Source organism: Streptomyces sp. NPDC093510, from assembly GCF_040683555.1.
Classification (GTDB): Bacteria; Actinomycetota; Actinomycetes; order Streptomycetales; family Streptomycetaceae; genus Streptomyces.
Map to the genome: position 1 here is coordinate 113,142 of NZ_JBFBEE010000017.1, position 108,385 is coordinate 221,526.

Annotated in this window: 117 protein-coding genes and 4 tRNA genes; 93 read left to right on the forward strand and 28 right to left on the reverse strand. The window is 69.4% G+C overall.

The genetic code is table 11. From position 1 onward, the window contains the following. Positions 1-50: 50 nt before the first annotated feature. Positions 51-431 carry a helix-turn-helix domain-containing protein gene (locus AB0N81_RS26830; RefSeq protein ID WP_365362610.1) on the forward strand — a complete coding sequence of 127 codons (381 nt, stop codon included), beginning with the start codon at positions 51-53 and terminating at the stop codon, positions 429-431. Between the two features lie 36 nt (positions 432-467). Here the strand turns inward: AB0N81_RS26830 and AB0N81_RS26835 are convergent, their stop codons facing one another. The 5 genes from AB0N81_RS26835 to AB0N81_RS26855 all read right to left on the reverse strand — a co-directional run bounded on the left by AB0N81_RS26835 (position 468) and on the right by AB0N81_RS26855 (position 7,696). After that, complete coding sequence (locus AB0N81_RS26835; protein WP_365362612.1) at positions 468-1,574, reverse strand: 2-oxoacid:ferredoxin oxidoreductase subunit beta; 1,107 nt, start codon at positions 1,572-1,574, stop codon at positions 468-470. Further along, positions 1,567-3,498 (reverse strand): 2-oxoacid:acceptor oxidoreductase subunit alpha, encoded by a 1,932-nt coding sequence (locus AB0N81_RS26840; RefSeq protein ID WP_365362614.1) that lies wholly within the window; start codon positions 3,496-3,498, stop codon positions 1,567-1,569. The genes AB0N81_RS26835 and AB0N81_RS26840 overlap by 8 nt, the downstream gene beginning before the upstream one ends. Before the next feature lie 355 nt (positions 3,499-3,853). Continuing rightward, positions 3,854-4,525, reverse strand: a complete 672-nt coding sequence (locus tag AB0N81_RS26845) for a response regulator transcription factor (RefSeq protein ID WP_365362616.1) — start codon at positions 4,523-4,525, stop codon at positions 3,854-3,856. A gap of 414 nt (positions 4,526-4,939) precedes the next feature. Continuing rightward, positions 4,940-6,301, reverse strand: a complete 1,362-nt coding sequence (locus AB0N81_RS26850) for a sensor domain-containing protein (protein ID WP_365362618.1) — start codon at positions 6,299-6,301, stop codon at positions 4,940-4,942. 225 nt (positions 6,302-6,526) lie between these two features. Next, on the reverse strand, positions 6,527-7,696 hold the full coding sequence (locus AB0N81_RS26855; protein ID WP_365362620.1) for a sensor domain-containing protein: 1,170 nt from the start codon (positions 7,694-7,696) through the stop codon (positions 6,527-6,529). A 183-nt stretch (positions 7,697-7,879) separates the two neighbouring features. On the opposite strand from AB0N81_RS26855, the gene AB0N81_RS26860 reads away from it, so the two are divergent. From AB0N81_RS26860 to AB0N81_RS26925, 14 genes are all read left to right on the forward strand, one after another. After that, positions 7,880-8,281, forward strand: a complete 402-nt coding sequence (locus AB0N81_RS26860; protein WP_365362622.1) for an NADH-quinone oxidoreductase subunit A — start codon at positions 7,880-7,882, stop codon at positions 8,279-8,281. Then, positions 8,278-8,919 (forward strand): NADH-quinone oxidoreductase subunit B family protein, encoded by a 642-nt coding sequence (locus AB0N81_RS26865; protein ID WP_365362781.1) that lies wholly within the window; start codon positions 8,278-8,280, stop codon positions 8,917-8,919. Before AB0N81_RS26860 ends, AB0N81_RS26865 begins: the two co-directional genes overlap by 4 nt. Beyond that, on the forward strand, positions 8,916-10,034 hold the full coding sequence (locus tag AB0N81_RS26870; protein WP_365362624.1) for an NADH-quinone oxidoreductase subunit C: 1,119 nt from the start codon (positions 8,916-8,918) through the stop codon (positions 10,032-10,034). Before AB0N81_RS26865 ends, AB0N81_RS26870 begins: the two co-directional genes overlap by 4 nt. Beyond that, positions 10,031-10,999, forward strand: coding sequence for a complex I subunit 1 family protein (locus AB0N81_RS26875; RefSeq protein WP_365362626.1), 969 nt, complete (start codon positions 10,031-10,033; stop codon positions 10,997-10,999). Before AB0N81_RS26870 ends, AB0N81_RS26875 begins: the two co-directional genes overlap by 4 nt. Further along, positions 10,999-11,568 carry an NADH-quinone oxidoreductase subunit I gene (locus AB0N81_RS26880; protein WP_365362628.1) on the forward strand — a complete coding sequence of 190 codons (570 nt, stop codon included), beginning with the start codon at positions 10,999-11,001 and terminating at the stop codon, positions 11,566-11,568. Before AB0N81_RS26875 ends, AB0N81_RS26880 begins: the two co-directional genes overlap by 1 nt. Beyond that, entirely contained in the window at positions 11,565-12,224 is a 660-nt protein-coding gene (locus AB0N81_RS26885; protein WP_365362630.1) for an NADH-quinone oxidoreductase subunit J, read from the forward strand. Before AB0N81_RS26880 ends, AB0N81_RS26885 begins: the two co-directional genes overlap by 4 nt. After that, a complete protein-coding gene (gene nuoK, locus AB0N81_RS26890) occupies positions 12,224-12,610 on the forward strand; it encodes an NADH-quinone oxidoreductase subunit NuoK (protein ID WP_365362632.1) in 387 nt (128 codons plus the stop codon). The genes AB0N81_RS26885 and nuoK overlap by 1 nt, the downstream gene beginning before the upstream one ends. Continuing rightward, on the forward strand, positions 12,607-14,616 hold the full coding sequence (locus tag AB0N81_RS26895) for an NADH-quinone oxidoreductase subunit L (protein ID WP_365362634.1): 2,010 nt from the start codon (positions 12,607-12,609) through the stop codon (positions 14,614-14,616). Before nuoK ends, AB0N81_RS26895 begins: the two co-directional genes overlap by 4 nt. Before the next feature lie 6 nt (positions 14,617-14,622). Continuing rightward, complete coding sequence (locus tag AB0N81_RS26900; RefSeq protein ID WP_365362636.1) at positions 14,623-16,215, forward strand: NADH-quinone oxidoreductase subunit M; 1,593 nt, start codon at positions 14,623-14,625, stop codon at positions 16,213-16,215. Positions 16,216-16,217: 2 nt separating this feature from the next. Continuing rightward, the gene (locus tag AB0N81_RS26905) at positions 16,218-17,753 is read left to right on the forward strand and encodes an NADH-quinone oxidoreductase subunit N (protein ID WP_365362783.1); all 1,536 of its coding nucleotides are present in this window, start codon (positions 16,218-16,220) and stop codon (positions 17,751-17,753) included. A gap of 175 nt (positions 17,754-17,928) precedes the next feature. After that, positions 17,929-18,792 carry a zinc metalloprotease HtpX gene (gene htpX, locus AB0N81_RS26910; RefSeq protein WP_365362638.1) on the forward strand — a complete coding sequence of 288 codons (864 nt, stop codon included), beginning with the start codon at positions 17,929-17,931 and terminating at the stop codon, positions 18,790-18,792. After that, entirely contained in the window at positions 18,789-19,184 is a 396-nt protein-coding gene (locus tag AB0N81_RS26915) for a YccF domain-containing protein (RefSeq protein WP_365362640.1), read from the forward strand. The genes htpX and AB0N81_RS26915 overlap by 4 nt, the downstream gene beginning before the upstream one ends. 16 nt (positions 19,185-19,200) lie before the next feature. Further along, on the forward strand, positions 19,201-20,040 hold the full coding sequence (locus AB0N81_RS26920) for a hypothetical protein (RefSeq protein WP_365362642.1): 840 nt from the start codon (positions 19,201-19,203) through the stop codon (positions 20,038-20,040). Between the two features lie 117 nt (positions 20,041-20,157). Then, on the forward strand, positions 20,158-20,694 hold the full coding sequence (locus AB0N81_RS26925) for an SMI1/KNR4 family protein (protein ID WP_365362644.1): 537 nt from the start codon (positions 20,158-20,160) through the stop codon (positions 20,692-20,694). A 127-nt stretch (positions 20,695-20,821) separates the two neighbouring features. Here the strand turns inward: AB0N81_RS26925 and AB0N81_RS26930 are convergent, their stop codons facing one another. Next, on the reverse strand, positions 20,822-22,069 hold the full coding sequence (locus AB0N81_RS26930) for an amino acid permease (RefSeq protein WP_365362646.1): 1,248 nt from the start codon (positions 22,067-22,069) through the stop codon (positions 20,822-20,824). A 103-nt stretch (positions 22,070-22,172) separates the two neighbouring features. Between AB0N81_RS26930 and AB0N81_RS26935 the strand changes: the two genes are divergently transcribed. Then, positions 22,173-22,439 carry a GlsB/YeaQ/YmgE family stress response membrane protein gene (locus AB0N81_RS26935; RefSeq protein ID WP_365362648.1) on the forward strand — a complete coding sequence of 89 codons (267 nt, stop codon included), beginning with the start codon at positions 22,173-22,175 and terminating at the stop codon, positions 22,437-22,439. Positions 22,440-22,546: 107 nt separating this feature from the next. Here the strand turns inward: AB0N81_RS26935 and AB0N81_RS26940 are convergent, their stop codons facing one another. Beyond that, positions 22,547-23,035: a YajQ family cyclic di-GMP-binding protein gene (locus AB0N81_RS26940; RefSeq protein ID WP_365362650.1), complete on the reverse strand. Its 489-nt coding sequence runs from the start codon at positions 23,033-23,035 to the stop codon at positions 22,547-22,549. 196 nt (positions 23,036-23,231) lie between these two features. Between AB0N81_RS26940 and AB0N81_RS26945 the strand changes: the two genes are divergently transcribed. Further along, positions 23,232-23,313, forward strand: a tRNA-Tyr gene (locus AB0N81_RS26945). A gap of 76 nt (positions 23,314-23,389) precedes the next feature. Here AB0N81_RS26945 and AB0N81_RS26950 read toward each other — a convergent pair. Next, positions 23,390-26,110 carry an NACHT domain-containing protein gene (locus AB0N81_RS26950; RefSeq protein WP_365362652.1) on the reverse strand — a complete coding sequence of 907 codons (2,721 nt, stop codon included), beginning with the start codon at positions 26,108-26,110 and terminating at the stop codon, positions 23,390-23,392. A 260-nt stretch (positions 26,111-26,370) separates the two neighbouring features. Between AB0N81_RS26950 and AB0N81_RS26955 the strand changes: the two genes are divergently transcribed. Continuing rightward, positions 26,371-26,583 (forward strand): hypothetical protein, encoded by a 213-nt coding sequence (locus AB0N81_RS26955; RefSeq protein ID WP_365362654.1) that lies wholly within the window; start codon positions 26,371-26,373, stop codon positions 26,581-26,583. Positions 26,584-26,688: 105 nt separating this feature from the next. Here the strand turns inward: AB0N81_RS26955 and AB0N81_RS26960 are convergent, their stop codons facing one another. Together AB0N81_RS26960 and AB0N81_RS26965 are read right to left on the reverse strand one after the other, a co-directional pair. Continuing rightward, complete coding sequence (locus AB0N81_RS26960; protein WP_365362656.1) at positions 26,689-27,345, reverse strand: SDR family oxidoreductase; 657 nt, start codon at positions 27,343-27,345, stop codon at positions 26,689-26,691. Positions 27,346-27,593: 248 nt separating this feature from the next. Beyond that, the gene (locus tag AB0N81_RS26965) at positions 27,594-28,889 is read right to left on the reverse strand and encodes an amidohydrolase family protein (RefSeq protein WP_365362658.1); all 1,296 of its coding nucleotides are present in this window, start codon (positions 28,887-28,889) and stop codon (positions 27,594-27,596) included. 245 nt (positions 28,890-29,134) lie between these two features. On the opposite strand from AB0N81_RS26965, the gene AB0N81_RS26970 reads away from it, so the two are divergent. The 8 genes from AB0N81_RS26970 (at position 29,135) to AB0N81_RS27005 (ending at position 33,910) form a co-directional block, all read left to right on the forward strand. Beyond that, positions 29,135-29,207, forward strand: a tRNA-Thr gene (locus AB0N81_RS26970). A 47-nt stretch (positions 29,208-29,254) separates the two neighbouring features. Beyond that, positions 29,255-29,327, forward strand: a tRNA-Met gene (locus AB0N81_RS26975). 89 nt (positions 29,328-29,416) lie between these two features. Next, positions 29,417-29,581 (forward strand): 50S ribosomal protein L33, encoded by a 165-nt coding sequence (gene rpmG, locus AB0N81_RS26980; RefSeq protein WP_004571794.1) that lies wholly within the window; start codon positions 29,417-29,419, stop codon positions 29,579-29,581. 86 nt (positions 29,582-29,667) lie between these two features. Beyond that, complete coding sequence (locus AB0N81_RS26985) at positions 29,668-30,132, forward strand: MaoC family dehydratase N-terminal domain-containing protein (protein ID WP_365362660.1); 465 nt, start codon at positions 29,668-29,670, stop codon at positions 30,130-30,132. Between the two features lie 5 nt (positions 30,133-30,137). Next, positions 30,138-30,566 carry a MaoC family dehydratase gene (locus AB0N81_RS26990; RefSeq protein WP_365362662.1) on the forward strand — a complete coding sequence of 143 codons (429 nt, stop codon included), beginning with the start codon at positions 30,138-30,140 and terminating at the stop codon, positions 30,564-30,566. Between the two features lie 146 nt (positions 30,567-30,712). Then, complete coding sequence (locus tag AB0N81_RS26995) at positions 30,713-31,270, forward strand: TetR/AcrR family transcriptional regulator (protein WP_365362664.1); 558 nt, start codon at positions 30,713-30,715, stop codon at positions 31,268-31,270. 77 nt (positions 31,271-31,347) lie between these two features. Further along, positions 31,348-32,784, forward strand: a complete 1,437-nt coding sequence (locus AB0N81_RS27000) for an MFS transporter (RefSeq protein ID WP_365362666.1) — start codon at positions 31,348-31,350, stop codon at positions 32,782-32,784. Between the two features lie 70 nt (positions 32,785-32,854). Further along, positions 32,855-33,910, forward strand: coding sequence for a UDP-N-acetylmuramate dehydrogenase (locus tag AB0N81_RS27005; RefSeq protein ID WP_365362668.1), 1,056 nt, complete (start codon positions 32,855-32,857; stop codon positions 33,908-33,910). Here AB0N81_RS27005 and AB0N81_RS27010 read toward each other — a convergent pair. After that, complete coding sequence (locus tag AB0N81_RS27010; RefSeq protein ID WP_365362670.1) at positions 33,900-34,928, reverse strand: adenosine deaminase; 1,029 nt, start codon at positions 34,926-34,928, stop codon at positions 33,900-33,902. The two genes, AB0N81_RS27005 and AB0N81_RS27010, sit on opposite strands and share 11 nt — an antisense overlap. 125 nt (positions 34,929-35,053) lie before the next feature. Continuing rightward, complete coding sequence (locus AB0N81_RS27015) at positions 35,054-36,280, reverse strand: pyridoxal phosphate-dependent aminotransferase (protein WP_365362672.1); 1,227 nt, start codon at positions 36,278-36,280, stop codon at positions 35,054-35,056. 181 nt (positions 36,281-36,461) lie between these two features. Here AB0N81_RS27015 and AB0N81_RS27020 point away from each other — a divergent pair. From AB0N81_RS27020 to AB0N81_RS27070, 11 genes are all read left to right on the forward strand, one after another. Continuing rightward, positions 36,462-36,534: transfer RNA gene (locus AB0N81_RS27020), tRNA-Trp, on the forward strand. A gap of 107 nt (positions 36,535-36,641) precedes the next feature. After that, positions 36,642-36,926, forward strand: a complete 285-nt coding sequence (gene secE, locus AB0N81_RS27025; protein ID WP_365362674.1) for a preprotein translocase subunit SecE — start codon at positions 36,642-36,644, stop codon at positions 36,924-36,926. Positions 36,927-37,003: 77 nt separating this feature from the next. Next, positions 37,004-37,909 carry a transcription termination/antitermination protein NusG gene (gene nusG / locus AB0N81_RS27030; RefSeq protein ID WP_365362676.1) on the forward strand — a complete coding sequence of 302 codons (906 nt, stop codon included), beginning with the start codon at positions 37,004-37,006 and terminating at the stop codon, positions 37,907-37,909. A 166-nt stretch (positions 37,910-38,075) separates the two neighbouring features. Then, positions 38,076-38,510 carry a 50S ribosomal protein L11 gene (rplK, locus tag AB0N81_RS27035; RefSeq protein WP_030782612.1) on the forward strand — a complete coding sequence of 145 codons (435 nt, stop codon included), beginning with the start codon at positions 38,076-38,078 and terminating at the stop codon, positions 38,508-38,510. A gap of 89 nt (positions 38,511-38,599) precedes the next feature. After that, positions 38,600-39,322: a 50S ribosomal protein L1 gene (gene rplA, locus AB0N81_RS27040; RefSeq protein ID WP_365362678.1), complete on the forward strand. Its 723-nt coding sequence runs from the start codon at positions 38,600-38,602 to the stop codon at positions 39,320-39,322. Between the two features lie 157 nt (positions 39,323-39,479). After that, positions 39,480-40,376: a hypothetical protein gene (locus AB0N81_RS27045; RefSeq protein ID WP_365362785.1), complete on the forward strand. Its 897-nt coding sequence runs from the start codon at positions 39,480-39,482 to the stop codon at positions 40,374-40,376. 112 nt (positions 40,377-40,488) lie between these two features. Next, on the forward strand, positions 40,489-41,352 hold the full coding sequence (locus AB0N81_RS27050) for a DUF6612 family protein (RefSeq protein ID WP_365362680.1): 864 nt from the start codon (positions 40,489-40,491) through the stop codon (positions 41,350-41,352). 270 nt (positions 41,353-41,622) lie between these two features. After that, positions 41,623-42,153 (forward strand): 50S ribosomal protein L10, encoded by a 531-nt coding sequence (gene rplJ, locus AB0N81_RS27055; RefSeq protein WP_150216777.1) that lies wholly within the window; start codon positions 41,623-41,625, stop codon positions 42,151-42,153. Positions 42,154-42,261: 108 nt separating this feature from the next. Next, complete coding sequence (gene rplL / locus AB0N81_RS27060) at positions 42,262-42,645, forward strand: 50S ribosomal protein L7/L12 (RefSeq protein WP_365362682.1); 384 nt, start codon at positions 42,262-42,264, stop codon at positions 42,643-42,645. Positions 42,646-43,238: 593 nt separating this feature from the next. Then, a complete protein-coding gene (gene rpoB, locus AB0N81_RS27065; RefSeq protein ID WP_365362684.1) occupies positions 43,239-46,724 on the forward strand; it encodes a DNA-directed RNA polymerase subunit beta in 3,486 nt (1,161 codons plus the stop codon). Between the two features lie 98 nt (positions 46,725-46,822). Beyond that, positions 46,823-50,737, forward strand: coding sequence for a DNA-directed RNA polymerase subunit beta' (locus tag AB0N81_RS27070; protein ID WP_365362686.1), 3,915 nt, complete (start codon positions 46,823-46,825; stop codon positions 50,735-50,737). A gap of 61 nt (positions 50,738-50,798) precedes the next feature. On the opposite strand, the gene AB0N81_RS27075 is transcribed toward AB0N81_RS27070, so the two are convergent. The 3 genes from AB0N81_RS27075 to AB0N81_RS27085 form a co-directional block, all read right to left on the reverse strand. Next, positions 50,799-51,803, reverse strand: a complete 1,005-nt coding sequence (locus tag AB0N81_RS27075; protein WP_365362688.1) for a M48 family metalloprotease — start codon at positions 51,801-51,803, stop codon at positions 50,799-50,801. Between the two features lie 21 nt (positions 51,804-51,824). Continuing rightward, positions 51,825-52,304 carry a Pycsar system effector family protein gene (locus AB0N81_RS27080; RefSeq protein WP_365362787.1) on the reverse strand — a complete coding sequence of 160 codons (480 nt, stop codon included), beginning with the start codon at positions 52,302-52,304 and terminating at the stop codon, positions 51,825-51,827. A 110-nt stretch (positions 52,305-52,414) separates the two neighbouring features. Then, positions 52,415-52,732, reverse strand: a complete 318-nt coding sequence (locus AB0N81_RS27085; protein WP_365362690.1) for a hypothetical protein — start codon at positions 52,730-52,732, stop codon at positions 52,415-52,417. A 112-nt stretch (positions 52,733-52,844) separates the two neighbouring features. Between AB0N81_RS27085 and AB0N81_RS27090 the strand changes: the two genes are divergently transcribed. Next, entirely contained in the window at positions 52,845-53,141 is a 297-nt protein-coding gene (locus AB0N81_RS27090) for a hypothetical protein (protein ID WP_365362692.1), read from the forward strand. A 341-nt stretch (positions 53,142-53,482) separates the two neighbouring features. On the opposite strand, the gene AB0N81_RS27095 is transcribed toward AB0N81_RS27090, so the two are convergent. From AB0N81_RS27095 to AB0N81_RS27105, 3 genes are all read right to left on the reverse strand, one after another. Next, positions 53,483-55,702: a hypothetical protein gene (locus tag AB0N81_RS27095; protein ID WP_365362694.1), complete on the reverse strand. Its 2,220-nt coding sequence runs from the start codon at positions 55,700-55,702 to the stop codon at positions 53,483-53,485. Beyond that, complete coding sequence (locus AB0N81_RS27100) at positions 55,699-56,568, reverse strand: hypothetical protein (RefSeq protein ID WP_365362696.1); 870 nt, start codon at positions 56,566-56,568, stop codon at positions 55,699-55,701. Before AB0N81_RS27100 ends, AB0N81_RS27095 begins: the two co-directional genes overlap by 4 nt. A gap of 160 nt (positions 56,569-56,728) precedes the next feature. After that, entirely contained in the window at positions 56,729-57,442 is a 714-nt protein-coding gene (locus tag AB0N81_RS27105; RefSeq protein ID WP_365362698.1) for a Crp/Fnr family transcriptional regulator, read from the reverse strand. Positions 57,443-57,798: 356 nt separating this feature from the next. On the opposite strand from AB0N81_RS27105, the gene rpsL reads away from it, so the two are divergent. The 4 genes from rpsL (at position 57,799) to tuf (ending at position 62,145) form a co-directional block, all read left to right on the forward strand. After that, on the forward strand, positions 57,799-58,170 hold the full coding sequence (rpsL, locus tag AB0N81_RS27110) for a 30S ribosomal protein S12 (RefSeq protein WP_003948652.1): 372 nt from the start codon (positions 57,799-57,801) through the stop codon (positions 58,168-58,170). 2 nt (positions 58,171-58,172) lie between these two features. Beyond that, entirely contained in the window at positions 58,173-58,643 is a 471-nt protein-coding gene (gene rpsG, locus AB0N81_RS27115) for a 30S ribosomal protein S7 (protein ID WP_003974303.1), read from the forward strand. 39 nt (positions 58,644-58,682) lie between these two features. Next, the gene (fusA, locus tag AB0N81_RS27120) at positions 58,683-60,809 is read left to right on the forward strand and encodes an elongation factor G (protein WP_365362700.1); all 2,127 of its coding nucleotides are present in this window, start codon (positions 58,683-58,685) and stop codon (positions 60,807-60,809) included. A gap of 142 nt (positions 60,810-60,951) precedes the next feature. Continuing rightward, positions 60,952-62,145, forward strand: a complete 1,194-nt coding sequence (gene tuf / locus AB0N81_RS27125) for an elongation factor Tu (RefSeq protein ID WP_150171078.1) — start codon at positions 60,952-60,954, stop codon at positions 62,143-62,145. Positions 62,146-62,400: 255 nt separating this feature from the next. On the opposite strand, the gene AB0N81_RS27130 is transcribed toward tuf, so the two are convergent. From AB0N81_RS27130 to AB0N81_RS27140, 3 genes are all read right to left on the reverse strand, one after another. Continuing rightward, entirely contained in the window at positions 62,401-62,658 is a 258-nt protein-coding gene (locus AB0N81_RS27130; RefSeq protein WP_365362702.1) for a hypothetical protein, read from the reverse strand. Beyond that, positions 62,655-63,002, reverse strand: a complete 348-nt coding sequence (locus AB0N81_RS27135; RefSeq protein WP_365362704.1) for a hypothetical protein — start codon at positions 63,000-63,002, stop codon at positions 62,655-62,657. Before AB0N81_RS27135 ends, AB0N81_RS27130 begins: the two co-directional genes overlap by 4 nt. 87 nt (positions 63,003-63,089) lie before the next feature. Continuing rightward, positions 63,090-64,070, reverse strand: a complete 981-nt coding sequence (locus AB0N81_RS27140; protein WP_365362706.1) for a helix-turn-helix domain-containing protein — start codon at positions 64,068-64,070, stop codon at positions 63,090-63,092. 886 nt (positions 64,071-64,956) lie between these two features. Between AB0N81_RS27140 and rpsJ the strand changes: the two genes are divergently transcribed. The 31 genes from rpsJ (at position 64,957) to truA (ending at position 82,228) form a co-directional block, all read left to right on the forward strand. Then, a complete protein-coding gene (gene rpsJ, locus AB0N81_RS27145) occupies positions 64,957-65,265 on the forward strand; it encodes a 30S ribosomal protein S10 (protein WP_003948644.1) in 309 nt (102 codons plus the stop codon). Between the two features lie 14 nt (positions 65,266-65,279). Continuing rightward, entirely contained in the window at positions 65,280-65,924 is a 645-nt protein-coding gene (gene rplC / locus AB0N81_RS27150) for a 50S ribosomal protein L3 (protein ID WP_030782583.1), read from the forward strand. Positions 65,925-65,932: 8 nt separating this feature from the next. Further along, entirely contained in the window at positions 65,933-66,586 is a 654-nt protein-coding gene (gene rplD / locus AB0N81_RS27155) for a 50S ribosomal protein L4 (RefSeq protein WP_365362708.1), read from the forward strand. Next, the gene (gene rplW, locus AB0N81_RS27160; RefSeq protein ID WP_055564827.1) at positions 66,586-67,005 is read left to right on the forward strand and encodes a 50S ribosomal protein L23; all 420 of its coding nucleotides are present in this window, start codon (positions 66,586-66,588) and stop codon (positions 67,003-67,005) included. Before rplD ends, rplW begins: the two co-directional genes overlap by 1 nt. A 39-nt stretch (positions 67,006-67,044) precedes the next feature. Beyond that, positions 67,045-67,881, forward strand: coding sequence for a 50S ribosomal protein L2 (gene rplB / locus AB0N81_RS27165; RefSeq protein WP_355803847.1), 837 nt, complete (start codon positions 67,045-67,047; stop codon positions 67,879-67,881). 12 nt (positions 67,882-67,893) lie between these two features. Next, positions 67,894-68,175, forward strand: a complete 282-nt coding sequence (gene rpsS, locus AB0N81_RS27170) for a 30S ribosomal protein S19 (RefSeq protein WP_069770399.1) — start codon at positions 67,894-67,896, stop codon at positions 68,173-68,175. Between the two features lie 41 nt (positions 68,176-68,216). Next, positions 68,217-68,564: a 50S ribosomal protein L22 gene (gene rplV, locus AB0N81_RS27175; RefSeq protein ID WP_004571827.1), complete on the forward strand. Its 348-nt coding sequence runs from the start codon at positions 68,217-68,219 to the stop codon at positions 68,562-68,564. Then, positions 68,564-69,421, forward strand: coding sequence for a 30S ribosomal protein S3 (rpsC, locus tag AB0N81_RS27180; protein ID WP_355803844.1), 858 nt, complete (start codon positions 68,564-68,566; stop codon positions 69,419-69,421). Before rplV ends, rpsC begins: the two co-directional genes overlap by 1 nt. Positions 69,422-69,426: 5 nt before the next feature. Then, a complete protein-coding gene (gene rplP / locus AB0N81_RS27185) occupies positions 69,427-69,846 on the forward strand; it encodes a 50S ribosomal protein L16 (RefSeq protein ID WP_055698227.1) in 420 nt (139 codons plus the stop codon). Further along, a complete protein-coding gene (gene rpmC, locus AB0N81_RS27190; RefSeq protein WP_005481220.1) occupies positions 69,846-70,070 on the forward strand; it encodes a 50S ribosomal protein L29 in 225 nt (74 codons plus the stop codon). Before rplP ends, rpmC begins: the two co-directional genes overlap by 1 nt. Next, positions 70,070-70,357 carry a 30S ribosomal protein S17 gene (gene rpsQ, locus AB0N81_RS27195; protein ID WP_150171090.1) on the forward strand — a complete coding sequence of 96 codons (288 nt, stop codon included), beginning with the start codon at positions 70,070-70,072 and terminating at the stop codon, positions 70,355-70,357. The genes rpmC and rpsQ overlap by 1 nt, the downstream gene beginning before the upstream one ends. 130 nt (positions 70,358-70,487) lie before the next feature. Then, on the forward strand, positions 70,488-70,856 hold the full coding sequence (gene rplN / locus AB0N81_RS27200) for a 50S ribosomal protein L14 (protein ID WP_003974257.1): 369 nt from the start codon (positions 70,488-70,490) through the stop codon (positions 70,854-70,856). A 2-nt stretch (positions 70,857-70,858) separates the two neighbouring features. Continuing rightward, positions 70,859-71,182, forward strand: a complete 324-nt coding sequence (rplX, locus tag AB0N81_RS27205) for a 50S ribosomal protein L24 (RefSeq protein ID WP_016645174.1) — start codon at positions 70,859-70,861, stop codon at positions 71,180-71,182. Continuing rightward, a complete protein-coding gene (gene rplE, locus AB0N81_RS27210) occupies positions 71,182-71,739 on the forward strand; it encodes a 50S ribosomal protein L5 (protein ID WP_362994433.1) in 558 nt (185 codons plus the stop codon). Before rplX ends, rplE begins: the two co-directional genes overlap by 1 nt. 5 nt (positions 71,740-71,744) lie before the next feature. Further along, positions 71,745-71,930 (forward strand): type Z 30S ribosomal protein S14, encoded by a 186-nt coding sequence (locus AB0N81_RS27215; RefSeq protein WP_003956452.1) that lies wholly within the window; start codon positions 71,745-71,747, stop codon positions 71,928-71,930. 211 nt (positions 71,931-72,141) lie between these two features. Further along, positions 72,142-72,540, forward strand: coding sequence for a 30S ribosomal protein S8 (gene rpsH / locus AB0N81_RS27220; protein WP_018528360.1), 399 nt, complete (start codon positions 72,142-72,144; stop codon positions 72,538-72,540). Between the two features lie 21 nt (positions 72,541-72,561). Next, positions 72,562-73,101 (forward strand): 50S ribosomal protein L6, encoded by a 540-nt coding sequence (gene rplF / locus AB0N81_RS27225; RefSeq protein WP_362363444.1) that lies wholly within the window; start codon positions 72,562-72,564, stop codon positions 73,099-73,101. A gap of 3 nt (positions 73,102-73,104) precedes the next feature. Beyond that, on the forward strand, positions 73,105-73,488 hold the full coding sequence (gene rplR, locus AB0N81_RS27230) for a 50S ribosomal protein L18 (protein WP_127912613.1): 384 nt from the start codon (positions 73,105-73,107) through the stop codon (positions 73,486-73,488). Between the two features lie 41 nt (positions 73,489-73,529). Next, positions 73,530-74,138 carry a 30S ribosomal protein S5 gene (rpsE, locus tag AB0N81_RS27235; RefSeq protein WP_127912612.1) on the forward strand — a complete coding sequence of 203 codons (609 nt, stop codon included), beginning with the start codon at positions 73,530-73,532 and terminating at the stop codon, positions 74,136-74,138. Then, positions 74,138-74,320, forward strand: coding sequence for a 50S ribosomal protein L30 (rpmD, locus tag AB0N81_RS27240; RefSeq protein WP_005481207.1), 183 nt, complete (start codon positions 74,138-74,140; stop codon positions 74,318-74,320). Before rpsE ends, rpmD begins: the two co-directional genes overlap by 1 nt. 1 nt (position 74,321) lies before the next feature. Further along, positions 74,322-74,777 (forward strand): 50S ribosomal protein L15, encoded by a 456-nt coding sequence (gene rplO / locus AB0N81_RS27245; protein WP_062775150.1) that lies wholly within the window; start codon positions 74,322-74,324, stop codon positions 74,775-74,777. Positions 74,778-75,003: 226 nt separating this feature from the next. Further along, positions 75,004-76,317: a preprotein translocase subunit SecY gene (gene secY, locus AB0N81_RS27250; protein ID WP_365362715.1), complete on the forward strand. Its 1,314-nt coding sequence runs from the start codon at positions 75,004-75,006 to the stop codon at positions 76,315-76,317. Beyond that, the gene (locus AB0N81_RS27255) at positions 76,317-76,970 is read left to right on the forward strand and encodes an adenylate kinase (protein ID WP_365362717.1); all 654 of its coding nucleotides are present in this window, start codon (positions 76,317-76,319) and stop codon (positions 76,968-76,970) included. The genes secY and AB0N81_RS27255 overlap by 1 nt, the downstream gene beginning before the upstream one ends. A 116-nt stretch (positions 76,971-77,086) precedes the next feature. After that, complete coding sequence (map, locus tag AB0N81_RS27260; protein ID WP_365362719.1) at positions 77,087-77,923, forward strand: type I methionyl aminopeptidase; 837 nt, start codon at positions 77,087-77,089, stop codon at positions 77,921-77,923. 161 nt (positions 77,924-78,084) lie between these two features. After that, complete coding sequence (gene infA, locus AB0N81_RS27265) at positions 78,085-78,306, forward strand: translation initiation factor IF-1 (protein WP_003948620.1); 222 nt, start codon at positions 78,085-78,087, stop codon at positions 78,304-78,306. 58 nt (positions 78,307-78,364) lie between these two features. Further along, complete coding sequence (gene rpmJ / locus AB0N81_RS27270; protein WP_003948619.1) at positions 78,365-78,478, forward strand: 50S ribosomal protein L36; 114 nt, start codon at positions 78,365-78,367, stop codon at positions 78,476-78,478. Positions 78,479-78,668: 190 nt separating this feature from the next. Further along, on the forward strand, positions 78,669-79,049 hold the full coding sequence (gene rpsM / locus AB0N81_RS27275; RefSeq protein ID WP_030782528.1) for a 30S ribosomal protein S13: 381 nt from the start codon (positions 78,669-78,671) through the stop codon (positions 79,047-79,049). Positions 79,050-79,114: 65 nt separating this feature from the next. Then, positions 79,115-79,519: a 30S ribosomal protein S11 gene (gene rpsK / locus AB0N81_RS27280; protein ID WP_003948617.1), complete on the forward strand. Its 405-nt coding sequence runs from the start codon at positions 79,115-79,117 to the stop codon at positions 79,517-79,519. Between the two features lie 117 nt (positions 79,520-79,636). Continuing rightward, positions 79,637-80,659, forward strand: a complete 1,023-nt coding sequence (locus AB0N81_RS27285; protein ID WP_016645160.1) for a DNA-directed RNA polymerase subunit alpha — start codon at positions 79,637-79,639, stop codon at positions 80,657-80,659. 135 nt (positions 80,660-80,794) lie between these two features. Then, a complete protein-coding gene (gene rplQ / locus AB0N81_RS27290) occupies positions 80,795-81,292 on the forward strand; it encodes a 50S ribosomal protein L17 (protein ID WP_365362722.1) in 498 nt (165 codons plus the stop codon). 81 nt (positions 81,293-81,373) lie between these two features. Beyond that, entirely contained in the window at positions 81,374-82,228 is an 855-nt protein-coding gene (gene truA / locus AB0N81_RS27295; RefSeq protein ID WP_365362724.1) for a tRNA pseudouridine(38-40) synthase TruA, read from the forward strand. 27 nt (positions 82,229-82,255) lie between these two features. Here the strand turns inward: truA and AB0N81_RS27300 are convergent, their stop codons facing one another. Then, positions 82,256-83,122: a hypothetical protein gene (locus tag AB0N81_RS27300; protein WP_365362726.1), complete on the reverse strand. Its 867-nt coding sequence runs from the start codon at positions 83,120-83,122 to the stop codon at positions 82,256-82,258. 74 nt (positions 83,123-83,196) lie between these two features. On the opposite strand from AB0N81_RS27300, the gene AB0N81_RS27305 reads away from it, so the two are divergent. From AB0N81_RS27305 to glmM, 4 genes are all read left to right on the forward strand, one after another. Continuing rightward, positions 83,197-84,417, forward strand: a complete 1,221-nt coding sequence (locus AB0N81_RS27305) for a glycosyltransferase family 87 protein (protein WP_365362728.1) — start codon at positions 83,197-83,199, stop codon at positions 84,415-84,417. 341 nt (positions 84,418-84,758) lie between these two features. Next, entirely contained in the window at positions 84,759-85,202 is a 444-nt protein-coding gene (gene rplM / locus AB0N81_RS27310; RefSeq protein ID WP_030782512.1) for a 50S ribosomal protein L13, read from the forward strand. A gap of 42 nt (positions 85,203-85,244) precedes the next feature. Next, positions 85,245-85,766 carry a 30S ribosomal protein S9 gene (gene rpsI, locus AB0N81_RS27315; protein ID WP_362994451.1) on the forward strand — a complete coding sequence of 174 codons (522 nt, stop codon included), beginning with the start codon at positions 85,245-85,247 and terminating at the stop codon, positions 85,764-85,766. A gap of 157 nt (positions 85,767-85,923) precedes the next feature. Next, entirely contained in the window at positions 85,924-87,291 is a 1,368-nt protein-coding gene (gene glmM, locus AB0N81_RS27320) for a phosphoglucosamine mutase (protein WP_365362731.1), read from the forward strand. Here the strand turns inward: glmM and AB0N81_RS27325 are convergent. Continuing rightward, positions 87,288-88,271: a DUF389 domain-containing protein gene (locus AB0N81_RS27325; RefSeq protein WP_365362733.1), complete on the reverse strand. Its 984-nt coding sequence runs from the start codon at positions 88,269-88,271 to the stop codon at positions 87,288-87,290. The genes glmM and AB0N81_RS27325 overlap by 4 nt on opposite strands. 79 nt (positions 88,272-88,350) lie before the next feature. Next, positions 88,351-89,331 (reverse strand): type I pantothenate kinase, encoded by a 981-nt coding sequence (coaA, locus tag AB0N81_RS27330; RefSeq protein ID WP_365362789.1) that lies wholly within the window; start codon positions 89,329-89,331, stop codon positions 88,351-88,353. A gap of 117 nt (positions 89,332-89,448) precedes the next feature. On the opposite strand from coaA, the gene AB0N81_RS27335 reads away from it, so the two are divergent. From AB0N81_RS27335 to AB0N81_RS27360, 6 genes are all read left to right on the forward strand, one after another. Next, positions 89,449-89,817, forward strand: coding sequence for a holo-ACP synthase (locus AB0N81_RS27335; protein ID WP_365362735.1), 369 nt, complete (start codon positions 89,449-89,451; stop codon positions 89,815-89,817). A 419-nt stretch (positions 89,818-90,236) separates the two neighbouring features. Next, positions 90,237-91,730 (forward strand): NAD(P)H-hydrate dehydratase, encoded by a 1,494-nt coding sequence (locus AB0N81_RS27340; protein WP_365362737.1) that lies wholly within the window; start codon positions 90,237-90,239, stop codon positions 91,728-91,730. Positions 91,731-91,844: 114 nt separating this feature from the next. Beyond that, on the forward strand, positions 91,845-92,996 hold the full coding sequence (gene alr / locus AB0N81_RS27345) for an alanine racemase (RefSeq protein WP_365362739.1): 1,152 nt from the start codon (positions 91,845-91,847) through the stop codon (positions 92,994-92,996). Positions 92,997-93,020: 24 nt separating this feature from the next. After that, positions 93,021-94,238 carry an alpha/beta hydrolase gene (locus tag AB0N81_RS27350; protein ID WP_365362741.1) on the forward strand — a complete coding sequence of 406 codons (1,218 nt, stop codon included), beginning with the start codon at positions 93,021-93,023 and terminating at the stop codon, positions 94,236-94,238. Between the two features lie 32 nt (positions 94,239-94,270). Further along, positions 94,271-94,783 carry a tRNA (adenosine(37)-N6)-threonylcarbamoyltransferase complex ATPase subunit type 1 TsaE gene (tsaE, locus tag AB0N81_RS27355; RefSeq protein WP_365362743.1) on the forward strand — a complete coding sequence of 171 codons (513 nt, stop codon included), beginning with the start codon at positions 94,271-94,273 and terminating at the stop codon, positions 94,781-94,783. Between the two features lie 223 nt (positions 94,784-95,006). Continuing rightward, entirely contained in the window at positions 95,007-95,258 is a 252-nt protein-coding gene (locus AB0N81_RS27360) for a hypothetical protein (RefSeq protein WP_365362745.1), read from the forward strand. Between the two features lie 48 nt (positions 95,259-95,306). Here the strand turns inward: AB0N81_RS27360 and AB0N81_RS27365 are convergent, their stop codons facing one another. Continuing rightward, positions 95,307-95,855: a hypothetical protein gene (locus AB0N81_RS27365; protein ID WP_365362747.1), complete on the reverse strand. Its 549-nt coding sequence runs from the start codon at positions 95,853-95,855 to the stop codon at positions 95,307-95,309. Positions 95,856-95,967: 112 nt separating this feature from the next. Between AB0N81_RS27365 and tsaB the strand changes: the two genes are divergently transcribed. Genes tsaB through AB0N81_RS27385 form a run of 4 tightly spaced genes read left to right on the forward strand, consistent with a single transcriptional unit; the run spans position 95,968 to position 98,522 of the window. Next, positions 95,968-96,624 (forward strand): tRNA (adenosine(37)-N6)-threonylcarbamoyltransferase complex dimerization subunit type 1 TsaB, encoded by a 657-nt coding sequence (tsaB, locus tag AB0N81_RS27370; RefSeq protein ID WP_365362749.1) that lies wholly within the window; start codon positions 95,968-95,970, stop codon positions 96,622-96,624. Between the two features lie 44 nt (positions 96,625-96,668). Then, on the forward strand, positions 96,669-97,151 hold the full coding sequence (rimI, locus tag AB0N81_RS27375) for a ribosomal protein S18-alanine N-acetyltransferase (RefSeq protein ID WP_365362791.1): 483 nt from the start codon (positions 96,669-96,671) through the stop codon (positions 97,149-97,151). Continuing rightward, a complete protein-coding gene (gene tsaD / locus AB0N81_RS27380) occupies positions 97,144-98,262 on the forward strand; it encodes a tRNA (adenosine(37)-N6)-threonylcarbamoyltransferase complex transferase subunit TsaD (RefSeq protein WP_365362751.1) in 1,119 nt (372 codons plus the stop codon). Before rimI ends, tsaD begins: the two co-directional genes overlap by 8 nt. Beyond that, complete coding sequence (locus tag AB0N81_RS27385) at positions 98,259-98,522, forward strand: hypothetical protein (protein WP_365362753.1); 264 nt, start codon at positions 98,259-98,261, stop codon at positions 98,520-98,522. The genes tsaD and AB0N81_RS27385 overlap by 4 nt, the downstream gene beginning before the upstream one ends. Here AB0N81_RS27385 and AB0N81_RS27390 read toward each other — a convergent pair whose 3' ends face one another. Together AB0N81_RS27390 and AB0N81_RS27395 are read right to left on the reverse strand one after the other, a co-directional pair. Beyond that, positions 98,523-99,143 (reverse strand): class I SAM-dependent methyltransferase, encoded by a 621-nt coding sequence (locus AB0N81_RS27390; RefSeq protein ID WP_365362755.1) that lies wholly within the window; start codon positions 99,141-99,143, stop codon positions 98,523-98,525. Positions 99,144-99,171: 28 nt separating this feature from the next. Beyond that, complete coding sequence (locus AB0N81_RS27395) at positions 99,172-99,858, reverse strand: helix-turn-helix domain-containing protein (protein WP_365362757.1); 687 nt, start codon at positions 99,856-99,858, stop codon at positions 99,172-99,174. Positions 99,859-100,010: 152 nt separating this feature from the next. Here AB0N81_RS27395 and AB0N81_RS27400 point away from each other — a divergent pair, with 152 nt between their 5' ends. The 3 genes from AB0N81_RS27400 to AB0N81_RS27410 all read left to right on the forward strand — a co-directional run bounded on the left by AB0N81_RS27400 (position 100,011) and on the right by AB0N81_RS27410 (position 103,329). After that, on the forward strand, positions 100,011-101,531 hold the full coding sequence (locus tag AB0N81_RS27400; RefSeq protein ID WP_365362759.1) for an MFS transporter: 1,521 nt from the start codon (positions 100,011-100,013) through the stop codon (positions 101,529-101,531). Positions 101,532-101,573: 42 nt separating this feature from the next. Continuing rightward, positions 101,574-101,927, forward strand: coding sequence for a YciI family protein (locus tag AB0N81_RS27405; RefSeq protein WP_365362761.1), 354 nt, complete (start codon positions 101,574-101,576; stop codon positions 101,925-101,927). Between the two features lie 121 nt (positions 101,928-102,048). After that, entirely contained in the window at positions 102,049-103,329 is a 1,281-nt protein-coding gene (locus AB0N81_RS27410; RefSeq protein ID WP_365362763.1) for a DUF6596 domain-containing protein, read from the forward strand. Positions 103,330-103,341: 12 nt separating this feature from the next. Here AB0N81_RS27410 and AB0N81_RS27415 read toward each other — a convergent pair whose 3' ends face one another. Beyond that, positions 103,342-104,586 carry a methyltransferase domain-containing protein gene (locus tag AB0N81_RS27415; RefSeq protein ID WP_365362765.1) on the reverse strand — a complete coding sequence of 415 codons (1,245 nt, stop codon included), beginning with the start codon at positions 104,584-104,586 and terminating at the stop codon, positions 103,342-103,344. Positions 104,587-104,668: 82 nt separating this feature from the next. Between AB0N81_RS27415 and AB0N81_RS27420 the strand changes: the two genes are divergently transcribed. The 3 genes from AB0N81_RS27420 (at position 104,669) to groL (ending at position 108,199) form a co-directional block, all read left to right on the forward strand. Further along, on the forward strand, positions 104,669-105,595 hold the full coding sequence (locus AB0N81_RS27420) for a polysaccharide deacetylase family protein (RefSeq protein WP_365362767.1): 927 nt from the start codon (positions 104,669-104,671) through the stop codon (positions 105,593-105,595). A gap of 553 nt (positions 105,596-106,148) precedes the next feature. Next, the gene (gene groES / locus AB0N81_RS27425; protein ID WP_006347174.1) at positions 106,149-106,457 is read left to right on the forward strand and encodes a co-chaperone GroES; all 309 of its coding nucleotides are present in this window, start codon (positions 106,149-106,151) and stop codon (positions 106,455-106,457) included. 113 nt (positions 106,458-106,570) lie between these two features. After that, the gene (gene groL / locus AB0N81_RS27430) at positions 106,571-108,199 is read left to right on the forward strand and encodes a chaperonin GroEL (RefSeq protein WP_365362769.1); all 1,629 of its coding nucleotides are present in this window, start codon (positions 106,571-106,573) and stop codon (positions 108,197-108,199) included. The last annotated feature ends 186 nt before the right edge of the window (positions 108,200-108,385 follow it).

The following is a 108,385-nucleotide window of genomic DNA, read 5'->3' on the forward strand; positions in this document are numbered from 1 at the left end:
GCCATGGCGCTAACTATCCGTAAGTACCCACTTTGAAGTAAGGTACTGGCATGGCCGTAAGTACCCGGAAGTCGGGCGTCGAGGAGATGTGTCCCTACCGCCTGGTCCTGGAGCACGTCACCAGCCGCTGGGGCGTCCTCGTCCTCATCGCGCTCGAAGAGCGCTCGTACCGATTCGGCGAGCTGCGCCGCGCCATCGGCGAGACCAGCCGCGTCAGCGAGAAGTCGCTGACCCAGACCCTCCAGACCCTGGAGCGCGACGGCCTGGTCCACCGCGACGTCAAGCCGGTCATCCCGCCCCGCGTCGACTACTCCCTCACGGACCTCGGGCGTGAGGCGGCCGAGCAGGTCAGGACACTCGCGACCTGGACGGAGCGGCGTATGGACGACGTGCAGAAGGCGCGCCGGGCATACGACGAGGCCCGGTCCTGAAGGATCAGGACCGGGCCTTCGCGAGCGCGCGGCGGGCTAGCCGACGACCGTCCACGTGTCGCCGCCGGCGAGCAGCGCGGCCAGGTCGCCCTTGCCGTCTCTCTCGATGGCGGTGTCGAGCTGGTCGGCCATGAGCGTGTCGTAGACCGGCCGTTCGATGTTGCGCAGGACGCCGATCGGGGTGTGGTGCAGCGTGTCCGGGTCGGCGAGCCGGGAGAGCGCGAACGCCGTGGTCGGCGACGTGGAGTGCGCGTCGTGGACCAGGATGTCGGCCATGTTCTCCGGCGTGACGGCGACGACCTTGAGGTCGCCGGTCACCGCGTCGCGCACGACGCCCTTGGTGCCGAGACCGTCCTCCGCGGGGACGCCGAAGCGGATCGGCTGCCCGTGCTCCAGGCGGATCACCGCCTCCTCGGCCTGCTGCTTGTCCTTGAGGACCTCGAAGGCGCCGTCGTTGAAGATGTTGCAGTTCTGGTAGATCTCCACCAGGGCGGTGCCGGGGTGCGCGGCGGCCTCGCGCAGCACCGAGGTGAGGTGCTTCCGGTCCGAGTCCACCGTGCGGGCCACGAAGGACGCCTCGGCGCCGATGGCCAGCGAGACCGGGTTGAAGGGCGCGTCGAGCGACCCCATCGGCGTCGACTTCGTGATCTTGCCGACCTCGGAGGTCGGGGAGTACTGGCCCTTGGTGAGGCCGTAGATCCGGTTGTTGAACAGCAGGATCTTCAGGTTCACGTTGCGCCGCAGGGCGTGGATCAGGTGGTTGCCGCCGATGGACAGCGCGTCGCCGTCACCGGTGACCACCCACACGCTCAGGTCCCGCCGCGAGGAGGCCAGGCCGGTGGCGATGGCCGGGGCACGGCCGTGGATGGAGTGCATCCCGTACGTGTTCATGTAGTACGGGAAGCGGGAGGAGCAGCCGATGCCCGAGACGAAGACGATGTTCTCCTTCGCCAGACCGAGCTCGGGCATGAAGCCCTGCACGGCGGCCAGCACGGCGTAGTCACCGCAGCCGGGGCACCAGCGCACCTCCTGGTCGGACTTGAAGTCCTTCATGGACTGCTGGGCCTCGGCCTTGGGTACCAGGGAAAGCGCTTCGATCGTGCTCCCGGTCCCCTCCGGCCCGGCCGTTTTCGTGTCAGCCATCGATGGTCTCCTTGAGAGCCGTGGCAAGCTGCTCGGCCTTGAAGGGCATTCCATTGACCTGGTTGTACGAGACCGCGTCCACCAGGTACTTCGCACGGATCAGCGTGGCGAGCTGGCCGAGGTTCATCTCGGGGATCACCACCTTGTCGTAACGCGCGAGGACCTCGCCCAGATTCCGCGGCAGCGGGTTGAGGTGGCGCAGATGGGCCTGCGCGATGGAGTCGCCGGCGGCGCGCAGCCTGCGCACCGCCGCGGTGATCGGTCCGTACGTCGAACCCCACCCGAGGACCAGCGTGTCGGCGTCCCCGCCGGCGTCGTCGACCTCCACGTCGGGCACGTCGATGCCGTCGACCTTGGCCTGCCGGGTGCGGACCATGAAGTCGTGGTTGGCCGGGTCGTACGAGATGTTGCCCGTGCCGTCCTGCTTCTCGATGCCGCCGATGCGGTGCTCCAGGCCCGGCGTGCCCGGGATCGCCCACGGGCGGGCCAGGGTCTGCGGGTCGCGCTTGTAGGGCCAGAACACCTCGGCGCCGTCGGCCTCGGTGTGGTTGGGGCCGGAGGCGAACTGCACGCGCAGGTCCGGCAGTTCGTCGACCTCGGGGATACGCCAGGGCTCCGAGCCGTTGGCCAGATAGCCGTCGGAGAGCAGGAACACCGGCGTCCGGTACGTCACCGCGATGCGGGCCGCCTCCAGCGCCGCGTCGAAGCAGTCCGCCGGGGTCCTCGGCGCCACGATCGGCACCGGCGCCTCGCCGTTGCGCCCGAACATCGCCTGGAGCAGGTCGGCCTGCTCGGTCTTCGTCGGCAGGCCCGTGCTCGGACCGCCGCGCTGGATGTCGATGACGAGCAGCGGCAGTTCGAGCGAGACGGCGAGGCCGATGGTCTCCGACTTCAGCGCCACACCGGGGCCGGAGGTCGTGGTCACCGCCAGCGACCCGCCGAAGGCCGCGCCGAGAGCCGCGCCGATGCCCGCGATCTCGTCCTCGGCCTGGAAGGTGCGCACGCCGAAGTTCTTGTGCTTGGACAGCTCGTGCAGGATGTCCGAGGCCGGGGTGATCGGATAGCTGCCCAGGTACAGGGGCAGATCCGCCTGCCGGCCCGCCGCGATCAGACCGTACGACAGCGCCAGGTTCCCCGAGATGTTGCGGTAGGTGCCGGTCGTGAAGGTGTGGGACGCGGGGGCTACTTCGTAGGAGACCGCGAAGTCCTCGGTGGTCTCGCCGAAGTTCCAGCCCGCGTGGAACGCCGCGATGTTCGCCTCGGCGATCTCCGGACGCTTGGCGAACTTCGTCCGCAGGAACTTCTCCGTCCCCTCGGTCGGCCGGTGGTACATCCACGACAGCAGCCCGAGCGCGAACATGTTCTTCGAGCGCCCCGCGTCCTTGCGGGAGAGGTCGAAGTCCTTCAGGGCCTCCACCGTCAGCGTGGTCAGCGGAACGGGGTGCACGCTGTAGCCGTCCAGGGAGCCGTCCTCCAGCGGGGACGTGCCGTAACCGACCTTCTGCATCGCGCGCTTGGAGAATTCGTCGGTGTTGACGATGACCTCGGCGCCGCGCGGCACGTCGCCGATGTTCGCCTTCAGGGCCGCCGGGTTCATCGCCACCAGTACGTTCGGCGCGTCGCCCGGCGTCAGGATGTCGTGGTCGGCGAAGTGCAACTGGAAGGAGGAGACGCCCGGCAGTGTTCCGGCCGGTGCGCGGATCTCGGCGGGGAAGTTCGGCAGAGTCGACAGGTCGTTGCCGAATGAGGCGGTCTCCGAAGTGAACCGGTCGCCCGTGAGCTGCATGCCGTCTCCGGAGTCACCCGCGAAGCGGATGATCACCCGGTCCAGTCGGCGCACATCTTTGCCACCTGCGGGCTTGCGTTGTTCTCCGACGACTGCCCCGTCGGCCTGCTCGGCTTGGCTACTGACCTGGCTGGTCACTGAAGTGGACCTCCCTCGAGGCGACTGTGCGGAATCGCCGGGACGACCGGCGCTCCCAAGGTCCACCCTACGTCTGTAAGGGTCGCCTTCCTGGGGTTGTTCGCATTCTGGATGCATTTCTGAGACGCCGTGTTGCACTGGTTTGCCATGGTTTGCCTCGCCCCCCGGTCCTTCATGGATGACGCTCCCCGCTCATCCTTTGGTTCTAGGACTTGCCTCGGCTTACTCCGGCCACGCGTGACTCTCTGTGGTCGCCCCCGCTCCCGCTGTCGCACCTCCAGATCGCGCGTGTCGCCCTGACAGGGTCTCAGTTGTTCACGAGTTGAAGTAGGTGTTCATGAGTTGAGGTAGGTGTTCATGAGTTGAGGTAGGTGAGGACCGCGAGCACGCGCCGGTGATCCCCGTCACTCTGGGACAGGCCGAGCTTCAGGAAGATGTTGCTCACGTGCTTCTCGACGGCTCCGTCGCTCACCACGAGCTGCCGGGCGACCGCCGAGTTCGTCCGTCCTTCGGCCATCAGCCCGAGTACCTCGCGTTCGCGTGGTGTAAGCCCGGCGAGCACATCCTGCTTGCGGCTGCGGCCCAGCAACTGCGCCACGACCTCCGGGTCGAGCGCCGTGCCGCCCTCCGCGACGCGCACCACCGCGTCGACGAACTCCCGTACCTCCGCGACCCGGTCCTTGAGCAGATAGCCCACACCGCGGCTCGATCCGGCGAGCAGCTCGGTGGCGTACTGCTCCTCGACGTACTGCGAAAGGACCAGGACCCCGAGTTCCGGGTGCTGATGGCGCAGATACACCGCCGCGCGCACGCCCTCGTCGGTGTGGGTCGGAGGCATCCGCACGTCGGCGACGACCACGTCCGGCAGCGCGTCCTGCGCGGCGAGTTCGGTGATCGTCTTGATCAGCGCCTCGGCGTCACCCACACCGGCGACCACGTCGTGCCCCCGGTCGGTCAGCAGCCGGGTCAGGCCCTCCCGGAGCAGCACCGAATCCTCGGCGATGACGACCCGCACTTTGTCCTCCATTTTTTGGTCCCCCGGCACTTTTGGCCCCCCGGCGCGCTTGTCTGCCCCGGATCGGCCCGACAACGGTCGTGTCGGCCGAACACTCGGCCCCTCAGTATCGCGCGATCCCGGGCGGGCCACCGGGCCGGTCGCGAGACTGTTGCGGGGCGGGGCCGGCGGACGGCGCCGTTCCATGTCCCGCCCGTCCCCGTCCCCGTCCCCGGCCCGTCCGGGCGCAGCGCACCGCCCCGGCACCTCACGGGCCGGGGCGGGGTGTTCGCGGAAGCCGCGCGGAGGTGTGGGGAAGCCGCGCGGAGGTGCGGGGAAGGGGCGCGGCAGGGACGCGCAAGGGAGGCGGGAGGGGCACGCAAGGGGCGCGGGAGGGGCACGCAAGGGAGGCGGGACGGGCACGCAAGGGAGGCGGGGCGGCTCAGGTCAGGCCTGCCGCCACGGCAGCTCCGCCGTGACCGTCGTCGGGCCGCCAGGCGGGGAATCGACCACCAGTATCCCGTCGACCGCGTCGAGCCGCTCCGCGAGCCCCGCGAGACCGGAGCCCGCCGACACGTCGGCGCCGCCCGCCCCGTCGTCGGTCACCTGGAGCATCAGCCGGTTCTCGGCCCGCCAGACGTCGACGCTCGCGGACTTGGCCCCGCTGTGCTTGCTGATGTTCTGCAGGAGCTCGGAGACCGTGAAGTATGCGATGCCCTCGATGGCGGCCGCCGGGCGGCTCGTCAGGTCCACCTCCACCTGCACCGGCACCGTGCAACGGGCGGCCAGCGAGGAGAGCGCGGCGTCCAGGCCGCGGTCGGTGAGGACGGCCGGATGGATGCCGCGGGCCAGATCGCGCAGTTCCTGAAGGGCGACCTTCACCTCGCCGTGCGCCTCGTCCACCATGCGCGCCGCCGCCTGCGGATCCTCGGTCAGCTTCTCCTTGGCCAGGCCCAGATCCATCGCGAGGGCGACGAGGCGGGCCTGCGCTCCGTCGTGCAGATCGCGTTCGATGCGGCGCAGGTCGGCTGCGGCGGTGTCCACGACGACGCCCCGGTCCGACTCCAGCTCGACGACGCGGGTCGCGAGCCGCGAGGGACCGAGCAGCCCGAACACCATCACGCGGTCCACGGTCGTCAGCGCCCGCAGGATCCACGGGGTGGCCAGCGTGATGAGCAGCCCGGTCGCGGAGGTGATGCCCAGCTCGAAGGGGTTGTCGAGGTAGATGCGGTGGCCGTCGTCGCCCCCGTAGAGCTGGATGCCGTCCTGCCCTCCGTACATCGGGAAGAGCCAGAACCACAGCGGATACGTGAGCATCAGCCAGCCGTACGACCAGAACGCCGCCGCCACCGTGAACGAGAAGACCGACCACGGCAGCATCAGCAGCGAGTAGAGCATGTGCCGCCAGGACGCGCCGCTCTTGAGGACGGCTCCCATGAGGGCCATCGGGCCGCCGCCCTTGGGGCGCAGCGGCTCCGGCGGAGCGACTTCCAGACCGAGGAGGCCGCGCGCCCGCGTCCGCTCCAGGGCGCCGATCCCGCGGCAGCCGGCCAGCGCCGCCGCGAGCACCGGGATGCCGATGAAGGTGATCAGCAGGCCGACGCCGAGCGAGAGCATCGTGATGGCGAAGACGAAGGACATGATGCCGATCGGCAGGCTCAGCATCGTGTAGCCGAACTCCCGCCAGGTGCGGGCCTCGATGGGGGCGCGCAGCCCGGCGGGCAGACGGTGCCGCCGCTCCCCGGCTTCGGGGTCCCGGAAATCCGGCCGGTCCATGCGCGCGTACCCCTGTCCGTACTCCGTGGCCATCGCTGCCGTCCGTTTCTGCGTCCGTGTGTCCGAAGCTGTGCTTGCCGTGCTTGCCGTGCTTGCTGTGCTTGCTGTGCTTGCCGTGCTTGCAGCGCTTGCAGTGCTTGCCGTGCACGCCGTGGTTACAGCGCTGTAGTGCTTGTGGTTCTTGCCGTGGTTACAGACTCGTCCTCGCGGCGGCTTGCGGCCATGGAGCGGGTCGGCGTCTTCGACCGGGGGTTTTCCCTACCCCACGCGGTCCCGCCACGGCAGCTCCGCCATGATCGTCGTGGGCCCGCCCTCCGGCGAGTCGATCACGAAGAGCCCGTCCACGGCGCCGAGCCGGTCCGCGAGCCCCGCCATGCCCGTGCCGCCGTCGAGCCGCGCCCCGCCGCGCCCGTCGTCCCACACCTGGAGCATCAGCCGGTCCTCCGCCCGCCAGACGTCGACGCTCGCGGACCTCGCCCCGCTGTGCTTGCTGATGTTCTGCAGGAGCTCGGAGACCGTGAAGTACGCGATGCCCTCGATGGCGGCCGCCGGACGCGCCGGCAGGTCGGCGGTCACCTTCACCGGCACCGTGCAGCGCGACGCCACCGAGGAGAGCGCGGCGTTCAGACCGCGGTCGGTGAGGACGGCGGGATGGATGCCGCGGGCCAGGTCGCGCAGCTCCTGAAGGGCCAGCTTCACCTCGCCGTGCGCCTCGTCGACCATCGAGGCCGCGGCGTCGGGGTCCTCCAGGAGCTTCTCCTTGGCGAGGCCGAGACCCATCGCGAGGGCGACGAGGCGGGCCTGTGCGCCGTCGTGCAGGTCGCGTTCGATGCGGCGCAGATCGGCGGCGGCGGTGTCCACCACGACACCCCGGTCGGACTCCAGTTCGGCGATGCGCCGCTCCAACTCGTCGGACGGGGAGAGCAGTCCGCGCACCATCGCCCGGTCGGCGTTGGTGAGGCCGCGCGCGATGAAGGGCAGCACCGGCCAGAGCACGAAGAGCCCGACGGCGACGAGCGCGAAGGTCAACACGCCCCAGGGCAGCCGGATGAACGCGTACAGCATGGTGCGCCAGCCCACCGGGTCCCTCAGGCTCGTCCACAGCCGGCTGAAGAGGTTCTGCCCGCGGTGCCCCGGCATCGGGCTCGGCTCCTCGACCCGTACGCCGAGCAGTTTCCTGGCCCGCGCGCGTTCGGCCCTGCCGATCTGGCGCGCGCCGAGCAGCGCCAGCGCGAGCAGCGGCAGACCGATCACCGTCACCGTCAGACCGGCGCCGACGGAGAGCACGCACACCGCGTAGACGAAGCCGACGATCCCCACCGGCAGGTTCACCAGGAGGTGTGCGATCTCCTTCCAGGTGTGCCGGTCGTACGCGAAGCGCGCGGGTGGCGGCCGGTCGTCATGCAAAGGCGTGGTGCGTGCGGTCATACGCGCTAGGGTGCCCGGCCCGCCGCCGCGACGCCATGAGGGCGGCCCGCCGGGCGGCCGGGGGATAACCCCACCCCTTCCGGACCGTTGCGTGACGCTCTGCTTACTGAACCTTTAGCAGGCCCTAGACTCCCGTGCGTACAGATCGTCGAAAAGGGCGAGGGAGCTCAAGGAGTTCAGGGAGTGAGGGCTGACGTGCACGTGACGAACGTCGCGGCGAGCTACTACCAGTCGTACTCCGTCGTCGGACTGCTCGCCGTCGTGGGCGTGCTGTTCGTCGCCGTGGCCTTCGGCGCGGGGCGGCTGCTGCGCCCTGTGGTGCCGACCCCGGAGAAACTCCTGACGTACGAGTGCGGCGTCGACCCCGTCGGCGAGGGCTGGGCCCACACCCAGGTCCGCTACTACGTCTACGCGTTCCTGTACGTGATCTTCGCCGTCGACTCGATCTTCCTCTTCCCCTGGGCGACGGTCTTCGCCGCGCCCGGCTACGGCGCGGCGACACTCGTGGAGATGTTCATCTTCCTCGGCTTCCTCGCCGTGGGACTGCTGTACGCATACAAGAAGGGCGTCCTGACGTGGACGTGACCCCGGACACCGACGGGCAGCACGTATCGCAACCCGTGTCGCAGCCCGCGTCGCGGCCCGTGCTGCTTCCCGAGCCGAAGAGGCTGGGCGCGCTCGCCCGGCTGGCCCCCGAGCCGATGAAGGTGGTCCTCAACTGGGGCCGCCGCTACTCCCTCTGGGTCTTCAACTTCGGCCTCGCCTGCTGCGCCATCGAGTTCATCGCCGCCTCCATGGCGCGCCACGACTTCATCCGGCTGGGCGTCATCCCCTTCGCGCCCGGCCCGCGCCAGGCCGACCTGATGGTCGTCTCCGGCACGGTCACGGACAAGATGGCGCCCGCGGTGAAGCGCCTGTACGAGCAGATGCCCGAACCGAAGTACGTCATCTCCTTCGGCGCCTGCTCCAACTGCGGCGGCCCCTACTGGGACTCCTACTCCGTCACCAAGGGCGTCGACCAGATCATCCCGGTCGACGTGTACGTCCCCGGCTGCCCGCCCCGCCCCGAGGCACTCCTCCAAGGCATCCTCAAGCTCCAGGAGAAGATCGCGAAGGAGTCGCTGGGGGAGCGGTACGGGAGCGGTTCGGGCACCCGGCCCTCGACGGCCGCGCTGCGCAGCGGACTGGTGAAGGCGCCCGCGCCGGGGGAGGACCAGGCATGACGGGCTGGCTGCCGAGCCCCGTCGAGGAGCTCTTCGGCGCGGAGGCGAGCGCCGAGGAGTCGTACGACGTACTCACCGTCGACGTCCCGCCCGCCGCGTGGACCACCGCCCTCGAAACCGCCCGCACCACCCTGGCCTGCACCTACTTCGACTGGCTGAGCGCGGTCGACGAACCGGGCACGGGCTTCAGGGTGGCCGCCCACGTCGTGGCGCTCTCTCCCGTACGCCGCCTCCTCCTCCGTACGACGGTCGCGCACGACGCCCCGGTGCTCGCCTCCGCGGTCGACGTCTACGCGGGCGCGGCCTGGCATGAGCGCGAGACGCACGAGATGTTCGGCGTGACGTTCGAGGGCCACCCCGGCCTGACCCCGCTGCTCCTGCCCGACAGCTTTGAGGGGCACCCCCTCCGCAAGGACTTCGTGCTCGCCGCCCGCGTCGCGAAGGCCTGGCCGGGCGCGAAGGAGCCGGGCGAGTCCGAGCACGGCGGCCCCAAGCGCCGCCAGATGCTGCCGCCCGGCGTGCCCGACCCGAACGAATGGGGCCCTCTGAAGGGCCAGCTCCCCGCGGCCCCGGCCCGCCCGGCCCGTGGCGCGGGTCGTGCTGCGGGGGCGGGGGCGGGTGCGGGTGCGGGTGCGGGGGCCGCGGGCCGTGCGGCGGCGGGAGAACGCCCGGTGCGCAGGACCCGCTCGGCGAGCCAGGGTTCGGCGAGCCAGGCGGCCTCCGAGGGGCAGCCCACCGAGGGGCAGCCCACCGAGGCGCAGTCCGCCGAGGGGCAGCAGCCGGAGGCCCCGGCACGTTCCCCGAGGCGCTCGCGCAGCGTGAGCCAGGGCTCGGCGTCACAACGAGCGGCGACCCCGGCAGCGGCGACCCCCGCACCGGAGACCCCGAAGAAGCCGGAGCCCACGCCCGAAGCGAAGCCTGAGGCGAGGCCTGAGGCGAAGTCCGACGCTCCCTGGCACCACGCCCGCCCGGCGTTCGAGACCCCGGAACAGCCACAGGCCGAGGAAACGCAGCCCGAGAAAGCTCAGCCTGAGGAAACGCAGCCCGAGGAAACGCACCCAGACCCCGACAACCCCCGCACCGGAGATACCGGAGATACCGGAGGCACCGAGTGAACGACGCGCTCGACGTCGCCCTGCGCCTCGTCATCGTCTTCGCGGCGTTCCTGGTCCTGCCCCTCGTCGTCGGCCAGACCGAGCACAAGGTGATGGCGCACATGCAGGGCCGCCTCGGCCCCATGCACGCGGGCGGCTTCCACGGCTGGGCCCAACTCGTCGCCGACGGCGTCAAGTTCGCCCAGAAGGAAGACATCGTCCCGGCGGCGGCGGACCGCCGTGTCTTCCAACTGGCCCCGGCGATCGCTCTCCTGCCCTACCTCCTCGTACTGGTCGCGATCCCGATCGGCCCCGGCGAGGGCGCGGTCGGCGAGGTCGTCGACGCGGGCATCTTCTTCGTGCTCGCGGTGATGGGCGTCGGCGTACTCGGCTCACTCATGGCGGGCTGGGCCAGCGCCAACAAGTTCTCCCTCCTCGGCGGCCTCCGCACCGCCGCCCAGCTCCTCGCGTACGAACTGCCGATGCTGCTCGCCGCCGCCTCGGTCGCGATGGCCGCGGGCACGGTCTCGCTGCCCGGCATCGTCGACGCGTTCGAGTGGTGGTGGCTGCCCTGGCAGATCGTCGGCGCCCTGGTCTTCTTCGTCGCGGGCCTCGCCGAACTCCAGCGCCCGCCGTTCGACATGCCGGTCGCCGACTCCGAGATCATCTTCGGCGCCTACACCGAGTACACGGGCCTGCGCTTCGCCCTCTTCCTCCTCGCCGAGTACGCCGGAATCGTCGTCCTGTGCGGACTGACCACCGTCCTGTTCCTGGGCGGCTGGCACGGCCCGTGGGGTGCCGACGGACTCGGCTGGGTCTGGACCCTGCTGAAGACGGCGGTGCTCGCCTTCGTCGTCATCTGGCTGCGTGTCAGTTACCCCCGTCTCCGTGAGGACCAGCTCCAGAAGCTCGCCTGGACCCTCCTCGTCCCGCTCGCCCTCGCGCAGATCGCGCTCACCGGCATCGTGAAGGTGGCGATCAACTAATGGCACCTTTTCTCCCGCCCAACCGGCCCGGCATCCCCGGCAGCGGCCTGGCCAAGGGCCTCGCCGTCACCCTCCGCACGATGACGAAGAAGACCGTCACCGAGCAGTACCCCGAGCACCAGCCCGAACTGCCGCCCCGCACCCGCGGCGTCATCGGCCTGTTCGAGGAGAACTGCACGGTCTGCATGCTGTGCGCCCGCGAGTGTCCCGACTGGTGCATCTACATCGACTCCCACAAGGAGACGGTGCCGCCCGCCGCCCCCGGCGGCCGCGAGCGCAGCCGCAACGTCCTCGACCGCTTCGCCATCGACTTCGCCCTCTGCATGTACTGCGGCATCTGCATCGAGGTCTGCCCCTTCGACGCGCTCTTCTGGTCACCGGAGTTCGAGTACGCCGAGACCGACATCCACGAACTCACCCACGAGCGCGACAAGCTCCGCGAGTGGATGTGGACGGTCCCGGCCCCGCCCGCCCTGGACCCCGGCGCCGAGGAGCCGAAGGAGCTCGCCGCCGCCCGCAAGTCCGCGGAGAAACTGGCCGCGGCCGAGGCGAAGGGCGAGGAGTCGTGAACATCGCCGCCGGAACAATCGCCGCCGAAACGATCGCCGCCGAAACACAGGGCTTCCTGTCCCCCACGGGCGTCGAGATCGCCTTCCTCCTGGTCGGCCTCGTCACGCTCGGCGCGGCGGTCATCACGGTCACGACCAAGCAGCTGGTGCACGCCGCCCTGTGGCTCGTCGTGGCGCTCGGCGGACTCGCCGTCGAGTACCTCCTGCTGACCGCGGAGTTCATCGCCTGGGTGCAGGTCCTCATCTACGTCGGTTCCGTGGTCGTCCTCCTCCTCTTCGGACTGATGCTCACCAGGGCGCCCATCGGCCGCTCCCCGGACGCCGATTCGGGCAACCGCCCGGTCGCGTTCGCGGTGGCCCTCACCGCTGCCGCCGCCCTGGTCTGGGTCGTCGTGGACGCGTTCCGCACCACGGTGATCGACCTGGACGGCGCCGCCCAGGGCTCCACCGACGTGACCGGCTCGATCCTCTTCCGGCACTGGGTGCTCCCCTTCGAGGCGCTCTCGGTCCTCCTCCTCGCCGCCCTCGTCGGCGCGATCGTCCTGTCCCGCAAGAGCGCCGCGCCGGATACGCCGGATGCCGCGCCGGATGCGCCGGATGCCGCGTCGACCGCCGCGCCGGATGCCCGCGCCACGGACCGGGAGGAGAACAACTGATGCACCTCCACCTCGCCTATCCCGCCGTCCTCGCCGTCCTCCTCTTCAGCGTCGGCCTGTACGGAGTGCTCGCACGGCGCAACGCGATCCTGGTCCTGATGTCCGTCGAGCTGATGCTCAACGCCGTCAACCTCAACCTGGTCGCCTTCGACGTCTGGCTCCGCGACTCCCTCCACGCCGGACAGGCCCTCACTCTCTTCACCATCGCCATCGCCGCCGCCGAGATCGGCATCGGCCTCGCGATCGTCCTGGCGGTCTACCGCAACCGCGGCAGCTCCGCCGTCGACGAACTCCGCGACACCGCCGAGGGCGCCGCCGAAGAACCCGACCCCGCGCAGGAGCCGCAGTCGGCGAAGACGTCGAAGAAGGCTGAGGCCACCGCGTGACCACGACCACCCTCGCCGTCCTCGTCCCCCTCCTTCCGTTCCTGGGCGCGGCCGCGGGACTGCTCCTCGGCCGCCGCGTCCCCGGCCTCGTCCGGCCCCTCGCGGTACTGCCCACGCTGACGGCCCTCGTGCTCGCCGTGCTCGTGGCGGTCCGCCAGGGCGGCGGCACCGGCGGCGGGAAGGCCCCGGTCGACGCCGCGACCGAGCTCACCCCGACCGGTTCGGTCCCCATCGAGCTCGCCCTGCACATCGACGGCTTCGCCGCGCTCGTCGCCCTCCTGGTCGGCGTCGTCGCCTCCTGCGTGCAGATCTACTCGACGGGCTACCTCCGCGAGGACCCGCGCTACCCCTCGTACGCCGCTCTCGTCTCCCTCTTCACCTCCGCGATGCTGCTCGTCGTCTACTCCGGCGACCTGATGGTGCTCCTGGTCGGCTGGGAGATCATGGGCATCTGCTCGTACTTCCTGGTGGGCCACTACTGGGAGACCCCCGAGGCGCGGGCCGCCTCCCTCAAGGCTTTCCTCGTCACCAAGCTCGGCGACGTCCCCTTCCTGATCGGTCTGTTCGCCCTCGCCGCCGATACGGGCTCCTTCCGCATCACGACGATCCTCGCGACGGTCGCGGACAGCGGCCTGGACCACCCCACGCTCATCGCCCTGCTGCTCCTCGCGGGCGTGGCCGGCAAGTCCGCGCAGTTCCCGCTGCACACCTGGCTGCCCGACGCGATGGCGGGCCCCACGCCCGTCTCCGCGCTGATCCACGCCGCGACGATGGTCGCCGCCGGTGTCTACTTCGTGGCCCGGCTCCTCCCCGTCTTCGCCGCCTCCGACGCGGCCCTGGTCGTCCTCGCCGTCATGGCCGCCGTCACGATGGCCGGTTCGGCCCTCGCCGCGCTCGCCCAGGACGACATCAAGCGCGTCCTCGCGTACTCGACGATCGGCCAGCTCGGCTACATGACCGGCGCCCTCGCCGTCGGCGACCGCGGTGCCGCCGTCTTCCACCTCCTGTCGCACGGCGCCTTCAAGGCGCTGCTGTTCCTCACGGCGGGCGTGATCATCCATGCCGCCGGCACCAACTCGCTGGCCGCCATGTCCCGTATGAAGGGCCTGCGCGACCGCATCCCCGACGCGTACTGGACGATGACCGTGGCGCTCCTCGCGCTCGCCGCGATGCCGCCGTTCAGCGGCTTCTTCTCCAAGGAGGCCGTGCTCGGCGCCGCCGAGCACACGGCCACGGGCCACTCCGGGACCGCGCCCACCGCGGCGGGCTGGATCGTCCTCGTCGCCGGTCTGCTCACCGCCCTCCTCACCGCCGCGTACGCGACGCGCCTGTGGCTGCTCGCCTTCAACGGCCGGGGAGCAGAGGCCCCCGCCCACGGGAAGCAGCCCGTCGCCATGACCGCCGTGCTGTGGGTGCTCGCCGTCCCCTCCCTCGTCTTCGGTCTCGCCGTCGGCGTCCTGCCGGACTGGTTCGACGGCCACTCGCTCGCTCCGACGCTCACCACCTCCGTCCTGGGCACGGGCCTCGCGCTCGTCGGCGGCCTGGTCACCTACGGTGCGTGGCGGCACACCTCGGCGCTCACCGCCCGTGTCCCGATGGGCGCGGTCGCCGCGAGCCCGGACGGCGACGGCGGCCAGGTCGAGGCGGAAGCCATCGCCACCCACACCCCCGCGTACGGAGACGTCGCCTCGGCACCGGACCCGGCCGACCCCGGCCGCCTGCTGCTCGGACCGCTGCACCGGCACGCCGCCGCCGGCTTCCACCTGGACGCCGTCTACACCGCCCTGTTCGTGCGCCCGGTCCGGGCCGCCGCGGGACTCGTCCGCTTCCTCGACCGCGAGGTCGTCGAGACGTACGTGCGCGGCGCGGGCGCCGCACCCCGCTGGCTCGGCGCGGCCGTCCGCCGCGCGCAGACCGGCAACGTGCAGACCTACCTGAGCGCGCTGCTCGCAGGCACGGTCGTCCTGGCCGTCGCCGCCGTCCTCGTCGCCACCGCCGGAGCGTGAGCAGCCGTGATCGGTATCAGTGAGTCCGTGATGCAGTTTCTTCTGGCGTTGATCGTCGTCGGCCCGCTCATCGGTGCCGTGGCCGCCCTCCTGCCGGCCCCGCCCGGACTGAAGGGGAAGTCACCCGACCAGGCCGTGCTGCGCCACGGCGTGACCGTGACCGGCGCGATCCTCGTCGCGGCGATCGTCCTCGCGCTCGGCTTCGACCACGACCAGCCGTCGAAGATGCAGGCCACGACCGATATCAGCTGGATCCCCGCACTCGACGTGCGCATCCACCTCGGCATCGACGGCATCTCGCTCCCCCTTCTGGTCCTGACCGCGCTGCTGACCTTCCTCTGCGCGCTCTACAGCTACTTCAAGCTGCCTGCGGGCCCGTCCCCCAAGGCATTCGTCGCTCTGATCCTCATGCTCGAGTCCGGCACCCTCGCGACCTTCGCCGTCCTCGATCTGCTGCTGTTCTTCCTGGCGTTCGAGATGGTGCTCATCCCGATGTACTTCCTCATCGCCCGCTGGGGCGGTGAGCAACGCACGCAGGCTGCCTGGAAGTTCATCCTGTACACCCTGCTCGGATCCGTCGTCATGCTGCTGGGCCTGCTCCTCATCGGGCTCAAGTCCGGCACATTCGACATGGTGGCACTCGCCACTGACAACGGCCGGGGCCTGACCACATCCGTGCAGGTCATCGCCGTTCTGGCGATCGGGATCGGGCTCGCGGTCAAGACGCCGATGTGGCCGCTGCACAGCTGGCTGCCCGACGCGCACACCGCCGCGCCGACCGTCGGCTCGGTCCTGTTGGCCGGCGTACTGCTGAAGATGGGTACGTACGGGTTCGTCCGGATCGTCCTGCCCATCGCCCCCGACGGAATGCGAGAGTTCGCGCCGTACCTCGCCGCCTTCGCGGTCGTCGGGATCATCTACGGGTCCCTGGCCTGCCTCGCGCTCGCCAGGCAGGGCGCCAAGGGCGACCTCAAGCGCCTCATCGCGTACTCGTCCGTCGGCCACATGGGCTTCGTCCTGCTCGGCATCGCGACGATGAGCCCGACCGGCGTGAACGGCGCCCTGTTCGCCAACATCGCCCACGGCCTCATCACCGGCCTGCTCTTCTTCCTCGTCGGCGCGCTGAAGGACCGCACCGGCACGACCGACCTCGACTCCCTCGCCCAGGAGTCCGGCGCCGCGCTCTACGGCAAGGCGCCCCGCCTCGGCGGCCTCCTCGCCTTCGGCGCGGTCGCCTCGCTCGGCCTGCCGGGACTCGCCGGATTCTGGGGCGAGATGCTCGCGCTGTTCGGCGCGTTCGAGCCCGCCGACGACCTGAGCCGCCCCGCCTTCCTCACCTTCATGGCCATCGCCGCCTTCGGCACCTTGCTCACCGCCGCGTACATGCTCATCGTCGTACGCCGTGTCTGCATGGGCCCGATGCCGCAGGCCACGGCCGACGGGCCCGCGCCCAAGACGCTCGCCGACGTCCATGGCTACGAGTTCGCCGCCTGGACCCCGCTCGTCGCTCTCACCGTCCTCGCCGGACTCTGGCCCGCGGCTCTCCTCGGCCTGACCGACCCGGCCGTGCAGAAGCTCCTCACTGGAGGCAAGTCGTGACCGTGGCCGCCGAAAGCGCCGCAAGCGCCGCAAGCCTCGTCCAGTCCGTCGACTGGCTCGCGATCGCGCCGCCGACCATCGCCGCGGTCGTCGGCCTCGCCGTACTGGTCGCCGACCTCTTCGTGGGCGCGGACAAGAAGGCGGTACTCGGCTGGATCTCCGCGGCGGGCCTCGCCGCGGCGGCGCTCTCACTGCTGCCTCTCCTGGACGACGACCGCTCGACCTTCTGTCTGACCGGCGGGGGCGCTCACGCGTGCAGCTACACCGCCGACCGCTTCACCCTCGTCATCCAGCTCCTCGTCCTCGGCGGCGCCCTGCTCACCGCACTGCTCTCCATGAGCACCCTCAAGGACTCGGGCGACGAACTCCCCGCAGGGGAGTTCTGGTTCCTGCTGCTCTCCTCCGCGGCGGGCGCCGCCCTCCTGCCCGCCTCCCGCGACCTCGCGACGCTCGTCGTCGCCCTCGAAGTCGCGTCCCTGCCCGCGTTCGCACTCGTCGGTCTCAGGCGTGGCGACAAGCGCTCCTCCGAAGCGGCCCTGAAGTTCTTCCTCTCCTCGGTCACCGCGACGGCCGTGACCCTCATGGGCGTCAGCTTCGTGTACGCGGCCACCGGCACCCTGCACCTCACGGAGGTCGCCACCAAGCTCCAGGAGGTCGACGGGCAGCTCCACACGCTGGCCCAGACGGGCGTCGCGCTCACCCTCGTCGGCTTCGCCTTCAAGGTGGCCGCCGTGCCCTTCCACTTCTGGGTACCGGACACCTACGTAGGCGCGCCCCTGCCCGTCGCCGCCTACCTCTCCGTCGTCGGAAAGGCCGTCGGTTTCACCGGCCTCATCCTCGTCACCGTCGTCGCCTTCCCGTCGTACGGGGACGTCTGGGGCCCGGCACTCGCCGTCCTCGCCGCGCTCACCATGACCGCGGGCAACGTGGCGGCCCTGCGCCAGCAGGCTACGCGCGCGTACAGCGCGGTCCGCCTCCTCGCCTGGTCCTCGGTCGGCCAGGCCGGGTACCTGCTGGTGCCGATCGCCGCCGCCGGGTACGCCGACAACGAGGCCGCCGCCGAGAAGGCCGTCGGCTCCACCGTGGCCTACGCCCTGATGTACGCGGCCGTGAACCTCGGCGCGTTCGCCGTGGCCGCCCTCGTCGGCCGTACGCAGCGCCTGAACCGCGTCAGCGACTACCGCGGCCTGTATGCGCGCAGCCCGCTTGCCGCCCTCGTCCTCGGCTTCTTCCTGCTCTGCCTGGCGGGCCTGCCGCCCGGCATCATCGGCCTCTTCGCGAAGGTCACGGTCTTCTCGGCCGCCGTCGACGCCGGCCTCGGCTGGCTCGCCGTGGTGATGGCCGTGAACGTGGTGATCGCGCTCTTCTACTACCTCCAGTGGACGGCGCTGCTGTTCCGCGCCCCGGAGGGGGAGCCCGTCAGGCACCGCGTCCCGGCCCCGCTCACCGCGGCCATCGCCCTGACGGCGGTCCTCGGCGTCGCGCTCTCCGGAGCGCCGCAGCTGGTCCTGAGGTTCTCGGACACCGGCCTGTTCTGACGGCCGGCTCCCACAAGGCCGCCCTGGGCCGTCACCCGGGCGGCCCACATCGCTCCTGCGTGCACAAGGGAACTAGTGCTCCCCGCCTGGCGTTGACCAGTACGGGAGGGTCCACTGAACAGTGGAAGCACCAGTCAGCAGAGGGTTCCCCCACGCACCACCAGGAGGGCGTACCGTGCACCGCCGGCACAACGGGTTGAAGACTGCCGTACTCCTCGGGGGACTGTCCGCGCTCATCCTTGTCATCGGCAGTTTCTTCGGGCGTACGGGCTTGATCGTCGCGCTGTTCGTGGCGCTCGGCACCAACGCGTACGCGTACTGGAACAGCGACAAGCTGGCCCTGCGCGCCATGCGGGCCCGCCCGGTGAGCGAATTCGAGGCCCCCGAGCTGTACCGCATGGTCCGCGAGCTCTCCACCCAGGCCCGCCAGCCCATGCCCCGCCTGTACATCTCGCCCACGGAGGCGCCGAACGCGTTCGCGACGGGCCGCAACCCCCGCAACGCGGCGGTGTGCTGCACCGACGGCATCCTCCGCCTCCTCGACGAGCGCGAACTGCGCGGCGTCATCGGCCACGAGCTCAGCCACGTCTACAACCGCGACATCCTGATCTCCTCGGTCGCGGGCGCCCTCGCCTCCGTGATCATGTTCCTGGTCAACTTCGCCTGGCTGATCCCGGTCGGCCGGTCGAACGACAACGAGGGCCCGGGCATCTTCGGCATGCTCCTGATCATGCTGCTCGGTCCGCTGGCGGCCTCCATCATCCAGCTCGCGATCAGCCGCTCCAGGGAGTACGAGGCCGACGCGTCCGGCGCGCAGCTCACCGGCGACCCTCTCGCCCTCGCGAGCGCCCTGCGTAAACTCGAAGCGGGGACGAAGCAGTTGCCCCTGCCGCCCGAGCCCCGCCTCGAAACGGCGAGCCACATGATGATCGCGAACCCTTTCCGTCCGGGGCAGGGCATGTCCAAGATGTTCTCCACGCATCCGCCGATGGCGGAGCGCATCGCCCGACTCGAGCAGATGGCAGGTCGCCACCAGTGAAGACAATCCTGAACGTCATATGGCTCGTCCTCTGCGGCTTCTGGATGTTCCTGGCCTACTTGCTGGCGGGCGCGATCCTCTGCATCACGGTCATCGGCATCCCGTTCGGCCTGGCCAGCTTCCGCATCGGCCGCTATGCCCTGTGGCCCTTCGGCTACACGACGGTCGAGCGCCGTGACGCGGGCGCGCCCTCCTGCGTCGGCAACGTGCTGTGGCTGCTCCTCGCGGGCTGGTGGCTCGCCATCGGCCACATCGTCACCGGCATCCTGCTGTGTGTCACGATCATCGGCATCCCCCTGGGCGTCGCCAACTTCAAGCTGATCCCCGTCTCGTTGTTGCCGCTCGGCCGCGACATCGTCCGCACCGACCAGCCGTTCACCGCGCGCTACTAGAGCGGGGCGCACTCCGGTGCGGCAGCCGAGGTTCGCCCTCGCCGCGTACGACCCCGAGTCCACTCCGCACGACGAGATCTGGGCGCTCTGCGCGGACGCGAAGCACCTCTTCGCCGACCAACCACCGGACAGACCAGGCCTCCCCGAAGGACGCGACACTCCTACGGAGGAGCTGGCGGAACCGCCCGTACGGCTGCTCGGCTGCTCGCCACGCGGCGCTCTGAGAGACGCGCTGGAGTCCGGGAAGGGCGACCTCGGCCACGGCAGGGTCCTGCGCCTCGACCGACAGGGGCGGCCCCTTCAGCAGGCCGTGGAGGGTGAGGTCGTCGCCTGGATCCCGTCCGCGCGCGGACGCGGCCTGGTCGACCTCGCCCTGGACCCGTGGACCGTACGGCCGTCGCGTGCCGCAGGGGAAGTGTGGGACGTCTGGTGGGCCGGCCGTCCCACGGAGCCCAACCTCTGGGCCCGGCACGGCATCGGCACGGAGGGCCGGCCCCACTGGCTGACCGTCGCACGCGGGCACACGGCGCGGCACGGGCCGGACGCGGAGCCCGGCGCCACGCACCACCTCGACGGCCGCCACATCACCGACGAACCGGCCTTCTACTGCGCGCTCGGCGAGGCGGTGCACGGCCCCGGAGGGTACGTCGGCCGGACCGCGGACACGCTCTCGGACCACCTGCGCGGCCGCCGAGGGGGCCTCGGGGCGCCGCCGTCCCGCACCCTCGTCTGGCACGAGGCACGCACTGCCCGAACCTGTCTCGGCGTCACACCCCGCGCACAGGACCGCCCGCCGTCCTTCGAGGAACTCCTCGCCCTCCTCACGCGACTGGACATCGAGGTCACCCTGTCCTGAAGCCCGTAAGCCCGTAAGCCCGAAAGGCCGTAAGTACGAGAACCCGATGGCCCGGGACCTCAGGGCCGAGGAGCGGGCTCGGGGCCGATTGTCAGTGCCGTGGTCCACCATGAACTCATGAACAACAGCGAGCAGTTGCTGGACCGTGTCGCCGTCGAGGCACGTGCCACCCGCCCCTGGGGCTGGGACTCCCTCCCTGCCCCCGTGGACGCGGACACCCTGGCCCGGGCGGAGGCCGCCCTGGGCTTCACGCTGCCGCCGCTGCTCGCCGCGCTCTACACCCGCATAGGAGACGGCGGATTCGGCCCGGAGTACGGCTTGTTGCCCCTGCTCGAAGGCAAGTCGTCCGGAGGCGAGCCGGCCGTCGTCGAGGAGTACTTCACGATGCGCGGCTCCGAGTGGGGCTGGCCCGAAGGCGTCCTGCCGATATCCCACTGGGGCTGCGCGATGTACGCGTGCGTGGACTGCCGGGCCGACGAGGCGCAGGTCCTGCTCTTCGAGCCCAACGGAGGAGACCCGCGGCACGCCTGGTTCCTCGACTCCCCGAGCCTCGCGGCGTGGCTCACCGCCTGGCTCGACGGCACGGGCTGGTACGAGGAGGACAACGACGGCCCGGACCTCCCGCTGTGGCAGGACGACCGCACGCACGCGTGAGGCCGCCCTCTCGACGGGACGCCGGCTTTCCGAGGGGACTGCCGCTTCCCGCCCGACGGGACCCCCGGCTCACCGACGGGACCTCCGGCTCACCGACGGAACCCCAGGACCCCTCCGCGACACGCCGTCAGCCCCGCTGCCCCCGGGCCCGCCCCCGCACCCCATAGACCACGACACCCACCACCAGCACCAGCGCACCGGCCACCACCGAAGAAGTCGGCAAGGAGAACGCCAGCGTCACACAGCCGACGCCGCCCACCAGCGGCACGGCACGCGCCGCGGGCGACGAACTCAGCGTCCACGCCGCCGCGTTGGCCACCCCGTAGTACACGAGCACCCCGAAGGAGGAGAAGCCGATCGCCCCACGCACGTCCGCCGTCGCCACGACGACCGCGACCACGGCCCCGACGGCGAGCTCCGCGCGGTGCGGCACACGGAAGCGCGGGTGTACGGCCGCGAGCGCCCGCGGCAGGTGCCCGTCACGCGCCATGGCCAGCGTGGTGCGCGAGACACCCAGCACCAGCGCGAGCAGTGAGCCGAGCGCCGCCACCGCCGCCCCGGCCCGCACCACCGGTACGAGCTCCGGCGCCCCCGCCGCCCGCACCGCCTCCACCAGCGGCGCCGACGCACCGGCGAGCTCGTCGGACCCCAGAACGGCCACCGCCGCCACCGCCACCGCCGCGTACACGCACAGGGTGATGCCCAGCGTCAGCGGAATCGCCCGCGGGATGGTTCGCGCGGGGTCCCGGACCTCCTCGCCGAGCGTCGCGATCCGCGCGTACCCGGCGAAGGCGAAGAACAGCAGCCCGGCCGCCTGCAGCACCCCGCCGAAGCCTCCGGACAGCCCCACGTCGAGGCGCCCCGCGTCGGACGCCCCCGACCCGGCACAGGCCACCACGACCGCCGCCAGTACGGCGAGCACCACGGCCACGATCCCCCGCGTCAGCCACGCCGACTTCTGGACGCCCACATAATTCACGGCGGTCAGCAGCACCACGGCCGCGACCGCCACCGCGTGCGCCTGCCCCGGCCAGACGTACACCCCGACGGTCAGCGCCATCGCCGCGCACGAAGCGGTCTTGCCGACGACGAACGCCCAGCCCGCCAGGTAGCCCCAGAACGCGCCGAGCCGCTCCCGCCCGTAGACGTAGGTTCCGCCCGACGCCGGGTAGCGGGCGGCGAGCCGTGCCGACGACATCGCGTTGCAGTACGCCACCACGGCGGCCACCCCGAGGGCCATCAGCAGACCCGAACCCGCCGCCCCCGCCGCCGGTCCGAGCGCGGCGAAGATCCCGGCCCCCACCATCGCCCCGAGGCCGATCACCACCGCGTCGAAGACGCCGAGCGTCCGTCGGAGCTCCGGCTGCTGTGTCATACGCCGCACCTTACGGATCACCGCAACCGCGACTCTCCGTAGAGACGTCCTTCAGGGCAACAGCGCGCAAAAGCTCACCGCGCGAGAAAGGCCGGGTCACCACATGGGCATCATCAGCTGGATCGTTCTGGGTCTGCTGGCCGGAGCCGCCGCCAAACTGCTGCTGCCCGGCCGCGACCCGGGCGGATTCATCGGCACGACCGTGATCGGCATCGCAGGCGCCTTCATCGGCGGCTGGCTCTCGGCCCGCTACCTCGACCACCCGATCGCCGACGACTTCTACGACGGCGCCACCTGGGCGGCCGCCATCGGCGGCTCACTGGTCCTGCTGGTCGCTTACCGCATCCTCTTCGGCCACTCACGACGCTGAGACGCCGTTCCCTGATCTGCGGCCAGCAGCAAGGGCGGGCACCCCATCCGGGGGTGCCCGCCCTCCGCCGTTTGTACGACAGTGACTACCTGGTGCTGACGCTGGGGCTACCGGTAGTTGACGAACTGCAGCGCGAATTCGAAGTCCTGCCCCTTGAGCAGCGCCTGCACGGCCTGCAGGTCGTCACGGCTCTTCGAGCTGACGCGCAACTCGTCGCCCTGCACCTGCGCCTTGACGCCCTTGGGGCCTTCGTCGCGAATGATCTTGGCGACCTTCTTCGCGTTCTCCTGGGAGATGCCCTCCTCGATCGACGCGAAGATCTTGTACTCCTTGCCGGACAGCTGCGGCTCGCCCGCGTCCAGCACCTTCAGCGAGATGCCGCGCTTGACCAGCTTGGACTGGAAGACATCGAGGATCGCCTTGACCCGCTCCTCGCCGCTCGCCTCCATCAGGATCTTCTCGCCCGACCACGAGATCGAGGCACCCGTGCCCTTGAAGTCGTAACGCTGCGAGATCTCCTTGGCGGCCTGGTTGAGGGCGTTGTCGACCTCCTGCCGCTCGACCTTCGAGACGATGTCGAAACTGGAGTCGGCCATGTCCTGTGGCTCCTTGTATCGGGGTATGTGTACTCAGCGGATACACGGCCGACTGACGCTGGCCGCATCCGCAAAGCCTAGCCACCGCCCCCGCGCGGAGTGCCGCTCAATCGGGTGGCGAAGCACCCCTGTGCATCAGGTATCGTTTACGTCGTTGCCACGGAGCGACGCGAAAGCGGAGCTTGGCGACAAACCCGGCGGTGTGCCCGAGCGGCCAAAGGGAGCAGACTGTAAATCTGCCGGCTCAGCCTTCCCAGGTTCGAATCCTGGCGCCGCCACATGAAGGTAAACCCCCTCCGATCTGCGGAAACGTAGATCGGAGGGGGTTTCTTCGTGTCGGGGTGGCGTGGTGCGTCACACCGTGCTGAGACGCCCCCGTACGACCTTCGTGGACTCGGGCAGCAGGCGGGCGCCGACCAAGGCGGTCTCCTCCGGGACACGGAGAGTGAGCAGGGAACGCACCCTCTCCAGGGTGCTGAGGTCGACGCTCGGCTGGAGCGTCTCGATGGTGAGCTCGCACAGCTTGGGGAAGAGGCCAAGCCAGTCCCAGGTCGGCCCCATGTCCGCCTCGACCCACAAATGGGTGAGGCGCTGGCCCGGACACGTGGCGACGAACTCGTCGACGGTGAACTCGCCCGCGATCTTGACGCGGGAGCGGCCGCCGAAGCTGCGCAGCGCCCGCAGCTCGTTCAGGTTCGACACGGGGAAGTAGAGGCCGTCCTCGATGAGGTGCGCGACGACTTCCTGGCCGTACAGCTCGGTGTCGTACCGCCCCCACGCCTGCGCGAGTTCGTTGCGTACCCGCAGGTCAGGGTGGTTGCGGTAGAGGGCGAGCACCTCGATCGCGGCGTACGTGGCGATGGGCGTGGCGGTCAGCACCGTGAAGTACGCCTCGTCGGCCACGGCTCGGTAGGCGGCTTCCGCGGCCGCGGCCGCGGCCTCCTGCTCCTGCGTGGCGAACGGACCCGGGGCGGTCGGGCGCGGCGGCAGTTCCCGCGGCCCGGACAGCAGCTCGATGACGACCGGGCCGATGTCCGCCAGGGCACGCGCCTGGTCCGGCGAACGCGGGGGGATCAGCGCCGCGGCCCGCTCCTGCACCTCCGCCCGCACCGCGGGGGCGAGCTCGGTCGCGTGCTCCAGGCAGGCGGCCGCGAGGAGGTGGAGCCGGCCCAGGCCCTGGCGTGAGGTGTCCTGGCGCCTGATGAGGCCCGTCAGGAGATACGTCCGCTCGGTGGGCCGCGCGTGCGCGACGGCCATGCGGATGACGTCCTCCCACTGGTCCAGATGCGCGTTGGCGATGAGGAAGTCGAAGTCGAGCCCTTCGACCGCCGCTTTGGCCCCGAGGTAGTCCTGGAAGGTCCGGTGGACGAAGTCCATGGAGTCCGCACTCGGTTCCCGGAGCAGCCCGCTGCGCACGAGCAGATGCCTGTAGACCTCCTCCGGAGTGCCCTGTTCGGCGACCTTCGGCATGGCCGGCAGGACCTGGCCCAGGAGCTCCACCGCGTCGGTGCGGTTCATCTCGGAGCGGCCGTTGCGGATCATCCAGTAGGCCAGTTTCTGGATCAACTGGATGTGCTGGGCCTCGCTGATGTGGATCGGTCCGGACTTGTGGACACCGCGCTCACGGTCGCGCCGGAAGAGCAGCATGGACAGGGCCGCGTCGTAGATCTCCTTGCGGCCCTCGGGCAGGAAGCCGCGGCGGTCCTGGTGCAGTGCGCAGATCAGGCCGCACATCAACGGGTTGATCGCGAGCCTGCTCAGGTCCTCCTGGGCGCGGACCGCGCGCAGCAGCTCGTTGGCGTACTGGTCACTGATCCCGGCCGCCTTGTGCCACCGCTGGATGAACTCCGCGATGTTGGCCCGGTTCATGGGGGCGAGGTCGAGCTCGGCGAAGTCGTCGTCGGTCAGCCAGCGTTCCCGTACGGCTGAAGGCCGTGAGGTGACGAGCCAGCGGTTGTCGGGGTAGGCACTGAGCAGTTCCCGGAGCCAACGACGGGCGTCGTTGCGGTCGTCCTCGGGGACCTCGTCGATCCCGTCGATCAGGATGAGCCCGCGGCCCGCCTGCAGCACTCGGTCGATCCACCCGTGCGGCTGGCTGCCCGCGATCGGGCAGTCCACCGCGGACAGAAAGCCGTCGGGCGTGGGCAGAGGGGCACCACTGCGGGTCAGGGTGCGCAGCGGGAGGACGAACGGCACCACTCCGTAGAGGTACAGCAGCTGTTCGTCGAGCGACTTCTTCGCCGTGGACACCGCCAGCCACTGGATGAGAGTGGTCTTTCCGGAGCCGGCCACACCCCGTAGGAGTACGCGATTACGGCCCGCGAGTACGTGGTCGGCCGAGACCACACTGGGAGCGGCGCTCAACGCGTCGGCGGCCGCGTCCAGCCTGAGGTAGGCCACGTCGAGCCGCCAGCTCTCCGGAGCCCCCGACAGGTCGAGGCCGAAGATGCTCAGCTTGCCGTGCTTGGTCGCGATGTAGTGCGCGTACCGCTCCTCGAACGGGCCGTCCGCCGGGGACGGCGACCGTGTGATCAGGGAGTCGATCTTGCGCGTCAACTCCTCGATGCCACGGCTCTGTTCGAGCAGGGTGCGGGGCACGAAGGTGGACCGCTGGGTGAAGAAGTTCAGGATGTGCAGGCACGCGGTGTCCAGCACGCCGGCATGCAGCGTGACCGCGTCGTGGGACAGGCCGAGCGTCGCCGTCCGGTTCTGGGCGCGCAGCCGCCGGGAGAGCTCCAGGTGGCCGAGCCGCACGGCCTGCACATCGTCCATGTCGAGTGTGCCGAGGGCGCGCAGGGAGTCGGTGACGGCGTGGCTGACGGCCTGCTTCTCGAAGGAGGGCAGCAGCTCTTCCACACCGGTCGAGTGGGCGGCCCGCTTGACCAGCTCCTCCGCGATCTTGTGCAGATCCTTGTCGGAGAGAGTCCGCTTCTCGCCGCGGAACGAGACGAGACGCGACACCCGGACCGGTCTGTCGACCAGGTCGGCCCCGGCGCCCTCGGACACGAACAGCTTCCTGATCAGCGGTCCCACGATGCTCGACGCGAGCCGGGCTCCGATCACGGCGGGTTCCATCAGCCCAGCCCTCCGAGGCATTCCACGCGGCCCGGACCGCCGACCGTCTCCGGGGCCGTCTCCGGGACCGCCTCCGAGTCAGGATAGGGCTGGTCCCAGGAGGAACTGCCCAACTTCAAGATTAACTCGCCCAGTTGGGGCGCCGACGTCTGACCTGCGGGAACACCGGGGGAGGGGCTTTCCGTACGTGTGTACGTGCCTTCGGAGCGTCCGACCACGGCCGACGAGCCTCAGACGTTCCTCTTGGGCACACTGATCACATGTCGTCCCGTCGCAGAAACTGCCCGGAGTGCCGCCGCGAGATCGCCGTCGTGGGCGGACGGTTCGCCCGCCACGACCCGCCGGGCCCGCGCGGCACCGGTGACCTGATCTCCTGCCCGGGGTCACGCAGACAGGCCCCGCTGGGCGCCGCACAACCGGCTCTGGACGGCTACGCGGTCCCGGACCACCCCGGACAGCTCCCGCTGTTCTGAGCGGGCCGCAGAGGGCGTCCTCAGAGGCGCACGCGGCACCACCTCACCCGGCACCACCTCACCCGGCACCACCTCACCCGGCACCACCTCACCCGTCCGTCAACCTCAATTGCCCGCCACGGACTTGACCGCCACCGACACCGGCACGGACCCGCTGACCAGCTCCAGCGTCAGCCCGGCCGTCGCCGGCGTCTCCAGGAGCTCCGCCAGCACCGCGGCGACGTCGTCCCGGGGGACCGGACCGCGCCCGGTCGACGCCTCCAGACGTACGAGACCGGTGCCCGCGTCGTCCGTCAGCATCCCGGGACGCAGGATCGTCCAGTCCAGGGCGGCACGCGCGCGTACGTTCGCGTCCGCCTCGCCCTTGGCCCGCAGATAGGCGTCGAAGATCTCGTCGCCCTGGTGCGCGGGATCGGCGCCCATCGACGACACGACGATGTAGCGCCGCACGCCGGCCCGTTCCGCCGCGTCGGCGAAGAGCACGGCCGCGCCGCGGTCCACGGTGTTCTTGCGTTCGGCGCCGCTGCCCGGCCCCGCACCCGCCGCGAAGACCGCCGCGTCGGCGCCGCGCAGACGGTCGGCGACCTCGTCGACCGACGCCGACTCCAGGTCGCACAACACCGGTTCGGCCCCCGCTGCGCGCAGGTCGGCCTCCTGCTCGACGTTGCGGATCAACCCGGCGACTTCGTCACCACGCGCGGCGAGCAGACGCTCCAGCCGCAGCGCGATCTGACCATGACCTCCAGCGATGACAATGCGCATACTCCCGACCGTACGGCAGGGCGGACGCAAGCGCTCAACACGCGCGCGTGGGGACGCAAACGGCGACACACGCACGTGGGATGCGAACGGCGACACACGCACGTGGGCCGCAAACGCTCACCGCGCGCGTGGGGGCCACTTCGGCACGGTCGGCGGGCTCGCGCTCGGCGGCACGCTCACCGCGCGCGCGTGGGGCCCACCCAGCCCCACAGCTCACCCGCGCAGCCCTCGCCGTGGCGCGTACTGCCTCAGGTGGACGATTCGTCGCCCTTGGGGTGGCCGGGCGCCGCTCCCGTGGACCGCCCCTGCCGCGGCAGGTCCAGCGCCACCGCCACGGCGGAGTCGCAGTACTCGCGCACCGCACTGGTCCGCGCCACCACACGCCCCCGGTGCACCACGATCCGGCTGTACGCGAGCGACAGCGCCCCCGCGAGCCGATCGCCCCGTACGGCGAGCAGTTCGGCGGGGAAGCCCGCCTCCACCCGCACCTCCGGCAGCTGCATGGCGGCCCGCGCCGCCCCGCTCACCGCTCCGTAGGCATCCTCGGGCCGCAGCCTGAACCCCGTGGCCAGCAGGTACGCGGCCTCCAGCGGGTCCCCGCGCCCCACCGGATTCGACACGTCCCGCAGCGCGCCACTGCCCGCGGCGACCCGCACCCCCGCCGTCCGCAACAGCCGTACAGGAGCCGTCCTGCGCCGCTCCGCGCTCCCGCACCCGCCCTGCGGCAGGCAGACCACCGTCACCTCGGCCGCCGCGAGCTGCTCGGCGGTGCGCAGGGCCACGTCGGTGGGCAGTCGCCCGAGGCCGCCGCACGGCCCGATCGTCACCCCGGCCCGCAGCCCGCCGGCCATCGCCGCGAGCCGCCCGAGCCGCGCCGGGTCGTCACCGTCCGTATGCAGGTCGACGGGGCACCCGTGCTCCGCGGCGATCTCCAGAACAGCCTCGGCGTACCCCGTCGGATCGGGGTCGAGATCCGGACAACCGCCCACTACGGAGGCGCCCATTTTCACCGCGTCCCGCAGCATCGCGAGCCCGTCGGCGCCCGCGACGCCGGTCAGCACCCGCGGCACCGCGACGGCCGTCAGATCGACCAGCCCACGCAGCGAGCGCCGCGCCTGCAGCACCGCCTCCATCGGGCCGAGCCCCTGCACGTCACCGATCCGCACGTGCGACCGCAGCGCCGTGGCGCCGTGCCCGAGTTGCAGCAGGGCCGCCTCCGTGGCCCTGCGCTGCACGTCCGGGACGTCGTACGAGACCGGGCCGACCGTGTCCGCCGACAGCGCCGTGTCGCCGTGTGCGTGCGGCTCCGCGGGCGCCGGCAGCAAGAGGTAGCCCTCCAGGTCCACGCGTGCGGCGTGCGTGGTCAGGCTGCCTGCCGTGCCCACCGCCTCGATGCGCCCGCCGCCGAGCCGGACGTCCACGGTCCGGCCGTCGGTGAGCCGGGCACCGCAGAGCAGGAGGGCCCCGGGGTCGTCGGCGGGGCCGGAACCGGACGGTCCCGGGGTGCCGGAGGAGTGGGGCTGCTGCGGCTGGCTGTCGGGCATCGCACTCCTGGGGCTCGGGGGGCGGCTGCAGTCGTTTTCGGGGGTCAAGATCACGCAGCGTGTGCCGAGCCTAGGACGGCGAAAGGCCTGCTTCGAGGAGGAGCGGAATAGTCGTACCGGTGTGGTTCGAGCACACGTATGAGGCGTTCACAGACGCCTGAGGCGGGCTTCTCGATGCCCTCGGGCAGCCCCGGCGAAACGGATTTGGGCGATCGGCGACCAACCGTGTAATGTCTTCATCGCTCGCCCCAATAGCTCAGTCGGTAGAGCGTCTCCATGGTAAGGAGAAGGTCTGCGGTTCGATTCCGCATTGGGGCTCTGATGTCGAGTGATCCTCGCCTTCGGGCGGGGAGATCCGGCATCGCAGCGGTGTAGCTCAGTCGGTAGAGCAAGCGGCTCATAATCGCTGTGTCACCGGTTCAAGTCCGGTCACCGCTACTCCTGGTAGCCGATTGTGGGGTCGGTCCTTCGATCGGCTACTCTTTTTATGCGTTCATCCGTCCATCCGTCCGTCAAGGAGCACTCACGTGGCTGCCACCGACGTCCGCCCGAAGATCACGCTGGCCTGCGTGGAGTGCAAGGAGCGGAACTACATCACCAAGAAGAACCGGCGTAATGACCCGGACCGTCTTGAGATGAAGAAGCACTGCCCGCGTTGCAACGCGCACACTGCGCACCGCGAAACGCGCTAAACACAGGCTCGTACCCGAGGCCGTCCCCGTTGTCTGGGGGCGGCCTCGGGGCGTTTTCGAAACCAACCGCAGGAGGTGCCGGGCCCATGGCGCTCGACCAGTCCTTCGTGGGGCGGTCCTATCCCCCCACTGATCCTTATGAGGTCGGCCGGGAGAAGATCCGCGAGTTCGCCGAGGCGGTGGGAGACGCCAATCCCGCCTATACGGACACGGAGGCCGCCAAGCAGCTCGGTCATCCCGATGTGATCGCTCCGCCGACTTTTGTGTTTGCGATCACGTTCAAGGCGGCGGGTCTGGTCATCGAGGACCCGCAGCTGGGACTCGACTACAGCCGCGTGGTGCACGGCGACCAGAAGTTCGCGTACACCCGGCCGGTGCGCGCGGGTGACCGGCTCACGGTCAGCTCGACGATCGAGGCGATCAAGTCGCTCGCGGGCAACGACATCCTGGACATCCGCGGCGAGGTCCACGACGAGGCCGGTGAGCATGTCGTGACCACCTGGATCAAGCTCGTCGCGCGTGCGGCGGAGTCCGCGGCAGAGGAAGCGTGAAGGCGATGACGGCGAAGATTTCCTACGACGACGTCGAGGTCGGCACCGAACTGCCGGCGCAGTCCTTCCCGGTGACGCGCGCCACACTCGTGCGGTACGCGGGTGCATCCGGGGACTTCAACCCGATCCACTGGAACGAGAAGTTCGCGGTCGAGGTCGGCCTTCCCGACGTCATCGCGCACGGCATGTTCACCATGGCCGAGGCGATCCGCGTCGTGACCGACTGGCTGGGCGACCCCGGGGCGATCGTCGAGTACGGCGTGCGCTTCACCAAGCCCGTCATCGTCCCGAACGACGACACGGGTGCCACCATCGAGGTCAGCGCCAAGGTCGCCGTCAAGCTGGACGACAACCGCGTGCGGGTCGACCTTCTCGCGAAGAGCGCGGGCCAGAAGGTCCTCGGCATGTCGCGAGCGGTCGTGCAGCTGGCCTGACGGCTGTTGGGGGTCTACACGGCTGTTGAGGGTCTACGTAGACGCAGGTAAGGGGCGCCCCGCAATGGGGGGTGCTCCTTACGTATGCCCGCAGAGGCATCGGTGGCGCACTTGACCGCTTAGTGATTGGCCACTAACTTATCCGCATGGTCAGGATGAGCGCAGAAGAGCGGCGTGAAAGCGTCGTCCGCGCGGCGATGGTCGAGTTCGCCCGCGGGGGCTACAACGGCACGTCCACCGAGGTGATCGCCAAGCGTGTGGGTGTGTCGCAGCCGTACCTCTTCCGGCTCTTTCCTGGGAAGCAGGCCATCTTCCTCGCCGCGTCCGGGCGCTGCTGCCAGGAGGTCACCGAGGTCTTCCGCAAGGCGTCCGAGGGGCTTGAGAGGGAGGAGGCGCTGCACGCCATGGGTGAGGCCTATCAGGCGCTCATCGCCGACGACCCGGACAAGCTCCTCATGCAGATGCAGATGTACGTCGCCGTGGCCTCCGCGGAGGCGTCGGGCGACCGGGAGTTCGGCGACGCGCTGCGGGCCGCCTGGATGGAGATGTATGACACGGTCCGCCTCGCGTTGGGCGCGGACGTCGACGAAGCGACGCAGTTCCTGGCGTACGGGATGCTGATCAACGTCCTGGTGTCGATGGGGTTCAAGCCCGATCACCGGGTGTGGGCCGGCTTCTACGATTCGGCGCAGCCCAAGACGTGAGTCGTGCGGGTCAAAGGGATGCGTTTTTCCATGGCCAGGAAAGTTAGTCATCAATAACTAACCTCAGGGGGAAAGCAATGTCACAGCAGACAGCACAGCGCGGGGGAGCGGTCTGGGCCCTCGTCATCACCAGCGTCGCCGGGTTCATGGCGGCGCTCGACAATCTCGTCGTCACCACCGCCCTGCCCTCCATCCGCGAGGACCTCGGAGGCGCTCTGCACGACCTCGAATGGACGGTGAGCGCCTACACCCTCACCTTCGCCGTGCTGCTGATGTTCGGAGCGGCCCTCGGCGACCGGTTCGGCCGCCGACGGCTCTTCATCGTCGGCCTCTCGATCTTCACCGGCGCCTCCGCCGCCGCGGCCCTCGCGCCGGGCCTCGACACCCTGATCGCCGCCCGCGCCGTGCAGGGCGTCGGCGCCGCGATCATGATGCCGCTCACCCTGACCCTGCTGACGGCGGCGGTACCGCCGGCCAAGCGCGGCATGGCGTACGGCATATGGGGCGCCGTCAACGGCCTCGCGGTCGCCAGCGGACCGCTGATCGGCGGCAGCCTCACCGAGCACGTCTCCTGGCAGTGGATCTTCTGGCTGAACGTTCCGCTGGGCCTGGCCCTGCTGCCCCTCGCCCGCCTCCGCCTCGCCGAGTCGCACGCCCCCGGCGCGCGTCTCGACATCGCCGGCACCCTGCTCGCCAGCGGTGGGCTCTTCGGAATCGTGTACGCCCTGGTGCGCGGCCCCATCGACGGCTGGTCCAGCGCCACCGTCCTCGTCAGCCTCGGCGCGGGCCTCGCGCTGCTCGGCGGCTTCATCCACCACGGAATCCGCGCCAAGGCGCCCATGCTGCCGATGCGCCTCTTCCGTAGTCGCGCTTTCTCCGGAATCAACGCGGCGAGCCTGCTGATGTTCCTCGGCATGTTCGGCTCGATCTTCCTGCTCAGCCAGTACATGCAGAACGTCCTCGGCTACTCGCCGACGGAGGCCGGGCTGCGGATGCTGCCCTGGACCGGCATGCCGATGCTCGTCTCGCCGATCGCCGGCTACCTCTCCGACCGGATCGGCGGCCGTCCGGTCGTGGCCGCCGGGCTCTTCCTCCAGGCCGTGGGGCTGGCCTGGTACGCCGTCGTGGTCGCGACCGACGCCACATACGGCGCCCAGCTCCCGGCACTGATCATCAGCGGCATCGGCATGTCCCTGTACTTCGCCCCCGCCTCCAACCTGGTCATGTCCAGCGTCCGCCCGCAGGAGCAGGGCATCGCGTCCGGCGCCAACAACGCGCTGCGCGAGGTCGGCGGCGCCCTCGGCATCGCCGTGATGTCCTCGATCTTCTCGGCGCAGGGCGGCTACGACACCGGACAGGCCTTCGTGGACGGCCTCCAGCCCGCGCTGTGGGTGGGCGCCGCCGTGGTGGCCCTCGCGGGCGTCGCGGCGCTGTTCATCCCCTCGCGCGGCAGCACCGACGCGCCCGCCCCGGGGACGTCGAAGGAGCCGGAGGGTGACCTCGTCGCCGCCTGACGTGCGTCCCCACGGCTCGTGCGAACGGCCCCGCCCTGACCGGCGGGGCCGTTCTCGTACTCTTGAGCACGTGCAGGAACTCCACGATGCCCCCCTCGCCCCGCTGACCACCTTCCGGCTCGGTGGCCCCGCGACCCGTCTGATCACCGCGACGACCGACGCCGAGGTGATCGCCGCCGTCCGTGAGGCCGACGACTCGGGAACCCCGCTGCTGCTCATCGGCGGCGGCTCGAACCTGGTCATCGGCGACAAGGGCTTCGACGGCACGGCCCTGCGCATCGCCACCCAGGGCTTCGAACTCGACGGCACGAAGCTGGAGCTGGCAGCCGGCGAGGTCTGGACCGACGCGGTCGCGCGGACCGTCGAGGCCGGCCTCGCGGGCATCGAGTGCCTCGCCGGAATCCCCGGCTCCGCAGGTGCGACGCCGATCCAGAACGTGGGGGCGTACGGCCAGGAGGTCTCGTCGACGATCACCGAGGTGATCGCGTACGACCGGAAGACGCACGAAACAGTCGTGATGGCGAACGCCGAGTGCGACTTCTCGTACCGCCACAGTCGTTTCAAGGCCGACCCCGACCGCTTCGTGGTGCTCCGGGTGCGCTTCGAGCTCGAGGACGCACAGGGGATGAGCGCCCCTATCAAGTACCCGGAGACGGCGCGCACGCTCGGTGTCGAGGCAGGCGACCGGGTTCCGGCCGCCGTGGCCAGGGAGACCGTCCTGAAGCTCCGCGCGGGCAAGGGCATGGTGCTCGACCCCGAGGACCACGACAGCTGGTCCGCCGGGTCCTTCTTCACCAACCCGATCCTCACCGAGGAGGAGTCCGCCGCCTTCCACGCGCGCGTGGCGGACCGCCTCGGCCCCGACGTCACCCCGCCCGCCTTCCCGACGGGCGACGGCCGCGTGAAGACCTCCGCCGCCTGGCTCATCGACAAGGCCGGCTTCACCAAGGGCTACGGAGAGGGCAGGGCCCGCATCTCCACCAAGCACACGCTCGCGCTCACCAACCGCGGCGGCGCGACCACCGAGGACCTGCTCGCCCTGGCCCGCGAGGTCGTCGCCGGAGTGCGGGACGCCTTCGGCGTCACGCTGGTCAACGAGCCGGTGACGGTGGGCGTCAGCCTGTAGGAGCGGTCAGCCAGTCGTCGACCCCGGCCAGCAGCTTGTCCCGCACGTCGGCAGGCGCGGCCGAGCCCCGCACCGACTGCCGTGCCAGCTCGGCCAGTTCGGCGTCCGTGAAGCCGTGGTGGCGCCGCGCGATCTCGTACTGGGCGGCCAGCCGCGACCCGAAGAGCAGCGGGTCGTCGGCGCCGAGCGCTATCGACACCCCCGCCTCGAACAGCGTCCGCAGAGGTACGTCCTCCGGCTTCTCGTAGACCCCGAGTGCCACGTTGGACGCCGGGCACACCTCGCACGTCACCCCCCGGTCCGCGAGCCGCTTCAGGAGCCGCGGATCCTCGGCGGCCCGCACCCCGTGCCCGATGCGCGCCGCGTCCAGGTCGTCCAGGCAGTCCCGCACCGACGCCGGCCCCGTCAGCTCCCCGCCGTGCGGCGCCGCCAGCAGACCGCCGTCGCGCGCGATGGCGAAGGCCCGGTCGAAGTCCCGCGCCATGCCGCGCCGCTCGTCGTTGGAGAGCCCGAAGCCGACGATGCCCCGGTCCGCGTACCGCACGGCGAGCCGCGCCAGCGTGCGGGCGTCCAGAGGGTGCTTCATGCGGTTCGCGGCGACGAGGACGCGCATTCCGAGGCCGGTCTCCCGCGAGGCGCTCTCGACGGCGTCCAGGATGACCTCCAGGGCCGGGATCAGACCACCGAGCCGCGGCGCGTACGAGGTCGGGTCGACCTGGATCTCCAGCCACCCCGACCCGTCCCGCAGATCCTCCTCCGCGGCCTCGCGCACCAGGCGCTGGATGTCCTCAGGCTCACGCAGACAGGAACGCGCGGCGTCGTAGAGCCGCTGGAAGCGGAACCATCCGCGCTCGTCCGTCGCGCGCAGCTTCGGAGGCTCGGCGCCGGTCAGCGCCTCCGGGAGCCGCACCCCGTACTTGTCGGCGAGCTCCAGCAGGGTGGTGGGCCGCATCGACCCGGTGAAGTGCAGGTGCAGGTGGGCCTTCGGCAGCTCTCTTACGTCTCTTACACGCTCCATTGGGAGATCTTGCCGTACTCGCCTGGCGTCCCGGTAGCGGCTTCCACCTTTGTGGTACTCCCGAACGAAGAAACGGGCCGTCTCTCCGGAGGAGAGACGGCCCGCACGCACGCGTGGAGCCCGACTCAGTCGCGGGCCTCGGCGAGCAGCTTCTGGACCCGCGAGACGCCCTCGACGAGGTCCTCGTCCCCGAGCGCGTACGAAAGACGCAGGTAACCCGGCGTACCGAAGGCCTCGCCAGGAACGACCGCGACCTCGGCCTCCTCCAGGATGAGCGCGGCCAGCTCCACGGAGTCCTGCGGACGCTTGCCGCGGATCTCCTTGCCGAGGAGGCCCTTCACCGAGGGGTAGGCGTAGAAGGCACCCTCGGGCTCGGGGCAGACCACGCCCTGGATGTCGTTGAGCATCCGCACGATGGTCTTGCGGCGCCGGTCGAAGGCCTCGCGCATCTTCTCGACGGCGACCAGGTCACCGGAGACGGCCGCGAGCGCGGCGGCCTGCGCGACGTTCGAGACGTTGGACGTGGCGTGCGACTGCAGGTTCGTCGCCGCCTTCACGACGTCCTTCGGACCGATGATCCAGCCCACCCGCCAGCCGGTCATCGCGTACGTCTTGGCGACGCCGTTGACCACGATGCACTTGTCGCGCAGCTCGGGCAGGATCGCGGGGAGCGAGGTGAACTTCGCGTCTCCGTAGACAAGGTGTTCGTAGATCTCGTCGGTCATGACCCACAGGCCGTGCTCGACGGCCCAGCGCCCGATCGCCTCGGCGTCGGCCTCGCTGTAGACGGCACCCGTGGGGTTCGACGGCGACACGAAGAGGACGACCTTCGTGCGCTCCGTGCGCGCGGCCTCCAGCTGCTCCACGGAGACGAGGTAGCCAGTGGTCTCGTCGGCGACGACCGGGACCGGGACACCGCCGGCGAGACGGATCGACTCCGGGTACGTCGTCCAGTAGGGCGCGGGGACGATGACCTCGTCGCCCGGGTCGAGGATCGCGGCGAACGCTTCGTAGATGGCCTGCTTGCCGCCGTTGGTCACCAGGACCTGGGACGCGTCGACCTCGTATCCGGAGTCGCGCAGGGTCTTCGCGGCGATCGCGGCCTTGAGCTCGGGGAGGCCCCCGGCCGGCGTGTAGCGGTGGAACTTCGGGTTCTTGCAGGCCTCGACGGCCGCTTCGACGATGTAGTCCGGCGTCGGGAAGTCGGGCTCGCCCGCACCGAAGCCGATCACCGGACGGCCCGCGGCCTTGAGGGCCTTGGCCTTGGCGTCGACGGCGAGGGTCGCGGACTCGGAGATCGCGCCGATGCGCGCGGAAACCCGGCGCTCGGTCGGAGAAGTTGCAGCGCTCATCACCCCATCGTTCCAGACCCCGGACGGGCCCGGCGCGCGGGTTTCCAAGAGCATCGGAACCCATTCTGTTCGACGGGGCGCCGCAGAGCACGTACACTCACTGCTCGTTGGCCCTCACCGGCCGCTGCCTCTCGACGCACTCCGTGCACGTGGGTGGATGCGGTACGTTGGGGGAAATCAAAGGGTCGTAGCTCAATTGGTAGAGCACTGGTCTCCAAAACCAGCGGTTGGGGGTTCAAGTCCCTCCGGCCCTGCTACACACTCCTTCGCCAGGATGTGTGCGCATGTACGTACTGCATTGCACCGCCGTGCGGCTCAACCGGGCGCGGCACGGCCACGACCCGGAATCAGGTGAGGACGAGTGACGGACGCCGTGGGCTCCATCGACATGCCTGATGCCCAGGACGAGGCGCCGGAGTCCAAGAAGGGCCGCAAGGGCGGCAAGCGCGGCAAGAAGGGCCCCTTCGGCCGTCTCGCGCTCTTCTACCGCCAGATCATCGCGGAGCTCCGCAAGGTCGTCTGGCCGACTCGCAGTCAGCTCACGACCTACACGACAGTCGTGATCGTCTTCGTCGTCATCATGATCGGCCTCGTGACCGTGATTGACTATGGCTTCAGCCACGCTGTCAAGTACATCTTCGGCTGAGCCGAGAGCGAAGGGCGCCGTTCGTGGCGCCCATTTCGCGCGTTCCACCCCTCTGTATCCAGGAAGAAGCAGCCACCGTGTCTGACCCGAACCTGAACGACGCCGTTGAGCCTCGCGGAGAGGACGCGGAGTCCGTGGAGGACCAGCTCGACATCGTCGAGGCGGCGGACGCCGAGGACCCGGACCAGGCCGACGCTGCCGACGCCGCCGCGGGCGAGCCCGCCGAAGAGGCCGCCATGCACCTCGAGGGTGACGCCGAGGCCGTAGCCGAGTCCGACGAGGACGAGGCCGCCGCCGCCGAGGTCGCCGACGAGGAGCCCGCCGAGGCCGCCGCGGACGAGGCGCCCGAGGAGGAGGCCGAGCCGGTCGACCCGATCGCCGCCCTCCGCGAGGAGCTCCGCACCCTCCCCGGCGAGTGGTACGTCATCCACACCTACGCCGGTTACGAGAACCGCGTGAAGACCAACCTCGAGCAGCGCGCCGTCTCGCTGAACGTCGAGGACTTCATCTTCCAGGCCGAGGTGCCGCAGGAAGAGGTCGCGCAGATCAAGAACGGCGAGCGCAAGACCATCCGCCAGAACAAGCTCCCCGGCTACGTGCTGGTGCGCATGGACCTGACGAACGAGTCCTGGGGCGTCGTCCGCAACACCCCCGGCGTCACCGGCTTCGTGGGCAACGCCTACGACCCGTACCCGCTGACCCTGGACGAGATCGTCAAGATGCTCGCCCCGGAGGCCGAGGAGAAGGCCGCCCGCGAGGCCGCCGAGGCCGAGGGCAAGCCGGCTCCCGCCCGCAAGGTCGAGGTCCAGGTCCTGGACTTCGAGGTGGGCGACTCGGTCACCGTCACCGACGGCCCGTTCGCGACGCTGCAGGCGACGATCAACGAGATCAACGCCGACTCGAAGAAGGTCAAGGGCCTCGTCGAGATCTTCGGCCGCGAGACCCCGGTCGAGCTCAGCTTCGACCAGATCCAGAAGAACTGACGCTCTCTGGAACACACACCTCCGACCAGGTCAGACGGGCTCTCAAAGCCTGTCTGACCTGCTCGGTTTTTGGCCGCGCGACTATACCCGTTATCGTGGTGCGGTATGCCTCCATCCGGATGACTGGATGGTGGCTGGAAACTCTCACTAGGACCCGGAGAGAGCAATGCCTCCCAAGAAGAAGAAGGTCACGGGGCTTATCAAGCTCCAGATCCAGGCCGGCGCAGCCAACCCGGCCCCGCCGGTCGGTCCCGCGCTGGGCCAGCACGGCGTCAACATCATGGAGTTCTGCAAGGCCTACAACGCCGCGACCGAGTCGCAGCGTGGCTGGGTGATCCCGGTGGAGATCACGGTCTACGAAGACCGTTCCTTCACCTTCATCACCAAGACGCCGCCGGCCGCCAAGATGATCCTGAAGGCCGCTGGTGTCGAGAAGGGCTCCGGCGAGCCCCACAAGACCAAGGTCGCCAAGGTCACCGAGGCGCAGATCCGCGAGATCGCGCAGACCAAGATGGAAGACCTCAACGCCAACGACCTGGACGCCGCGTCGAAGATCATCGCCGGCACCGCCCGTTCCATGGGCATCACGGTCGAGGGCTGAGACTCTCCCCCCGTCTGACCTTTCTCCAGTGGTAGGGCCAAGCGCTGGCCCGCACCACGACTCCATACCTGAACACACCAGGAGCAGAAGTGAAGCGCAGCAAGAATCTCCGCGCTGCGGACGCCAAGATCGACCGGGAGAAGCTGTACGCCCCGCTCGAGGCCGTCCGTCTCGCCAAGGAGACCTCCTCGACCAAGTTCGACGGCACCGTCGAGGTCGCCATGCGTCTGGGTGTCGACCCGCGCAAGGCCGACCAGATGGTCCGCGGCACCGTGAACCTCCCGCACGGCACCGGCAAGACCGCCCGGGTCCTGGTCTTCGCGACCGGTGACCGTGCTGCGGCCGCGGAAGCCGCTGGGGCCGACATCGTCGGCGCCGACGAGCTCATCGACGAGGTCGCGAAGGGCCGCCTGGACTTCGACGCCGTCGTCGCCACCCCGGACCTCATGGGCAAGGTCGGCCGCCTCGGCCGCGTGCTCGGTCCGCGTGGTCTGATGCCGAACCCGAAGACCGGCACCGTGACCCCCGACGTCGTGAAGGCTGTCAACGACATCAAGGGCGGCAAGATCGAGTTCCGCGTCGACAAGCACTCGAACCTGCACTTCATCATCGGCAAGGCGTCCTTCGACGACACCAAGCTGGTGGAGAACTACGCCGCGGCCCTGGAGGAGATCCTCCGTCTGAAGCCGTCGGCCGCCAAGGGTCGCTACATCAGGAAGGCCGCCATCACCACCACGATGGGCCCCGGCATTCCGCTGGACTCGAACCGCACCCGCAACCTCCTCGTCGAGGAGGACCCGGCCGCCGTCTGAAACTGACGGCAGCCGCGTCGCGTACGCGTTCTGTGGACGGGCCCCGCAACCTTTCGAGGTGCGGGGCCCGTCCTGTTTGTGTACGGCCCTTTCGGATACGTCTGTCAGAGGCCTGCGTTAGCGTGCAGACACCATGAACGCCAAGGGGTGGGACTACATGAACAGCACGATCATGCGCCGGACCGGTCTTTCGATCGCGGTGGTCGCCGCGCTGACGGGCCTCACGGCCTGCGGCTCGGGCGATTCCTCGGACAAGGCCGACGGCGACAAGGGCAAGGGCGGCATCAAGCTCAGCCCGATAGCCGCCCTGCGCACGGTCGAGAAGTCGACCGACAAGGCGGACACGGCGCGGGTCGACGGTTCGACCACCATGGGCTCGCTCACGGCCATGGACATGAAGGGCGTCATGGGCTGGTCCGACGGGATCACGGGCAACGTGACGGTGACCTTCACCGGCGGTTCGCAGGCCCAGCAGATGCGGCAGCTGGGCCAGACGAAGCTCGACTACCGCTACCTGAAGAACGGCTTCTACGCGAACATGGGCGACAAGTTCGCGGCCCAGGCGGGCGGGGGCAAGCACTGGCTCGAGTACGACTACGACACGCTCGCCGAGATGAGCGGCGCCGCGGGCGAGGCCTTCCAGGACCAGATGCAGAACACCACGCCGAACCAGTCGGTGAAGATGCTGCTGGCCTCCGGTGACGTGAAGCGCGTCGGCGAGGAGAAGGTCCGCGGGACGCAGGCGACCCACTACTCGGGCAAGGTCGACATCGCCGACTTCACCGCCAGGAGCGCGGACCTGGACGAGGACCAGATGTCCGAGCTGAAGAAGCAGTTCGATCAGGCCGGCATCAGCACCGAGACCATCGACATCTGGGTCGACGACAACGATCTGCTGGTCAAGAAGATCGAGAAGGCCGACACGAAGAACGGCCCGTTCTCGCAGACGGCCTACTACAGCGACTACGGCACGCCGCTCTCCGTGGAGAAGCCCCCGGCCTCCGACACGATGAGCTTCAAGGACCTGCTGAACAAGCAGCAGCCCGCGGTGTAGGCCGCGGCGGCCGACCGATCCCACCCCGGAAAACCGGAGTAGAGCACGGCTTACCTTCGGGTAATCTCACTCCACCGCAATAAGTGGATCAAATGTTCCTAGGGGTGGGGTCATGAGTATTTCCGTACGTACGGGACGCAAGAGAGCCGTGGGCGCCGCGCTGGCAGCCGTGCTGCTGGCCGGCGGCGCGGCCGGCTGCGGGTCGGAGAAGGGCGACAAGGCCGACAAGGCGGGTCAGGACATGTCGCCCGCGGCCGCCGTGAAGAAGGCCGCGGACAAGACCGAGGACCTCACCTCGTTCACGTTCCGGATGAAGGGCACCGTCCCGGGGGACGGGCGGGTCCAGGCCGACGCGTCGATGAGCACCGAGCCGCTCGCCATGCAGATGAAGATGTCCGCGCCCGACCAGGGCCCGGAGAAGATGGAACTGCGCTACGTCGACGGCGGGATCTACCTCGGCGGCGGCAAGGAAGCCGCCAAGGAGATGGACGGCAAGAGCTGGATCAAGTTCGACGCCAAGGCCATGGAGAAGGCGGGCGGCAAGTCCGCCGCCACCTCGGCCTCCTCGCAGGCCGAAAACAACCCGGCCGACCAGTCCACGCTCCTGACCGGCTCAAAGGACCTGAAGAAGGTCGGCAGCGAGTCCGTCGGCGGCGTCGAGACCACCCACTACGCGGGCACGGTCACGCTGGACCAGATGCGCAAGCTCGTCGAGGACGAGGACGCGGCCACCAAGAAGCGCCGCGAGAAGAGCATCAAGCAGTACGAGGACATGGGCGTCGACAAGCTCGAGATGGACCTGTGGGTCGACGGCGAGGACCACACCAAGCAGTTCCGCGCCCGCGGCAAGGGCGACAAGGGCCGCCTCGACATGACCATCACCTTCCTCGACTACAACAAGCCGGTGAACGTCGAGGCCCCGCCGAAGTCGCAGGTCATGGACCTCTCCAAGGAGATGAAGGGCCTCCAGGACTGACGGATAGCGACGGATTTGCCTGACGCGGACCCGTTCGCGTACTCTTCCGGAGAAGCCAAAGACCGCTGGTCGTTGCCGTGTCCTCGTAAGAGGGTGCGGCGGCCGAAGGATCCGCTGAGACGGCGGACGACCCGCGCAGGTGACTGTGGATGTGCTCCTGAATCGCATGCGATTCGGTCGAGCTCACGCCCCGTGCGCCTGCGCCGGGGCGTTTCGTTTTGTCGGCCCCTTCTGAGCGGTCCTCATCACCCGGAAGGAGGCCGACGCTCTATGCCGACGCCCGACAAGGCTGCCGCGGTAGCCGAGCTCACGGACAAGTTCCGCAGCTCGAACGCCGCCGTGCTGACCGAGTACCGGGGTCTCACCGTGGCCCAGCTCAAGCAGCTGCGCCGTTCTCTCGGTGAAAACTCCGAGTACGCCGTGGTGAAGAACACGCTGACCAAGATCGCGGCCAACGAGGCCGGGATCAACACGCTCGACGACCTGTTCACGGGTCCGACGGCGGTTGCCTTCGTCACCGGTGACCCGGTGGAGTCGGCGAAGGGTCTTCGTGACTTCGCCAAGGACAACCCGAACCTCGTCATCAAGGGCGGTGTCCTTGATGGCAAGGCGCTGTCCGCCGATGAGTTCAAGAAGCTCGCGGACCTCGAGTCCCGCGAGGTTCTGCTCGCCAAGCTGGCGGGCGCCATGAAGGGCAAGCAGTCGCAGGCTGCCGCGCTCTTCCAGGCGCTTCCCTCGAAGTTCGTCCGCACCGCGGAGGCGCTTCGTGCCAAGAAGGCCGAGCAGGGCGGTGCCGAGTAATTCGGCTCGCACATTGACCGCCGCCTGAGGCGACGGTCACAGCGGGCCCAACGTACGCCCGCCTCCATGTACACACGGCACCAGCCGAATTAGTGGAAGGACGCCATCATGGCGAAGCTGTCCCAGGACGACCTGCTCGCGCAGTTCGAAGAGATGTCCCTCATCGAGCTCTCCGAGTTCGTGAAGGCCTTCGAGGAGAAGTTCGACGTCACCGCCGCCGCTCCGGCCGCCGTCGTCGCCGCGGGCCCGGGTGCCCCGGCCGCCGAGGCCGAGGCCGAGCAGGACGAGTTCGACGTCATCCTCACCGGCGCCGGCGAGAAGAAGATCCAGGTCATCAAGGTCGTGCGTGAGCTGACCTCGCTGGGTCTCAAGGAGGCCAAGGACCTCGTCGACGGCACCCCGAAGCCGGTCCTCGAGAAGGTCGCCAAGGACGCCGCTGAGAAGGCCGCTGAGGCCCTCAAGGGCGCCGGCGCCTCCGTCGAGGTCAAGTGACCTCACGAGTCGTCTGACTCTCTTCACCGCACGTACGGCACAAACGCTGTAACGCGCGGGACGCCTAAGGCGATCACCCAAGTGGGTGGTCGCCTTTCGGCGTTCCCGGGCACGCGTGTGAGGGCGCCTTGCGATGTCGGTCCCGGCGAGTATGGTGATCTTCGTTGTGCCTCGGGACAGCCCGTGACGGTGAGTGTCTCAGGGCTACGTCTGGGCTGGGGGGCCTTGACGAACCGCACGCAGCGCGCAATTCTCAGGACGCGTCGTCACAACGATCCGGATCCGAGGCATGGATCGGCGGCGAAGAGGGCAGTATCGATGTGCATCGAGGGCGTGGCTTGCAGCAGGGGTTGAGAACAACGAGGGTCTCCCAGAACCCGCACTGGACATCAGTGGGCCAACTGGCTACACTGACCCTTTGCGCTGCCTGTTAGCTGCCTCCTGCCCGTCACCAGGGGCATGCCCATGCTTGAGCACCGTGGACTGAAACTTCCCTGACCTGGCCAAACAGCCAGATCAGGAAGGTCTGTCTCTGTGTCCAGCCTGGGACCGGTACGCGCGTAGTGAGTCCGAGCCCTCGGAAGGACCCCCTCTTGGCCGCCTCGCGCACTGCCTCGACCGCGAATACGAACAACGGCGCCAGCACCGCCCCGCTGCGCATTTCCTTTGCAAAGATCAAGGAGCCCCTCGAGGTTCCGAACCTTCTTGCGCTGCAGACCGAGAGCTTTGACTGGCTGCTCGGCAACGACGCGTGGAAGGCTCGTGTCGAGGCGGCTCTTGAAAGCGGACAGGACGTCCCCACCAAGTCCGGTCTGGAGGAGATCTTCGAGGAGATCTCCCCGATCGAGGACTTCTCCGGGTCGATGTCCCTGACGTTCCGCGACCACCGCTTCGAGCCCTCCAAGAACTCGATCGACGAGTGCAAGGAGCGCGACTTCACGTTCGCCGCCCCGCTCTTCGTCACCGCCGAGTTCACCAACAACGAGACCGGCGAGATCAAGTCCCAGACGGTCTTCATGGGCGACTTCCCGCTCATGACCAACAAGGGCACCTTCGTCATCAACGGCACCGAGCGTGTCGTCGTGTCGCAGCTGGTCCGCTCGCCGGGTGTCTACTTCGATTCCTCGATCGACAAGACGTCCGACAAGGACATCTTCTCCGCCAAGATCATCCCGTCCCGGGGTGCCTGGCTGGAGATGGAGATCGACAAGCGCGACATGGTCGGTGTGCGCATCGACCGCAAGCGCAAGCAGTCGGTCACCGTTCTGCTCAAGGCTCTCGGTTGGACGACCGAGCAGATCCTCGAGGAGTTCGGCGAGTACGAGTCCATGCGCGCCACCCTGGAGAAGGACCACACCCAGGGCCAGGACGACGCGCTGCTCGACATCTACCGCAAGCTCCGTCCGGGCGAGCCGCCGACCCGTGAGGCCGCTCAGACCCTGCTTGAGAACCTCTACTTCAACCCCAAGCGCTACGACCTCGCGAAGGTCGGCCGCTACAAGGTCAACAAGAAGCTGGGTGCGGACGCTCCGCTCGACGCGGGCATCCTCACGGTCGAGGACATCATCGCCTCGATCAAGTACCTGGTGAAGCTGCACGCCGGTGAGACCGAGACCGTTGGCGACAGCGGCACGTCGATCGTCGTCGAGACCGACGACATCGACCACTTCGGCAACCGTCGTCTGCGCAACGTCGGCGAGCTCATCCAGAACCAGGTCCGCACGGGTCTGGCTCGTATGGAGCGCGTCGTCCGCGAGCGCATGACGACCCAGGACGTCGAGGCGATCACGCCGCAGACCCTGATCAACATCCGCCCGGTCGTGGCGTCGATCAAGGAATTCTTCGGCACCTCGCAGCTGTCGCAGTTCATGGACCAGAACAACCCGCTGTCGGGTCTCACCCACAAGCGCCGTCTGTCGGCGCTTGGCCCGGGTGGTCTCTCCCGTGAGCGGGCCGGCTTCGAGGTCCGTGACGTGCACCCGTCTCACTACGGCCGCATGTGCCCCATTGAGACGCCCGAAGGCCCGAACATCGGTCTGATCGGTTCGCTCGCCTCGTACGGCCGCGTCAACGCGTTCGGCTTCGTCGAGACGCCGTACCGCAAGGTCGTCGAGGGCCAGGTCACCGACGACGTCGACTACCTGACGGCCGACGAGGAGGACCGCTTCGTCATCGCGCAGGCCAACGCGCCGCTGACGGACGACCTCCACTTCGCCGAGGCCCGCGTCCTGATCCGCCGCCGTGGCGGAGAGATCGACTACGTGCCCGGCACGGACGTCGACTACATGGACGTCTCGCCGCGCCAGATGGTGTCCGTCGCGACCGCGATGATCCCCTTCCTGGAGCACGACGACGCCAACCGTGCCCTCATGGGCGCGAACATGATGCGTCAGGCCGTGCCGCTGATCACCGCCGAGGCTCCCCTCGTCGGCACCGGCATGGAGTACCGCTGCGCGGTCGACGCCGGTGACGTGATCAAGGCCGAGAAGGCCGGTGTGGTCCAGGAAGTCTCCGCGGACTACGTCACGGTCACCAACGACGACGGCACGTACACCACGTACCGCATCGCCAAGTTCTCCCGGTCGAACCAGGGCACCTCCGTCAACCAGAAGGTTGTCGTCGACGAGGGCGCCCGCGTGATCGAGGGCCAGGTCCTGGCCGACGGTCCCGCGACCGAAGAGGGCGAGATGGCCCTCGGCAAGAACCTGCTCGTCGCGTTCATGCCGTGGGAGGGTCACAACTACGAGGACGCGATCATCCTGTCGCAGCGCCTCGTGCAGGACGACGTCCTCTCCTCGATCCACATCGAGGAGCACGAGGTCGACGCCCGTGACACCAAGCTCGGCCCGGAGGAGATCACCCGGGACATCCCGAACGTCTCCGAAGAGGTCCTCGCCGACCTCGACGAGCGCGGCATCATCCGTATCGGTGCCGAGGTCGTCGCCGGCGACATCCTCGTCGGCAAGGTCACGCCCAAGGGTGAGACCGAGCTGACGCCGGAGGAGCGCCTGCTCCGCGCGATCTTCGGTGAGAAGGCGCGCGAGGTGCGCGACACCTCGCTGAAGGTGCCGCACGGTGAGATCGGCAAGGTCATCGGCGTACGCGTCTTCGACCGTGAAGAGGGCGACGAGCTGCCGCCGGGCGTGAACCAGCTGGTTCGTGTCTACGTGGCGCAGAAGCGCAAGATCACGGACGGCGACAAGCTGGCCGGTCGTCACGGAAACAAGGGCGTCATCTCCAAGATCCTTCCGATCGAGGACATGCCCTTCCTTGAGGACGGCACGCCCGTCGACATCATCCTCAACCCGCTGGGTGTCCCGTCCCGAATGAACCCGGGACAGGTCCTGGAGATCCACCTCGGCTGGCTCGCCAGCCGCGGCTGGGACGTCTCCGGCCTCGCGGACGAGTGGGCGCAGCGCCTCCAGGCCATCGGCGCCGACCAGGTCGACCCCGGCACCAACGTCGCCACCCCCGTCTTCGACGGTGCGCGTGAGGACGAGCTCGCCGGTCTGCTGCAGCACACCATCCCGAACCGCGACGGCGAGCGCATGGTGCTCCCGTCCGGCAAGGCGCAGCTGTTCGACGGCCGCTCCGGTGAGCCGTTCCCGGACCCGATCTCGGTCGGGTACATGTACATCCTCAAGCTGCACCACCTGGTCGACGACAAGCTCCACGCGCGTTCGACCGGCCCGTACTCGATGATCACCCAGCAGCCGCTGGGTGGTAAGGCTCAGTTCGGTGGCCAGCGCTTCGGTGAGATGGAGGTGTGGGCGCTGGAGGCATACGGCGCCGCGTACGCCCTCCAGGAGCTGCTGACGATCAAGTCCGACGACGTGACCGGCCGCGTGAAGGTCTACGAGGCCATCGTCAAGGGCGAGAACATCCCCGAGCCCGGCATTCCCGAGTCCTTCAAGGTGCTCATCAAGGAAATGCAGTCGCTCTGCCTCAACGTGGAGGTGCTGTCCTCGGACGGCATGTCCATCGAGATGCGCGACACCGACGAGGACGTCTTCCGCGCGGCGGAGGAGCTCGGCATCGACCTGTCCCGGCGCGAGCCGAGCAGCGTCGAAGAGGTCTGACGGGTCTGGCCGGGGCCTCCTCGTGAGGCCCCGGCCCTGCCCCGGACCCGTACAGACCATGATTGAGACTCGACCCCGAAAGAGGGATTGACGACAAAGTGCTCGACGTCAACTTCTTCGACGAGCTGCGGATCGGCCTTGCCACCGCGGACGACATCCGACAGTGGTCCCACGGCGAGGTCAAGAAGCCGGAGACCATCAACTACCGCACGCTCAAGCCCGAGAAGGACGGACTCTTCTGCGAGAAGATCTTCGGCCCGACCCGGGACTGGGAGTGCTACTGCGGTAAGTACAAGCGTGTCCGCTTCAAGGGCATCATCTGTGAGCGTTGTGGCGTAGAGGTCACGCGCGCCAAGGTGCGCCGTGAGCGGATGGGCCACATTGAGCTGGCCGCGCCCGTCACGCACATCTGGTACTTCAAGGGCGTCCCGTCGCGCCTGGGTTACCTCCTCGACCTCGCCCCGAAGGACCTCGAGAAGGTCATCTACTTCGCGGCGTACATGATCACGTTCGTGGACGAGGAGCGTCGTACCCGCGACCTGCCGTCCCTGGAGGCGCACGTCTCCGTAGAGCGTCAGCAGATCGAGAACCGTCGCGACTCCGACCTGGAGGCCCGCGCCAAGAAGCTCGAGACCGACCTGGCCGAGCTCGAGGCCGAGGGCGCCAAGGCCGACGTGCGCCGCAAGGTGCGCGAAGGCGCCGAGCGTGAGATGAAGCAGCTGCGTGACCGTGCGCAGCGCGAGATCGACCGTCTCGACGAGGTGTGGAACCGCTTCAAGAACCTCAAGGTCCAGGACCTGGAGGGTGACGAGCTGCTCTACCGCGAGCTGCGTGACCGCTTCGGCACGTACTTCGACGGTTCGATGGGTGCCGCTGCACTGCAGAAGCGCCTTGAGTCGTTCGACCTGGATGAGGAAGCCGAGCGGCTTCGCGAGATCATCCGTACCGGCAAGGGCCAGAAGAAGACCCGTGCGCTCAAGCGCCTCAAGGTCGTCTCCGCGTTCCTGCAGACCAGCAACAGCCCCAAGGGCATGGTTCTGGACTGCGTGCCGGTCATCCCGCCGGACCTGCGTCCGATGGTGCAGCTGGACGGTGGCCGCTTCGCGACCTCCGACCTGAACGACCTGTACCGCCGCGTCATCAACCGCAACAACCGCCTGAAGCGGCTTCTCGACCTCGGTGCGCCCGAGATCATCGTGAACAACGAGAAGCGCATGCTCCAGGAGGCCGTGGACGCCCTCTTCGACAACGGTCGTCGTGGTCGCCCGGTCACCGGTCCCGGCAACCGCCCGCTGAAGTCCCTGAGCGACATGCTCAAGGGCAAGCAGGGTCGTTTCCGTCAGAACCTGCTCGGTAAGCGTGTGGACTACTCCGCGCGTTCCGTGATCGTCGTCGGTCCGCAGCTGAAGCTGCACCAGTGTGGTCTGCCCAAGGCCATGGCGCTGGAGCTCTTCAAGCCGTTCGTGATGAAGCGCCTGGTCGACCTGAACCACGCGCAGAACATCAAGAGCGCCAAGCGGATGGTCGAGCGCGGCCGCACGGTCGTGTACGACGTCCTCGAAGAGGTCATCGCCGAGCACCCGGTTCTGCTGAACCGTGCGCCCACGCTGCACCGCCTCGGCATCCAGGCCTTCGAGCCGCAGCTGGTCGAGGGCAAGGCCATCCAGATCCACCCGCTCGTCTGCACCGCGTTCAACGCGGACTTCGACGGTGACCAGATGGCCGTGCACCTGCCGCTCTCCGCGGAGGCGCAGGCCGAGGCCCGCATCCTGATGCTGTCCTCGAACAACATCCTGAAGCCCGCCGACGGTCGTCCGGTGACGATGCCGACCCAGGACATGGTCCTCGGTCTGTTCTTCCTCACCACCGACGGCGAGCTGCGTGACACCAAGGGCGAGGGCCGCGCGTTCGGTTCCACCGCCGAGGCGATGATGGCGTTCGACGCCGGCGAGCTCGCTCTCCAGTCGTCCGTCGACATCCGCTTCCCGGTGGGCACCATCCCGCCGCGTGGCTGGACCCCGCCGGTCAGCGCCGAGGGCGAGGACTTCGGTGACGAGCGTGCCTACCAGCCGGGCGACAGCTTCCGGCTGCGTACGTCGCTGGGCCGCGCGCTCTTCAACGAGCTGCTGCCCGAGGACTACCCCTTCGTCGACTACTCGGTCGGCAAGAAGCAGCTCTCCGAGATCGTCAACGACCTCGCCGAGCGCTACCCCAAGGTCATCGTGGCGGCGACGCTCGACAACCTGAAGGCGGCGGGCTTCTACTGGGCGACCCGTTCCGGTGTCACCGTGGCCATCTCCGACGTCGTGGTCCCCGCGGCCAAGAAGGAGATCGTCGCGGGCTACGAGGCGCAGGACGAGAAGGTCCAGAAGCAGTACGAGCGCGGTCTGATCACCAAGGACGAGCGCACGCAGGAGCTCATCGCGATCTGGACCAAGGCGACCAACGAGGTTGCCGAGGCGATGAACGCGAACTTCCCCAAGACGAACCCCATCTTCATGATGGTTGACTCGGGTGCCCGAGGAAACATGATGCAGATGCGTCAGATCGCCGGTATGCGTGGTCTGGTGTCGAACGCGAAGAACGAGACCATCCCGCGTCCGATCAAGGCCTCGTTCCGTGAGGGCCTGACCGTTCTCGAGTACTTCATCTCCACGCACGGTGCCCGTAAGGGTCTGGCGGACACGGCCCTGCGTACCGCCGACTCCGGTTACCTCACCCGTCGTCTGGTCGACGTCTCGCAGGACGTCATCATTCGCGAGGAGGACTGTGGCACCGAGCGCGGTCTGAAGCTGAAGATCGCGGTCAAGGGCGAGGACGGTGTGCTCCGCAAGACGGAGAACGTCGAGACCTCGGTCTACGCCCGCATGCTGGCCGAGGACGTCGTCATCGACGGCAAGGTCATCGCGCCGGCCAACGTCGACCTCGGTGACGTCCTCATCGACGCCCTGGTCGCCAACGGCGTGGAGGAGGTCAAGACCCGCTCGGTCCTGACCTGTGAGTCCGCGGTCGGCACCTGTGCCTTCTGCTACGGCCGTTCGCTCGCCACCGGCAAGCTGGTCGACATCGGTGAGGCGGTCGGCATCATCGCCGCCCAGTCCATCGGTGAGCCCGGCACGCAGCTGACGATGCGTACCTTCCACACCGGTGGTGTGGCCGGTGACGACATCACCCAGGGTCTGCCCCGTGTCGTCGAGCTCTTCGAGGCTCGTACGCCCAAGGGTGTCGCCCCGATCTCGGAGGCGGCAGGCCGCATCCGTATCGAGGAGACCGAGAAGACCAAGAAGATCGTCGTCACGCCGGACGACGGCAGCGACGAGACTCCCTTCCCGATCTCGAAGCGCGCCAAGGTCCTCGTGCGTGAGGGTGACCACGTCGAGGTGGGCCAGAAGCTCACCTTCGGTGCCACCAACCCGCACGACGTGCTGCGCATCCTCGGTCAGCGCGCGGTCCAGGTCCACCTGGTCGGCGAAGTCCAGAAGGTCTACAACAGCCAGGGCGTGTCGATCCACGACAAGCACATCGAGATCATCATCCGGCAGATGCTGCGCCGCGTGACGATCATCGAGTCCGGCGACGCGGAGCTGCTGCCGGGCGAGCTCGTCGAGCGTTCGAAGTTCGAGACCGAGAACCGTCGTGTGGTCACGGAAGGCGGCCACCCGGCCTCCGGCCGTCCGCAGCTGATGGGTATCACCAAGGCCTCGCTGGCGACGGAATCCTGGCTGTCGGCCGCCTCCTTCCAGGAGACGACCCGAGTCCTGACGGATGCGGCGATCAACGCCAAGTCCGACAGCCTCATCGGCCTCAAGGAGAACGTCATCATCGGTAAGCTCATCCCGGCCGGTACGGGTCTTTCCCGCTACCGCAACATCCGGGTCGAGCCGACCGAAGAGGCCAAGGCCGCGATGTACTCGGCCGTCGGCTACGACGACATCGACTACTCCCCGTTCGGCACGGGCTCCGGCCAGGCCGTTCCGCTGGAGGACTACGACTACGGTCCTTACAACCAGTAAGACCCGCGTCTGTTGAAGGGCGGTCATCCCGAAAGGGGTGGCCGCCCTTCGGCGTTCTCCGCTACCGGTCCGGTTCCAGGTAGGGCCTCAGGCGGTGCAGCCGGGTCGGGTAGTCGGGGTGCGTGGAGAGGAGCCGGGCCGCCATCCCGGGGGCGCCGGGCCTCGCTCCGGCGGCCGCCTCGGGCCGGTGCCCGGCCTCGGTCTCGGCCGCGTGCATGGCCACCAGCACCTGCGCGAGCGTCGGGCCGAACCCCAGCGCCGCGGCATGCTGGTCCGCCCGCAGCTCGGCCCGACGTCCCACGGCCGCGATGAGGTAGGGCGTGACCAGCAGGACGAGGGGCAGCCCGTAGAGCAGGGTGATCGTGGAGTACGTGAAGACGGCGATCACGAGGATCAGCGCCGCGGTGGCCGGCCAGGAGAAGGAGCTGGTGACCGAGATGGCGAAGCCGACGATCAGCCGGATGACGTACCAGGCCGCCCGGCCCGGAAGCGCGTACCACTGGCCGAGCAGCGAGGTCCAGACGTGCCCGCCGGTGTGGTGGCCCAGCTCATGGGCGAGGATCGCGGCGAGCTGGGAGCTGGTCAGGTGGTCCAGGGCGAACCGGGTGACGCCGACGATGTGCCCGGCGGCGGCGTACGCGTTCAGGTCGTCGCTGTCCTCGATCCACAGCTCGTACGTCCGGCCGTCGACGCCCGCACGGGCGGTCACCTCGCGCCAGACGGGGGCGAGCCGCGCGTACTCGTCGGGCATGGGGCGCTGCAGACGCAGGAGGTGGCGCGCGAGGAAGTCCTCGGTCGGCCGGTGGAAGAGCAGAGCCCCTGACACCAGCCAGAGCAGGGGCGGCACCCAGAACGGAATCCCCAGCCAGGCGTCGAGCCCGCCGGACACCAGCACGACCACCAGCAGGCTCATGACCGTGCCCGGCAGGAGCAGGACCAGCTGGCCGAACGCCGTCACGTCGACCCCGCGCTGGTGAGCGGCGTAGTGGACGCGGCCGCCCAGGTGGCGGTAGTCGAGATCGTCGTCGGGTGGGCCGGGTTCTCGGGGATCGGTCGGTCGGTCCATGGTCAGCCTCCGGGAGGGACGTCAGCCGATGAGCAGGGAGCCGGGGAGCAGCACCACGCTCGCGGAGAGGGCGATCAGGCCCACGCGCATCCACTGGTGTTTGCGCAGGGCGATGCGACTGGTCTCGGACAGGGCGGTGAGGGTGCTGGCCAGGGGCATCCGTTCGGTTTCGGCCAGCGCCTGTGCCAAGTGGCCGCCGTGTGCCGCCCGGTGGATGTCACCGAAGTACGACAGGGGTGCTCCGGGCGCCCAGCTGTTGCGGGTGCCGTACCGCGGCAGGACGGCCATGAGCATCGCCAGGAGGGCCACGGCGAGGGCGAGGGCCCCTGACCACCACGCCGAGCTCCCCGGCGGGGAGAGCGCGGCCGGGCTCCACTCGCGCCTGGCCAGCAGACCGCTGAAGGCGCCCGCCGCCACGCCGAGGGCCGCCGCGAGGACGGCTGCCTTGGAGTCCGCACGGGCGATCTCGGCGCGCAGGTCCGCCAGCAGGCGCTCGGCGATCCCGGCTCCCGGAGCGGGGGCGGGAACGGGGACGGGGGCGGGAACGGGGCCGGGGGCGGGAACGGGGACGGGAGCCGGTCGCGGTGCCGTCGGCTGTGTGGTCGTGGCGCTCACGGGGTGAGATCCGTCTGCTCGGCCGGGGCGGGGGACCGGTCAGGGGCCTTTGCGGACGGCTCCTCGCCCGGGTACACCGATGGCGGAAGGTCCCGGGACAGTTCTTTGACGTGCTGGTTGAAGATCTCGTACATGAAGTCGAGGGCTCGTCGCTTCGGTCCTTCCAGCTCGTAGTCCTCGGCACTGTCGCCGCCGAGAAGTTCCCTCGCCAGCTCCACCTCGGCCAGGACCAGACGGAGCCTGTCCTCGCGCATGCTGTTGACGACGAGCCGTGAGTCCTGGGGATTGCTCGCGAGGTGCATGGCCCAGGCCACGACACCACCCTGCTCCAGGTACTGCTGGTAGAACGCGATCTTCTCGGCCTCGAACTTCCGGAGTTCCGCCCCGTGCTGCTCCGTGCGTATCTGCTCGACGGCCCGGTGATCGATGGACTGGAGCCTGCTGGTCGCGGCGGAGCCGCAGCGTCCAGATCACCCGCAGGCCCGCGGCCGTGCCGGGCGGCGCCTGGCCGGAGAGGGCGTGCAGCAGCTGTCGTTCGGCGCTCGCGCTCTCGTGGATGGCGAACCGGCGCGTGAGGGGCCGCGCGGCCTGCCGCAGCTCACCGATGAGCAGGGCCGGTACGTGCCGGTGGCCGCTCCTGACGTAGGCGGCCGGGTCGGTGACCTGCCATGTCAGGTCGACCGTGGCGATGAACTCGAAGGCGTCGTTGTCGCTGGGCAGTGAGATCTCGGCCTCGTACGGATGGACGCCCATGTCCACCTCGTAGACCGATGTGTAGCGCTTCGCCGCCACTTCGCCGCGGCTCGGGCGCAGGGGCGGCAGATAGGCGTCGTACCCGCCCCTGGAGGTGGAGAAGACCAGGGCGTGGTCGATGCGGGTCAGCGACTTGCGAGTGAATCCGAACCGCGAGAGCTGCCGCACGGTGATGACGGGGTCGATCAGCGGCGTGTGCCGGTCGGCGGGTTGCTGCCAGTCCGGTGGCTGGCGGAAGTCGGGCATGGCGCGTGCCTCCTCGTAGGGGCGTAGGGGCGTAGGGGCGTATCGGCGGTGTACGCGTGCGTGGGTCAGCGGCGGTGCGGCAGTACGGCCAGCAGGCGGGCCGCCGCGGCGGGCGGGGGAGCGCCGTCCTCGCCGGGCAGGGTGCGCAGGAGATGGCTGAGGCGCTGGTGTTCGGAGGCCGTGGTGACCAGGGCGGGGAGCAGGCCGGCCAGCGCCCGCTCTGCCGCCGGGTCGTGGTCGGCCGCGCGGACCCACCTGCCCAGCTCCTCCAGCGCGTCCTTCGTGTGCCTGCGGTCGTCGAGCGCCGCGCGCCAGAGCCGTGCGATTCCGCCGGCCGCCCGGCCTCCGTCCGCCGCCGACGTCGCGTACCAGTCGAGGACCAGCGGCCATCCGTACCGCGCGTCCTCCTTCCGTCGCGCACACGCGCTGAGAAAGCCGCCCAGGGCGAGATCGTGCACGGGCCGGTCCTGGTCGAGCCTGCGCAGCAGTTCGGCGAGGACCCGCTCGCCGGCCGGTGAGAGCAGCAGCAGTTCCACGGACTGGGCGAGCTGTTTCACCATGGGCTCGTCGACGTCCCGCTCGTCGCCGTCATCGTCGGCGGCCGCGTACTCCTTGCGGACGGCGCTCCGCAGAGCGGCGAGGGTCTGGTCCGGCCGCTCCGCGCCGATCAGGCCGTAGGCGCGGATGGCCACCCACCGCATCGCCTGCTCCTCGCTCTCGCACCAGGAGTCGAGGATGCTGGGGATGTTGGGCGCTTCCAGGAGGTGTGCGAGCGCCAGGGAGTTGACCGCGACGAGCCGCCGGCGGAACAGCCGGGACGTGGCCCATGGCTCGATGATCAGAGCCATGGTGGAGGGCAGATCCGCGTACGCGAGGACGGCGGCGGTCGACGCGGCGCGGGTGCGCACCAGCGGCCTTCCGTCACCGGCGAGCCGCTGGAGCCAGTGGACGAGGGCGGGCCTGGCCGAGGGGTGACCGGTCCAGACCTCGCGCAGCAGGACCAGCGAGACCCGGTCGTCGAGGAAGGCGGCCTTGGACTGCGTGACCGGCCCCCACTCCGTGTTCTCCTCCTCCGGATACCACCGGGCACGGGCGAGCTGGAGGCGCTTGCCGATGTGCGTGCCGAAGACGGGGACCTGAGGCTGAAGGGCGGAGTTCGCGGTGTCCTGGAGGAAGGCGTAGAGCAGGTCGCTCAGCTCGGCCGTGAGCGCGTAGGGGCCTCCGTCGAAGGCGGCCAGCGCGATGAGGAACGCCTTGTCCCGCAGCGGAATCAGTTCTTCGTTCTCGTCGAACCACTCCTGGACCTGGTTCTCGAGGGTGAACAGCGAGAAGGTCCCGACCACCTCGTCGGTGACTTCTCCGTCCGCGTACCGCTTGAGGTGCTTCGCGAAGGCCGCCACCTCGCGCAGCTGATGGTCGCGCTCCAGGAAGCTCGCGACAGCGGGGAGCGCGAGCAGCCGTTCCGTGGTCGCTTCATCGGTCAGTTCGAGCAGGTGGCTCGTCAGTACGTCGCCGGGGCCCGGCGGTCTCCACTCGACGGCGGAGATGTCCTCCAGCGCCGCCATGGGGCCGACCGTGATGACCAAGTACGCGTCGTCGCGTTCGAGTCGACCGCGGGCGGCGAGGAGGTGCGGCTCCCTGAGCGGCTGGTCGCGGTGGGTGGTCAGGTCACACAGCACGTACCCCTTGGCCGGGTGCTGGTCGTCGCTGAGCTGCTGGACGAGCTGTGCCGGTGTGGTGTCGCGCACGAGGGAGCGGACGGGGGAGACGCCCAGGCGGTGGAGCAGCATCAGCGCGGCGGTCCTGCGCCCGCTGAAGTGCGGGCCGGCGAGCACGATGACCCGCTCCCTGCGCAGGCGCTCCAGAAGGCCCCCGAACACGGACTCGTCGGTGACGAAGTACGGGGCGAGGCGGTCCAGCGTCGCCGGCGGCACCTCGCCCGAGCCGTGACCCGTGGCGGAGACGCCGAAGTGGTAGACCTCCGTCTTGCTGCCCATGATCACGTCGCCCGCGACCAGGCCACCGCTCACGCCGTGCTGGTCACCCGCGACCAGGCTCCCGCCGAAGCGCGCGTTGTCGCCGACGCCCATCGCCTTGGGGCTGTGGTCGACCAGGTCCCGGCGGGCGGACCAGGCGTCCTGCGGCTGGTCCCGCTCGTCCTGCTGGTCCTCGGCCTCCGCGGCGTCGGCGCCCGTCTGCGGGGGGCTCTCGGGAGCGTCCTTGTCGCCGGTCTGCTGCCGGGGGCCGGCCGCCCCCTGGCGGGGACCCGGCTCGCCCGCGCTCACCCCCGCTCACCGCGCCCGGCGCCGCCGCCCCCGAGGTGTACGTCGCCGTGCACGACGCCGCCGCTCACGCCATGCTGGTCACCGTTCACGAAGGAGCCGCCGAAGGACGGGGAGCCGCCGAGGAAGTTGACGGAGGCGGGTGGCGGGGACGTGGGCCGGGGGTCCCGCGCCGCACGGTCCGTGTCGTCAGGAACATCGGCAGCCGGGCCTTCGGGGACATCGGCAGCGGTGCCTTCGCGGGGTACTTCGCGGGGTGCTTCGCGGGGTACTTCGCGGGCGTCTGGAGCCGCGCCCCCGGGCAGTGCCCCGTGCAGCCACGCCCGCAGGGGCCCGTTCTTGCTGTCCACCGTGATCGCGTGGAACTCGTCCCTGGGGATGCCCGGGTAGTCGTGCCGGACGATCCCGCTGTGCACGGGCTCCGAGACGCAGAGGGCGAAGTCGTCCCTGCGCTCCCGCAGCGCGGCCCGCAGCAGCTCGCCGTCGAGCAGCCGGCACGCGTGGTTCAGATCGGAGCCCACCCAGCCGTCGAGCTCGTCGACCGCGACGTAACCCGTGGCGAGCACGGCGCGGAGGCGGATCTGGGCGGAGGCCGACGCCGTACGGTTCACCGCCCGCAGCTCCACCGGCACCTCGGTCAGCAGGGCGCGGAGCAGCGCGGTCATCGACGCGCCGGCGTCGATCAGCTCCATGACGGAGTCCCCGCGGTCGGCACGCCGCCGCAGCGTCCTGTCGATGGCCGCGCTCTCCAGGACACGGTCGGTGACGCCGTAGAGCATGCGGCGCAGATAGGCCTGCTCGACGTCGTCCCGGTCGCTGTACTTCTCGATGTCGAGCAGGAGGATGGTCCGGCTCACGGGGTCGCTCATGGTCACCTCTCGGCTGGGGATGCTGTGCCGCGCAGCAGCTTGGCGGCGAGGTGGCCGCGACCGTGAGGTCGGATGACGCACTTGAAGTGTGACCGCGTACACAGAAGCGGGGCGCGGTGGCGTCAGGCGTCAGGTGTGTCAGGTGCCTTGAGGCGTGGTATCAGGCGTCCGGCTGCTCGGCGCGGGCGATGCGGCGCAGGACGTCGGGGCGCACGATGAGCAGTGCTCTGCGCCCGGTGACCACGACACCGCGGGTGCGCAGTTCCTTGAGGAGGCGCTGGACCGCTTCCCTGGACGCCCCGACGGACCCCGCCAGCTCCTGTTTGCTCAGGGGTACGCAGAGTTCGATGCCCTCGTCCGTACGCCGGCCATGTGTGCGGGCCAGTTCGAGCAGCAGCACGGCGAACCGCTCCCGCACGTTCATCGACGCGTACTCCAGGCGCCGTCGGTCGGCGGCGCGGGTGCGGTCGGAGGTGAGCCCGAGGAGCGCGAACGAGACCGCGGGGGAGCGGGCGAGGAAGTCGGTGAAGTGCTCGCGCTCCATCGCCACGGCACGGACGGGCTCGAGCGCGGTCACCGTCGCGGAACGCGGCCGCCCGGTCAGTGCCGCGGACTCCCCGATGACGTCGCCGGGGCCGCGCAGCGCGAGCAGGGCCTCGTATCCGTTGGGGGCGGCCGCGGTGACCTTGGACCAGCCCCGCACCAGGAACAGGACGTGGGACGACGGCTCGCGCTCGTGCAGGAGGACGCCCCGCGGTGCGAAGTCCAGCACGTGGCCGAGCCCCAGGAGGGCGGTGCGGTCGGCGCTCTCCAGCCGGGCGAGGAACGGGACCTGATCGTCCAGGCCACCACCCGGCACATTCGCCCCCGCCATACGACCCTCCTTGATCGGCACGCAATGCACCGTTCAAGTTACTGAAAGTGTCCATGTCATAGTTCGGAATGGGTATTCCGGTTCTGGATCATGGGCGAGAAGTCCGGCGTGTCGCGGTGGCCTGCATTTGTTTTGACCAGACTCGATGAGGTAGGTACGCTCAGACCTTGTGCCTGGGGTGTGCCTGGGCTCGTGCGCGTGTCTTCAACCGCAACGCGAGTCCGTCAACGGCCACCGTAATCTGCGCCCCTTTCCGCCTTGCGGCGGGAGTCTGCAGGATTCGACACACCCGACCGCGTGGGTCGGCGACGTTCCAGGTTAGCTTTACTATTCGGCACACAGAAACCGGAGAAGTAGTGCCTACGATCCAGCAGCTGGTCCGTAAGGGCCGGCAGGACAAGGTCGAGAAGAACAAGACGCCCGCACTCGAGGGTTCGCCCCAGCGCCGTGGCGTCTGCACGCGTGTGTTCACGACCACCCCGAAGAAGCCGAACTCGGCCCTCCGTAAGGTCGCGCGTGTGCGTCTGACCTCCGGGATCGAGGTCACGGCCTACATTCCGGGTGAGGGACACAACCTGCAGGAGCACTCCATCGTGCTCGTGCGTGGTGGCCGTGTGAAGGACCTGCCTGGTGTTCGCTACAAGATCATCCGCGGTTCCCTCGACACCCAGGGTGTCAAGAACCGCAAGCAGGCCCGCAGCCGCTACGGCGCCAAGAAGGAGAAGTAAGAATGCCTCGTAAGGGCCCCGCCCCGAAGCGCCCGGTCATCATCGACCCGGTCTACGGTTCTCCTCTGGTGACCTCCCTCATCAACAAGGTGCTGCTGAACGGCAAGCGCTCCACCGCCGAGCGCATCGTGTACGGCGCCATGGAGGGCCTGCGCGAGAAGACCGGCAACGACCCGGTCATCACGCTGAAGCGCGCGCTCGAGAACATCAAGCCGACCCTCGAGGTCAAGTCCCGCCGTGTCGGTGGCGCGACCTACCAGGTCCCGATCGAGGTCAAGCCGGGCCGTGCGAACACGCTCGCCCTGCGCTGGCTCGTCGGTTACTCCCGCGCCCGTCGCGAGAAGACCATGACCGAGCGTCTGCTCAACGAGCTCCTCGATGCCTCCAACGGCCTCGGTGCCGCTGTGAAGAAGCGCGAGGACACCCACAAGATGGCCGAGTCCAACAAGGCCTTCGCGCACTACCGCTGGTAGTCGCTACCCACATCGAGACCGAGAGAAGACTGAGCCGACATGGCTACCACTTCACTTGACCTGGCCAAGGTGCGCAACATCGGCATCATGGCTCACATCGACGCGGGCAAGACGACGACCACCGAGCGGATCCTGTTCTACACCGGTGTGTCGTACAAGATCGGTGAGGTCCACGACGGCGCCGCCACGATGGACTGGATGGAGCAGGAGCAGGAGCGTGGCATCACGATCACCTCTGCTGCCACCACCTGTCACTGGCCGCTGAACGACGTCGATCACACGATCAACATCATCGACACCCCGGGCCACGTCGACTTCACCGTCGAGGTGGAGCGTTCGCTCCGCGTGCTCGACGGTGCCGTGACGGTGTTCGACGGCGTCGCCGGCGTTGAGCCCCAGTCCGAGACCGTGTGGCGTCAGGCGGACCGCTACGGCGTCCCGCGCATCTGCTTCGTCAACAAGCTCGACCGCACCGGTGCCGAGTTCCACCGCTGTGTCGACATGATCGTCGACCGCCTCGGTGCGACCCCGCTCGTCATGCAGCTGCCCATCGGCGCAGAGGCTGACTTCAAGGGCGTCGTCGACCTCGTCACCATGAAGGCCTTCGTCTGGTCCGCCGAGACCAAGATGGGCGAGGCCTACGACATCGTCGACATCCCCGACACGCACACCGAGGCTGCCGAGGAGTACCGCGGCAAGCTGCTCGAGGCCGTCGCGGAGAACGACGAAGAGATGATGGAGCTGTACCTCGAGGGCCAGGAGCCTTCGGTGGACCAGCTGTACGCGGCGATCCGTCGCATCACCATCGCCTCCGGCAAGGGCGGCGACACCACCGTCACCCCCGTCTTCTGCGGTACCGCGTTCAAGAACAAGGGCGTCCAGCCCCTGCTCGACGCGGTCGTGCGCTACCTGCCGTCCCCCCTGGACGTCGAGGCCATCGAGGGCCACGACGTCAAGGACCCGGAGACGGTCGTCAAGCGCAAGCCGTCCGACGACGAGCCGCTGTCGGCCCTCGCGTTCAAGATCGCGAGCGACCCGCACCTCGGCAAGCTCACCTTCGTCCGGATCTACTCCGGTCGCCTGGAGGCCGGCACCGCGGTGCTGAACTCCGTCAAGGGCAAGAAGGAGCGCATCGGCAAGATCTACCGCATGCACGCGAACAAGCGTGAGGAGATCGCGTCGGTGGGCGCCGGTGACATCGTCGCCGTCATGGGCCTGAAGCAGACCACCACGGGTGAGACGCTCTCCGACGACAAGCAGCCGGTGATCCTGGAGTCCATGGACTTCCCGGCGCCGGTCATCGAGGTCGCCATCGAGCCGAAGTCCAAGGGTGACCAGGAGAAGCTGGGTGTCGCCATCCAGCGTCTCTCGGAGGAGGACCCCTCCTTCCGCGTTCACTCGGACGAGGAGACCGGCCAGACCATCATCGGTGGTATGGGCGAGCTTCACCTCGAGGTGCTCGTCGACCGCATGAAGCGCGAGTTCCGCGTCGAGGCGAACGTCGGCAAGCCGCAGGTGGCGTACCGCGAGACGATCCGCAAGGCCGTCGAGCGCGTCGACTTCACCCACAAGAAGCAGACCGGTGGTACCGGTCAGTTCGCGAAGGTGCAGATCGCGATCGAGCCCATCGAGGGCGGCGACGCGTCGTACGAGTTCGTGAACAAGGTCACGGGTGGCCGCATCCCCAAGGAGTACATCCCTTCGGTGGACGCGGGTGCTCAGGAGGCCATGCAGTTCGGCATCCTGGCGGGCTACGAGATGACGGGCGTTCGCGTCACGCTCATCGACGGCGCCTACCACGAGGTCGACTCCTCCGAGCTCGCCTTCAAGATCGCCGGTTCGCAGGCCTTCAAGGAGGCCGCGCGCAAGGCCAGCCCCGTGCTGCTCGAGCCGATGATGGCCGTCGAGGTCACCACGCCCGAGGACTACATGGGCGATGTCATCGGTGACATCAACTCCCGCCGTGGCCAGATCCAGGCCATGGAGGAGCGCAGCGGCGCTCGCGTCGTGAAGGGCCTCGTGCCCCTCTCGGAGATGTTCGGCTACGTCGGAGACCTCCGCAGCAAGACGTCGGGTCGCGCAAGCTACTCAATGCAGTTCGACTCCTACGCCGAGGTTCCGCGGAACGTCGCCGAGGAGATCATCGCGAAGGCCAAGGGCGAGTAACTCACCCGAGTTGACGCTTTAGGCTTGACACCATCCGCCGGGGTTCGACCCCGAGGGCGAGAACCCCGGCGGCTGGCTTCCCAGCAAAGATCACCTGGCGCCGATGAAGCAAGGCGTACAGAACCACTCCCAGGAGGACCCAGTGGCGAAGGCGAAGTTCGAGCGGACTAAGCCGCACGTCAACATCGGCACCATCGGTCACATTGACCACGGTAAGACGACCCTCACGGCCGCCATTACCAAGGTGCTGCACGACGCGTACCCCGACCTGAACGAGGCCTCGGCCTTCGACCAGATCGACAAGGCTCCCGAGGAGCGCCAGCGCGGTATCACGATCTCGATCGCGCACGTCGAGTACCAGACCGAGGCGCGTCACTACGCCCACGTCGACTGCCCCGGTCACGCGGACTACATCAAGAACATGATCACGGGTGCCGCGCAGATGGACGGCGCCATCCTCGTGGTCGCCGCCACCGACGGCCCGATGCCGCAGACCAAGGAGCACGTGCTCCTGGCCCGCCAGGTCGGCGTTCCGTACATCGTTGTCGCCCTGAACAAGGCCGACATGGTGGACGACGAGGAGATCCTGGAGCTCGTCGAGCTCGAGGTCCGTGAGCTCCTCTCCGAGTACGAGTTCCCGGGCGACGACCTGCCGGTCGTCAAGGTCTCCGCTCTGAAGGCCCTCGAGGGCGACAAGGAGTGGGGCAACACCGTCCTCGAGCTCATGAAGGCCGTGGACGAGTCCATCCCGGAGCCCGAGCGCGACGTCGACAAGCCGTTCCTGATGCCGATCGAGGACGTCTTCACGATCACCGGTCGTGGCACCGTCGTCACCGGCCGCATCGAGCGTGGTGTCCTCAAGGTCAACGAGACCGTCGACATCATCGGCATCAAGACCGAGAAGACCACCACCACGGTCACCGGCATCGAGATGTTCCGCAAGCTGCTCGACGAGGGCCAGGCCGGTGAGAATGTCGGTCTGCTCCTCCGTGGCATCAAGCGCGAGGACGTCGAGCGCGGCCAGGTCATCATCAAGCCCGGTTCGGTCACTCCGCACACCGAGTTCGAGGCCCAGGCCTACATCCTGTCGAAGGACGAGGGTGGCCGTCACACCCCGTTCTTCAACAACTACCGCCCGCAGTTCTACTTCCGTACGACGGACGTGACCGGCGTCGTGACCCTCCCCGAGGGCACCGAGATGGTCATGCCGGGTGACAACACGGAGATGTCCGTGGAGCTCATCCAGCCCGTCGCCATGGAAGAGGGCCTGAAGTTCGCCATCCGTGAGGGTGGCCGGACCGTCGGCGCCGGCCAGGTCACCAAGATCAACAAGTAAGCGTCTCGCTTGCGCGTTGATCGGGGAGACCCGGTTGCTCTGAACTGAGCGCATCGCAGTACACGCAGTAACGAAAGGGCCCGTACGACTTCGGTCGTACGGGCCCTTTTGTTGTTCGGGGGCGCTCATCCGGGGCGCTCCCCCGGGTGGTGACGAGGAGAGCTGTCGAAGGTTCAGTGGGTCGAGATCTACGTTCAGACCCTTGAGGCGGGTCGGGCGCGGGGCTATCTGCAGGTGTTCTGAGTTCCTCGGGACTCAGAAGCCCAGGTACGTCAGCTGAACGACGTAGACGCGTTCACTGCGTACGACGATCTGGTACCGGAACATTCCGCCGGGGACGGTGATGTCGCCGCCCTTTGGGTCGACGTCCTGGTGACCGCGGCCGTGGACATACAGTGCCTCGGCTGCCCTGACCAGTTCCGCGGCCTTGCGCTCGACTTCGGCGAGAAAGGCTGGTGACGCGGTGCGGGCGGCTTCCTCTGCCGCGAAGGCGTACTCCCAGCTCCAGCTCAAGTCCGTACTGCCTTCATGGCCTCGTCCAGGACGGCGCTCAGCTCGCGCAGGGCTGCGTGGGCGACGGCAGCGTCCTCGTGTTCGAGTTCCCGCGTGGCGCGGGCGTGCCGGGTGGACAGATCGGGGCGGCGGGCGATCTCGATGTCCCGGGCCCAGGTGAGGACCCAGCCCTGCACGGGGCTGAGGGACTGCCATGCGACAGCCTTGGCGAAGGCTTCGTCCTTGGTTCGCTGCATTTCCGGCAGGCGTGCCGGGTCGACGACTGCGAGGGCGGCGCGTAGTGCGTCCGGGGTCTGCTCGGGGCGGGGAACCAGCTCGTGTCCGTGATCGGCCTGCGTGCTCATGGTGTCCTCCCGGGAGTGCCCTGGCCAGGTTAGTGGGCCGGGACGCACGGGGCGTGGAGACGTGAACATGTCGAGTGTTTCCCCTGGTCAGGCGGCGTACTGAGGTGCGCGGCAGTCGCGGCAGTGGCCCGGCTCGGGGGCGCGGAAGGCGCGGTCGCAGGTGTCGCAGTTCTGCAGAGGGGGCGGGGGTCCCGTGGGGGCGTGGAACGCGGGTGGGGGTGGGAGGAGGGCCGTTAGGCGGTGGGCCAGTAGGGCGGCTGGGCGGCGGGGTCCGGCTGGCGGCAGGTCGCTGGTCAAGGCGTGGCGTACGGCGGTGGGGGTGACGTCGCGTTCCAGCCAGGCGGCGACGCCGGGGGCCAGGTGAGCCGTGTCGTGGGTGGTGAGGAGCAGGCGGGGGTCGTGGTGGCGTAGGGCGACGAGGAGGTTGGTTGCCCGCTGGAGGAGGGCGGGGGCCGGGTGCGCCGGGTGCGGTACGGCGGGGAGGGGGTGGGGGAGTTTGCGGGGTGCCCGCACGGATGTTGCCCGCACGGATGTTGCCCGCACGGATGTTGCCCGCACGGATGGGGACGCGTCCGGCTGGGGCTCAGCCGGTGCGACCTGCCCGGAGGCGCAGGGGTTCGGCGCCGGGGCGTGCCGTCGGGTTGCGCCCGGCTGGTTGCAGGAAGTCGTGCGGGTGATGATGCGGCCCGCGGGGGTGCGTTCGCGGTCGCGGCGCAGGTAGCCGTGGGTCTCCAGCTCGCGCAGGGCGGCGGCGATGCGGGTCGATCCCTCGGGGAAGCGGGCCACGAGGGTCTTGATGTCCGCACGGGCTCCGGCTGGCAGCGACTGAATGTGGCAGGCCAGGCCGATCGCCAGGAGGGAGAGCTCCTGGTGCTGCGTGAGGTGGTTGCCGATCACCGTGAAGCGGGAGGTGTGGCGGGTGTTCTCGTGGGCGATGCCGGAGGCCTGCGGCCGGGCAGCGGTGGGATGTGCTCGGTGTTGGGGGTGTGCGGTCGCCCTTGAGGGGGGTTTGTCGCCGCCAATGGCGGACCGGGCGCGTAAGGGCGCGCTAGGGTTTTGGGTGTCCATCGGGAAGCGTCCTTCTTCCTCGGTGGTCAGGCCCTCGCCTCGGGATTGCCGTCCCGGCGGGGGCCGTCGCATGTCTGCGGTTGTTTTGCCTGCTGGCGCTGACAGTAGGGGAGTCGGGGGGTCCGAAAGCCAGCTGAGCCGGTGATGTTCACCCGGGGGAGTGAGCGGGCGCGGCACCGCTGACTCGCGGCCCGGCGGGGCCTGGTGGGGCTTGGTGGGGCTTGGTGGGGTTCTTTCTCTCTCAGGTTTCTTGGGAAGGCGCCTGTGTCACCGGAGCACGGGGGAGCGGGTTCCGGTGGGGTGAAGCCCGCGAATCACGTCACGCAGAGTGGCCGTCACTTCAACGCTCGCAGTGCGGCGCCGCCCGCACGCGGCGGTGGCTCGGCAAGGCGGAAGGCGGTCGCATGGAACGGGCGACGGTTCCGGAGGGTGAGCGGGCGGCACGGTACGCACGGCGCGCCGACTCCACCCCGGGTTTGATCTCCGTCACTCACCGGGTACGCTCTTCGGCTCGATTGGCACCAGGCATGCCCCGTATGGCAGACTGTCATGGTTGCTCGGTTGAGTGCCGATGCTGCGCGCCTCCCGCCGGGAGGACCGGAAGCGAGTCCCACAGTACTCGTCGCCCTATCTGTCGCTAGCGGCAGCGCTTTGGCGGACGTACGGGAATCTTTCGGGAAGTGCAGCGCGGTGGTTCAGCCAGGCGCCCGGTGGGTTTCTTCCCCCGGACCCGCGGTCATCAGGGCCGCAGCCCCTAGCAGGGATTCTCCTTCGGGAGAACTGTGTGAGCGGGACTGCGACACGCCCGACCGCGTGGGTCGGAGGAAGTAGAAAAAAGGGCCTAGCGGGAGCCAGAGCGTTCGAGACAAAGGACTACTAAGTAGCCATGGCGGGACAGAAGATCCGCATCCGGCTCAAGGCCTACGACCACGAGGTCATCGACTCTTCGGCGAAGAAGATCGTCGAGACGGTGACTCGCACTGGTGCGTCGGTCGCGGGCCCGGTGCCGCTGCCCACTGAGAAGAACGTGTACTGCGTCATCAAGTCGCCGCACAAGTACAAGGACTCGCGCGAGCACTTCGAGATGCGCACGCACAAGCGCCTGATCGACATCCTCGACCCGACCCCCAAGACCGTTGACTCGCTGATGCGCCTGGACCTTCCGGCCGGCGTTGACATCGAGATCAAGCTCTGAAGGGCGCGAAGAAGATGACCAAGCAGATCAAGGGCATCCTGGGCGAGAAGCTCGGCATGACCCAGGTCTGGGACGAGAACAACCGTGTCGTCCCGGTGACCGTGGTCAAGGCCGGGCCCTGCGTCGTTACCCAGGTCCGTACGAATGACAGCGACGGCTACGAGTCGGTCCAGATCGCCTTCGGCGAGATCGACCCGCGCAAGGTGAACAAGCCCCTCAAGGGCCACTTCGCCAAGGCCGACGTGACCCCCCGTCGCCACCTCGTCGAGATCCGTACCGCTGGTGCCAGCGAGTACACCCTCGGCCAGGAGCTGACTGCCGAGACGTTCGAGGCCGGTATCAAGGTCGACGTCACCGGCAAGAGCAAGGGCAAGGGCTTCGCCGGTGTGATGAAGCGTCACAACTTCCACGGCGGCAAGGCCTCCCACGGTGCCCACCGCGTGCACCGCAAGCCCGGTTCCATCGGTGGCTGTGCCACCCCCGGCCGTGTCTTCAAGGGCATGCGCATGGCGGGTCGCATGGGCAACGAGCGGGTCACCACCCAGAACCTGACCGTCCACGCCGTTGACGCGGAGAAGGGTCTGCTGCTCATCAAGGGCGCGGTCCCCGGTCCGAACGGCGGCCTCGTCCTGGTCCGTACCGCGGCCAAGGGGGCCTGAGGTAACCCATGAGCACCATTGACATCCTTTCGCCGGCAGGCGACAAGACCGGGACGGTCGAGCTCCCCGCGGAGATCTTCGACGTCGAGAAGATCAGCATTCCGCTGATCCACCAGGTCGTCGTCGCGCAGCTGGCCGCGGCCCGTCAGGGCACGCACAAGACCAAGACCCGCGGTGAAGTCCGTGGTGGTGGCAAGAAGCCTTACCGCCAGAAGGGCACCGGCCGCGCGCGCCAGGGTTCGACCCGTGCGCCGCAGTTCGCCGGCGGTGGCGTCGTCCACGGCCCCGTGCCGCGTGACTACTCCCAGCGCACCCCCAAGAAGATGAAGGCTGCCGCCCTGCGTCACGCCCTCACCGACCGGGCGCGCAACTCCCGCATCCACGTCGTCTCCGGCGTGGTCGAGGGCGAGATCTCGACGAAGGCCGCGAAGAGCCTGCTCGGCAAGGTCAGCGAGCGCAAGAACGTGCTGCTGGTCATCGAGCGCTCGGACGAGGCTTCGCTGCTCTCCGCCCGCAACCTGCCCCAGGTCCACATCCTGGAGCCGGGCCAGCTGAACACGTACGACGTGCTCGTGTCGGACGACGTGGTCTTCACCAAGGCCGCGTTCGAGTCCTTCGTGTCCGGCCCGAAGGCCAATGACACCGAAGGGAGCGAAGCCTGATGGCCATCCGTCACCAGAGCATCGCGTCCAAGGCTGCGAAGGCCGCCAAGGCCGCGCGCGTCGCCAAGGCGAAGCGCATCGCGACCGAGGGCAAGATCGCCGTTGAGCCCACCCCGCTGAGCAAGTCCTTCTCGGACCCGCGCGACGTCCTCGTCAAGCCGGTCGTCTCCGAGAAGTCGTACGCGCTGCTCGACGAGGGCAAGTACACGTTCATCGTGGCTCCGGGCGCCAACAAGACCCAGATCAAGCAGGCCGTCGAAGCGGTCTTCTCGGTCAAGGTCACCGGCGTCAACACGATCAACCGTCAGGGCAAGCGGAAGCGTACGCGCACCGGTTTCGGCAAGCGTGCCGACACCAAGCGCGCCATCGTGACCCTTGCTGAGGGCGACCGTATCGACATCTTCGGCCAGGCCTCCTAACGGAGCGCCCTGGTCCGAATATCGGACGAGGACTGAGAAATGGGAATCCGCAAGTACAAGCCGACTACGCCGGGCCGCCGTGGCTCCTCCGTAGCCGACTTCGTCGAGGTAACGCGGTCCACGCCGGAGAAGTCGCTGGTTCGCCCGCTGCACAGCAAGGGCGGCCGTAACAATTCCGGTCGTGTGACCGTTCGCCACCAGGGTGGTGGCCACAAGCGCGCCTTCCGAGTGATCGACTTCCGTCGTCACGACAAGGACGGTGTGCCTGCCAAGGTCGCGCACATCGAGTACGACCCCAACCGCACCGCGCGCATCGCGCTGCTGCACTACGCGGACGGCGAGAAGCGCTACATCCTCGCCCCGCGCGGCACGCAGCAGGGTGACCGGATTGAGAGCGGCCCCGGTGCCGACATCAAGCCCGGCAACAACATGGCGCTGCGCAACATCCCGGTGGGTACGACGCTCCACGCCATCGAGCTGCGGCCCGGCGGCGGCGCGAAGTTCGCCCGCTCCGCGGGTGCCTCCGTGCAGCTGCTCGCGAAGGAAGGCGCCATGGCGCACCTTCGCATGCCGTCCGGTGAGATCCGCCTGGTCGACGTCCGCTGCCGCGCCACGATTGGCGAGGTCGGCAACGCCGAGCAGTCGAACATCAACTGGGGCAAGGCCGGCCGCATGCGCTGGAAGGGCGTCCGCCCGACCGTGCGTGGTGTCGTGATGAACCCGGTCGACCACCCGCACGGTGGTGGTGAAGGCAAGACCTCCGGTGGTCGTCACCCGGTCTCGCCGTGGGGCAAGAAGGAGGGTCGTACTCGTGATCGCAACAAGGCGAGCAACAAGTACATCGTCCGTCGCCGCAAGTCGAACAAGAAGCGCTAGGAGCGGGTTTAGATGCCGCGCAGTCTCAAGAAGGGGCCCTTCGTCGACGACCACCTCGTAAAGAAGGTGGACGCTCAGAACGAAGCCGGTTCCAAGAACGTCATCAAGACCTGGTCCCGTCGCTCGATGATCATTCCCAGCATGCTGGGTCACACGATCGCGGTGCACAACGGCAAGACCCACATCCCGGTGTTCGTCACCGAGTCGATGGTCGGCCACAAGCTCGGCGAGTTCTCGCCGACTCGCACCTTCCGCGGCCACGTCAAGGACGACCGGAAGTCGAAGCGCCGCTAGCGCGGGGTGGAACGACTATGACTAACACCGAAGGGACAACCATGGAAGCCAGGGCCCAGGCGCGGTACATCCGCGTCACGCCCATGAAGGCCCGCCGCGTGGTGGACCTCATCCGTGGCATGGATGCCACGGAGGCTCAGGCGGTCCTGCGTTTCGCCCCGCAGGCCGCGAGCGTGCCGGTCGGCAAGGTGCTGGACAGCGCCATTGCCAACGCCGCGCACAACTACGACCACACCGACGCCTCTTCGCTGGTCATCAGCGAGGCGTACGTGGATGAGGGCCCGACCCTGAAGCGGTTCCGTCCGCGTGCCCAGGGCCGTGCCTACCGGATCCGTAAGCGGACCAGCCACATCACCGTGGTCGTCAGCAGCAAGGAAGGAACCCGGTAATGGGCCAGAAGGTAAACCCGCACGGGTTCCGGCTCGGTGTCACGACCGACTTCAAGTCGCGTTGGTACGCCGACAAGCTGTACAAGGACTACGTCAAGGAAGACGTCGCCATCCGTCGGATGATGACGTCCGGCATGGAGCGCGCCGGCATCTCGAAGGTTGAGATCGAGCGCACCCGTGACCGCGTGCGTGTGGACATCCACACCGCTCGTCCCGGCATCGTCATCGGCCGCCGTGGCGCCGAGGCCGACCGCATCCGCGGTGACCTCGAGAAGCTCACGGGCAAGCAGGTCCAGCTGAACATCCTCGAGGTCAAGAACCCCGAGGTCGACGCTCAGCTCGTGGCCCAGGCCGTGGCGGAGCAGCTGTCCTCCCGCGTCTCCTTCCGTCGCGCCATGCGTAAGAGCATGCAGTCGGCGATGAAGGCGGGCGCCAAGGGCATCAAGATCCAGTGTGGTGGCCGTCTCGGCGGCGCCGAGATGTCCCGCTCGGAGTTCTACCGCGAGGGCCGCGTGCCCCTGCACACGCTCCGTGCGAACGTCGACTACGGCTTCTTCGAGGCCAAGACGACCTTCGGCCGTATCGGCGTGAAGGTCTGGATCTACAAGGGCGACGTCAAGAACATCGCCGAGGTCCGCGCCGAGAACGCCGCGGCCCGTGCGGGTAACCGCCCGGCCCGTGGTGGCGGCAACGACCGCCCGGCCCGTGGTGGCCGTGGTGGCGAGCGTGGCGGCCGCGGCCGCAAGCCGCAGCAGCAGGGGGCCCAGAGCGGTCAGCAGCAGCCTGCCGAGGCCCCCAAGGCCGACGCTCCCGCCGCTGCCGCCGCTCCGGCTGAGAGCACCGGAACGGAGGCCTGACCGAAATGCTGATCCCCCGTAGGGTCAAGCACCGCAAGCAGCACCACCCGAAGCGCAGCGGTATGTCCAAGGGTGGCACGCAGGTTGCGTTCGGCGAGTACGGCATCCAGGCGCTGACCCCGGCGTACGTGACGAACCGTCAGATCGAGGCAGCTCGTATCGCGATGACGCGTCACATCAAGCGTGGCGGCAAGGTCTGGATCAACATCTACCCGGACCGCCCCCTCACCAAGAAGCCTGCCGAGACCCGCATGGGTTCCGGTAAGGGTTCGCCGGAGTGGTGGGTCGCCAACGTCAAGCCCGGACGCGTCATGTTCGAGCTGTCGTACCCGAACGAGAAGATTGCTCGTGAGGCGCTCACCCGCGCTGCTCACAAGCTTCCGATGAAGTGCCGCATCGTCCGGCGCGAGGCAGGTGAGTCGTGATGTCGGCCGGTACCAAGGCTTCCGAGCTGCGCGAGCTGGGCGACGAGGAGCTTCTCAACAAGCTCCGCGAAGCCAAGGAAGAGCTGTTCAACCTCCGCTTCCAGGCGGCGACGGGCCAGCTCGAGAACCACGGTCGGCTCAAGGCCGTCCGTAAGGACATCGCGCGGATCTACACCCTCATGCGTGAGCGCGAGCTGGGCATCGAGACGGTGGAGAGCGCCTGATGAGCGAGAGCAACGTGACTGAAGAGACGAAGGCCGCCCGCGGCTTCCGCAAGACCCGTCAGGGTCTTGTCGTCAGCGACAAGATGGACAAGACCGTCGTCGTCGCTGTCGAGGACCGCGTGACGCACGCGCTGTACGGCAAGGTCATCCGCCGTACGAACAAGCTCAAGGCGCACGACGAGCAGAACGCTGCCGGCGTCGGCGACCGCGTCCTCCTGATGGAGACGCGTCCGCTGTCGGCGACCAAGCGCTGGCGCATCGTCGAGATCCTCGAGAAGGCCAAGTAGGCAATTCCCGCAAGGGGATTCCAACAAGTACAGCTCGGAGGGGCACCCCCCTCGGAGTTCGTTCCGCCAGGCTCCCGGGGCAGTTCGCTGAACTGCCCCGGGGGAACCGGCAGACAAACAGGAGATAGACGTGATCCAGCAGGAGTCGCGACTTCGCGTCGCCGACAACACGGGTGCGAAGGAAATTCTCACCATTCGTGTTCTCGGTGGCTCGGGTCGCCGCTACGCGGGTATCGGTGACGTCATCGTCGCCACCGTCAAGGACGCGATCCCCGGTGGCAACGTGAAGAAGGGTGACGTCGTCAAGGCGGTCATCGTTCGCACCGTCAAGGAGCGCCGCCGTCCGGACGGCTCGTACATCCGCTTCGACGAGAACGCCGCCGTCATTCTGAAGAACGACGGCGACCCTCGCGGCACCCGTATCTTCGGCCCCGTCGGCCGTGAGCTGCGCGAGAAGAAGTTCATGAAGATCATCTCGCTCGCGCCGGAGGTGCTGTAAGCATGAAGATCAAGAAGGGCGACCTGGTCCAGGTCATCACCGGTAAGGACAAGGGCAAGCAGGGCAAGGTCATTGCCGCTTACCCGCGCGACGAGCGCGTCCTGGTCGAGGGTGTCAACCGGGTCAAGAAGCACACGAAGGCCGGCCCGACCGCCAGCGGCTCGCAGGCCGGTGGCATCGTGACGACCGAGGCCCCCGTCCACGTCTCCAACGTCCAGCTGGTCGTGGAGAAGGACGGCAACAAGGTCGTCACGCGCGTCGGTTACCGCTTCGACGACGAGGGCAACAAGATCCGCGTTGCCAAGCGGACGGGTGAGGACATCTGATGACGACCACCACCACTCCGCGTCTCAAGACGAAGTACCGCGACGAGATCAAGGACAAGCTGCGTGAGGAGTTCTCGTACGAGAACGTCATGCAGATCCCCGGCCTGGTCAAGATCGTGGTCAACATGGGTGTCGGCGACGCCGCCCGTGACTCGAAGCTGATCGACGGTGCCATCCGCGACCTCACCACGATCACCGGCCAGAAGCCGGCCGTGACGAAGGCCCGGAAGTCCATCGCGCAGTTCAAGCTTCGCGAGGGCCAGCCGATCGGCTGCCACGTCACGCTCCGTGGCGACCGCATGTGGGAGTTCCTGGACCGCACCCTGTCGCTCGCGCTGCCGCGCATCCGCGACTTCCGTGGTCTGTCCCCCAAGCAGTTCGACGGCCGTGGCAACTACACCTTCGGTCTCACGGAGCAGGTCATGTTCCACGAGATCGACCAGGACAAGATCGACCGCGTCCGGGGTATGGACATCACCGTGGTCACCACGGCGACCAACGACGCTGAGGGCCGTGCGCTCCTTCGTCACCTCGGCTTCCCGTTCAAGGAGGCGTAAGCGAGATGGCGAAGAAGGCTCTGATTGCCAAGGCTGCTCGTAAGCCCAAGTTCGGTGTGCGTGCGTACACCCGCTGCCAGCGCTGCGGCCGTCCGCACTCCGTCTACCGTAAGTTCGGCCTCTGCCGCGTGTGCCTTCGTGAGATGGCTCACCGTGGCGAGCTGCCGGGCGTGACCAAGAGCTCCTGGTAGTCCCCGCTTTTTAGGGACTCCTGGATCTCTCGGTAAGTAAAGGGTTGGCAGCCGCCCTCCTCCGTATGGCTTAGGCTAGGAGGGTTGGGCGTCTGCCGCCCTGACCGACTTACTACGCCGTAGGTCCCCGCGCCGCACCCGTCCTGCCTCTGAGTGGGGAGAGGGATGGCGCAGATAGGAAACCCCGGCGAGAGAGGCCGAAGGCCAATTCATGACCATGACTGATCCGATCGCGGACATGCTGACTCGTCTGCGTAACGCGAACTCGGCGTACCACGACACCGTGGCTATGCCGCACAGCAAGATCAAGTCTCACATCGCGGAGATCCTCCAGCAGGAGGGCTTCATCACGGGCTGGAAGGTCGAGGACGCCGAGGTTGGCAAGAACCTCGTTCTCGAGCTGAAGTTCGGCCCGAACCGTGAGCGCTCCATCGCGGGCATCAAGCGGATCTCCAAGCCCGGTCTCCGGGTTTACGCGAAGTCCACCAACCTGCCGAAGGTCCTCGGCGGCCTCGGCGTGGCGATCATCTCCACGTCGCACGGTCTCCTGACCGGACAGCAGGCAGGCAAGAAGGGCGTAGGTGGGGAAGTCCTCGCCTACGTCTGGTAGTCGGGAACGGAGGAATAGCTAATGTCGCGTATTGGCAAGCTCCCCATCACGGTTCCCGCCGGCGTGGACGTCACCATCGACGGCCGTACGGTCGCGGTGAAGGGCCCCAAGGGTTCCCTCTCGCACACCGTTGTCGCGCCGATCGAGATCGCTAAGGACGAGGACGGCGTTCTGAACGTCACCCGTCCGAACGACGAGCGTCAGAACAAGGCCCTGCACGGCCTGTCCCGCACGCTGGTGGCGAACATGATCACCGGCGTGACCCAGGGTTACGTGAAGAAGCTCGAAATCAGCGGTGTCGGTTACCGCGTCCTCGCGAAGGGCTCCAACCTGGAGTTCTCGCTGGGCTACAGCCACCCGATCCTGGTCGAGGCCCCCGAGGGCATCACCTTCAAGGTGGAGTCCGCGACCCGTTTCTCGGTCGAGGGCATCGACAAGCAGAAGGTCGGCGAGGTTGCGGCCAACATCCGCAAGCTGCGCAAGCCCGACCCGTACAAGGCCAAGGGCGTCAAGTACGAAGGCGAAGTCATCCGCCGCAAGGTCGGAAAGGCGGGTAAGTAAGCCATGGCATACGGTGTCAAGATTGCTAAGGGCGACGCTTACAAGCGTGCTGCCATCAAGCGTCGTCACATCCGCATCCGTAAGCACATCTCGGGTACGGCTGAGCGTCCGCGCCTGGTCGTGACGCGCTCCAACCGCCACATCGTGGCCCAGGTCATCGACGACATCAAGGGTCACACCCTTGCGTCGGCCTCGACCCTGGACAGCACGATCCGCGGCGCCGAGGGCGACAAGTCCGCGGCCGCCAAGTCGGTCGGCGCCCTGGTCGCCGAGCGCGCCAAGGCCGCCGGTGTCGAGACTGTCGTGTTCGACCGTGGTGGTAACCAGTACGCCGGGCGCATCGCCGCCCTGGCGGACGCCGCCCGCGAAGCCGGACTCAAGTTCTGAGTCGGTTCCGTAGCTAGCGGAAACAGAGAGAGGTAATTCCAATGGCTGGACCCCAGCGCCGCGGTGGCGGTGCCGGTGGCGGCGAGCGGCGGGACCGGAAGGGTCGCGACGGTGGCAACGCCGCCGCCGAGAAGACCGCGTACGTTGAGCGCGTCGTCGCGATCAACCGCGTCGCCAAGGTTGTGAAGGGTGGTCGTCGCTTCAGCTTCACTGCGCTCGTCGTAGTGGGCGACGGTGACGGCACCGTGGGTGTCGGTTACGGCAAGGCCAAGGAGGTGCCGGCGGCCATCGCCAAGGGTGTTGAGGAGGCCAAGAAGCACTTCTTCAAGGTCCCCCGTATCCAGGGCACCATCCCGCACCCGATCACGGGCGAGAAGGCCGCGGGCGTCGTCCTGCTCAAGCCTGCTTCCCCCGGTACCGGTGTTATCGCCGGTGGCCCGGTGCGTGCCGTGCTCGAGTGCGCCGGCGTTCACGACATCCTGTCGAAGTCGCTCGGTTCGTCGAACGCGATCAACATCGTGCACGCGACCGTGGCGGCCCTCAAGGGTCTGCAGCGTCCCGAGGAGATCGCGGCTCGCCGTGGTCTGCCCCTCGAGGACGTCGCTCCCGCGGCTCTGCTGCGGGCGCGTGCCGGGGCTGGTGCTGCGTAATGGCACAGCTCAAGATCACGCAGACGAAGTCGTACATCGGCAGCAAGCAGAACCACCGCGACACCCTGCGCTCCCTTGGTCTCAAGGGCATCAACACGCAGGTCGTCAAGGAGGACCGCCCCGAGTTCCGCGGAATGGTGCACACCGTCCGCCACCTCGTGACGGTTGAGGAGGTCGACTGACATGGCGGAGCAGAACCCGCTGAAGGTCCACAACCTCCGGCCCGCCCCGGGCGCCAAGACCGCCAAGACCCGTGTGGGTCGTGGTGAGGCGTCCAAGGGTAAGACCGCTGGTCGTGGTACCAAGGGCACCAAGGCCCGTTACCAGGTTCCGGAGCGCTTCGAGGGTGGCCAGATGCCCCTCCACATGCGTCTCCCGAAGCTCAAGGGCTTCAAGAACCCGTTCAAGACCGAGTTCCAGGTCGTGAACCTCGACAAGCTGAGCGCGCTGTACCCGGAGGGTGGCGAGGTCACCGTCGAGGGTCTCGTCGCCAAGGGTGCCGTTCGCAAGAACAGCCTCGTCAAGGTCCTCGGCCAGGGTGAGCTCACCGTGGCGCTGCAGGTGACGGTCGACGCCGTCTCCGGCTCCGCCAAGGAGAAGATCACCGCCGCGGGCGGTACTGTCACCGAGCTCGTCTGATTTTCCCTCAGACGTGTCGATGACATGAGCGATTCCCAGCCGGGGATGCCCCACAAAAGGGGCATCCCCGGTTGGTCGTTCCAAGGGGGGCACGGTCGCCGGTAAGGTGGCGTGCACTGTCTAAGCTCCGTGCGGTCTGCCCGCACGGTTTTCTTGACTGATATGTATTCGTCGAACCTCAGACCACCACCTCTGGCGCACGCGCGCGGGGGTCGCAGGAGGCACCGTGCTCACCGCGTTCGCCCGGGCGTTCAAGACGCCCGACCTGCGCAAGAAGCTGCTCTTCACGCTCGGCATCATCGTGATCTACCGGGTGGGTACGCATGTGCCGATCCCCGGTATCGACTACAAGAACGTCCAGACCTGCATCGATAACGCCAATGCGAACCAGGGTCTGTTCGGTCTGGTCAACATGATGAGCGGTGGCGCGCTGCTGCAGATCACGATCTTCGCGCTCGGCATCATGCCGTACATCACGGCGAGCATCATTCTGCAGCTGCTGACCGTGGTGATCCCGCGGCTCGAAGCCCTCAAGAAGGAGGGTCAGGCCGGTACAGCGAAGATCACGCAGTACACGCGCTATCTGACCATCGCGCTCGCGATCCTTCAGGGCACGGGTCTGGTGGCCACCGCCCGCACCGGCTCCCTCTTCCAGGGCTGCCCGGTCGCCAGCGAGATCGTGCCCGACCAGTCGATCTTCGTCACCATGACCATGGTCATCACGATGACCGCCGGTACGGCCTGTGTCATGTGGCTCGGTGAGCTCATCACCGACCGCGGCATCGGCAACGGCATGTCGATCCTGATGTTCATCTCGATCGCCGCGACCTTCCCGAGCGCCCTGTGGGCCATCAAGGAGCAGGGCGACCTGGCCGACGGCTGGATCGAGTTCGGCACGGTCATCGCGGTGGGTCTCGTCATGGTCGGCCTGGTGGTCTTCGTCGAGCAGGCGCAGCGGCGCATCCCCGTCCAGTACGCGAAGCGCATGATCGGCCGCAGGTCCTACGGCGGTACGTCGACGTACATCCCGCTGAAGGTCAACCAGGCGGGCATCATCCCTGTGATCTTTGCCTCGTCGCTGCTCTACATTCCGGCGCTGGTCGCCCAGTTCGCGGGTGGCAACTCGGGATGGAAGCAGTGGATCGACGCAAACCTGACCAAGGGTGACCACCCGATTTACATCGCCACGTACTTCATCCTGATCGTCTTCTTCGCCTTCTTCTACGTCGCGATCTCCTTCAACCCCGAGGAAGTCGCCGACAACATGAAGAAGTATGGTGGCTTCATCCCGGGCATCCGGGCTGGCCGTCCGACCGCTGAGTACCTGAGCTACGTACTCAACCGGATCACCTGGCCGGGTTCGCTGTACCTGGGTCTGATCGCTCTTGTGCCGACGATGGCGTTGGTGGGCTTCCAGGCGAACCAGAACTTCCCGTTCGGCGGGACGAGCATCCTCATCATCGTGGGTGTGGGTCTGGAAACCGTGAAGCAGATCGAGAGCCAGCTCCAGCAGCGCAATTACGAAGGGTTCCTCCGCTGATGCGAATCGTCCTCGTCGGGCCGCCCGGTGCGGGCAAGGGAACGCAGGCCGCGTTCCTCGCCAAGAACCTGTCGATCCCGCACATCTCCACGGGCGACCTCTTCCGCGCCAACATCAGCCAGGGCACGGATCTCGGCAAGCAGGCGAAGGCGTACATGGACGCCGGAAACCTCGTGCCCGACGAGGTGACCATCGGCATGGCGAAGGACCGGATGGCGAAGCCGGACGCCGAGAACGGCTTCCTGCTCGACGGGTTCCCGCGCAATGTGTCGCAGGCGGAGGCGCTGGACGTGGCGCTCAAGGCCGACGACGTGAAGCTCGACGCCGTCCTGGACCTGGAGGTCCCGGAGGACGAGGTCGTCAAGCGGATCGCGGGCCGGCGGATCTGCCGCAAGGACTCCAGCCACGTCTTCCACGTGACGTACTCGCAGCCGAAGCAGGAAGGCGTCTGTGACGTCTGCGGCGGCGAGCTCTACCAGCGCGAGGACGACAGCGAGGACACTGTCCGCAAGCGCCTTGAGGTCTACCACACGCAGACCGAGCCGATCATCGACTACTACCGGACCCAGGGTCTGGTCGTGACGATCTCGGCGCTCGGCAAGGTGGACGAGGTCACCGAGCGCGCGATGGACGCGCTCAAGGGCGACAAGTAGCCAGTACGCTGTTTCGGCCGCGGTGCCCCTAGGGGGACCGCGGCCGTACTGTTGTGTACGTAGTCGGTTCGCGTACGGAGCCGGTTGTCGGACGGATGACGGAGAGCGGAAGCCCCATGGTGCAGATCAAGACCCCCGAGCAGATCGCGAAGATGCGTGAGGCGGGCCTTGTCGTCGCCGCCATCCACGCCGCGACGCGTGAGGCCGCGGTGCCCGGCGCGACCACGAAGGATCTGGACGACGTCGCCCGCAAGGTGATCGCCGAGCACGGCGCGAAGTCGAACTTCCTCGGGTACGGCGGGTTCCCCGCGACGATCTGCACGTCCGTGAACGAGGTCGTCGTGCACGGCATCCCCGACGACAAGACCGTCCTGAAGGACGGCGACATCATCTCCATCGACGCGGGCGCGATCATCGACGGCTGGCACGGTGACGCGGCCTACACCGCGTTCGTGGGCGCCGGTCACGCTCCGGAGCTCGTCGAGCTCTCCCGGGTGACCGAGGAATCGATGTGGGCCGGCATCGCGGCCATGAAGCAGGGGAACCGGCTCGTCGACATCTCCCGTGCCGTCGAGACGTACATCCGCCGGCAGCCGAAGCCGGGCGGCGGCAAGTACGGGATCGTCGAGGACTACGGCGGGCACGGCATCGGCACCGAGATGCACATGGACCCCCACCTCCTGAACTACGTCGAGCGCCGTCGCGGCAAGGGCCCCAAGCTGGTTCCCGGCTTCTGCCTCGCCATCGAGCCCATGGTCTCCCTCGGCACTCCCCGCACGGAGGTCCTGGAGGACGACTGGACGGTCATCACGACGGACGGCACGTGGTCCTCGCACTGGGAGCACTCGGTCGCCCTCACGGAGGCGGGCCCGCTCGTCCTGACGGCCCCGGACTGCGGCCGTGAGCGTCTTGCGGCGTACGGGGTGACTCCGGCGCCGGACCCGCTGGGCTGAGGGGTCCCCCTCGTTGCTTAAGGATCTACGTCATGGGGCAGACTTTCTCGATTCGTCTTTCCGAGTGCACTGACGTAGACTGACGCGTCGGCTCTCGTGCATCCGTGTGTCTGCATACGGAGCATGAAGTCGATCAAGGTAGTCGATTCGAAGGGCGAAGCGTGGCCAAGAAGCAAGGTGCCATCGAGATCGAAGGCACTGTCGTCGAGTCTCTTCCGAACGCCATGTTCAAGGTGGAGCTCCAGAACGGCCACCAGGTCCTGGCACACATCAGCGGCAAGATGCGCATGCACTACATCCGCATCCTCCCTGACGACCGGGTCGTGGTGGAGCTGTCTCCGTACGACCTGACGCGTGGCCGGATCGTCTACCGGTACAAGTAGATCTTGCCCGCATCCCGCTCGCGCGGGGTGGTGGCACTGACCCGGAGAACCTCACCCAATGAAGGTCAAGCCGAGCGTCAAGAAGATCTGCGACAAGTGCAGGGTGATCCGCCGTCACGGCCGGGTCATGATCATCTGCGACAACCCGCGCCACAAGCAGCGCCAGGGCTGACGCACGACTGCAGTTCGCAGATTTTCGCGCGACGCAAGTAAGTAGATACGCAGGACCCGTCCCTCTTCAGTTCCATTCAGGTAATGGAGGGCGACACCCTCGGTCGGAGGCCGGGGACCCAGGATGTACCTAGTACGGCACCTGGGAGTGGTTCTGCTGAAGACCTCCGAAGAATCAACAGGAGCCATGAATGGCACGCGTTGAAGGCGTTGACCTCCCGCGCGAAAAGCGCATCGAGGTCGCCCTCACCTACGTGTTCGGCATCGGCCGCACGCTGGCCCAGCAGACGCTGGACGCCACCGAGGTGGACCGCAACACCCGCGTTCGCGACCTGACCGAGGAAGACCTCGTCAAGATCCGCGAGTACGTGGACGCGAACATCAAGACCGAGGGTGACCTGCGTCGCGAGATCCAGGCCGACATCCGTCGCAAGGTCGAGATCGGCTGCTACCAGGGTCTGCGCCACCGTCGTGGCCTGCCCGTCCGCGGTCAGCGCACCAGCACGAACGCCCGCACCCGCAAGGGCCCGCGTCGCGCCATCGCCGGTAAGAAGAAGCCGGGCAAGAAGTAGTCCTCGCTCAGCGGTCTATCGACAGCTGACGCTGCAGGACCGACCACCTCCCGTAGGAGTTATAGATGCCCCCCAAGGGTCGTCAGGGCGCTGCCAAGAAGGTGCGCCGCAAGGAAAAGAAGAACGTTGCCCACGGGCACGCTCACATCAAGAGCACGTTCAACAACACGATCGTGTCCATCACGGACCCGACCGGCAACGTGATCTCGTGGGCCTCCGCCGGCCACGTCGGCTTCAAGGGCTCGCGCAAGTCCACGCCGTTCGCCGCGCAGATGGCTGCCGAGTCGGCTGCCCGTCGCGCGCAGGAGCACGGCATGCGCAAGGTCGACGTCTTCGTCAAGGGCCCGGGTTCCGGTCGCGAGACCGCCATCCGTTCGCTCCAGGCGACCGGCCTCGAGGTCGGCTCGATCCAGGACGTGACGCCCACGCCGCACAACGGCTGCCGTCCGCCCAAGCGCCGCCGCGTCTGACGCAGGCTGCTTGATCTGAGGGTTCGGGCGGTACGGCTCTTCGGAGGCGTATCGCCCGTACCCTTGTCATGAATCAGGGCATCAAATAGTGGGTGCCCCTGACTGAAGGATTCCTTCATGCTTATTGCACAGCGCCCGTCGCTGACCGAAGAGGTCGTCGACGAGTTCCGCTCGCGGTTCGTCATCGAGCCGCTGGAGCCGGGCTTCGGTTACACCCTCGGCAACTCCCTCCGCCGGACTCTTCTCTCCTCGATCCCGGGTGCGGCGGTCACGTCGATCCGTATCGACGGTGTCCTGCACGAGTTCACCACCGTGCCGGGTGTCAAGGAAGACGTCACCGACCTCATCCTCAACATCAAGCAGCTGGTCGTCTCCTCGGAGCACGACGAGCCCGTCGTGATGTACCTGCGCAAGCAGGGTCCGGGTCTGGTCACCGCCGCCGACATCGCGCCCCCGGCCGGTGTCGAGGTGCACAACCCCGACCTCGTTCTCGCCACGCTCAACGGCAAGGGCAAGCTGGAGATGGAGCTGACCGTCGAGCGCGGTCGCGGCTACGTCTCCGCCGTCCAGAACAAGCAGGTGGGCCAGGAGATCGGTCGTATTCCGGTCGACTCCATCTACTCGCCGGTGCTCAAGGTCACGTACAAGGTCGAGGCGACCCGTGTCGAGCAGCGCACCGACTTCGACAAGCTGATCGTCGACGTCGAGACCAAGCAGGCCATGCGTCCGCGTGACGCCATGGCGTCGGCCGGCAAGACCCTGGTCGAGCTGTTCGGTCTGGCGCGCGAGCTCAACATCGACGCCGAGGGCATCGACATGGGCCCGTCCCCGACGGACGCCGCCCTTGCCGCCGATCTCGCCCTGCCGATCGAGGAGCTCGAGCTCACCGTTCGGTCGTACAACTGCCTCAAGCGCGAAGGCATCCACTCGGTGGGCGAGCTCGTCGCCCGCTCCGAGGCGGACCTGCTCGACATCCGCAACTTCGGTGCGAAGTCGATCGACGAGGTCAAGATGAAGCTCAACGGCATGGGTCTCGCGCTCAAGGACTCGCCTCCCGGCTTCGACCCGACCGCCGCCGCGGACGCCTTCGGCGCGGATGACGATGCCGACGCGGGCTTCGTCGAGACCGAGCAGTACTAAGAGCTCGGGGCTGGCCGTTTGATTTTGGCTGCGCGTGCGTTGTGGTTGCTCGCGCAGTTCCCCGCGCCCCTATCGGGGCGCGGCCACTGACCCCGGTACCTGATACGGCCGGGGCAGACATCAAGGAGAAACACCATGCCGAAGCCCACCAAGGGTGCCCGTCTGGGCGGCAGCGCCGCGCACGAGAAGCTTCTGCTGGCGAACCTCGCCAAGCAGCTCTTCGAGCACGGCCGGATCACGACGACCGAGGCCAAGGCCCGTCGTCTGCGTCCGTACGCGGAGCGTCTGGTCACCAAGGCGAAGAAGGGTGACCTTCACAACCGCCGCCAGGTGCTGTCCGTCATCACCGACAAGAGCATCGTGCACACGCTCTTCACGGAGATCGGCCCGCGCTACGAGAACCGCCCGGGTGGCTACACCCGTATCACCAAGATCGGTAACCGTCGTGGCGACAACGCGCCCATGGCGATCATCGAGCTGGTGGAGGCCCTGACCGTGGCCCAGGAGGCCACCGGTGAGGCCGAGGCGGCCACGAAGCGTGCCGTCAAGGAAGACGCCCTCAAGAAGGACGACGCGCCCGTCGAGGACGCGAAGCCGGCTGAGGACGCTGCCGAGGAGTCCAAGGACGCCTGAGGCTCTGCCTTGCTGTGAGCGGGTCCGCCCTTCGGGGCGGGCCCGCTTTCGCGTGGTCGGCCTCCTGAGAGGATCTGTTCTGTGAGTGATGAAGTAGAGCCCGGGTTCGTGCGGGTGCGGCTGGACCTTTCGTACGACGGAAAAGACTTCTCCGGCTGGGCGAAGCAGCGGCAGGGGCAGCGGACCGTCCAGGGGGAGATCGAGTCCGCGCTGCGGACCGTGACGCGGTCGCAGGAGACGTACGAGCTGACGGTCGCGGGCCGGACCGACAGCGGCGTGCACGCGCGGGGGCAGGTCGCCCATGTCGATCTGCCCGAGGACGTGTGGGCCGAGCACAGCGACAAGCTGCTGCGGCGGCTCGCCGGGCGGCTGCCGCACGACGTGCGGGTGTGGAAGGTCGCCGAGGCCCCCGCCGGGTTCAACGCGCGGTTCGCGGCCGTGTGGCGGCGTTACGCCTACCGCGTGACCGATCACCCCGGCGGTGTCGACCCGCTGTTGCGCAGTCATGTGCTGTGGCACGACTGGGAGTTGGACCTCGACGCCATGAACGCCGCCGCCGAGCGGCTCATCGGGGAGCACGACTTCGCGGCCTACTGCAAGCGGCGTGAGGGCGCCACGACCATTCGTACGCTCCAGGAGCTGCGCTGGGAGCGGCGGCCGGACGGGATTCTCGAAGCGACCGTGCGGGCCGACGCGTTCTGCCACAACATGGTGCGCTCACTCGTCGGCGCCATGCTGTTCGTGGGGGACGGGCACCGGCCCGTGGAGTGGCCGGGGAAGGTGCTCGCGGCGGGTGTGCGGGACTCCGCCGTGCACGTCGTGCGGCCGCACGGGCTCACGCTCGAGGAGGTCGGCTATCCCGCCGACGACCTGCTCGCCGCGCGCAGCAAGGAGGCGCGCAACAAGCGGACGCTGCCCGGCGCCGGGTGTTGCTGAGCCCCGGCCGGGCCGCGGCCCCGCGTACTACTGCGGGGCGTTGGCGGCGGCCGATGCCTGGGCCTCGCCCCGCTGGTTGATGCGGTGGAAGGCGAAGCGGGCCAGGTCGTCGCCGACGCCGTAGGCCTTGCGGTCCGACGTGATCACGTTCTTGCCGCTGGTGTAGCCCGTGGTGGTGAAGTAGGCGTAGCGGCCGTAGGCGTTGTAGGTGCCGCGGCACACGCCCGTGCGGCAGAAGGAGGGCACGCCCTTGCCGGAGAGGGAATTGACGAGGCCCTTCTTCACCTGGTCCTTGACCTTCGCCGCGTCGGATGCGGTGTCGAAGACGGCGACGCCGACCGTGACCGCGATGCCGTCCCTGATGTAGCTGGCGCGGATCATGCGCGTGCAGTCGTGCTTGGCGAGGACGGAGCCGAGGGCGGGCTGGGTGACGGACGTGCACTGGGTGGTGCTGTCGGTCGGGCCCTTCTTGTAGACGCTCTCGCCCGCCCGCAGGGACTTGCCGGGGAAGAGGCCCTCGGGGGTGAGCGGCGCCTTGTCCTTCTTGGCGCTGGAGATGAAGTCCTTGGGGTCCGGCGGGGGCGGCGGTGTCGTCGCCTCGAACGACGGCTCGGGGTCCTTGCTCGCGCCGGGGATGTCCGCAGCCGTCGGCAGCTCGCTCGCGGGTTTGTTCGAGGCGGAGGTTTCGTCGCTGTTCGCGGAGACGACCGTGATGGCCACGGCGGCCGCGATGCCGACCGTGGCGAGCGCGCCGCCGCCGATCATCAGCCATTTGCGGCGCCGGGTGCGCGCCTCCGCGGCCTCGGCGAGCGCGGCCCAGTCGGGCGCGGGTCCACTGCCGGGTCCGCCCGTTCCCCCCGGACCCCACTGAGGTCCCCCTTGCCCAAAACTCATGGGGCGCATCTTAGACGGGCGGCCCGGGATGTTGAGCGGGGGTTGCGTGAGGCGCTGGGCCTAGCCTGAAGCGCATGAATACGGGCAAATCGGCGGTTAGTGAGTGGTTGCTGCGGCCGGCCGAGTGGCACGTCCGGTGCGTGCTCGCGGTGGTGCTGGTCGCCGCGGTGGTCCGCGTGGGGCTGCGGGTGCCGGACGGCGGGATGGACAACGCCATCGTGGTGCGGGCCGCCGAGGCGTGGCTCGACGGCCGGTCGCCCTACGCCGACCGGCACTTCCTCTATCTCCCCGGTGCCGTGCTCGCGGCGGCGCCGCAGGCGAGGCTGCCCGCGGACGTGGTGCGCTTCCTGGTGCCCGCGGGGGTGAGTGCCGGGCTCGTCGTCGGATGGGCGTGCGCCCTGCGGATCCACGGGGTGCCGTGGCGCAGCAGGTTCGCGGCGTACGGCCTCCTCGGGCTCGCCCTCGGGTTCGCGCCCTTCGGGCACCTCGTCCAGCTCGGCAACTGGACGGTGGGCTCCGCGGCCGCGCTGCCGCTCGCCCTGCTGCTGGTGTGCCGGGGCCGGTGGGTCGCGGCGGGGCTCGTCGTCGGGGTCGCCGTCGCCGTCAAGCCGCTGCTCGCGCCCGTCGTGCTCCTCTTCGTCCTGGCGTGCCGGTGGCGGGCGCTCGCGGTCGCGGTGGGCGTGCCCGCGCTGGTGTCGGTGGCCGCGGCGCTCGTCATGCCGGACCCCGCCGGGTTCTTCACGCGCACGCTGCCCTTCCTGTTGCGGGGCGAGGACACCTTCGTACGTCTCTATGAGGCGTCGCCCTCGGCGGTGCTCGCGCGGCTCGGGGTGCCGCAGACGGGCGCCACGCTCCTGTCCCTGTGTGCGGCCGGGGCCGGGGTGTGGTGTGCCTGGCGGCGGTGGCGGAGGGGGGACGAGGGGCCGGCGCGGATCGTGGAATGCGCCGTGATGCTGATGCTCTCGGCCTTCCTCGTCTCCCGTCCCTCGTACGACCACTACCTGCTCGTCGTGCTTCCGCTGCTGCTCGCGGGGGTGCCGGTGGCGGGGACGGCGGCCCGGAGCCCGTGGTTCTGGGTGGCGCTGGTGCCGCAGGTGCCGGGATTCGGCTGGCCGGGGCTCGAACCGGCGACGCGGCGGGCCTTCAAGGACGCGGTGACGTTGTGCCTGCTCGCGGGCACGGTCGGGTGGGCGTGCGTGCGGGGGGCGCGCGCCGGTGAGCCGGGAGAACACCGGGAGCCCGCGCTGCCGGGCGGTCCGCGGGCCGTGGCGGGGGAGGCGGCGCGGAGCAGGTGAGGCGGTGTGCGGTCGGCGCGGGGCGCGGGCGCGGGGTTCGGCGGGGTGTAGGGGGGCGCGTTACGCTGGAAAGCGCGGGCCCACCTGTGGTGGGGGAGTCGCCGGTGCCGGTCCCCTGGGCCGCGTTTTGACCGGTACGGGGCGGCGCAGGTACTCTCGGACATTGATACGTATTGGTGTCCTCGATCTCACGCGAAAGGGCCCTTACGTAGGTTCCCTGGAGCAGTTACCAGTGGCTCGCATACGGGCAGCGTCCCCGGCATTGTGAGCCCCAGCTGCATGATCGCTTCCTGGGTGCCGTGTGTCTGGACCCCATCCACTGAAGAAGCGAAGGCTACTAAGTGCGTACGTACAGCCCCAAGCCCGGCGATGTGACCCGCCAGTGGCACGTCATCGACGCCCGGGACATCGTCCTGGGTCGTCTGGCGACCACCGCTGCCACCCTCCTGCGTGGCAAGCACAAGCCGATCTACGCCCCCCACGTTGACACCGGTGACTTCGTCATCATCATCAACGCGGAGAAGGTGCACCTCTCCGGCAACAAGAAGACCCAGAAGATGGCGTACCGCCACTCCGGCTACCCGGGTGGTCTGCGTTCCGTCCGTTACGACGAGCTGCTCGAGAAGAGCCCCGAGAAGGCTGTCGAGAAGGCCGTCAAGGGCATGCTCCCCAAGAACACCCTGGGCCGTCAGATGCTCTCGAAGCTGAAGGTCTACGCGGGCGACCAGCACCCGCACGGCGCTCAGCAGCCGGTCCCGTTCGAGATCACCCAGGTCGCGCAGTAGTTCCGGCCACCCCCAAAGACGTAAAGAAATCTGAGGAGAATCGTGGCCGAGACCACCGTTGAGCAGCCGGTCGAAGAGACCGAGGGTGTCGACGTAGAGCAGTACACCACCGAGTCCGAGGCGCCCGTCGAGGGCGAGTACACCTCGGAGTCGAACGCGGCGCGCTTCGGCGACCCCCAGCCGGCCGCCGGCCTGGGCCGTCGCAAGAACGCCATCGCCCGCGTCCGGATCGTCCCGGGCACCGGCAAGTGGAAGGTCAACGGGCGCACGCTCGAGGACTACTTCCCGAACAAGGTCCACCAGCAGGAAGTCAACGAGCCCTTCAAGGTGCTCGAGCTCGACGGCCGCTACGACGTCATCGCCCGCATCTCGGGCGGCGGCGTCTCCGGTCAGGCCGGTGCGCTCCGTCTCGGTGTCGCCCGTGCGCTGAACGAGGCCGACGTCGACAACAACCGTGGCGCCCTCAAGAAGGCCGGTTACCTGAAGCGTGACGACCGTGCGGTCGAGCGCAAGAAGGCCGGTCTCAAGAAGGCCCGCAAGGCTCCGCAGTACAGCAAGCGCTAATCGCTGCCTGCTCGTACTTCTCGTTCGCCCCGGCGGCACTCACCGTGCTGCCGGGGCGTTCGTCTATCAGGAACCCCTGGGGGCCCGGAACTGTCTTGGTTTCTGGGACTCTCTTCCCAGGGGTTCATGGTTTTTCTGGAACGTTCGGAGGACAGCAGTGGGACGACTCTTCGGCACGGACGGCGTGCGTGGTGTCGCCAACGCGGATCTGACGGCCGAGCTCGCGCTCGGACTCTCCGTGGCAGCGGCGCACGTACTGGCCGAGGCGGGCACCTTTGAAGGCCATCGCCCGGTGGCGGTGGTCGGGCGTGACCCGCGCGCGTCCGGGGAGTTCCTGGAGGCCGCGGTGGTCGCGGGTCTCGCGAGCGCGGGCGTGGACGTCCTGCGCGTCGGTGTGCTGCCCACCCCCGCGGTGGCGCATCTCACCGGTGCGCTGGGCGCCGACCTCGGTGTGATGCTCTCCGCCAGCCACAACGCCATGCCCGACAACGGCATCAAGTTCTTCGCCCGCGGCGGCCACAAGCTCGCCGACGAGCTGGAGGACCGCATCGAGGCCCAGTACGACGAGCAGTTCGTGAGCCGCACCGGCACCCCCTGGCAGCGGCCCACCGGCGCGGCCGTCGGCCGTGTGAAGTCGTACGACCAGGGGCTCGACCAGTACGTCGCGCACCTCATCGGCGTCCTGCCGAACCGCCTCGACGGGCTGAAGATCGTCCTGGACGAGGCGCACGGCGCCGCCGCCCGCGTCTCGCCCGAGGCATTCGCCCGCGCCGGCGCCGAGGTCATCACGATCGGCGCCCAGCCCGACGGGCTCAACATCAACGACGGGTGCGGCTCCACCCACCTCGACCTGCTCAAGGCCGCCGTCGTCGAGCACAAGGCCGACTTCGGCGTCGCGCACGACGGGGACGCCGACCGCTGCCTCGCCGTGGACCACACGGGCGCCGAGATCGACGGGGACCAGATCCTCGCCGTCCTCGCCCTCGCCATGCGGGAGCACGGCACGCTGCGCCACGACACCGTTGTCGCCACGGTCATGTCCAACCTCGGCTTCAAGCTCGCCATGGAAGGCCAGGGGCTCTCCCTGGTGCAGACCGCCGTCGGCGACCGGTACGTCCTGGAGTCGATGAAGGAGCACGGCTTCGCCCTCGGCGGCGAACAGTCCGGGCACGTCATCGTCCTGGACCACGCCACGACCGGAGACGGCACGCTGACCGGCCTGCTGCTCGCCGCGCGGGTCGCCGAGACGGGACGGACCCTCGCGGACCTGGCGAGCGTCATGGAGCGGCTTCCGCAGGTCCTGATCAACGTGCCCGACGTCGACAAGTCGCGCGTGAAGACCTCCGCGGAGCTGTCCGCCGCCGTCACCGAGGCCGAGCGCGAGCTGGGCTCCACGGGGCGGGTGCTGCTGCGCCCCTCCGGCACGGAGCCGCTGGTGCGGGTCATGGTCGAGGCCGCCGACATCGAGCAGGCGCGGTCCGTGGCCGGCCGGCTCGCCGACGTGGTGAAGTCCGCGCTGGGCTAGGCGTGGGGTGAGTTGTTGGTGCGCTCGCGCCGTGTGGTGCGTTCGCGCCGTGCGGTGCGCTCGCGCTGTGTGGACCAGAGGAGTTTCTGGATCAGCAGCGTGAGCGTGCCGGCGAGGACGATGCCGAGCAGGTTCAGGAGGAGCTGCTCGGTGGAGCCCCAGGCCTGGTTGTACTCGCTGTAGCTGAAGGCGACCGCCGCGTTCGCCGCCGCGGGGACCGTCGTCACGGAGATCGCCACGCCGACCAGGGCGCCCGACTTCGCCGAGGTGAGCGAGAGCATGCCCGCGGCGCCCGCGAGGACCGCCACCACGAACGAGAACCAGTCGGGGCGGTAGATGAAGTTCGTGTTCGGGCGGTCCGACTTCAGAGCGTCGTGGGTGAACAGGTTCATCGCGTCCATGAAGTAGCTGAATCCGACCGTCACCACCATCGCCGCCGCGAAGCCCACGAGCAGGGCGACCAGGGAGCGCAGGGCCAGGCGGGGCGTGCGATGGGCCACGGCCGTGCAGACACCGGCCAGCGGACCGAACTCCGGGCCCACCGCCATCGCGCCCACGATCAGGATCGCGTTGTCCAGGACCACGCCGCAGGCCGCGAGCATCGTGGCGAGCGTGATGAACGCGACGTACGTGGCCGAGAGCGTGGACTCCTCGTGGGTCGCGTCGGCCAACTGCTCCCAGAGGACCGCGTCCGCGCCCTCGCCAGGAGCGGCGTCCGCCGCCCGGTCCGCGCGGTGCGAGAGCGACAGGTCGATGGTCTCCACCGCGATCGAACCCGACTCGTCGATGCCCAGCTCGCGCAGACCGCCGATCAGCTCGTCGCCCGCCTCGCGGGCCACGTCGCACATGACGACGTCGCCCGCCGGGTTGCGGGCCGCGCCCGGGAGCACCGCGAGGTGGGTGGTGCCGACCGTTCGCTCGATCAGGTGGACCACGTCGTCGGTTCTGTCGGGCGGGGTGATCAAGCGTAGGTGGAGCATGTGCGCAGGTTAGCGGGGCGGAGGGGGTGGAGGGGCCGGGGGCGGGGGTGGAGGAGCCGGGTTCGGGGTGCGGTGACTTCTAGAGCTTGCGCAGGCTCAGGCGCTGGACCTTGTGGTCCGGGCCCTTGCGGACGACGAGGGTGGCGCGGCTGCGGGTCGGGGCCACGTTCTCGACCAGGTTGAGCTTGTTGATCGTGCGCCAGGTCGTGCGGGCGTAGTCGAGAGCCTCCTCCTCCGACACCTGCGTGTACTTGCGGAAGTACGAGGACGGGTCCTGGAACGCCGTCTGGCGCAGCTTCTTGAAGCGGTTCAGGTACCAGCGCTCGATGTCGTCGGCGCGCGCGTCGACGTACACGCTGAAGTCGAAATAGTCCGCCAGGCCCACGCGGGTGCGGCCGTCCTTGCCGGGGAGGGCCGGCTGGAGGACGTTGATGCCCTCGACGATGAGGACGTCGGGGCGGCGGACCGTGAGGCGCTGGTCCGGGACGATGTCGTAGATCAGGTGGGAGTAGACGGGAGCCGTCACCTCGTCCTTGCCCGCCTTGATGTCCGCCACGAAACGGGTGAGGGCGCGGCGGTCGTACGACTCCGGGAAACCCTTGCGCGACATCAGACCGCGGGCTTCCAGCTCCTTGGTGGGCAGGAGGAAACCGTCCGTCGTGACCCGCTCCACACGGGGGTGCTCCGGCCAGCGGGACAGCAGGGCCTGGAGGAGGCGGGCGACGGTCGACTTGCCGACCGCGACGGAGCCGGCGACCCCTATGACGAAGGGGGTGCCGGACTGGGACCCCTTCTCGCCCAGGAAAGTGTTGAGGGCGCCGCGCAGGCCGTCCGTCGCGCCCACGTAGAGGTTGAGGAGGCGGGAGAGCGGCAGGTAGATGTCGCGGACCTCGTCCAGGTCGATGACGTCGCCGAGGCCGCGGAGCCGTTCCACCTCCTCCGCGGTCAGGGGGAGCGGCGTCTTCTCGCGAAGCGCGCTCCACTCGGAGCGGGTGAGGTCGAGGTAGGGAGTCGCCTCCGGCCTGGGCCGGTGGGCGCTCCGCGGTGCCGTCGGGGGCACAGAGACCGAAGAGATCACGGTCCATTGTTACGGCTGGTTGAACGGGATGGGGGGTCGGGTCGGGGGTGGGGTACGTCACCCGGGCCTCGTGCTGGGGGGTTGTGTCAGGCTGAGGCGGTGATTATCGGGGTTGGCATCGACGTTGCGGAGATCGAGCGGTTCGGGGCGGCGCTGGAGCGGACGCCCGGGATGGCGGAGCGGCTGTTCGTGGAGAGTGAGTTGCTGCTGCCGGGTGGCGAGCGGCGTGGGGTCGCTTCGCTGGCGGCGCGGTTCGCGGCGAAGGAGGCGTTGGCGAAGGCGCTGGGGGCGCCGGCGGGGCTTCGGTGGACGGATGCCGAGGTGTATGTGGAGTCGAGTGGGCAGCCGCGGGTGAGGGTGCGGGGGACTGTGGCTGAGCGGGCCTCTGTGTTGGGGGTTCGGGCTTGGCATGTGTCGCTGAGTCACGATGCGGGGGTTGCTTCGGCGGTGGTTGTGGCTGAGGGGTAGCGGGGGCGCCTTGGGCGGGTCTCGCCTTCCGCCCGTCTGTGGGGCGGGGCCGTGGGGGTATGTACGTACTCGCTATCCCTGCGTCGCGCCTCAAGTCCAAAGGCGCCAGAGTGTGCTCGGTGCTCCGTGCGCACATACCCCCACGTCCCCTCGGGCCGGTTGCGCGACTGCGGCCCGGTGGGGGCTGCCCCTGCTCCTACCTGGCAGCTGCGTCGCAGGGGTCGCCTGCTCCTACTCCCGCAGGACGTTGCGGGGCAAACGGGTGGGTGGGTGGGATACATCCGCCGCGAAGCGGCGGGCTCGTTGCCCCTACCCTGCCGGGGCGTCGCGGGGGCACCCCACCCACCCGCCCCTACTCCCGCGGGGCGCACGGGGGGTGTTGGGCGTGCGAGGGGAAGAGGACGGGGGAGACTGGGGGGATGCGGAGTGCGTATGGCGTGGAGAGTGTTCGGGCCGCGGAGCGGGTCGTCATGGCTCGGGGGCCCGAAGGTGTGCTGATGAAGCGGGCGGCGGCGGGCCTCGCCGCTGAGTGCGCGCAGGTGCTCGGCAAGGTGTACGGGGCGAGAGTCGTGCTGCTGGTGGGCAGCGGGGACAACGGGGGCGATGCCCTGTACGCCGGGGCCCGGCTCGCCCGTCGGGGCGCCGGGGTGAGCGCGGTGCTCCTCGATCCGGAGCGGGCCCATGCCGGTGGGCTCGCCGCTCTGCGGGGCGCCGGTGGCTCGGTGGTGGGTGCCGATGACCCTCGGGCCGAAGGGCTGGTTCGTGGGGCGCGGCTCGTGGTCGACGGGATCGTGGGCATCGGGGGGCGGGGCGGGCTGCGGGAGCGGGCCGCCGAGCTCGTCGCGGCCGCGCGGGGCGGGCTGGTTGTTGCCGTCGACGTGCCCAGTGGGGTGGACGCCGACACCGGTGAGGTGCGCGGGGAGGCGGTGCGCGCCGATGTGACCGTGACCTTCGGGGCGTACAAGCCGGGGCTGCTGGTCGATCCGGGGCGCGAGTACGCCGGTGTCGTGCGGCTCGTCGAGATCGGGCTGGAACTCGCGCCCGACGAAGTCGCAGTGGAAGCCCTGCAGTTCGCGGATGTGGCGCGGCTGCTGCCCACCCCCGGCGGCGAGAGCGACAAGTACCGGCGGGGGGTCGTGGGGATCGTCGCCGGGTCCGCGCGGTATCCCGGGGCCGCCGTGCTCGCCGTGGCGGGAGCGCTGCGCGCCGGCGCGGGCGCCGTGCGGTACGTGGGGCCCGCTGCCGACGCCGTCATCGCGCGGTTCCCCGAGGTGCTCGTGTCCGCCGGGCCGCCGTCGAAGGCCGGGCGCGTGCAGGCATGGGTCGTGGGGCCTGGGCTCGGGGACGACGGGGAGCGGCTGGGTGAGGTCCTCGCCGCCGATGTGCCCGTGCTGATCGACGCCGACGGGCTGCGGCTCGCCGGGGAGCGCGCGGTGCGGGAACGCGGTGCTCCCACGCTGCTCACCCCGCACGCCGGGGAGGCCGCCGCCCTGCTCGGCGTGGCCCGCGAGGAGGTCGAGGCGGGACGGCTCTCCGCCGTACGGGAGCTGGCGCGGCGGTATGGGGCGACAGCGCTGTTGAAGGGGTCCACGACCTTGGTCGCCTCGGAGACGGGGGCCGTGCGGGTCAATCCGACCGGGACGGCCTGGCTCGCCACCGCGGGCAGCGGCGACGTGCTGTCCGGGCTTGCCGGGTCCCTGCTGGCGGCCGGCCTCGACGCGCGGGACGCGGGGGCCGTCGGCGCGTACCTGCACGGTCTCGCCGGGCGGTACGCGGCGGACGGCGCGCCGGTGGGCGCCCAGGACGTGGCCGAGGCGATTCCCACCGCATGGCGGGAAGTCGGGAAGTCGGGGGGCGTGACGTCGGGACGTCGTGACGTCGGGACGTCGGGAGGGGCTCGTCTCGGTGGGTGATGGGTGACGGGTGATCGGTGATCGGTGCGTTGCGGGGGTGATCTCGGCGGGGCGGGGCGTTGGTCGATCCGGTGGGAGCGGGGCCGTGCGCGGGCTCTGAGACACTTGTCCGCGATGAACGAGACAGCTCCTTTCCGCGTCCGCGCCGATATCGACCTCGCCGCCCTCCGCGCCAACGTGCGCGCGCTGCGCGCCCATGCGCCGGACGCCGCGTTCATGGCCGTGGTGAAGGCCGACGCGTACGGCCACGGAATGGTGCCCTGTGCCGAGGCCGCCCGTCAGGCGGGCGCCACCTGGATAGGCACCGCGACGCCCGAGGAGGCCCTGGCGCTGCGTGCCGCGGGCGTACCGGGGCGGATCATGTGCTGGCTGTGGACGCCGGGCGGGCCCTGGCGCGAGGGCGTCGAGGCCGATCTGGACATGTCGGTGAGCGCCCTGTGGGCGCTGGACGAGGTGACGGCCGCCGCCCGTGCGGCGGGGCGGACCGCGCGTATCCAGCTCAAGGCCGACACCGGCCTCGGGCGGAACGGCTGCATGCCGGCCGACTGGCCCGAGCTCGTCGACCGGGCCCTGCGCGCCGAGGCCGAGGGGCTGGTCAAGGTCACCGGGCTGTGGTCCCACTTCGCGTGCGCCGACGAGCCGGGGCACCCGTCGATCGCCGCCCAGCTGACGGTCTTCCGCGAGATGGTGGCGCAGGCCGAGGGCAGGGGCGTACGGCCCGAGGTGCGGCACATCGCCAACTCGCCGGGGACGCTCACGCTTCCTGAGACGCACTTCGATCTCGTACGGGTCGGCGTCGCCATGTACGGCATCTCGCCGAGCCCCGAGGTGGGCACCCCCGAGGACTTCGGGCTGCGGCCCGTCATGACGCTCACCGCCTCGCTCGCCCATGTGAAGCACGCCCCGGCAGGCCACGGCGTGAGCTACGGCCATCACTACGTCACCCCCGGTGAGACGACGCTCGGGCTGGTTCCCGCCGGGTACGGCGACGGCGTCCCGCGCCACGCCTCCGGCACGGGCCCGGTGCTCGTCGGCGGCAAGCTGCGGACGGTCGCCGGGCGGATCGCGATGGACCAGTTCGTGGTGGACCTCGGCGGGGACGAACCCGAAGTGGGCGCGGAGGCGGTCCTGTTCGGCCCCGGCGACCGCGGTGAGCCGACCGCCGAGGACTGGGCGCAGGCCGCGGGCACCATCGCGTACGAGATCGTCACCCGCATCGGATCGCGCGTCCCGCGCGTCTACGTGAACGAGCGGCCTGACGACTGACCGGGAACGGACGAGGAGCGGTACGTGAGCGAGAGCAGCGCGGGGGCCGCCGCGGCGGAAGCGGTGACGGAGGCCGCCGCCGCGGCGGGGAACTGGCGTCGGGCCGGGGTGGCGGGCGCCGCGATAGGCGTCATCGCCGCGGGCGCGGCCGCCGGTGTCGCCATAGAGCGGCTGACCGTCGGCCGCGGCATGCGCAAGAAGGCACGCCTCGCACTCGACGCCGCGGGGCCGTACGGGTCGCTGCGCGGCATGCCCGGCACGGCGTACGCGGACGACGGCACGGAGCTTTCGTACGAGGTCGAAGAGGTCGAGGACGACGGCGGCGAGGACCCGCGGAGGCGTCGGCTCTTCGGCCGCCGGGCCCCCGCGCCCGTCACCGTCGTCTTCAGCCACGGCTACTGCCTGAACCAGGACTCCTGGCACTTCCAGCGGGCGGACCTGCGCGGCGTCGTCCGTGCCGTCTACTGGGACCAGCGCAGCCATGCCCGTTCGGGGCGCGGGGTCGACCAGCTGGAGCACGGCGTGCCGGTCTCCATCGACCAGCTGGGGCGTGATCTGAAGGCCGTCATCGACGCCGCCGCGCCCGAGGGGCCGCTCGTCCTCGTCGGGCACTCCATGGGCGGCATGACGACCATGGCCCTCGCCGACCAGTTCCCGGAGCTCATCCGCGAGCGCGTGGTGGGCGTCGCCCTGGTGGGCACGTCGTCGGGGCAGCTCGGTCAGGTGAACTTCGGGCTCCCGGTGGCCGGGATGAACGCGGTGCGGCGGGTGCTGCCCGGCCTGCTGCGGGCGATGGGTTCGCAGGCCGAGCTGGTGGAGCGGGGGCGGCGGGCCACCGCGGACCTCTTCGCGGGTGTCATCAAGCGCTACTCGTTCTCGCGCAGGGACGTCGATCCGGCCATCGCGCGGTTCGCGGAGCGGATGATCGAGTCGACGCCGATCGACGTGGTCGCGGAGTTCTACCCGGCGTTCGCCGAGCACGACAAGGCGGACGCGCTCAAGCACTTCGCCGAGCTGCCGGTGCTCGTGCTGGCCGGGGAGAAGGACCTGGTCACGCCGAGCGAGCACAGCGAGGCGATCGCCCAGCGGCTGCCGGACGCCGAGCTGGTCCTGGTCCCCGACGCCGGACACCTGGTCATGCTGGAGCACCCCGAGGTGGTCATGGACCGCCTCGCGGATCTGCTGGTGCGGGCGGGTGCGGTCCCGGAGGCGGGCCGGGCGGGACGCACCGGCGGCGGCTGAGCGCGGGGGTTCCAGCCGCTACCGTGGGCGGTATGGAAGCACCGCACCACCAGGCCCCCGCCGCCACGCTCAAGATCACCGTCAACTCTCCCGAGCAGATGGGCGAGTTGGGCCGCCGCCTGGCCAAACTGCTGCGTCCGGGCGACCTTGTCATGCTCACCGGCGAGCTCGGCGCCGGGAAGACCACGCTGACCCGCGGCCTCGGTGAGGGCCTCGGAGTGCGCGGCGCCGTCACCTCCCCGACCTTCGTCATCGCCCGCGTGCACCCCCCGCTCGGCGAAGGGCCCGCGCTGGTCCACGTCGACGCGTACCGCCTGGGCGGCGGGCTCGACGAGATGGAGGACCTGGACCTCGACGTCTCCCTGCCCGAATCGGTGATCGTCGTGGAGTGGGGCGACGGCAAGGTCGAGGAGCTGTCGGAGGACCGGCTGCACGTCGTCATCGACCGTGCGGTGGGCGACACGACGGACGAGGTGCGCGAGGTGACGTTCACTGCCCTCGGCGAGCGGTGGGCGGACGCGGACCTGGCGGCACTGGGCGCCTGAGGTTCCATCGGACCCCACGACAACACCGCCGAGCCTCCCGGCCGGCGCCATCGAACCCCGCAGCCTCGGGCCGTTGCCCGGGGCTGTCCTCGTACGTTCGACCGAACGTTCCGACAAGGCGTCGGTAAAATGTTGCGTTGCGTGCGCCACCCGTGGTCACATGGATACCGGTGCTGGTTAGGTCTACCTAACTACGTCTGCCCCGGAGCCCCAGGAGGCATCCATGTCGGCTTCAGAACATGACGCACAGCCGCGGCGGAGGCGGCTGCCCGGACCGTCGGCCGCCGTGGACCCCGCGGGCCTCTCGCACGCCTCGGACCCCGCGCGGCCCTCGACCCTCGCCAACCTGTCGATGAGCGATCTGCTCGCGTCGTGCGCCGCCGCGAGCGCCGTCTCGACGCCTCCGCGCGACCCCGCCCCCAGGGGGAGTGCGCCCACGGAGCGGCGTCCGTCCCGCTGCTCAGGGAACGACTGATCAGGGAGGGAACGACTGATCAGGAACGACTGATCAGGGAACGACTGCTCAGGGAACGACGACGATCTTCTTGTCGCGCAGGGCGAACTCCCACATCGCGTCGCCGTGCGCGCGCGACTCGCGGATGCCGCCGGTCTTCTTCGACGGGTCCGGCTTCGGCGTCGAGCCGTCGACGGCCGCGCTGAAGCCGATCGCGACCCCGTCGTGGAGCGTGAAGACCACCACGTGCTCGATCGGCACCCCGTCCGTACCGGTGAGGCGGCCCGTCCGGGAGGTGACGGCGTACGTGCCGGGGGCGGGGTCTACCGTGCCCGGAGTCACCTGGAACGTGAGCTTCACCTTGCCGGACGCCTCGACGAGCCAGACGCGGTCGTCCTCCAGGGAGTAGACCACCCGCTCGCCGACTCCGGACCGCGCGGGCAGCGCCGTGGGGTTCTTCTTGTCCTTGGGGGAGTGCGAGGCCGACGCGGAGGGGGACTTGTCGGGCTTGGCCAGGCTGTCAGGGGCGCTGGCCGAGGCCTGGTAGGCGAGGAAGCCGACCGCGGCGAGCGCAGCGGCGGTGAGCCCGGCCACGAATCCCGAGCTGCTCCTTGACACCTTGCGCCACCCACCTCTTCGTACTGCGTACGGCTACGGAGTGACGGTAGCAGCAGGCACCCCACATCCCGGGTCGGCCGTGCGCCGGGCGCCGGAGCCGTAGGCTGTTCGCGTGCTCTTGCTCGCTCTGGATACCGCAACGCCCGCCGTCACCGTCGCCCTCCACGACGGCTCCTCCGTCATCGCGGAGTCGAGCCAGGTCGACGCCCGGCGCCACGGAGAACTGCTCCTGCCGGCCGTCGACCGCGTGCTCGCCGACGCAGGCCTGCGACTCGACGCCCTGACCGGCATCGTCGTCGGCGTGGGCCCCGGCCCCTACACCGGCCTCCGCGTCGGCCTGATGACCGCCGACACCTTCGGCCTCGCGCTCGGCGTCCCCGTGCACGGGGTGTGCACGCTGGACGGCCTCGCCTACGCATCCGGGATCGAAAGCGGCCCCTTCGTAGTGGCCACCGATGCCCGCCGCAAGGAGGTCTACTGGGCCCGCTACGACGACGTACGCACTCGTGCGAGTGATCCGGCCGTCGACCGGCCCGCGGACATCGCCGCCGAGGTCGAGGGAGTGCCCGCCGTCGGCGCCGGCGCGCTCCTCTACCCCGACACCTTCCCCGACGCCCGCGCCCCCGAGCACGTGTCGGCGGGCGCCCTCGCCTCGCTGGCCGCCGAGAAGCTGGCGGCGGGCGAGGAGCTCATGGAGCCCCGGCCGCTGTACCTGCGCAGGCCCGACGCGCAGGTCCCCAAGAACTACAAGGTGGTCACCCCCAAGTGACCACCGAGGCGACCCAGGCGACCGGCGGCGCCGTGCTGCGCGAGATGCGCTGGTGGGACATCGACCCGGTGTTCGTCCTGGAGAAGGAGCTCTTCCCGGACGACGCCTGGTCACGCGGCATGTTCTGGTCCGAGCTCGCCCACTCGCGCGGGCCCCTTGCCACCCGGCGCTACGTGGTCGCCATGGACGGCGACCGCCTCGTCGGCTACGCGGGTCTCGCCGCCTCCGGAGATCTCGCCGACGTCCAGACCATCGCCGTCGCCCGCGACCACTGGGGCACCGGGCTCGGCGCCCGGCTCCTCACCGACCTGCTCCAGGCCGCGACCGCCTTCGAGTGCGCCGAGGTCATGCTCGAGGTGCGGGTCGACAACACCCGGGCGCAGAAGCTGTACGAGCGCTTCGGCTTCGAGCCCATCGGCTTCCGGCGCGGCTACTACCAGCCCGGCAACGTGGACGCCCTGGTCATGCGCCGCACCGATCCCTCCACCCCCGTATCAGGCGTACAAGGAACCGAGATTCATGGCTGACTCGCGCGACGAACCCCTCGTCCTCGGCATCGAGACCTCCTGCGACGAGACCGGCGTCGGCATCGTCCGCGGCACCACCCTGCTCGCGGACGCCGTCGCCTCCAGCGTCGACGAGCACGCCCGCTTCGGCGGCGTCGTGCCCGAGGTCGCCTCCCGGGCGCACCTCGAAGCGATGGTGCCCACCATCGAGCGCGCCCTGAAGGAAGCGGGCGTGAGCGCGAAGGACCTCGACGGCATCGCGGTCACCGCGGGCCCCGGCCTCGCGGGCGCGCTGCTCGTCGGCGTCTCCGCCGCCAAGGCGTACGCGTACGCCCTCGGCAAGCCGCTCTACGGCGTCAACCACCTCGCCTCGCACATCTGCGTCGACCAGCTGGAGCACGGGCCGCTGCCCGAGCCGACCATGGCGCTCCTGGTGTCGGGCGGTCACTCCTCGCTGCTCCTGTCCACCGACATCACCTCGGACGTCCGGCCTCTCGGCTCGACGATCGACGACGCGGCGGGCGAGGCGTTCGACAAGATCGCGCGAGTGCTGAACCTGGGCTTCCCGGGCGGCCCCGTCATCGACCGGTACGCGCGCGAGGGCGACCCGGAGGCCATCGCGTTCCCGCGCGGGCTCACCGGGCCGCGCGACGCCCCGTACGACTTCTCCTTCTCCGGGCTCAAGACGTCCGTCGCCCGCTGGATCGAGGCGAAGCGGGCCGCGGGCGAGGAAGTGCCGGTGCGTGACGTGTCGGCGTCCTTCCAGGAGGCGGTCGTCGACGTGCTCACCCGCAAGGCCGTGCGGGCCTGCAAGGACGAGGGCGTCGACCACCTCATGATCGGCGGCGGCGTGGCGGCCAACTCGCGGCTGCGGGCGCTGGCGCAGGAGCGGTGCGAGAAGGCCGGGATCCGGCTGCGCGTGCCGCGCCCCAAGCTGTGTACGGACAACGGCGCGATGGTCGCGGCCCTCGGCGCGGAGATGGTGGCCCGCAACCGGGCGGCGTCGGCCTGGGACCTGTCGGCGGACTCGTCGCTTCCGGTGACGGAACCGCATGTGCCGGGACACACGCACTCCCACGACCACTCTCACGATCACGTGCATGAGGTCAGCAAGGAGAACCTGTACTCGTGACGGTCGCGCTGATGTGGGAGGCCCGGGCCGCCGAGGGGCGGGGCGCGGAGCTGCTCGCGTGGGCGAGGGCCCAGGAGCTCGACGGCACCCCGGTCCGCCGCGAGACGTTCCGGGCGCCGCAGGACCGGGTGCTCGTCATCACCTGGTGGAACGCCGCGTACGACGCCGAGCTGCCCGAACTTCCGGAGCCCGACGGGGGCCTGGTGACGCGGGCGGTGCACCGGTGGCGGTTCGAGTCGGTCGCCACGGACGGGTCCTAGTCAGTTCCCGGTGGGCTTTGTGTACGTCAGCAGACAGCGCCAGAAGAGGAGTTGGCGCACGCTGCTGCCGGGCAGGAGGCGGGCCGCCTCGGTGCGGATCTCGGGGAGCCTCATGTCCGGCTGCCGTACAGGGGCCTTGAGCGGGGGCTCGTGCGTGCCGCGCAGGCGCTCGGACGCGTACACCGTCATCCGGGCCACCGCGTTGGCGGGGGAGGCCGCGAGGTCCCACCAGGTCGTCCCGGCGTAGCAGCCGAGGACGAGCAGGGTGCCGCCCGGGGCGAGGGCGTCGCGCAGGCGCGTGAGCGTGTCGAACGGCATGTGGTGCAGACTCGCCAGGCAGGTGATGACGTCGTAGTGGGCCGCGGGGAGGACCTCCTTCGTCACGTCCGCCCGGCGGAAGCGGGGACCGCCGCCCGCCGCCTCCGCCTCGGCGATGACCTCCGCCGACGGGTCCAGCGCGTCGACCTCGTAGCCGCGGGCCGCGAGGCGGCGGGCGAAACGGCCCGTGCCGCAGCCGATGTCCAGGGCGGTGCGGCCGCCCGGCCGGCCGTTCGGTGAGCCCTCCGGCGGCAGGTTCCGCAGGAGCAGACGGTGGTAGTGGTCGTTGTGGTCGAAGGGCATGCGGCCGAGCCTCGCACACCCCTCCGGATCATCGTCGGCGTTCCGCCCGGCCCAGCAATCCGTCGATCACAGCGCCCAGTTGGCGTGCCACGTCGTAGTCGTCGGTCAGCTCCGACCAGCGGCCCGCCAGTGCCGTGAGGTGGGGAAGTTCGTCGGCGTCCGCGTCGGTGAGCATGTCGGGGAAGTAGCGCTTGCGGCCGGGGTCCTCGGCGCGGCGCTCCATGGCGTGGCGGAAGACGAGGTCTCCGTAGACGCAGTGCCAGACGGTCCGGTACGCGCGGACGGCGTCCGCGGGGGTGAGCCCGCAGTCGATGCCCGCGCCGACGATCTCCTCGACCATCCACAGCGCGCCCTTGTCGGTGAGGTCGCCGAGGCCGATCACCTCGACCACCCAGGGCATCCGCGCCAGCGCGCCGTGCATGTGCAGGGAGACGGCGAGGAGGCGGTCGCGCGGGTCGGCGGGCAGCTCGGGGCGGGGGACCGTGGCGGCCGTGCCGGAGAGCGTGAGCATCAGGAGGTCGTCCTTGTCGCGCACGTGGTGGTAGAGCGCCATCGGCGTCGTGCCGACCTCCTTGGCGACCCGGCGCATGCTCAGGGCCGCGACGCCCTCCTTCTCCAGGATGCGGCGGGCGGTCTCGACGATCGTCTCCGGGTCGATGCGGCGGGGGCGTCCCACGCGGCGCTTGGCCGGCTCCGGTTCTTTCTCTGCTGCCACCCGCCCATTGTCGTGCCTGTCCGCGGGGTGCGTGCCTGTCCGCGGTTGTGCGTGCCTGTCCGCGTGGTGCGGGCGGCCTGTCCGCGGGGTGCGTGCCTGTCCGCGCGAAAGGGCTTGCGGAGTTTCTATACGCGTATAGTAATGTCCGTCGCATGGTGCACAAGGTGAACTCGAATGCTCCCCAAGGGCGTTGGCTGCTGCCGGTGCTGCTCACCGTGCAGTTCCTCGTCTCCCTCGACATGTCCGTCGTCAACATCGCCCTGCCCGACATGGGCGACGACCTCGGCTTCGCCCCCGACTCGCTGCTCTGGGTCGTCAACGCCTACGCACTCGCCTTCGGCGGCCTGCTCATGCTCGGCGGGCGCCTCGCCGACCTGGTCGGTCGGCGGCGCACCCTCGTCCGGGGCTTCGTGCTCTTCGGCGCCGCGAGCCTCGCGGGCGGACTCGCCCTCACACCGGGGCAGCTCATCGCGGCGCGCGCGGTGCAGGGCGCGGGCGCGGCGGCCCTCGCGCCCGTCGCACTCGCCCTGATCACCGTCAACTACCCGGCGGGCCCGGCGCGGTCCCGGGCGCTCGGCCTGTGGGGCATCTCCGGCGCGCTCGGCGGCGCCGTCGGGATCATGGCGGGCGGCCTGCTCACCGACTGGGTCGGCTGGCGCTCCGTGATGCTCGTCAACGTCCCCGTGGTGCTCGCCGCGCTCCTCGCCGCACGCCACGGCGTGCCCGCCGACCGCCGCACCGGGCCCGCGCCCCGCCTCGACATCACGGGCGCCCTGCTCGTCACGGCGGGCATGACGCTGCTCGTGCTCGGCCTCGTGCGCACGGAGACGTACGCGTGGGGATCGGGCACCACCCTGGGCACCCTCGGCGCGGCGGCCGCGCTGCTCGGCGCCTTCGTCGCCGTCGAGGCCCGCAAGCGGGAGCCCCTGCTGCGGCTCGGCCTGCTCGGCACGGCACACCGGCCCGTGCTCTCCGCCAACGTCTTCGCGCTGCTGATGTCGTCGGGGCAGTTCGCCGCCTTCTACTTCACCTCGCTCTACCTGCAACAGGTGATGGGGTACGGGCCGACGGCGGCCGGCGCCGCGTTCCTGCCGTTCTGCGCGGGTGTCGTGGCCGGGTCGACGGTCGCGACCAAGGCCGTCGGGCGGCTCGGCGAGCGGACGCTGCTCGTGGCGGGCGGGCTGCTCGGGGCCGCCGGGTTCGGGTGGTTCGCGCTGACGGTCGAGGCGGGCGGCACGTTCCTGAGCTCCATCCTCGGGCCCTCGCTCGTCGCGAGCGTCGGCATCGGCATGTGCTTCGTGCCGCTGGGCACGGCGGCGACCAGCGGCGTCACCCCCGAGGAGACCGGCATGGCCTCCGGCCTGCTCAACAGCTCGCGCCAGCTCGGCGGCTCGCTGGGCCTCGCGGTCCTCGTGACGGTCGCCGCGAACGCCACGGGGCCGGAGCGGGGCCGGGACGCGCTCGCCGAGGGGCACGCGGCGGCCTTCGCGGTGTCGGCGGCCCTCCTGGCGGCGGCCGCCCTCGCGACGGCGGTGCTGCACGGACGCCGTACGCCCGCCCCGGCACCGCTGCGACCTGCGGAAACCCCCTCCGGCGCAGACACACGCGAAGAAACTTCGAAGAATCTCGGCGACGATGTCGAAACGGGCGTCTCCCGTTCGTCGCAAGGGTGAGAGGCGAGGAGAAGCCCCGCCGCCACCCGATGGGAGACCACCATGCCGCGCTACCTGACGCTGATCCGCATCGACGAGAACAACGTCCCCGAGGGCGGCCCGAGCCCCGAGCTGCAGGAGCGCATGGGCGCACTGCTCGAAGAGATCACCAAGGCCGGGGTGATGCTCGACACCGCGGGCCTGAAGCCGACCTCCGAAGGCACCCGCGTGACGTGGGACAAGGGCGAACTGTCCACCACCGACGGCCCCTTCACCGAGACCAAGGAGGTCATCGGCGGCTACTCGATCTGCCAGGCCAAGGACATGGCCGAGGCGGTCGAGTGGACCACACGGTTCCTCAAGACCCACGACGACTACTGGACGATCACCGCGGAGGTCCGGGAGATCGAGGGCTGAGCGCCACAGGCTCCGAGTGCCACAGGCTCCTAGTGCCACAGGCTCCTAGCGCCACAGGCTTCGAGAGCCGCCGAAGACCGGCGCGCGCCTTTGCGGGTCCCGTGCGGGGATGCTCTGATGGATGGCCGTGAGCCATCCGCCGGAGCAGCCCCGCCAGGTCATCGAGACCGTCTTCCGCATGGAGTCGCCGCGCATCATCGCCGGCGTCACGCGGATCGTACGGGACGTCGGCATCGCCGAGGAGCTGGCGCAGGACGCCCTGGTGGCGGCCCTCGAACGGTGGCCCGTGGAGGGCGTCCCCGACAACCCGGGCGCCTGGCTCATGGCCACCGCCCGGCACCGCGCCATCGACCTGGTGCGCCGCCGCGAGCGCTACGCCCAGAAGCTCGCTGAGGTCGGCCGCGACCTGGAGACCACGGCGCCCCACGTCGACGAGACCGCCGGCCTCGCCGACCCCGAGGCCATCGACGACGACCTGCTGCGCCTCGTCTTCACGGCCTGCCACCCGGTGCTCTCCGCCGAGTCCCGCGTAGCGCTCACGCTGCGCCTGCTCGGCGGCCTGACCACCGGGGAGATCGCCCGCGCGGTGCTGGCCTCCGAGTCGGCCGTGGCGCAGCGGATCGTGCGCGCCAAGCGGGCCCTCGCCGCCGGGGGCATCGCCTTCGAGGTCCCCTACGGCCCGGACCGCGAGGCCCGCCTCGGCTCGGTCCTCGAAGTCATCTACCTGATCTTCAACGAGGGGTACGCCGCCACGGCGGGGGACGATCTGCTGCGCCCCGCCCTGTGCGAGGACGCGCTGCGCCTGGCCCGGGTGCTCGCCGCCCTGATGCCCGGGGAGTCCGAGGCGCACGGCCTCGCCGCGCTCCTCGAGCTGCAGGCCTCGCGCACGGCGGCGCGCACGGGCCCGTCCGGTGAGGCGGTGCTGCTCAAGGACCAGAACCGGACCCGCTGGAACCGGATGCTGATCCGGCGTGGGTTCGCCGCCCTGGCGCGGGCGCAGAGCATGGCGGCCTCACCCGCCGGAGGGCTCGGCCCGTACGCCTTGCAGGCCGCGATCGCCGCCTGCCACGCGCACGCGCACACCTACGAGGACACCGACTGGCAGCAGATCGCCGTCCTCTACGGCCTGCTCGCCGCCCGCGCCCCGTCCCCGGTCGTCGAGCTGAACCGCGCGGTCGCGGTCGCGATGGCGCAGGGTTCGGAGGCCGGCCTGGTCCTGGTCGACGCGCTCGCCTCCGAAGCCGCCCTGCGCGACTACCACTTGCTGCCCAGCGTGCGCGGCGACCTCCTGGCACGGCTCGGCCGGAAGGCGGAGGCCCGCGCGGAGTTCGAGCGGGCCGCCGCCCTGGCACGGAACATGCGGGAGCGCGAACTGCTGCTGGAACGGGCGGCCGGCTGCTAGGACGCCAGGACGCTATGTGCCTGTGGTGACCGGGTGGCCGATCAGCATGGTCGGGGCGCCCGCGACCCGCGTCAGGAAGACGGTCGCCGCGTTCTTGCCCTGCGGTTTCACCTTGCGCCGCAGCTCCTCCGGCTCGACGGCGGAGCCGCGCTTCTTCACGGTGAGGATGCCGACCCCGCGCTCCCGCAGCAGCGCCTTCAGCTTCTTCACGTTGAAGGGGAGCCGGTCGGTGATCTCGTACGCGGTGGCGTACGGAGTGTCGTGCCGGGCGTCAGAAGTGACGTACGCGATGGTCTCGTCGATGAGGCCGCCCTCGACGCGCGCGGCGACCTCGGCGACCAGGTGCGCGCGGATGACGGCGCCGTCCGGCTCGTACAAGTAGCGCCCGACGGGACGCACCTCGGGGTCCGGCAGCATCTCGGCGAGCGAGGTCCACAGGGAGACGCCGCCGGGCAGGAGCGTCGCGCGGTGCGAGGCGGGGGTGGCGGTGCCGAACCACAGCACGGCCTCCTTCACGTCGCCGCCGTCCGAGATCCACTCGGCCCCGGCCTCGGCGGGGATCGCCTCGTGCGGGATGCCGGGCGCGATCTTCAGCGCGGCGAGCGGGGCCTCGAGCGCGGCGCCGATCGCCCAGGACAGGGGCGGGGAGTAGGCCTCCGGGTCGAAGATCCGGCCGCGCCCGCCCCGGCGCGCCGGGTCCACGAAGACGGCGTCGTACGCGGACGTGTCCACCTCGGTGACATCGGCCTCCCGCACCTCGATGAGGCCGGCGAGCCCGAGCGCGTCGGCGTTGGCGCGGGCGACCGCGCAGGTCAGCGGGTCACGGTCGACGGCGAGCACGGAGATCCCGGCCCGCGCGAGGGCGATGGCGTCGCCGCCGATGCCGCAGCAGAGGTCGGCGAGCGACCGTACGCCGAGGGCCCGGAAGCTCGTGGCGCGGTGGGCGGCGACGGAGGCGCGCGTGGACTGCTCGACGCCGTTGGGCGTGAAGAACATCCGGGCCGCGTCCTCGGCGCCGAACTTCGCCGCTGCCCGTCGGCGCAACCGGGCCTGGGCGAGGGCGGCGGAGACCAGGGGCGCGGGGTACGTGCGGCGCAGCCGGGTGGCGGCGGCGAGCTCCTGCGCGGGCTCCACGTCCCGCACCTCGTCGAGCAGCGCCCGGCCCTCCTCGGTGCGCAGGGCGGCGAAGGCGGCGAGGGGGTCGCCGAGGTCGGTCTCGTGGGCGCTCGGCGTGTTCGGGTCGTTCACCTGCCCCATTGTGGGCCAGTCGGTGGATGGTGCGCCGCCGGTGGCGGTGTCGGGCCCTCGGTACGGCCTTGAGCTGCGAGGATCCGGCGCCATGCAACTAGTACGACAAAAGGGGAAATCGGCCGGAAGGCGGAAGAACCAGACGCGCGCATTGGTGGCCGTCCTGACCGTCGCGGCGATCGCTCCGGGCTGCGCCTCCGGAGGCGACTCCGACGGCGTGGAACCCGCCCACGGCCAGCAGCCGCTCAAGGCCCCGCCCGCCCGCGCCCTCGACTCCTACGCCCAGAGACTCGGCGCGGCCCAGGCGGCACGGGTCGCGGCGGCCAAGCGCTGGGGCCTGGCCAGGACCCCGCTGGCGGCGCCCCCGCCGCCCGTGGCCAAGCCGCGGATCACCACCCGCAAGGGCTTCGAGGTGAAGGGCCAGGCGAGCCTGCCGCCGGTCTTCACGACGATCCCCACCAAGAAGAAGGTCGTCTTCCTGACCATCGACGACGGCGCAGAGAAGGACCCCGCGCTGCTGAGGATGATGAGCGACCTGCGCATCCCGTACACCGCCTTCCTCAGCGACTACCTGGTCAAGGAGGACTACGCCTACTTCAAGAAGATGCAGGCCCGCGGCGTCTCCCTGAACAACCACACCCTCAACCACCGCTACATGCCCGGACTCTCGTACGAGCGTCAGCGCCGCGAGATCTGCGGCATGCAGGACACCATCCACAAGCGCTACGGCAAACGCCCCGAGCTCTTCCGCCCGCCGTACGGCAACTACAACGAGGACACCCTGCGCGCCGCCAAGTCCTGCGGGATCAAGGCGGTGCCGCTGTGGGCGTCCGAGGCCTTCGCCGACCACATGGAGTGGCGCGAGTGGGACAAGGACCTGCATCCCGGCGACATCATCCTCACGCATTTCCGGGGGCGTGAGGACTGGAAGGGCACCATGCCCGACATGGTCCGCCGCGTCATGAAGACGGTCACCGACAAGGGGTACGCCGTGGCCAGGCTGGATGACTACCTGTGATCCCCCGGGCGCGAGCGCGCCGCCGCCTCCTCGCGGGGGCCCTCCTGTGCGGAGCGCTCGCGCCCGCACTGCTCACGGGCTGCGCGGATTCGGTGGACCCGATCGAGCGACTGGGCAGAAAGGCAGCGGAGAAGCTCCCCTCCCGCAAGCCCACTGTCACGGGTGAGCCGGGTCTCCTCCGCTGTGGGCAGGCGTCCCGCTGGGGGTCCCCCCAGGCCCTTGAGGCACTGGGGGAGGGACGGGTGGGCACAGCCCCCGGTGCCGAGCACCAGGAACCGAGGCGCCCCCCTGTCGCCGACAGGGAACCCAGAACGACCGCGACCCGTTGCCCCGAAGGGGTGCCTCACACCCCACCCCGCTGACGCCCGGCGCGCAGCCGATTGGCACTCCGCTTGACCGAGTGCTAATCCCCGTCCTAGTCTCACTTCTGGCACTCCCCACTGGAGAGTGCCAACAGCGACGGGCAGGTCCGGCACCCGCGACGACGGATCCACCTGGTCGCCACACCTCAGACTCTTAACCCCGTGAGATCTCCGAAGGGGGAGACCGGATCGTGACGACCGCCAGCTCCAAGGTTGCCATCAAGCCGCTTGAGGACCGCATTGTGGTCCAGCCGCTCGACGCCGAGCAGACCACGGCCTCCGGCCTGGTCATTCCGGACACCGCGAAGGAGAAGCCCCAGGAGGGTGCTGTCCTCGCCGTGGGCCCGGGCCGCTTCGAGAACGGCGAGCGCCTGCCGCTCGACGTGAAGGTCGGCGATGTCGTGCTGTACAGCAAGTACGGCGGCACCGAGGTGAAGTACAACGGTGACGAGTACCTCGTCCTCTCGGCCCGCGACGTGCTCGCGATCGTCGAGAAGTAATTCACCCAGCAGATTTGCTTTCTGAGCTGCGCCCCTGGTCACCCCGCTGATTGCCGGGCGGCGAGGGGCGTAGTTCGTTACAACCGAGTTTTCGAGAGGGCTGAATCGCTCCCATGGCGAAGATCCTGAAGTTCGACGAGGACGCCCGTCGCGCCCTTGAGCGCGGCGTCAACAAGCTTGCCGACACGGTCAAGGTGACGATCGGCCCCCGCGGCCGCAACGTCGTCATCGACAAGAAGTTCGGCGCCCCCACCATCACCAACGACGGTGTCACGATCGCCCGCGAGGTCGAGATCGACGACCCGTACGAGAACCTCGGCGCCCAGCTGGTGAAGGAGGTGGCGACCAAGACCAACGACATCGCTGGTGACGGCACCACCACCGCCACCGTGCTCGCCCAGGCCCTGGTCAAGGAAGGCCTGCGCAACGTCGCCGCCGGCGCCTCCCCGGCCGCCCTGAAGAAGGGCATCGACGCCGCCGTCGCGGCCGTCTCCGAGGAGCTCCTCGCCACCGCCCGCCCGATCGACGACAAGGCCGACATCGCGGCCGTCGCCGGTCTGTCGGCCCAGGACCCGCAGGTCGGCGAGCTCATCGCCGAGGCGATGGACAAGGTCGGCAAGGACGGTGTCATCACCGTCGAGGAGTCCAACACCTTCGGCCTGGAGCTCGACTTCACCGAGGGCATGGCCTTCGACAAGGGCTACCTGTCGCCGTACATGGTGTCCGACCAGGAGCGTATGGAGGCCGTCCTCGACGACCCGTACATCCTGATCCACCAGGGCAAGATCTCGTCGATCCAGGACCTGCTGCCGCTGCTGGAGAAGGTCATCCAGGCCAACTCCTCGAAGCCGCTCCTGATCATCGCCGAGGACGTCGAGGGCGAGGCCCTGTCGACCCTGGTCGTGAACAAGATCCGCGGCACCTTCAACGCCGTCGCGGTGAAGGCCCCCGGCTTCGGCGACCGCCGCAAGGCGATGCTCGGCGACATGGCCACCCTCACCGGTGCCACCGTCATCGCCGAGGAGGTCGGCCTCAAGCTCGACCAGGTCGGCCTCGACGTGCTCGGCACCGCCCGCCGCGTCACCATCACCAAGGACGACACCACGATCGTCGACGGCGGCGGCAACAAGGCCGACGCCGACGCCCGCGTCGCCCAGATCAAGGCCGAGATCGACGCCACGGACTCCGACTGGGACCGCGAGAAGCTCCAGGAGCGCCTCGCGAAGCTGGCCGGCGGCGTGTGCGTCATCAAGGTCGGCGCCGCCACCGAGGTGGAGCTGAAGGAGAAGAAGCACCGTCTGGAGGACGCCATCTCCGCGACCCGCGCCGCGGTCGAGGAGGGCATCGTCTCCGGTGGTGGCTCCGCTCTGGTCCACGCCGTCAAGGTCCTCGAGGGCAACCTCGGCAAGGAGGGCGACGAGGCCACCGGTGTCGCCGTCGTCCGCCGCGCCGCCGTCGAGCCGCTGCGCTGGATCGCCGAGAACGCCGGCCTCGAGGGCTACGTCATCACCTCGAAGGTCGCCGAGCTCGAGAAGAACTTCGGCTTCAACGCCGCGACCGGCGAGTACGGCGACCTGGTCAAGGCCGGCGTCATCGACCCGGTCAAGGTCACCCGCTCCGCCCTGGAGAACGCCGCGTCCATCGCCTCCCTGCTCCTCACGACCGAGACCCTGGTCGTCGAGAAGCCGGCGGAGGAAGAGGCCGAGGCCGGTCACAGCCACGGCCACGGTCACTCGCACTGACCCGCTGCGCTCGGCTTGAACGGTGACTGAGGCCCGGCTCCCTTTGCGGGGGAGCCGGGCCTCAGCCCGTTCCGGGGTCGCGTGTGCCGGGTTGCTCTTTGTCTGCCGGGTGCGGGTTTTCTCCGGCTGGTCGCGCAGTTCCCCGCGCCCCTGAAGGGGCGCTCAGCCGAGCGCCTGTCAGGGGCG

Bases quoted from the DNA above. Each gene is read 5' to 3' on its own strand.
- AB0N81_RS26830 (WP_365362610.1), top strand. From the start codon at position 51: ATGGCCGTAAGTACCCGGAAGTCGGGCGTCGAGGAGATGTGTCCCTAC.
- AB0N81_RS26835 (WP_365362612.1), bottom strand. From the start codon at position 1,574: ATGGCTGACACGAAAACGGCCGGGCCGGAGGGGACCGGGAGCACGATC.
- AB0N81_RS26845 (WP_365362616.1), bottom strand. From the start codon at position 4,525: ATGGAGGACAAAGTGCGGGTCGTCATCGCCGAGGATTCGGTGCTGCTC.
- AB0N81_RS26850 (WP_365362618.1), bottom strand. From the start codon at position 6,301: ATGGCCACGGAGTACGGACAGGGGTACGCGCGCATGGACCGGCCGGAT.
- AB0N81_RS26855 (WP_365362620.1), bottom strand. From the start codon at position 7,696: ATGACCGCACGCACCACGCCTTTGCATGACGACCGGCCGCCACCCGCG.
- AB0N81_RS26870 (WP_365362624.1), top strand. From the start codon at position 8,916: ATGACGGGCTGGCTGCCGAGCCCCGTCGAGGAGCTCTTCGGCGCGGAG.
- AB0N81_RS26880 (WP_365362628.1), top strand. From the start codon at position 10,999: ATGGCACCTTTTCTCCCGCCCAACCGGCCCGGCATCCCCGGCAGCGGC.
- nuoK (WP_365362632.1), top strand. From the start codon at position 12,224: ATGCACCTCCACCTCGCCTATCCCGCCGTCCTCGCCGTCCTCCTCTTC.
- AB0N81_RS26925 (WP_365362644.1), top strand. From the start codon at position 20,158: ATGAACAACAGCGAGCAGTTGCTGGACCGTGTCGCCGTCGAGGCACGT.
- AB0N81_RS26930 (WP_365362646.1), bottom strand. From the start codon at position 22,069: ATGACACAGCAGCCGGAGCTCCGACGGACGCTCGGCGTCTTCGACGCG.
- AB0N81_RS26935 (WP_365362648.1), top strand. From the start codon at position 22,173: ATGGGCATCATCAGCTGGATCGTTCTGGGTCTGCTGGCCGGAGCCGCC.
- AB0N81_RS26940 (WP_365362650.1), bottom strand. From the start codon at position 23,035: ATGGCCGACTCCAGTTTCGACATCGTCTCGAAGGTCGAGCGGCAGGAG.
- AB0N81_RS26950 (WP_365362652.1), bottom strand. From the start codon at position 26,110: ATGGAACCCGCCGTGATCGGAGCCCGGCTCGCGTCGAGCATCGTGGGA.
- AB0N81_RS26955 (WP_365362654.1), top strand. From the start codon at position 26,371: ATGTCGTCCCGTCGCAGAAACTGCCCGGAGTGCCGCCGCGAGATCGCC.
- AB0N81_RS26960 (WP_365362656.1), bottom strand. From the start codon at position 27,345: ATGCGCATTGTCATCGCTGGAGGTCATGGTCAGATCGCGCTGCGGCTG.
- AB0N81_RS26965 (WP_365362658.1), bottom strand. From the start codon at position 28,889: ATGCCCGACAGCCAGCCGCAGCAGCCCCACTCCTCCGGCACCCCGGGA.
- AB0N81_RS26985 (WP_365362660.1), top strand. From the start codon at position 29,668: ATGGCGCTCGACCAGTCCTTCGTGGGGCGGTCCTATCCCCCCACTGAT.
- AB0N81_RS26990 (WP_365362662.1), top strand. From the start codon at position 30,138: ATGACGGCGAAGATTTCCTACGACGACGTCGAGGTCGGCACCGAACTG.
- AB0N81_RS26995 (WP_365362664.1), top strand. From the start codon at position 30,713: ATGGTCAGGATGAGCGCAGAAGAGCGGCGTGAAAGCGTCGTCCGCGCG.
- AB0N81_RS27000 (WP_365362666.1), top strand. From the start codon at position 31,348: ATGTCACAGCAGACAGCACAGCGCGGGGGAGCGGTCTGGGCCCTCGTC.
- AB0N81_RS27010 (WP_365362670.1), bottom strand. From the start codon at position 34,928: ATGGAGCGTGTAAGAGACGTAAGAGAGCTGCCGAAGGCCCACCTGCAC.
- AB0N81_RS27015 (WP_365362672.1), bottom strand. From the start codon at position 36,280: ATGAGCGCTGCAACTTCTCCGACCGAGCGCCGGGTTTCCGCGCGCATC.
- rplK (WP_030782612.1), top strand. From the start codon at position 38,076: ATGCCTCCCAAGAAGAAGAAGGTCACGGGGCTTATCAAGCTCCAGATC.
- AB0N81_RS27045 (WP_365362785.1), top strand. From the start codon at position 39,480: ATGAACAGCACGATCATGCGCCGGACCGGTCTTTCGATCGCGGTGGTC.
- AB0N81_RS27050 (WP_365362680.1), top strand. From the start codon at position 40,489: ATGAGTATTTCCGTACGTACGGGACGCAAGAGAGCCGTGGGCGCCGCG.
- rplJ (WP_150216777.1), top strand. From the start codon at position 41,623: ATGCCGACGCCCGACAAGGCTGCCGCGGTAGCCGAGCTCACGGACAAG.
- rplL (WP_365362682.1), top strand. From the start codon at position 42,262: ATGGCGAAGCTGTCCCAGGACGACCTGCTCGCGCAGTTCGAAGAGATG.
- AB0N81_RS27075 (WP_365362688.1), bottom strand. From the start codon at position 51,803: ATGGACCGACCGACCGATCCCCGAGAACCCGGCCCACCCGACGACGAT.
- AB0N81_RS27090 (WP_365362692.1), top strand. From the start codon at position 52,845: ATGGACTGGAGCCTGCTGGTCGCGGCGGAGCCGCAGCGTCCAGATCAC.
- AB0N81_RS27100 (WP_365362696.1), bottom strand. From the start codon at position 56,568: ATGAGCGACCCCGTGAGCCGGACCATCCTCCTGCTCGACATCGAGAAG.
- AB0N81_RS27105 (WP_365362698.1), bottom strand. From the start codon at position 57,442: ATGGCGGGGGCGAATGTGCCGGGTGGTGGCCTGGACGATCAGGTCCCG.
- rpsG (WP_003974303.1), top strand. From the start codon at position 58,173: ATGCCTCGTAAGGGCCCCGCCCCGAAGCGCCCGGTCATCATCGACCCG.
- fusA (WP_365362700.1), top strand. From the start codon at position 58,683: ATGGCTACCACTTCACTTGACCTGGCCAAGGTGCGCAACATCGGCATC.
- AB0N81_RS27135 (WP_365362704.1), bottom strand. From the start codon at position 63,002: ATGAGCACGCAGGCCGATCACGGACACGAGCTGGTTCCCCGCCCCGAG.
- AB0N81_RS27140 (WP_365362706.1), bottom strand. From the start codon at position 64,070: ATGGACACCCAAAACCCTAGCGCGCCCTTACGCGCCCGGTCCGCCATT.
- rpsJ (WP_003948644.1), top strand. From the start codon at position 64,957: ATGGCGGGACAGAAGATCCGCATCCGGCTCAAGGCCTACGACCACGAG.
- rplC (WP_030782583.1), top strand. From the start codon at position 65,280: ATGACCAAGCAGATCAAGGGCATCCTGGGCGAGAAGCTCGGCATGACC.
- rplD (WP_365362708.1), top strand. From the start codon at position 65,933: ATGAGCACCATTGACATCCTTTCGCCGGCAGGCGACAAGACCGGGACG.
- rplW (WP_055564827.1), top strand. From the start codon at position 66,586: ATGGCCATCCGTCACCAGAGCATCGCGTCCAAGGCTGCGAAGGCCGCC.
- rplB (WP_355803847.1), top strand. From the start codon at position 67,045: ATGGGAATCCGCAAGTACAAGCCGACTACGCCGGGCCGCCGTGGCTCC.
- rpsS (WP_069770399.1), top strand. From the start codon at position 67,894: ATGCCGCGCAGTCTCAAGAAGGGGCCCTTCGTCGACGACCACCTCGTA.
- rplV (WP_004571827.1), top strand. From the start codon at position 68,217: ATGGAAGCCAGGGCCCAGGCGCGGTACATCCGCGTCACGCCCATGAAG.
- rpsC (WP_355803844.1), top strand. From the start codon at position 68,564: ATGGGCCAGAAGGTAAACCCGCACGGGTTCCGGCTCGGTGTCACGACC.
- rplP (WP_055698227.1), top strand. From the start codon at position 69,427: ATGCTGATCCCCCGTAGGGTCAAGCACCGCAAGCAGCACCACCCGAAG.
- rpmC (WP_005481220.1), top strand. From the start codon at position 69,846: ATGTCGGCCGGTACCAAGGCTTCCGAGCTGCGCGAGCTGGGCGACGAG.
- rpsQ (WP_150171090.1), top strand. From the start codon at position 70,070: ATGAGCGAGAGCAACGTGACTGAAGAGACGAAGGCCGCCCGCGGCTTC.
- rplX (WP_016645174.1), top strand. From the start codon at position 70,859: ATGAAGATCAAGAAGGGCGACCTGGTCCAGGTCATCACCGGTAAGGAC.
- rplE (WP_362994433.1), top strand. From the start codon at position 71,182: ATGACGACCACCACCACTCCGCGTCTCAAGACGAAGTACCGCGACGAG.
- AB0N81_RS27215 (WP_003956452.1), top strand. From the start codon at position 71,745: ATGGCGAAGAAGGCTCTGATTGCCAAGGCTGCTCGTAAGCCCAAGTTC.
- rpsH (WP_018528360.1), top strand. From the start codon at position 72,142: ATGACCATGACTGATCCGATCGCGGACATGCTGACTCGTCTGCGTAAC.
- rplF (WP_362363444.1), top strand. From the start codon at position 72,562: ATGTCGCGTATTGGCAAGCTCCCCATCACGGTTCCCGCCGGCGTGGAC.
- rplR (WP_127912613.1), top strand. From the start codon at position 73,105: ATGGCATACGGTGTCAAGATTGCTAAGGGCGACGCTTACAAGCGTGCT.
- rpsE (WP_127912612.1), top strand. From the start codon at position 73,530: ATGGCTGGACCCCAGCGCCGCGGTGGCGGTGCCGGTGGCGGCGAGCGG.
- rpmD (WP_005481207.1), top strand. From the start codon at position 74,138: ATGGCACAGCTCAAGATCACGCAGACGAAGTCGTACATCGGCAGCAAG.
- rplO (WP_062775150.1), top strand. From the start codon at position 74,322: ATGGCGGAGCAGAACCCGCTGAAGGTCCACAACCTCCGGCCCGCCCCG.
- AB0N81_RS27255 (WP_365362717.1), top strand. From the start codon at position 76,317: ATGCGAATCGTCCTCGTCGGGCCGCCCGGTGCGGGCAAGGGAACGCAG.
- map (WP_365362719.1), top strand. From the start codon at position 77,087: ATGGTGCAGATCAAGACCCCCGAGCAGATCGCGAAGATGCGTGAGGCG.
- rpmJ (WP_003948619.1), top strand. From the start codon at position 78,365: ATGAAGGTCAAGCCGAGCGTCAAGAAGATCTGCGACAAGTGCAGGGTG.
- rpsM (WP_030782528.1), top strand. From the start codon at position 78,669: ATGGCACGCGTTGAAGGCGTTGACCTCCCGCGCGAAAAGCGCATCGAG.
- rpsK (WP_003948617.1), top strand. From the start codon at position 79,115: ATGCCCCCCAAGGGTCGTCAGGGCGCTGCCAAGAAGGTGCGCCGCAAG.
- AB0N81_RS27285 (WP_016645160.1), top strand. From the start codon at position 79,637: ATGCTTATTGCACAGCGCCCGTCGCTGACCGAAGAGGTCGTCGACGAG.
- rplQ (WP_365362722.1), top strand. From the start codon at position 80,795: ATGCCGAAGCCCACCAAGGGTGCCCGTCTGGGCGGCAGCGCCGCGCAC.
- AB0N81_RS27300 (WP_365362726.1), bottom strand. From the start codon at position 83,122: ATGAGTTTTGGGCAAGGGGGACCTCAGTGGGGTCCGGGGGGAACGGGC.
- AB0N81_RS27305 (WP_365362728.1), top strand. From the start codon at position 83,197: ATGAATACGGGCAAATCGGCGGTTAGTGAGTGGTTGCTGCGGCCGGCC.
- AB0N81_RS27325 (WP_365362733.1), bottom strand. From the start codon at position 88,271: ATGCTCCACCTACGCTTGATCACCCCGCCCGACAGAACCGACGACGTG.
- AB0N81_RS27340 (WP_365362737.1), top strand. From the start codon at position 90,237: ATGCGGAGTGCGTATGGCGTGGAGAGTGTTCGGGCCGCGGAGCGGGTC.
- alr (WP_365362739.1), top strand. From the start codon at position 91,845: ATGAACGAGACAGCTCCTTTCCGCGTCCGCGCCGATATCGACCTCGCC.
- tsaE (WP_365362743.1), top strand. From the start codon at position 94,271: ATGGAAGCACCGCACCACCAGGCCCCCGCCGCCACGCTCAAGATCACC.
- AB0N81_RS27360 (WP_365362745.1), top strand. From the start codon at position 95,007: ATGTCGGCTTCAGAACATGACGCACAGCCGCGGCGGAGGCGGCTGCCC.
- rimI (WP_365362791.1), top strand. From the start codon at position 96,669: ATGCGCTGGTGGGACATCGACCCGGTGTTCGTCCTGGAGAAGGAGCTC.
- tsaD (WP_365362751.1), top strand. From the start codon at position 97,144: ATGGCTGACTCGCGCGACGAACCCCTCGTCCTCGGCATCGAGACCTCC.
- AB0N81_RS27390 (WP_365362755.1), bottom strand. From the start codon at position 99,143: ATGCCCTTCGACCACAACGACCACTACCACCGTCTGCTCCTGCGGAAC.
- AB0N81_RS27400 (WP_365362759.1), top strand. From the start codon at position 100,011: ATGGTGCACAAGGTGAACTCGAATGCTCCCCAAGGGCGTTGGCTGCTG.
- AB0N81_RS27405 (WP_365362761.1), top strand. From the start codon at position 101,574: ATGCCGCGCTACCTGACGCTGATCCGCATCGACGAGAACAACGTCCCC.
- AB0N81_RS27410 (WP_365362763.1), top strand. From the start codon at position 102,049: ATGGCCGTGAGCCATCCGCCGGAGCAGCCCCGCCAGGTCATCGAGACC.
- AB0N81_RS27415 (WP_365362765.1), bottom strand. From the start codon at position 104,586: ATGGGGCAGGTGAACGACCCGAACACGCCGAGCGCCCACGAGACCGAC.
- AB0N81_RS27420 (WP_365362767.1), top strand. From the start codon at position 104,669: ATGCAACTAGTACGACAAAAGGGGAAATCGGCCGGAAGGCGGAAGAAC.
- groL (WP_365362769.1), top strand. From the start codon at position 106,571: ATGGCGAAGATCCTGAAGTTCGACGAGGACGCCCGTCGCGCCCTTGAG.